At 70.4% G+C, this 115,343-nt stretch carries 89 protein-coding genes, 4 tRNA genes and 1 pseudogene (1 of these 94 cut by a window edge); 77 read left to right on the top strand and 17 right to left on the bottom strand.

The features are described from left to right. The first annotated feature begins 192 nt into the window (after positions 1-192). The gene (locus tag ACIBJB_RS04455) at positions 193-318 is read left to right on the top strand and encodes a hypothetical protein (RefSeq protein ID WP_398926352.1); all 126 of its coding nucleotides are present in this window, start codon (positions 193-195) and stop codon (positions 316-318) included. A gap of 150 nt (positions 319-468) precedes the next feature. Here ACIBJB_RS04455 and ACIBJB_RS04450 read toward each other — a convergent pair. Beyond that, positions 469-542 (bottom strand) — tRNA-Gly (locus ACIBJB_RS04450). A gap of 858 nt (positions 543-1,400) precedes the next feature. Between ACIBJB_RS04450 and ACIBJB_RS04445 the strand changes: the two genes are divergently transcribed. The 5 genes from ACIBJB_RS04445 to clpX all read left to right on the top strand — a co-directional run bounded on the left by ACIBJB_RS04445 (position 1,401) and on the right by clpX (position 6,172). After that, positions 1,401-1,477 (top strand) — tRNA-Pro (locus ACIBJB_RS04445). A gap of 195 nt (positions 1,478-1,672) precedes the next feature. Further along, complete coding sequence (gene tig, locus ACIBJB_RS04440; RefSeq protein WP_398926350.1) at positions 1,673-3,061, top strand: trigger factor; 1,389 nt, start codon at positions 1,673-1,675, stop codon at positions 3,059-3,061. 327 nt (positions 3,062-3,388) lie between these two features. After that, a complete protein-coding gene (locus ACIBJB_RS04435; RefSeq protein ID WP_266523715.1) occupies positions 3,389-3,994 on the top strand; it encodes an ATP-dependent Clp protease proteolytic subunit in 606 nt (201 codons plus the stop codon). A 49-nt stretch (positions 3,995-4,043) separates the two neighbouring features. Then, complete coding sequence (locus tag ACIBJB_RS04430) at positions 4,044-4,724, top strand: ATP-dependent Clp protease proteolytic subunit (protein ID WP_020136160.1); 681 nt, start codon at positions 4,044-4,046, stop codon at positions 4,722-4,724. Between the two features lie 161 nt (positions 4,725-4,885). Further along, a complete protein-coding gene (clpX, locus tag ACIBJB_RS04425) occupies positions 4,886-6,172 on the top strand; it encodes an ATP-dependent Clp protease ATP-binding subunit ClpX (protein ID WP_007382022.1) in 1,287 nt (428 codons plus the stop codon). 544 nt (positions 6,173-6,716) lie between these two features. On the opposite strand, the gene ACIBJB_RS04420 is transcribed toward clpX, so the two are convergent. Further along, a complete protein-coding gene (locus tag ACIBJB_RS04420; RefSeq protein ID WP_398926348.1) occupies positions 6,717-7,769 on the bottom strand; it encodes a hypothetical protein in 1,053 nt (350 codons plus the stop codon). 136 nt (positions 7,770-7,905) lie between these two features. On the opposite strand from ACIBJB_RS04420, the gene ACIBJB_RS04415 reads away from it, so the two are divergent. From ACIBJB_RS04415 to ACIBJB_RS04365, 11 genes are all read left to right on the top strand, one after another. Beyond that, positions 7,906-10,530: a valine--tRNA ligase gene (locus ACIBJB_RS04415; RefSeq protein WP_398926346.1), complete on the top strand. Its 2,625-nt coding sequence runs from the start codon at positions 7,906-7,908 to the stop codon at positions 10,528-10,530. 184 nt (positions 10,531-10,714) lie between these two features. Further along, positions 10,715-12,199 (top strand): bifunctional folylpolyglutamate synthase/dihydrofolate synthase, encoded by a 1,485-nt coding sequence (locus ACIBJB_RS04410; RefSeq protein ID WP_398926344.1) that lies wholly within the window; start codon positions 10,715-10,717, stop codon positions 12,197-12,199. Positions 12,200-12,208: 9 nt separating this feature from the next. Continuing rightward, complete coding sequence (locus ACIBJB_RS04405; protein WP_398926342.1) at positions 12,209-12,574, top strand: DUF4233 domain-containing protein; 366 nt, start codon at positions 12,209-12,211, stop codon at positions 12,572-12,574. 64 nt (positions 12,575-12,638) lie between these two features. Then, on the top strand, positions 12,639-13,052 hold the full coding sequence (gene ndk / locus ACIBJB_RS04400; protein WP_057615965.1) for a nucleoside-diphosphate kinase: 414 nt from the start codon (positions 12,639-12,641) through the stop codon (positions 13,050-13,052). Between the two features lie 309 nt (positions 13,053-13,361). Next, positions 13,362-14,381 carry a rod shape-determining protein gene (locus ACIBJB_RS04395; RefSeq protein ID WP_004931372.1) on the top strand — a complete coding sequence of 340 codons (1,020 nt, stop codon included), beginning with the start codon at positions 13,362-13,364 and terminating at the stop codon, positions 14,379-14,381. A 115-nt stretch (positions 14,382-14,496) separates the two neighbouring features. Continuing rightward, positions 14,497-15,444 (top strand): rod shape-determining protein MreC, encoded by a 948-nt coding sequence (gene mreC / locus ACIBJB_RS04390; protein ID WP_398926340.1) that lies wholly within the window; start codon positions 14,497-14,499, stop codon positions 15,442-15,444. An 11-nt stretch (positions 15,445-15,455) separates the two neighbouring features. Continuing rightward, complete coding sequence (gene mreD / locus ACIBJB_RS04385; RefSeq protein ID WP_398926338.1) at positions 15,456-16,133, top strand: rod shape-determining protein MreD; 678 nt, start codon at positions 15,456-15,458, stop codon at positions 16,131-16,133. 130 nt (positions 16,134-16,263) lie between these two features. Next, entirely contained in the window at positions 16,264-18,513 is a 2,250-nt protein-coding gene (gene mrdA / locus ACIBJB_RS04380; RefSeq protein WP_398926336.1) for a penicillin-binding protein 2, read from the top strand. Next, positions 18,510-19,709: a rod shape-determining protein RodA gene (gene rodA, locus ACIBJB_RS04375; protein ID WP_398926334.1), complete on the top strand. Its 1,200-nt coding sequence runs from the start codon at positions 18,510-18,512 to the stop codon at positions 19,707-19,709. The genes mrdA and rodA overlap by 4 nt, the downstream gene beginning before the upstream one ends. A gap of 63 nt (positions 19,710-19,772) precedes the next feature. Then, positions 19,773-21,272 (top strand): CHAD domain-containing protein, encoded by a 1,500-nt coding sequence (locus ACIBJB_RS04370; protein ID WP_398926332.1) that lies wholly within the window; start codon positions 19,773-19,775, stop codon positions 21,270-21,272. Positions 21,273-21,361: 89 nt separating this feature from the next. Then, the gene (locus ACIBJB_RS04365; protein ID WP_398926330.1) at positions 21,362-23,341 is read left to right on the top strand and encodes a TIGR03960 family B12-binding radical SAM protein; all 1,980 of its coding nucleotides are present in this window, start codon (positions 21,362-21,364) and stop codon (positions 23,339-23,341) included. A gap of 137 nt (positions 23,342-23,478) precedes the next feature. Here the strand turns inward: ACIBJB_RS04365 and ACIBJB_RS04360 are convergent, their stop codons facing one another. Together ACIBJB_RS04360 and ACIBJB_RS04355 are read right to left on the bottom strand one after the other, a co-directional pair. Then, positions 23,479-23,715: a hypothetical protein gene (locus ACIBJB_RS04360; protein ID WP_398926328.1), complete on the bottom strand. Its 237-nt coding sequence runs from the start codon at positions 23,713-23,715 to the stop codon at positions 23,479-23,481. A 77-nt stretch (positions 23,716-23,792) separates the two neighbouring features. Next, complete coding sequence (locus ACIBJB_RS04355) at positions 23,793-24,377, bottom strand: TerD family protein (protein ID WP_266382795.1); 585 nt, start codon at positions 24,375-24,377, stop codon at positions 23,793-23,795. A 91-nt stretch (positions 24,378-24,468) separates the two neighbouring features. On the opposite strand from ACIBJB_RS04355, the gene ACIBJB_RS04350 reads away from it, so the two are divergent. From ACIBJB_RS04350 to ACIBJB_RS04265, 18 genes are all read left to right on the top strand, one after another. Next, a complete protein-coding gene (locus ACIBJB_RS04350) occupies positions 24,469-24,996 on the top strand; it encodes a GNAT family N-acetyltransferase (RefSeq protein WP_398926326.1) in 528 nt (175 codons plus the stop codon). A 15-nt stretch (positions 24,997-25,011) separates the two neighbouring features. Further along, positions 25,012-26,202 (top strand): hypothetical protein, encoded by a 1,191-nt coding sequence (locus ACIBJB_RS04345; protein WP_398926324.1) that lies wholly within the window; start codon positions 25,012-25,014, stop codon positions 26,200-26,202. 48 nt (positions 26,203-26,250) lie between these two features. After that, a complete protein-coding gene (locus ACIBJB_RS04340; RefSeq protein WP_398926322.1) occupies positions 26,251-27,015 on the top strand; it encodes a TIGR03936 family radical SAM-associated protein in 765 nt (254 codons plus the stop codon). A 263-nt stretch (positions 27,016-27,278) separates the two neighbouring features. After that, positions 27,279-31,367: an Rne/Rng family ribonuclease gene (locus ACIBJB_RS04335; protein ID WP_398926320.1), complete on the top strand. Its 4,089-nt coding sequence runs from the start codon at positions 27,279-27,281 to the stop codon at positions 31,365-31,367. A gap of 211 nt (positions 31,368-31,578) precedes the next feature. Further along, positions 31,579-32,646: a glucose-1-phosphate thymidylyltransferase gene (locus tag ACIBJB_RS04330; RefSeq protein ID WP_398926318.1), complete on the top strand. Its 1,068-nt coding sequence runs from the start codon at positions 31,579-31,581 to the stop codon at positions 32,644-32,646. After that, positions 32,643-33,629, top strand: a complete 987-nt coding sequence (rfbB, locus tag ACIBJB_RS04325; RefSeq protein WP_398926316.1) for a dTDP-glucose 4,6-dehydratase — start codon at positions 32,643-32,645, stop codon at positions 33,627-33,629. Before ACIBJB_RS04330 ends, rfbB begins: the two co-directional genes overlap by 4 nt. Further along, a complete protein-coding gene (gene rfbD, locus ACIBJB_RS04320) occupies positions 33,626-34,528 on the top strand; it encodes a dTDP-4-dehydrorhamnose reductase (RefSeq protein WP_398926314.1) in 903 nt (300 codons plus the stop codon). The genes rfbB and rfbD overlap by 4 nt, the downstream gene beginning before the upstream one ends. Beyond that, on the top strand, positions 34,525-36,525 hold the full coding sequence (locus ACIBJB_RS04315; protein ID WP_398926312.1) for a glycosyltransferase: 2,001 nt from the start codon (positions 34,525-34,527) through the stop codon (positions 36,523-36,525). The genes rfbD and ACIBJB_RS04315 overlap by 4 nt, the downstream gene beginning before the upstream one ends. Before the next feature lie 10 nt (positions 36,526-36,535). Continuing rightward, entirely contained in the window at positions 36,536-37,129 is a 594-nt protein-coding gene (rfbC, locus tag ACIBJB_RS04310; protein WP_280866878.1) for a dTDP-4-dehydrorhamnose 3,5-epimerase, read from the top strand. 206 nt (positions 37,130-37,335) lie between these two features. Next, positions 37,336-37,656 carry a 50S ribosomal protein L21 gene (gene rplU / locus ACIBJB_RS04305; protein ID WP_030601628.1) on the top strand — a complete coding sequence of 107 codons (321 nt, stop codon included), beginning with the start codon at positions 37,336-37,338 and terminating at the stop codon, positions 37,654-37,656. Positions 37,657-37,670: 14 nt separating this feature from the next. After that, positions 37,671-37,925 carry a 50S ribosomal protein L27 gene (gene rpmA / locus ACIBJB_RS04300; RefSeq protein ID WP_266523379.1) on the top strand — a complete coding sequence of 85 codons (255 nt, stop codon included), beginning with the start codon at positions 37,671-37,673 and terminating at the stop codon, positions 37,923-37,925. A 104-nt stretch (positions 37,926-38,029) separates the two neighbouring features. Continuing rightward, complete coding sequence (obgE, locus tag ACIBJB_RS04295) at positions 38,030-39,466, top strand: GTPase ObgE (protein WP_398926308.1); 1,437 nt, start codon at positions 38,030-38,032, stop codon at positions 39,464-39,466. A 101-nt stretch (positions 39,467-39,567) separates the two neighbouring features. Then, positions 39,568-41,088, top strand: a complete 1,521-nt coding sequence (locus ACIBJB_RS04290; protein ID WP_398926306.1) for an FG-GAP and VCBS repeat-containing protein — start codon at positions 39,568-39,570, stop codon at positions 41,086-41,088. Between the two features lie 200 nt (positions 41,089-41,288). Further along, complete coding sequence (locus tag ACIBJB_RS04285; protein ID WP_398926304.1) at positions 41,289-42,839, top strand: alkaline phosphatase D family protein; 1,551 nt, start codon at positions 41,289-41,291, stop codon at positions 42,837-42,839. A gap of 105 nt (positions 42,840-42,944) precedes the next feature. Continuing rightward, positions 42,945-44,138, top strand: coding sequence for a hypothetical protein (locus ACIBJB_RS04280; protein WP_398926302.1), 1,194 nt, complete (start codon positions 42,945-42,947; stop codon positions 44,136-44,138). A 144-nt stretch (positions 44,139-44,282) separates the two neighbouring features. After that, complete coding sequence (locus ACIBJB_RS04275; RefSeq protein WP_398926300.1) at positions 44,283-45,782, top strand: SDR family NAD(P)-dependent oxidoreductase; 1,500 nt, start codon at positions 44,283-44,285, stop codon at positions 45,780-45,782. Positions 45,783-45,915: 133 nt separating this feature from the next. Next, positions 45,916-47,988, top strand: a complete 2,073-nt coding sequence (locus tag ACIBJB_RS04270; protein ID WP_398926298.1) for a hypothetical protein — start codon at positions 45,916-45,918, stop codon at positions 47,986-47,988. A 162-nt stretch (positions 47,989-48,150) separates the two neighbouring features. Continuing rightward, a complete protein-coding gene (locus ACIBJB_RS04265) occupies positions 48,151-49,344 on the top strand; it encodes a glycosyltransferase family 2 protein (protein ID WP_398926296.1) in 1,194 nt (397 codons plus the stop codon). On the opposite strand, the gene ACIBJB_RS04260 is transcribed toward ACIBJB_RS04265, so the two are convergent. Next, positions 49,328-51,346 carry a hypothetical protein gene (locus ACIBJB_RS04260; RefSeq protein WP_398926839.1) on the bottom strand — a complete coding sequence of 673 codons (2,019 nt, stop codon included), beginning with the start codon at positions 51,344-51,346 and terminating at the stop codon, positions 49,328-49,330. The genes ACIBJB_RS04265 and ACIBJB_RS04260 overlap by 17 nt on opposite strands. Positions 51,347-51,480: 134 nt before the next feature. After that, positions 51,481-53,493: a hypothetical protein gene (locus ACIBJB_RS04255; RefSeq protein ID WP_398926294.1), complete on the bottom strand. Its 2,013-nt coding sequence runs from the start codon at positions 53,491-53,493 to the stop codon at positions 51,481-51,483. 302 nt (positions 53,494-53,795) lie between these two features. On the opposite strand from ACIBJB_RS04255, the gene proB reads away from it, so the two are divergent. From proB to ACIBJB_RS04230, 5 genes are all read left to right on the top strand, one after another. Next, complete coding sequence (gene proB / locus ACIBJB_RS04250; protein WP_398926837.1) at positions 53,796-54,902, top strand: glutamate 5-kinase; 1,107 nt, start codon at positions 53,796-53,798, stop codon at positions 54,900-54,902. A 565-nt stretch (positions 54,903-55,467) separates the two neighbouring features. Further along, positions 55,468-55,977, top strand: coding sequence for a hypothetical protein (locus ACIBJB_RS04245; protein WP_398926835.1), 510 nt, complete (start codon positions 55,468-55,470; stop codon positions 55,975-55,977). Positions 55,978-56,067: 90 nt separating this feature from the next. Then, positions 56,068-57,354 (top strand): glutamate-5-semialdehyde dehydrogenase, encoded by a 1,287-nt coding sequence (locus ACIBJB_RS04240; protein ID WP_266564740.1) that lies wholly within the window; start codon positions 56,068-56,070, stop codon positions 57,352-57,354. Between the two features lie 122 nt (positions 57,355-57,476). After that, the gene (locus tag ACIBJB_RS04235) at positions 57,477-58,070 is read left to right on the top strand and encodes a hypothetical protein (RefSeq protein ID WP_398926292.1); all 594 of its coding nucleotides are present in this window, start codon (positions 57,477-57,479) and stop codon (positions 58,068-58,070) included. Positions 58,071-58,148: 78 nt separating this feature from the next. Further along, entirely contained in the window at positions 58,149-59,219 is a 1,071-nt protein-coding gene (locus tag ACIBJB_RS04230; protein WP_398926290.1) for a hypothetical protein, read from the top strand. A gap of 130 nt (positions 59,220-59,349) precedes the next feature. Here the strand turns inward: ACIBJB_RS04230 and ACIBJB_RS04225 are convergent, their stop codons facing one another. Next, positions 59,350-60,453, bottom strand: a complete 1,104-nt coding sequence (locus tag ACIBJB_RS04225; RefSeq protein ID WP_398926289.1) for a M48 family metallopeptidase — start codon at positions 60,451-60,453, stop codon at positions 59,350-59,352. Positions 60,454-60,599: 146 nt separating this feature from the next. Here ACIBJB_RS04225 and ACIBJB_RS04220 point away from each other — a divergent pair, with 146 nt between their 5' ends. The 7 genes from ACIBJB_RS04220 (at position 60,600) to ACIBJB_RS04190 (ending at position 65,013) form a co-directional block, all read left to right on the top strand. Next, positions 60,600-60,758 carry a hypothetical protein gene (locus tag ACIBJB_RS04220; protein ID WP_398926287.1) on the top strand — a complete coding sequence of 53 codons (159 nt, stop codon included), beginning with the start codon at positions 60,600-60,602 and terminating at the stop codon, positions 60,756-60,758. A 118-nt stretch (positions 60,759-60,876) separates the two neighbouring features. Then, a complete protein-coding gene (locus ACIBJB_RS04215; protein ID WP_398926285.1) occupies positions 60,877-61,041 on the top strand; it encodes a hypothetical protein in 165 nt (54 codons plus the stop codon). Between the two features lie 79 nt (positions 61,042-61,120). Next, a complete protein-coding gene (nadD, locus tag ACIBJB_RS04210; protein ID WP_311716654.1) occupies positions 61,121-61,759 on the top strand; it encodes a nicotinate-nucleotide adenylyltransferase in 639 nt (212 codons plus the stop codon). 16 nt (positions 61,760-61,775) lie between these two features. Further along, positions 61,776-63,647, top strand: a complete 1,872-nt coding sequence (locus ACIBJB_RS04205) for an LCP family protein (protein WP_398926282.1) — start codon at positions 61,776-61,778, stop codon at positions 63,645-63,647. Between the two features lie 113 nt (positions 63,648-63,760). Continuing rightward, positions 63,761-64,204 carry a ribosome silencing factor gene (gene rsfS, locus ACIBJB_RS04200; RefSeq protein ID WP_398926280.1) on the top strand — a complete coding sequence of 148 codons (444 nt, stop codon included), beginning with the start codon at positions 63,761-63,763 and terminating at the stop codon, positions 64,202-64,204. Then, on the top strand, positions 64,201-64,860 hold the full coding sequence (locus ACIBJB_RS04195; protein ID WP_059205374.1) for a histidine phosphatase family protein: 660 nt from the start codon (positions 64,201-64,203) through the stop codon (positions 64,858-64,860). The genes rsfS and ACIBJB_RS04195 overlap by 4 nt, the downstream gene beginning before the upstream one ends. 80 nt (positions 64,861-64,940) lie before the next feature. After that, positions 64,941-65,013: transfer RNA gene (locus ACIBJB_RS04190), tRNA-Ala, on the top strand. Positions 65,014-65,070: 57 nt separating this feature from the next. Here ACIBJB_RS04190 and ACIBJB_RS04185 read toward each other — a convergent pair. Beyond that, the gene (locus tag ACIBJB_RS04185; protein ID WP_398926278.1) at positions 65,071-65,934 is read right to left on the bottom strand and encodes a helix-turn-helix transcriptional regulator; all 864 of its coding nucleotides are present in this window, start codon (positions 65,932-65,934) and stop codon (positions 65,071-65,073) included. Positions 65,935-66,160: 226 nt separating this feature from the next. Between ACIBJB_RS04185 and ACIBJB_RS04180 the strand changes: the two genes are divergently transcribed. From ACIBJB_RS04180 to ACIBJB_RS04170, 3 genes are all read left to right on the top strand, one after another. After that, a complete protein-coding gene (locus ACIBJB_RS04180) occupies positions 66,161-67,528 on the top strand; it encodes an MFS transporter (RefSeq protein WP_398926276.1) in 1,368 nt (455 codons plus the stop codon). 246 nt (positions 67,529-67,774) lie between these two features. After that, positions 67,775-68,008, top strand: coding sequence for a hypothetical protein (locus ACIBJB_RS04175; protein ID WP_003976229.1), 234 nt, complete (start codon positions 67,775-67,777; stop codon positions 68,006-68,008). Between the two features lie 97 nt (positions 68,009-68,105). Beyond that, positions 68,106-68,178, top strand: a tRNA-Ala gene (locus ACIBJB_RS04170). Between the two features lie 112 nt (positions 68,179-68,290). Here the strand turns inward: ACIBJB_RS04170 and ACIBJB_RS04165 are convergent. Further along, on the bottom strand, positions 68,291-69,904 hold the full coding sequence (locus ACIBJB_RS04165) for an NADH-ubiquinone oxidoreductase-F iron-sulfur binding region domain-containing protein (RefSeq protein ID WP_398926274.1): 1,614 nt from the start codon (positions 69,902-69,904) through the stop codon (positions 68,291-68,293). Beyond that, on the bottom strand, positions 69,901-71,232 hold the full coding sequence (locus ACIBJB_RS04160) for a cytochrome b/b6 domain-containing protein (RefSeq protein WP_398926272.1): 1,332 nt from the start codon (positions 71,230-71,232) through the stop codon (positions 69,901-69,903). The genes ACIBJB_RS04165 and ACIBJB_RS04160 overlap by 4 nt, the downstream gene beginning before the upstream one ends. A 448-nt stretch (positions 71,233-71,680) precedes the next feature. On the opposite strand from ACIBJB_RS04160, the gene leuS reads away from it, so the two are divergent. From leuS to ACIBJB_RS04115, 9 genes are all read left to right on the top strand, one after another. Continuing rightward, positions 71,681-74,554 carry a leucine--tRNA ligase gene (gene leuS, locus ACIBJB_RS04155; protein WP_398926270.1) on the top strand — a complete coding sequence of 958 codons (2,874 nt, stop codon included), beginning with the start codon at positions 71,681-71,683 and terminating at the stop codon, positions 74,552-74,554. Between the two features lie 116 nt (positions 74,555-74,670). Continuing rightward, positions 74,671-75,405 (top strand): hypothetical protein, encoded by a 735-nt coding sequence (locus ACIBJB_RS04150; protein WP_398926268.1) that lies wholly within the window; start codon positions 74,671-74,673, stop codon positions 75,403-75,405. A 72-nt stretch (positions 75,406-75,477) separates the two neighbouring features. Beyond that, positions 75,478-76,323, top strand: a complete 846-nt coding sequence (locus ACIBJB_RS04145) for a DegV family protein (protein WP_398926267.1) — start codon at positions 75,478-75,480, stop codon at positions 76,321-76,323. Positions 76,324-76,448: 125 nt separating this feature from the next. Continuing rightward, complete coding sequence (locus ACIBJB_RS04140) at positions 76,449-77,726, top strand: helix-hairpin-helix domain-containing protein (protein WP_398926265.1); 1,278 nt, start codon at positions 76,449-76,451, stop codon at positions 77,724-77,726. A 56-nt stretch (positions 77,727-77,782) separates the two neighbouring features. Continuing rightward, positions 77,783-80,431: a ComEC/Rec2 family competence protein gene (locus ACIBJB_RS04135; protein ID WP_398926263.1), complete on the top strand. Its 2,649-nt coding sequence runs from the start codon at positions 77,783-77,785 to the stop codon at positions 80,429-80,431. Continuing rightward, positions 80,412-81,290, top strand: a complete 879-nt coding sequence (locus tag ACIBJB_RS04130) for an arylamine N-acetyltransferase (protein ID WP_398926261.1) — start codon at positions 80,412-80,414, stop codon at positions 81,288-81,290. Before ACIBJB_RS04135 ends, ACIBJB_RS04130 begins: the two co-directional genes overlap by 20 nt. Before the next feature lie 38 nt (positions 81,291-81,328). Then, a complete protein-coding gene (locus tag ACIBJB_RS04125) occupies positions 81,329-81,574 on the top strand; it encodes a hypothetical protein (protein WP_398926259.1) in 246 nt (81 codons plus the stop codon). Between the two features lie 314 nt (positions 81,575-81,888). Then, positions 81,889-82,878: a DNA polymerase III subunit delta gene (gene holA / locus ACIBJB_RS04120; protein WP_398926257.1), complete on the top strand. Its 990-nt coding sequence runs from the start codon at positions 81,889-81,891 to the stop codon at positions 82,876-82,878. A 283-nt stretch (positions 82,879-83,161) separates the two neighbouring features. After that, positions 83,162-83,560: a nuclear transport factor 2 family protein gene (locus ACIBJB_RS04115; RefSeq protein WP_398926255.1), complete on the top strand. Its 399-nt coding sequence runs from the start codon at positions 83,162-83,164 to the stop codon at positions 83,558-83,560. Positions 83,561-83,798: 238 nt separating this feature from the next. On the opposite strand, the gene rpsT is transcribed toward ACIBJB_RS04115, so the two are convergent. Then, a complete protein-coding gene (gene rpsT / locus ACIBJB_RS04110; RefSeq protein ID WP_398926253.1) occupies positions 83,799-84,059 on the bottom strand; it encodes a 30S ribosomal protein S20 in 261 nt (86 codons plus the stop codon). A gap of 255 nt (positions 84,060-84,314) precedes the next feature. Here rpsT and lepA point away from each other — a divergent pair, with 255 nt between their 5' ends. Next, a complete protein-coding gene (lepA, locus tag ACIBJB_RS04105) occupies positions 84,315-86,183 on the top strand; it encodes a translation elongation factor 4 (protein ID WP_398926251.1) in 1,869 nt (622 codons plus the stop codon). Positions 86,184-86,413: 230 nt separating this feature from the next. Further along, positions 86,414-88,288, top strand: a complete 1,875-nt coding sequence (locus ACIBJB_RS04100) for an AMP-dependent synthetase/ligase (RefSeq protein ID WP_398926249.1) — start codon at positions 86,414-86,416, stop codon at positions 88,286-88,288. A 64-nt stretch (positions 88,289-88,352) separates the two neighbouring features. Here the strand turns inward: ACIBJB_RS04100 and ACIBJB_RS04095 are convergent, their stop codons facing one another. Further along, positions 88,353-88,901, bottom strand: coding sequence for a two-component system response regulator (locus ACIBJB_RS04095; RefSeq protein WP_398926247.1), 549 nt, complete (start codon positions 88,899-88,901; stop codon positions 88,353-88,355). Between the two features lie 13 nt (positions 88,902-88,914). Further along, complete coding sequence (locus ACIBJB_RS04090; RefSeq protein WP_398926245.1) at positions 88,915-92,991, bottom strand: HAMP domain-containing protein; 4,077 nt, start codon at positions 92,989-92,991, stop codon at positions 88,915-88,917. 156 nt (positions 92,992-93,147) lie between these two features. Between ACIBJB_RS04090 and ACIBJB_RS04085 the strand changes: the two genes are divergently transcribed. The 3 genes from ACIBJB_RS04085 (at position 93,148) to ACIBJB_RS04075 (ending at position 97,084) form a co-directional block, all read left to right on the top strand. Then, positions 93,148-95,142, top strand: a complete 1,995-nt coding sequence (locus ACIBJB_RS04085) for a SpoIIE family protein phosphatase (protein WP_398926243.1) — start codon at positions 93,148-93,150, stop codon at positions 95,140-95,142. A 31-nt stretch (positions 95,143-95,173) separates the two neighbouring features. Continuing rightward, positions 95,174-96,406 (top strand): radical SAM family heme chaperone HemW, encoded by a 1,233-nt coding sequence (gene hemW, locus ACIBJB_RS04080; RefSeq protein WP_398926241.1) that lies wholly within the window; start codon positions 95,174-95,176, stop codon positions 96,404-96,406. Between the two features lie 99 nt (positions 96,407-96,505). Then, positions 96,506-97,084, top strand: coding sequence for a Uma2 family endonuclease (locus ACIBJB_RS04075; RefSeq protein WP_398926239.1), 579 nt, complete (start codon positions 96,506-96,508; stop codon positions 97,082-97,084). On the opposite strand, the gene ACIBJB_RS04070 is transcribed toward ACIBJB_RS04075, so the two are convergent. Further along, a complete protein-coding gene (locus ACIBJB_RS04070; RefSeq protein ID WP_398926237.1) occupies positions 97,062-97,877 on the bottom strand; it encodes a DUF3097 domain-containing protein in 816 nt (271 codons plus the stop codon). The two genes, ACIBJB_RS04075 and ACIBJB_RS04070, sit on opposite strands and share 23 nt — an antisense overlap. A gap of 34 nt (positions 97,878-97,911) precedes the next feature. Next, a complete protein-coding gene (locus tag ACIBJB_RS04065) occupies positions 97,912-98,640 on the bottom strand; it encodes an MBL fold metallo-hydrolase (protein ID WP_398926235.1) in 729 nt (242 codons plus the stop codon). A gap of 149 nt (positions 98,641-98,789) precedes the next feature. On the opposite strand from ACIBJB_RS04065, the gene hrcA reads away from it, so the two are divergent. The 10 genes from hrcA to ACIBJB_RS04015 all read left to right on the top strand — a co-directional run bounded on the left by hrcA (position 98,790) and on the right by ACIBJB_RS04015 (position 109,448). Next, positions 98,790-99,806, top strand: coding sequence for a heat-inducible transcriptional repressor HrcA (gene hrcA / locus ACIBJB_RS04060; RefSeq protein WP_398926233.1), 1,017 nt, complete (start codon positions 98,790-98,792; stop codon positions 99,804-99,806). Further along, a complete protein-coding gene (gene dnaJ, locus ACIBJB_RS04055) occupies positions 99,807-100,946 on the top strand; it encodes a molecular chaperone DnaJ (RefSeq protein ID WP_007381949.1) in 1,140 nt (379 codons plus the stop codon). A gap of 86 nt (positions 100,947-101,032) precedes the next feature. Further along, a complete protein-coding gene (locus tag ACIBJB_RS04050; protein ID WP_398926231.1) occupies positions 101,033-102,109 on the top strand; it encodes a nitronate monooxygenase in 1,077 nt (358 codons plus the stop codon). Next, positions 102,106-102,855 carry a 16S rRNA (uracil(1498)-N(3))-methyltransferase gene (locus tag ACIBJB_RS04045; RefSeq protein ID WP_398926229.1) on the top strand — a complete coding sequence of 250 codons (750 nt, stop codon included), beginning with the start codon at positions 102,106-102,108 and terminating at the stop codon, positions 102,853-102,855. Before ACIBJB_RS04050 ends, ACIBJB_RS04045 begins: the two co-directional genes overlap by 4 nt. 17 nt (positions 102,856-102,872) lie before the next feature. Further along, the gene (locus ACIBJB_RS04040) at positions 102,873-103,265 is read left to right on the top strand and encodes a VOC family protein (RefSeq protein ID WP_398926227.1); all 393 of its coding nucleotides are present in this window, start codon (positions 102,873-102,875) and stop codon (positions 103,263-103,265) included. 79 nt (positions 103,266-103,344) lie between these two features. Next, complete coding sequence (locus ACIBJB_RS04035) at positions 103,345-103,878, top strand: hypothetical protein (protein ID WP_398926225.1); 534 nt, start codon at positions 103,345-103,347, stop codon at positions 103,876-103,878. 45 nt (positions 103,879-103,923) lie between these two features. Then, positions 103,924-107,139 carry a S41 family peptidase gene (locus tag ACIBJB_RS04030; protein ID WP_398926223.1) on the top strand — a complete coding sequence of 1,072 codons (3,216 nt, stop codon included), beginning with the start codon at positions 103,924-103,926 and terminating at the stop codon, positions 107,137-107,139. Between the two features lie 33 nt (positions 107,140-107,172). After that, entirely contained in the window at positions 107,173-107,526 is a 354-nt protein-coding gene (locus ACIBJB_RS04025) for a histidine triad nucleotide-binding protein (protein WP_398926221.1), read from the top strand. A 6-nt stretch (positions 107,527-107,532) separates the two neighbouring features. Beyond that, positions 107,533-108,438: a ribonuclease Z gene (locus ACIBJB_RS04020; protein WP_398926219.1), complete on the top strand. Its 906-nt coding sequence runs from the start codon at positions 107,533-107,535 to the stop codon at positions 108,436-108,438. A 20-nt stretch (positions 108,439-108,458) separates the two neighbouring features. Then, a complete protein-coding gene (locus ACIBJB_RS04015) occupies positions 108,459-109,448 on the top strand; it encodes an adenosine deaminase (protein WP_398926217.1) in 990 nt (329 codons plus the stop codon). Here ACIBJB_RS04015 and ACIBJB_RS04010 read toward each other — a convergent pair. Both ACIBJB_RS04010 and ACIBJB_RS04005 read right to left on the bottom strand, forming a co-directional pair. Then, positions 109,333-110,647 (bottom strand): annotated as a pseudogene (locus ACIBJB_RS04010) (MFS transporter). The gene ACIBJB_RS04015 and the pseudogene ACIBJB_RS04010 overlap by 116 nt on opposite strands. 187 nt (positions 110,648-110,834) lie before the next feature. Beyond that, positions 110,835-111,617 carry an IclR family transcriptional regulator gene (locus ACIBJB_RS04005; protein ID WP_398926215.1) on the bottom strand — a complete coding sequence of 261 codons (783 nt, stop codon included), beginning with the start codon at positions 111,615-111,617 and terminating at the stop codon, positions 110,835-110,837. Between the two features lie 158 nt (positions 111,618-111,775). Between ACIBJB_RS04005 and ACIBJB_RS04000 the strand changes: the two genes are divergently transcribed. From ACIBJB_RS04000 to ACIBJB_RS03990, 3 genes are all read left to right on the top strand, one after another. Then, positions 111,776-112,678, top strand: coding sequence for a 5-dehydro-4-deoxyglucarate dehydratase (locus tag ACIBJB_RS04000; protein ID WP_398926833.1), 903 nt, complete (start codon positions 111,776-111,778; stop codon positions 112,676-112,678). After that, complete coding sequence (locus ACIBJB_RS03995; protein ID WP_398926213.1) at positions 112,675-113,964, top strand: glucarate dehydratase family protein; 1,290 nt, start codon at positions 112,675-112,677, stop codon at positions 113,962-113,964. The genes ACIBJB_RS04000 and ACIBJB_RS03995 overlap by 4 nt, the downstream gene beginning before the upstream one ends. A 223-nt stretch (positions 113,965-114,187) precedes the next feature. Continuing rightward, a protein-coding gene (locus ACIBJB_RS03990; RefSeq protein ID WP_398926211.1) for a carbohydrate kinase family protein crosses the window boundary here: on the top strand, positions 114,188-115,343 show its 5' portion. It continues 2 nt past the right edge of the window; 1,156 of the gene's 1,158 nt are visible here — the first part of the coding sequence; it begins with the start codon at positions 114,188-114,190; only part of the stop codon is in view: it crosses the right edge, with 1 base visible at position 115,343.

Below are 115,343 nucleotides of genomic sequence, written 5' to 3'. Positions count from 1 at the left end.
GGGAACACAAAGCGTCGTTGACCTGGTGCACCGGAGTACGACGGCCGCGAGCGGAGCGAGCCCTGGTCTGCGCTGGGGCGAGCTGGTCGGCCTGCACCGCCGCGACATCGATCTCGACCATGGCGCCGTGCGCGTACGCCGGGCGGTCGCCGAACTGAACAACGGGCAGCGCGAGATCAAGCACCCAGGAGTGTGGCGGGCAAGCACACGGTCTCGATCCCGTCCGCGATCGCCCCGGAGATGCGCGGCGCTTGCGACGATGCCGGGATCAAGGGCCTGCACTTCCACGATCTCCGCCACACGGGCAACACGCGCTGATCTACCAACACGCGAGCGCCGACCGTGATCGGCTGATCGGCTGATCGAAAGCCGAAGGGGTACGCGGGGGACACGGGGGACTGATCGGAGCTCCCGGAAACGATCAGGGCCAGGCGGAGGATCGAACCTCTGACCTGGCCCTGATTCGTGTGGAGCGGGCGACGGGAATCGAACCCGCGTAGCTAGTTTGGAAGACTAGGGCTCTACCATTGAGCTACGCCCGCACAGCACGCGCCGCGGTCCGGTGACCGACGGCACGAAAGCATCGTACCGGGTCGTCACCCCTCGTCGCACACCCCTTCCGTCCCGCCCCGACCGCGCGAGTCACCACAGGGTGCACCGGGGCGCGCAGGGGCGCTCTCGCGGAGGTCATGCGCCGCTGGCGACGGGATCGCCGGGCCCGGACACCAGTGCTGAGGAACCGTGTCCGTCGAACGCCCTGAGCGTCCTCGCCCCGGGCCGGGCACGGGCGGTCCCGACCCTGCCGATGCCCGCCCGCGCGGAACGGCCGCCACCGCAATGGACCGCGGAACACCGCGGTCCGCGCCGGCGGCGCTCGCCGCGTGTGTCCCTGCCGGTAGGCGCCTCGCACTTCGTGCGCAGCCTGTCGCCCGAGCCTTGAGCGGGCCGACCCGCGACACGCCGCCGGCGAGGCGTGGCGACCACTCCCGCTCCGATGCCGGTGGGGGGCCCCGGCCTCGCCGTGCGTGTCCGTTCGCGGCGGTGCGCCGCGTGTCTGGGGCGGGGGGCCGGTGCCGGACGTGAGTGGGCCGCCCGGCGTCGGATCGGCCGCGCGGCGCGACACCGCGTGGGCGCCCGAGGCGCGCTGTACGCGTCCGGTTGCATCGGTGCGCGGTGCGTGTCGGGTGTGGTCCGTGTCGGAGTGTGGGCAAGCGCCTTTTGACGGCCCGGGTCGGAGTGTGGGCAGGCGCTTTGGGGCGGCGCGGCCGGGTGGTGGCCGGGCCGGGGCCGGCTGCTTCAGGCTCCCCCGGGGGAGCGGTGCGGGGCGTGGTTCTGCCCGGCGCCGGCGAAATACGGCAACCCCGCTGCCTGCGGGCATGTACCCTACGTGTCGCACCAGACGGGGTGTGGCGCAGCTTGGTAGCGCGTCCGCTTTGGGAGCGGAAGGCCGTGGGTTCAAATCCCGCCACCCCGACCACCTGCGCGATCACCTCGCGCGGCCGTACACAGTGATCGCCTTTGGGGCGTGTCGCCGCTGCCGTTACTATGCAAGCTGCACGCCCGTGTGCCTCATCCTCTGGATCTCCACTGGAAGTCCTCCGGGCGGCGAATCCGCCGGAGCCGCTCTGGCTCCGGCAGAAACCAAGAAGTCAGCCCCCAAGGAGACCGAACCGTGAAGAGCGCCGTGGAGACCCTGAACCCGACTCGGGTTCGGCTCAGCATCGAGGTGCCCTTCGAGGAGCTCAAGGACAGCCTCGACGCGGCGTACAAGAAGATCAACCAGCAGGTCACGGTGAAGGGCTTCCGGAAGGGCAAGATCCCGGCGCGCGTCATCGACCAGCGGTTCGGCCGCGGTGCGGTGCTGGAGGAGGCCGTCAACGACGCGCTTCCGAAGTTCTACACCGAGGCGGTCAACGAGGCCGAGATCGACGTCCTCGGCCAGCCCGAGGTCGACATCACCGAGCTGAAGGACGGCGAGACGCTGAACTTCACCGCGGAGGTCGACGTCCGCCCGGCCATCGAGATCCCGGACTACTCCGGCATCGAGGTCGAGGTCGACGCGGTCGAGGTCAGCGACGAGGACGTCGACAAGGCCGTGACCGAGCTGCGTGAGCGCTTCGCCTCGACCTCCCCGGTCGAGCGCGCCGCCGAGGACGGCGACGTCATCACCATCGACCTGGAGGCCAAGGTCGAGGGCGAGGTGCTGGAGGACGGCGTCGCCAGCGGCGTCTCCTACACCATCGGCTCCGGTGAGCTGCTGGACGGCATCGACGACGCCGTGAAGGGCCTGGAGGCCGGTGGCGAGGCCACCTTCACCTCCGAGCTCAAGGGCGGCTCCGCGGCCGGCAAGGAGGCCGAGGTCACCGTCAAGGTCACCCAGGTCGCCGCCCGCGAACTGCCCGAGCTGGACGACGAGTTCGCGCAGCTCGCCTCCGAGTTCGACACCCTCGAAGAGCTCAGGGCGGACAGCCGCAAGCGCCTCGAGAACATGAAGCAGTACGACCAGGCCACCCAGGCCCAGGAGCGCGTCCTGGAGAAGCTCCTGGAGCTCGTCGAGGTGCCCGTCCCCGAGAAGCTGCTCGAGGACGAGATCAACACCCGCAAGCACAACCTGGAGCACCACCAGCTCGGCCAGATGGGCCTCGACCTCGAGAAGTACCTCGAGATCCAGGGCAAGACGGCCGAGGAGTTCGACACCGAGACCAAGGAAGCCGCGGTCAAGGGCATCAAGACCCAGTTCGTGCTGGACGAGCTCGTCAAGCGCGAGAAGCTGAACGTCAACCAGGAGGAGCTCACCGAGCACCTCATGCGCCGTGCCGCCTCCTCCGGCATGTCCCCCGACCAGTTCGCCCAGGCGGTCGTCGAGGGCGGTCAGGTCCCGCTCCTCGTCGGCGAGGTCGCCCGCGGCAAGGCCCTGGCCGTCGTGGTCGAGGCCGCCACGGTCAAGGACACCAACGGCGAGGTCGTCGACCTGGACGACAACGAGGACGAGACGGCCGAGACCGTCGACGCCGCCTCCGAGGACACCCCGGCCGAGGCCGAGGAGAAGACCGAGGGCTGAGCCCACGGCACCTTGCAGGTCGTAGGACGGGCCCCCGGGGACTTGTGTTCCCCGGGGGCCCGTCCCGTCGTACGGGACGGCAGACGTCCCCAGGGGCAACGGCCACCGCGAACCCGCAGCCGCCCACGGACAGGAGGCCCCGCGGCGCTACGCCCCCGGCGAACACCCCGCTTACCGGGATTCTCCGAAGGGACCAGCGCGTTAGGGTCCATAACTACGAGGGCAGGGAAGTCCCCGACTGCCCCAGCCCCGCAGGCAACACGCAGGGAAACGTGAGACGGCCCCGGCGCCGTCGTAAGACGAGCAGGTGGATACGTGACGAATCTGATGCCCTCCGCCGCCGGCGACCCCTCCATCGGTGGTGGCCTCGGCGACCAGGTATACAACCGGCTGCTCGGCGAGCGGATCATCTTCCTCGGCCAGGCGGTCGACGACGACATTGCCAACAAGATCACCGCGCAGCTGCTCCTCCTTGCCGCCGATCCGGACAAGGACATCTACCTCTACATCAACAGCCCCGGCGGCTCGATCACGGCCGGTATGGCGATCTACGACACCATGCAGTTCATCAAGAACGACGTGGTGACCATCGCCATGGGCCTCGCCGCCTCGATGGGCCAGTTCCTGCTCAGCGCGGGCACGCCGGGCAAGCGCTTCGCGCTGCCGAACGCCGAGATCCTGATCCACCAGCCGTCCGCCGGCCTCGCCGGCTCCGCCTCGGACATCAAGATCCACGCCGAGCGGCTGCTGCACACCAAGAAGCGCATGGCCGAGCTCACCTCTCAGCACACCGGCCAGAGCATCGAGCAGATCACCCGTGACTCGGACCGCGACCGCTGGTTCGACGCCCTCGAGGCCAAGGAGTACGGCCTCATCGACGACGTGATTCCCACGGCCGCCGGTATGCCGGGCGGCGGCGGCACCGGGGCCTGAGCCCCGTAGAGCCCCTCAGCCGACCGCCTAAGCCCCTAGGAGACAGACAGTGAACGACTTCCCCGGCAGCGGCCTCTACGCCCGCACCGAGGCCGAGTACACCGGCCCGCGCGCCGAGTCCCGCTATGTGATCCCCCGCTTCGTCGAGCGCACCTCGCAGGGCATCCGCGAGTACGACCCGTACGCGAAGCTCTTCGAGGAGCGCGTGATCTTCCTCGGCGTGCAGATCGACGACGCCTCCGCCAACGACGTCATGGCGCAGCTGCTGTGCCTGGAGTCGATGGACCCCGACCGGGACATCTCCGTCTACATCAACAGCCCCGGTGGCTCCTTCACCGCGCTGACCGCGATCTACGACACGATGCAGTTCGTGAAGCCGGACATCCAGACGGTCTGCATGGGTCAGGCGGCCTCCGCCGCCGCGATCCTGCTGGCCGCCGGTACCCCCGGCAAGCGCATGGCGCTGCCCAACGCGCGCGTGCTGATCCACCAGCCCTACAGCGAGACGGGCCGCGGTCAGGTCTCCGACCTGGAGATCGCCGCCAACGAGATCCTCCGGATGCGCGCGCAGCTGGAAGACCTGCTGGCCAAGCACTCCACCACGCCGATCGAGAAGATCCGTGAGGACATCGAGCGCGACAAGATCCTCACGGCCGACGACGCCCTGGCGTACGGCCTGATCGACCAGATCATCTCCACCCGGAAGATGAACAACGCCGCTGTCCGCTGACGCGGACCCCGTAGGATATGCCGCCCCTTGGCACAGTGCACGTCAAAGTGAACCCTGCCAAGGGGGGCCCGAACGGGGGGCCCGGCAAGGTACCGTCGGACATAAGGCAGCACCAGGAGCCGCTGGACCTAGGCGTCTCCCAGGCGAAGGGGAAGCACACCGTGGCACGCATCGGTGACGGCGGCGATCTGCTCAAGTGCTCGTTCTGCGGCAAGAGCCAGAAGCAGGTCAAGAAGCTCATCGCAGGGCCTGGTGTGTACATCTGCGACGAGTGCATCGACCTCTGCAACGAGATCATCGAGGAGGAACTCGCCGAGACGAGCGAGGTGCGCTGGGAGGAACTCCCCAAGCCCCGCGAGATCTACGAGTTCCTGGAGGGCTACGTGGTGGGCCAGGAGTCGGCCAAGAAGGCCCTCTCCGTGGCGGTGTACAACCACTACAAGCGCGTCCAGGCCGGCGAGAACGGCGGCGGCAGCAGCCGTGACGACGCGATCGAGTTGGCGAAGTCCAACATCCTCCTGCTGGGCCCCACGGGCTCCGGCAAGACACTCCTCGCGCAGACGCTGGCCCGCATGCTGAACGTCCCGTTCGCGATCGCGGACGCGACGGCGCTCACCGAGGCGGGATACGTCGGTGAGGACGTCGAGAACATCCTGCTGAAGCTGATCCAGGCGGCCGACTACGACGTCAAGAAGGCCGAGACCGGGATCATCTACATCGACGAGATCGACAAGGTCGCGCGGAAGAGTGAAAACCCGTCGATCACGCGGGACGTGAGCGGCGAGGGCGTGCAGCAGGCGCTCCTGAAGATCCTCGAGGGCACCACGGCCTCGGTGCCGCCGCAGGGCGGACGCAAGCACCCGCACCAGGAGTTCATCCAGATCGACACGACGAACGTCCTGTTCATCGTGGGCGGTGCCTTCGCGGGCCTGGAGAAGCTCATCGAGTCCCGGGCGGGCGCCAAGGGCATCGGCTTCGGCGCGACGATCCGCTCCAAGCGCGAGCTGGAGGCCAAGGACCAGTTCGAGGACGTCATGCCCGAGGACCTGGTCAAGTTCGGCATGATCCCCGAGTTCATCGGCCGTCTCCCGGTCATCACGAGCGTGCACAACCTGGACCGGGAAGCCCTCCTCCAGATCCTGGTCGAGCCCCGCAACGCGCTCGTCAAGCAGTACCAGCGCCTCTTCGAACTCGACGGCGTGGAGCTGGACTTCGAGCGCGAGGCCCTGGAAGCCATCGCCGACCAGGCCATCCTCCGCCAGACCGGCGCGCGCGGCCTGCGCGCCATCATGGAAGAGGTCCTCCAGGGCGTCATGTACGAGATCCCGTCCCGCAAGGACGTGGCCCGCGTCGTCATCACGGCGGACGTCGTCCACTCCAACGTCAACCCGACGCTGATCCCGAGGGACGCGCGCGGTCGGGGTCCGGGCGAGCAGAAGACGGCGTAGCGGCTCTCCCAGATTTCCAAGTGCCCGGCGCCTGAGGAGGTGCCGGGCACTTCCCCGTGGCTTTTGGCCAACCACCACGTAAACAGGTCAGGTTCATGCCAAGCGCTTGCAGAGAGCCTTGCGTGCTTGATCAACTCAGTCCGACCGTCACCGGTTGCCAGCTTGGCGGTTCCGGTGGAATGAAATCGGGAGGATCTACATGAAACTACTAAAGGCTAAGAGGCTCCTGGCTGCGGCAAGTGTGGTAGCCGCGGCTGGAATTGTGCCCGTTGCGACGGCTGCTCCGGCGAGTGCAGACCAGACTGACTGCATGACCTTCTTGAAGAACCGGGGCTACATAGTCGGTATCAAAGTGCGGAGGGCCTGCAACATCGAGCATCTCCCTGTGGGACCGAACCCCGTCTGCCTAAGCGATCTTGTCGTCATTGGTGTCACTTCGGAAGACGCGTTTGATGCTTGCAGGTTTGCCTAAGCGCTGAGCTGCTGAGGCGGCGAGGCGTCTCGCACGATGCGGTGCCTCGCCGCCGATCGGTGGCTGCGCGGGTCAGGCCTTGACGCGAACTTCCTTGCGGAGCTTGGCCGTCATGTCGGCCGCGCCCGAAAGGTCCGCCGTCTTCCCGGCCATGGCGTCCGCCATGTCGATCGGGATGACCACACCCAGCGTGCTGTGGTCGCCCCAGATGCACACCGGCATGCTGATCGAGCTCGGACCTGAGCCGGAGCTGTCGGAGACCTTCGTCTCCTGGCACTTGAGGACCGCGCCGTCGAGGCCGGCTGGCGTGTACGCCTTCGGGCTGCCGACGGCCTCCCCCTCGGAGTCCTTCCCGGCGCTCTTCTTCATCTCGCCGAACATGGCGTCGACGACCTTCTCGGGGTCGTCGATGTCGCCGTACACGCCCATGAAGTTGACCATCTTCATGGCGAGGTAATTGGTCGCGTCGCCGGACTGGTAGGTGGCGCTCACGTCCTTGGCGTTCTTTACGCCGTACTTCTCGGCGTCCTTGACGTCGTCCGCGCTGAAGCCGTCGCCGTCGGCGCTCGCGGACTTCTTGTAGTCCGTGAGGACGGTCGCCGGCGTCGCCAGCTTGTGCGCCCCGTCGTCCGTGATGCCCGAACCGCCGTTGCCGCCCCCGCCGATCACGAGGTACGCCCCCACCGCGATAGCGGCCACGACCGCCACCGCGCCGATGATGATGCCGATCTTCTTGCCGTTGCCGCCGCCCGGCGCCGGGGGCTGCGGGACGCCGTAGGGGGCCTGGCCGTACGGCGGCTGCTGGCCGTACGGGGCTTGCTGACCGTAGGGAGCCTGCGGCTGGCCGTACGGCGGGGTCTGCGGAGGGACACCCCCCTGCTGCGGCTGGCCGTACGGCGGAGTCTGCGGCGGCACCCCGCCCTGCTGCGGATAGCCGTAACCCGGCTGCTGCGCGGGCTGCTGGGGCGGCGGGGGCTGCTGAGGGTAGCCGTAGCCGGGCTGGGGCTGGCCCTGCGGAGCCTGCGGCGGCTGGCCGTAGGGGCCCGGCTGGCCGTACGGCCCGGGCTGCTGCGGCTGACCGGGCTGCTGAGGCTGCCCGTACGGGCCCGGCTGGTTGTGACTCATCTCTGGGTTCCCCTCCAGATGCTTATGTGTTCCCGACATCCTGGCTCAGGCGCAGGCGGCACACGGCATCGGGGGCCCCACCGTTACAGAGCAAACACGTTTCGGGACACGCCCGGGACACCCCTAAACTGGGCCCGTGACCGAGAACGCTCAGCAGCAGCCCACAGCGCCCATCACCGAACTGCCGACCCAGTACACGCCGGCCGAGGTAGAGAGGACGCTGTACGAGCGCTGGGTGGAGAAGGGTTACTTCACCGCCGACGCGAAGAGCGACAAGCCCCCGTACACCATCGTCATCCCGCCGCCGAACGTCACAGGCTCGCTCCACCTGGGCCACGCCTTCCAGCACACGCTCATGGACGCCCTGACGCGCCGCAAGCGCATGCAGGGCTACGAGGCCCTGTGGCTGCCGGGCATGGACCACGCCGGTATCGCCACCCAGAACAAGGTCGAGCAGCAGCTCGCCGAGGAGGGCAAGTCCCGACACGACCTGGGCCGCGAGGAGTTCGTCGAGCGCGTCTGGCAGTGGAAGGAGGAGTACGGCGGCCGGATCCTCGGCCAGATGCGGCGCCTCGGTGACGGCGTCGACTGGAGCCGCGAGCGCTTCACGATGGACGAGGGCCTCTCCAAGGCCGTCCTGACCATCTTCAAGCGGCTCTACGAGGACGAGCTGATCTACCGCGCCGAGCGCATCATCAACTGGTGCCCGCGCTGTCTGACGGCCATCTCCGACATCGAGGTGGAATACCAGGACGACGCGGGCGAGTTGGTCTCCATCCGCTACGGCGAGGGCGAGGACAGCCTCGTCGTCGCGACCACGCGCGCGGAGACGATGCTCGGTGACACGGCCGTCGCCGTCCACCCCGACGACGAGCGGTACCAGCACCTCATCGGCAAGCAGATCAAGCTCCCGCTCACCGACCGCACCATCCCGGTCGTCGCCGACACCCACGTCGACCCCGAGTTCGGCACGGGCGCCGTCAAGGTGACCCCGGCGCACGACCCGAACGACTTCGAGATCGGCCGCCGTCACGACCTGCCGTCCCTGACGATCATGGACGAGCACGGCATCATCACCGTCCACGGCCCCTTCCTCGGACAGGACCGCTTCGAGGCCCGCTCGGCCGTCGTCGGCGCCCTCAAGGAGCAGGGCCGCATCGTCGCCGAGAAGCGCCCCTACATGCACTCCGTCGGCCACTGCTCGCGCTGCAAGACCACGGTCGAGCCGCGCCTGTCCCTGCAGTGGTGGGTCAAGGTCGGCCCGCTCGCCAAGGCGGCCGGCGACGCGGTCCGCGACGGCCGCGTCAAGATCCACCCCGAGGACATGTCGAAGCGCTACTTCGACTGGGTCGACAACATGCACGACTGGTGCATCTCGCGCCAGCTGTGGTGGGGCCACCGCATCCCGATCTGGTACGGCCCCGACGGCGAGGTCGTCTGCGTCGGCCCCGACGACGAGCCGCCCACCGGCGAGGGCTGGACCCAGGACTCCGACGTCCTGGACACCTGGTTCTCCTCCGGCCTGTGGCCGTTCTCCACGCTCGGCTGGCCCGAACAGACCGAGGACCTGCGGAAGTTCTATCCGACCGACGTCCTGCTCACCGGCCACGACATCATCTTCTTCTGGGTCGCCCGGATGATGATGTTCGGCCTCTACGCCATGGACGGCCAGGTCCCCTTCCACACCATCGCGCTGACCGGCCTGGTCCGCGACGAGTTCGGCAAGAAGATGTCGAAGTCGAACCCCAACGCGGTGGACCCGCTGGTCTGGATGGACGCCTACGGCTCGGACGCCGTGCGCTTCACCCTCGCCAACGGCGCCAACCCGGGCGCGGACGTCCCGATCGGCGAGGACTGGGTCAAGGCCTCCCGCAACTTCACCAACAAGATCTGGAACGCCACCCGCTTCGCCCTCATGAACGGCGCCACGGTCGAGGGCCCGCTGCCGGACGCCTCCGAGATGTCGGCGGCGGACCGCTGGATCCTCTCCCGCCTCAACACCACGGTCGCCCAGGTCGACGCGTACTACGACGACTACCAGTTCGCCAAACTCGCCGACGCCCTCTACCACTTCGCGTGGGACGAGGTCTTCGACTGGTACGTCGAGCTGTCGAAGACGACGTTCTTCGCGGGCGGCGAGCAGGCCAGGGTCTCCGGGCGGGTCCTCGGCGAGGTTCTCGACGTGACGCTGCGGCTGCTGCACCCGGTCATCCCGTTCGTCACCGACGCGCTGTGGACCACGCTCACCGGTGGCGAGTCCCTGGTCATCGGCGAGTGGCCGGCCGACAGCGGCTTCCGCGACAAGGACGCCGAGCTCGAGATCGCGCTGGTCCAGCGGGTCGTCACCGAGGTCCGGCGGTTCCGCAAGGACCAGGGCCTGAAGGACGGCCAGAAGGTCCCCGCCCGTCTGGAGCTCGACGGCACCGCCCTCGCGCCCCACGAGGCCGCCATCCGTCAGCTCCTGCGCCTCCAGCCGGAGGGCGAGACCTTCGCGGCCACGGCGACCCTCCCGGTGGCCGGGGCCACGGTCGCCCTCGACCTCTCGGGCACGATCGACGTGGCGGCGGAACGCAAGCGCCTCGCGAAGGACCTGGCGGCGGCCGAGAAGGAGAAGGCCCAGGCGAACGCCAAGCTGGGCAACGAAGCCTTCCTCGCGAAGGCTCCGGACAACGTGGTGGACAAGATCCGCGGCCGCCTGACCAAGGCGGACGAGGACATCGCGAGGATCAAGGCCCAGCTGGACGGTCTGCCTCAGGCGTAAGGCTTCATGGGGCCCGGGGTCTTCTGGACTCCGGGCCCTGCGCCTACCCAGGGGCGCGGGGCTGTAGCGATATGCGGCTCCGCCGCGGGGGCGCGACCAGCCCCCACACACCCGCAGCCGCCCCCGAAGCTCAGCCACCCCACTCCGTAGGCACTCTGTCAGTCGGCCTCCGTAGACTGACTGCGTGAGTGACAGCGACCCCTTCGACGAGATCATCGCCAACGAGACCGACCGCGACCCCGACCTCGCGGTCATCGAGGCCGGCAGCCGCACCCTGCGCACCCAGGGCGCCCCGCCGGAGGCCGACGTGCCCGGACGCCCCGAGGACCCCGAGGTCGACAAGGCCCTGCGCACGGTCGAGGCGGAGCTCGCCACCCGTTGGGGCGAGACCAAGCTGGAGCCCTCGGTCAGCCGCATCTCCGCGCTGATGGACGTCCTGGGGGAGCCGCAGCGGTCGTACCCCTCGATCCACATCACGGGGACGAACGGCAAGACCTCCACGGCCCGCATGATCGAGGCCCTCCTCGGCGCCTTCGAACTGCGCACGGGCCGGTACACCAGCCCCCACGTCCAGTCGATCACCGAGCGCATCAGTCTGGACGGCGCCCCGATCTCGGCCGAGCGGTTCATCGAGACGTACGACGACATCAAGCCGTACATCGAGATGGTCGACGGTCAGCAGCAGTACCGGCTGTCCTTCTTCGAGGTGCTGACCGGCATGGCGTACGCCGCCTTCGCGGACGCGCCCGTCGACGTGGCCGTCGTGGAGGTCGGCATGGGCGGCTCCTGGGACGCCACCAACGTCATCGACGGCGATGTCGCCGTGGTCACTTCCATCGACCTGGACCACACCGACCGGCTCGGCGAGACGCACGCGGCGATCGCCACCGAGAAGGCCGGGATCATCAAGCAGGACGCGACCGTCATCCTGGCGCAGCAGCCGGTCGACGCGGCGCAGGTGCTGCTGAAGAAGGCCGTCGAGGTCGACGCCACCGTCGCGCGCGAGGGCCTGGAGTTCGGGATCGTCTCGCGGCAGGTCGCCGTGGGCGGCCAGTTGGTGACCCTGCGCGGCCTCGGCGGCGAGTACGAAGAGGTGTACCTCCCGCTGCACGGCCCCTACCAGGCGCACAACGCGGCCGTGGCGCTCGCCGCCGTGGAGGCGTTCTTCGGTGTGGGCGCCCAGCGTGCGGAGCGCCTCGACATCGACACCGTCCGCAAGGCCTTCGCGGCCGTCTCCTCCCCGGGCCGCCTCGAAGTCGTACGGCGTTCGCCGACCGTCGTCCTGGACGCCGCCCACAACCCGGCGGGCGCCCGCGCCACCGCCGAGGCGGTCGGCGAGGCCTTCGACTTCAGCCGACTCATCGGCGTGGTGGGCGCGAGCGGCGACAAGAACGTGCGGGGGCTCCTCGAGGCCTTCGAGCCGATCTTCGCCGAGGTCGTGATCACCCAGAACTCCAGCCACCGCGCGATGGACGCCGACGAGCTCGCCGCGATCGCCGTCGAGGTGTTCGGCGAGGAGCGCGTGCAGGTCGAACCGAGGCTGCCGGACGCGCTGGAGGAGGCGATCACGCTGGCCGAGGAGGACGGCGAGTTCGCGGGCGGCGGAGTACTCGTCACCGGGTCGGTCATCACGGTCGGCGAGGCCCGGTTGCTGCTGGGAAGGGGCTGAGTCCCGAGCATGCGTACGCTCTGTGCTTCCACGCTGATCGGCGAGTTGTTCGTCATCGGCTTCGCCGGACTGGTCGCGATGAAGGACCCCGATCTGGCCGGCTCCACGGTGTGGACGGTCAGCGGCATCGCCATGTTCCTGTGCCTCGCGCTGTGCGGGGTGGTGACCCGGCCCGGCGGCGTCGCCCTCGGCTGGGCACTCCAGATCGCCCTGATCGCCTCCGGCTTCGTCGTGTCGACCATGTTCTTCATGGGCGCGATCTTCGCGGCACTGTGGTGGGCCTCCGTGCACTACGGCCGGAAGATCGACGAGGCCAAGGCGAGATTCGCCGCCCAGGCCGCCCAGGCCGACTCCCCTGCACCTGACGCTGTGTGACGAGCGGACCGACACGCCCTGTAATCTCGTCCCACCGCACATGTCAGCAGGCAAGGAGCCCCTCGTGAGCCAGCGCACCCTCGTCCTCCTCAAGCCCGACGCCGTCCGTCGTGGCCTGACCGGCGAGATCATCAGCCGTATCGAGCGCAAGGCCGGCTGGCAGATCACCGCGCTGGAGCTGCGCACCCTGGACCAGGACACGCTGGAGCAGCACTACGGCGAGCACAAGGGCAAGCCCTTCTACGAGCCGCTGGTGGAGTTCATGGCCTCCGGTCCGGTCGTCGCGCTGATCGTCGAGGGCGAGCGGGTCATCGAGGGCGTCCGCGCGCTGGCCGGCCCGACCGACCCGATCGCCGCCGCGCCCGGCTCCATCCGCGGCGACTACGGCGTCATCGTCCGAGAGAACCTGATCCACGCGTCCGACTCGGAGGAGTCCGCCGAGCGCGAGGTGAAGATCTTCTTCCCCGGGCGCGCCTAGGTTTCGTGCGCAGGTTCAGTGGCATTTTCTGACAGGCAGTCAGTTCATCCGCCCGTCTGACCTGGGACGGCCGTACATTTTCGGCCGTCCTTCGGCATATGCGTGCCGATAGGGGGAACGAGTGCCCCCTATGGACCGTCTCCACAAGCGGGGCGGCTTTACATCTGCTGACAATGGCGAAGACCCTCGCGCAGTGTTCGTGCAGGCGCGTCTACGATGGAAGCCTTCACGTCACAGCACCCACTTCGCCGACCTGAAAAGCCCTCGAAAGCTCCCGGGAAGGCCAGACGAATCCTGATGGGGAACTCAATGTCGTTCATCGGCCGTGACATGGCTGTCGACCTCGGGACCGCCAACACGCTGGTGTACGTCAGGGGTCGCGGGATCGTACTCAACGAGCCGTCCGTCGTCGCGATCAACACCAACACCGGTGGCATCCTCGCGGTCGGCGCCGAAGCGAAGAAGATGATCGGGCGGACCCCCGGCAACATCGTTGCCGTGCGGCCGCTGAAGGACGGCGTGATCGCCGACTTCGAGATCACCGAGCGGATGCTCCGCTACTTCATTCTGAAGATCCACAAGCGGCGGTATCTCGCGAGGCCGCGCGTCGTCGTGTGTGTCCCCTCGGGCATCACCGGCGTCGAGCGCCGCGCCGTCATCGAGGCGTCGTCCCAGGCCGGCGCCCGCCAGGTGCACATCATCGAGGAGCCCATGGCGGCCGCCATCGGTTCCGGCCTGCCGGTCCACGAGGCCACGGGCAACATGGTGGTGGACATCGGCGGCGGCACCACGGAGGTCGCGGTCATCTCCCTCGGCGGCATCGTCACCGCCCAGTCCATCCGCGTCGCGGGTGACGAGCTGGACAACGCGATCATCCAGCACATCAAGAAGGAGTACTCCCTCCTTCTGGGTGAGCGGACGGCCGAGCAGATCAAGATCACGATCGGTTCGGCGTACGACCTCGACGCTGACGAGCACACCGAAATCCGCGGCCGGGACCTCGTCTCCGGGCTGCCCAAGACCGTCGTCATCTCGGCCGCCGAGGTCCGCAAGGCGATCGAGGAGCCCGTCAACGCGATCGTCGACGCCGTCAAGACGACCCTGGACAAGTGCCCGCCGGAGCTCTCCGGCGACATCATGGACCGCGGCATCGTCCTCACCGGCGGCGGCGCCCTGCTGCGCGGACTCGACGAGCGGCTGCGCCGGGAGACCGGCATGCCGATCCACATCGCCGAGGACCCGCTCGACAGCGTGGCGCTCGGCTCCGGGAAGTGCGTCGAGGAGTTCGAGGCGCTTCAGCAGGTGCTGGACGCCCAGCCGCGCAGATGACGTAACTCCTCGATTCCGCCGTACGAGATGATCTCCTCTCGTGCGGCGGATCGTTGATATCGAGGCATAAGCTCCCACAAACGCAACTCCAATGAGAAGGGCACGGCCGCCGCACGTGAGGGACACACGAGAGAGCCGGCTGCTCCTGGTGCTGCTGATCGCCGTCGCGTTCGCGCTGATCACGGTCGACATCCGCGGCGGGGAGGACTCACCGGTCGACGGCGCCCGCCAGGCCGCGGCCGCCGTGTTCGGCCCGATCGAGGACAGTGTGTCGACCGCGGTCGATCCGGTCGGCAACGCCGTGTCGGCCGTCCGCGACTCCGGCGAGCGGCACGACCGGCTCGCCCAGCTGGAGAAGGAGAACGCGGCCCTCAAGGCGAGACTCGGCAGCGACGACCGCAACTCCAGCCGCCTCAAGCAGCTCGACAAGATGCTGAAGACCGCAGGCGAGGGCCAGTACGGCATCAAGGGCGCCGAGGTCATCGCCATAGGAGCGGCCCAGGGCTTCTCCTGGACGATCACCATCGACGTCGGCGCCAACGACGGCATCCAGCGCGACATGACCGTCCTCAACGGCGACGGCCTGGTCGGCCGTGTCACCACGGTCGGCCCGAACACCGCCACCGTGCTCCTCGCCAACGACCCCGACTTCACCGTCGGCACCCGCATGGAGGCCACCGACGAACTCGGCTTCGCCTCCGGCCAGGGCGACCGTCCGCTGCGCGTCGAACTCCTCAACGGCAAGGCCGACGTGAAGAAGGGCGACCGTCTGGTCACCTTCGGCTCGCAGGCCGACAAGCCCTTCGTCCCCGGCGTCCCGGTCGGCGTGGTCTCCCGCGTCGACCCCTCCGGCGGCGACCTCACCCGCACCCTCTACGTCACGCCGTACGTCAGCTTCACCAAGCTCGACATGGTCGGCGTCGTCGTCCAGGCCCCGAAGAAGGACCCGCGCGACACGGTGCTCCCCGCGAAACCGAAACCGACGCCCACGCCGACCGTGACGGTCACCGTCACCCCGTCCGCCAATGCGCCGGTCGACGGCGAGATCCAGCAAGAGCAGTAGGAGCTGTAGTCATGCGCGTCAACCGGATCCTGCTGTCCTCCGCCCTGGTCGTGGTCGCCCTGGTCGTCCAGGTGAGCGTCCTCGCCCGCCTCCACCTCCCGGGCGCCGTCCCCGACCTGCTGCTCCTCACCGTCCTCGGCCTGGCTCTCGTCTACGGCCATGTCGGCGGCGCCCTCGTCGGTTTCGGCGCCGGTCTCCTCGCCGACCTCGCCCCGCCCGCCGACCACGCGGCCGGCCGCTACGCCCTGGTGCTGTGCGTCATCGGCTACCTCGCCGGCCTCGCCAAACCGGAGAACGGCAGACTCAAGTCGGCCACCGGGCCCATGGTCGTCGTGGTCGCCGCCGCCATCGGCACCACCCTGCTGTACGCCGGTGTCGGCGCCCTCGTCGGCGACACCGCCGCCCGCCATGTCGGCCTGCCCAGCCTGCTGTTCACGGCCGCCCTGTACGACCTGCTGCTCGCCCCCTTCGTCGTCCCCGGCATCATGGCGCTCGCCCGGCGCGCCGAGAACGACCCGCTCGCCGAGACCGGCTCCGCGGCCAAGTCGGCGGACATCTCCTCCGGGTGGCTGTCCTCGGGCACCGGTCTGAAGATCGGCGGCCAGCGGGGCGGCCTCGGGAGCCTGAAGACGAGGGCACGGACCCGGACCGCGCGGGTGGGCCGCATCAAGGGGGTCAAGCGGCTGTGAGAGCGGGCGAGTTCAGCACAGGCAATTTCACTCGAACGGGTGCGCCGGGGCGGAACGCGGGTTCACAGGTCCGCCGTTCATCATTCGTACGCGCACACACGTCGGCGCACTGAGAGGGGGCGGAACCGCAGTGACCAATATCCCCGAGACCGGACGGACCCCACGGGTCCAGATCCGGCTCGTCGTGATCCAGATCCTCGTCCTCTCCCTCCTCGGCACCCTCGGCGGCCGACTCTGGTACCTCCAGATCCGCGAAGGCGACGCGTACGCGAAGGAGGCCTCCGGAAACCACGTCCAGCAGGTCGTCGAGCCCGCGGTGCGCGGCTCGATCCTGGACGCCCGCGGAGTGCCCCTCGCGGACAACGAGACCCGGCTGGTGGTCTCCGCCTCCCGCACCGACCTGCTCAAGATGAAGGACGACGGCAAGGCCGTCCTCACCAAGCTGGGCAAGGTCCTCGGCATGTCCGCCGAGGAGGTCACGCAGAAGGTCCGGCTGTGCGACGCGAAAACGCCCCAGCCGTGCTGGAACGGCTCGCCGTACCAGCCGATCCCCATCACCGACGAGGCCACCCCCAAACAGGCCCTGCAGATCCGCGAGCGCGCCGAGGACTTCCCCGGCATCACCGCCGAACCCGAGGCCGTGCGCCGCTATGCCGCCCCCGGCAAGTCCAACGCCGCCCAGGTCCTCGGCTACCTCTCGCCGGTCACCGACGACGAGATCACCAAGGCCCAGGACACCGACTCGCCCTACCTGCGCTCCGACCAGGTCGGCCGCTCGGGACTGGAGCGCCAGTACGACAAGGAACTGCGCGGCAAGGCCGGCGTCACCCGCTACGAGGTCGACAACCTCGGCCGCGTCATCGGCCAGGCCGAGGCCGACGAGGCCCAGCCCGGCGCCAACCTCGTCACCAGCATCGACGCCCGCGTCCAGCGCGTCGCCGAGTACGAGCTGAACCAGGCGATGAAGACCGCCCGCAAGCAGTTCGACAAGATCACCGGCGAGAACTACAAGGCCGACTCCGGCGCCGTCGTCGTGATGGAGGCCAAGACCGGCCGGATCGTGGCGATGGCGTCCGCCCCGACCTACGACCCGAACGTCTGGGTCGGCGGAATCTCCGCCAAGGACTACAAGAAGCTCACCGGCAAGGGCTCCGACTACCCGCTGCTCAACAGGGCCATACAGGGTCAGTCCGCACCCGGCTCGACGTTCAAGGTCGTCTCCACGGCCGCCGCGGTCGAGGCCGGGTACGAGTGGGACGGCGGCTACCCGTGCACCAGCTCGTACTCGGTGGGCGGCCAGGTCTTCAAGAACTTCGAGGGGGAGAGCTTCGGCCCCATCTCCCTCGGCCGCGCCCTGGAGGTCTCCTGCGACACCGTCTTCTACGGCCTCGCCGACCGGGAGTGGAAGAAGGACGGCGGCATCAACCCCAAGAAGGGCGAGCCGAAGGACTACTTCTACAAGGCCGCCCACCAGTTCGGCCTCGGCAAGGAGACCGGCATCGACCTCCCCAACGAGGTCACCGGCCGCGTCCCCGACCGCCAGTGGAAGGAGTCGTACTGGAAGGCCAACAAGGACAGCTGGTGCAAGACCGGCAAGAAGGACGGCACCTACGTCGAGAAGATCGCGTACGAGAACTGCCTCGAAGGCAACAAGATGCGCGAGGGTGACTCCATCAACTACTCCATCGGTCAGGGCGACACCCTCGTCACCCCGATCCAGGAGGCCAGGATCTACGGGGCGCTCGCCAACGGCGGCACCATGTACCAGCCGAGCATCGGCAAGGCGATCATCAGCGCCGACGGCAGGACCGTCCAGGAGATCAAGCCCAAGGCGACCGGGAAGCTTCCGGTCGACCAGGCCACCATCAAGGGCATGGACACCGCCCTGGAAGGCGTCGTCACCCGCGGTACGGCCGCCTGGAAGTTCGGCGGCTGGCCACAGGACAAGATCCCGCTGCACGCCAAGACCGGCACCGCCGAGGTCTACGGCAAGCAGACGACGTCCTGGCTGGCCACGTACTCCAAGGACTACACGGTCGTCATGACCATCGCCCAGGCCGGTACCGGCTCGGGCGCCTCGGGTGAGGCCGTGCGCCACATCTACAACGCCATGTACGGCGTCTCGGCCGACGGCACCATCGACAAGAAGAACGCACTGCTGCCGACCCCCGAGAAGAGCCTGCCCAAGGTCCAGACGGACGGGACCATCAAGTCCCCGAAGATCGCCAAGGACCCGGCCAAGGACCAGCGGGTGAGCCAGGAGGGCGAGCCCGAACCGGACGAGACACAGCAGGCGGCGACCGTGAACACGCCGCCCACCGGGAACCGTGACACCCGGAGGCGGCACCGCAGGAGGGGGAGCCGGAGGATGCTCACATGACCGGGGCGAACAGCTTCCAGGTCTCCGGGTACGGCCCCGCCCGCGCGGGCTGGACCCGGCTGCTGGCCCGCGACTCGCTCGCCCGCCGGCTGGACTGGCCGATACTGTTCTCGGCCCTCGCCCTGTCCATGATCGGCTCGATCCTGGTCTTCTCGGCGACCCGCAACCGCACCGAGATCAACCAGGGCGACCCGTACTACTTCCTGATCCGCCACCTCATGAACACCGGCATAGGGTTCGCCCTGATGATCGGCACCGTATGGGTCGGCCACCGCACGCTGCGCACCGCCGTGCCCCTGCTGTACGGTGCCTCGCTCTGCCTGATCCTGCTGGTCCTCACCCCGCTGGGCTCCACGGTCAACGGCGCCCACTCCTGGATCGTGATCGGCGGCGGCTTCTCGCTCCAGCCCTCGGAGTTCGTGAAGATCACGATCATCCTGGGCATGGCGATGCTCCTCGCGGCCCGGGTCGACGCCGGCGACAAGCCCTACCCCGACCACCGCACCGTGCTCCAGGCCCTGGGCCTGGCCGCCGTACCGATGCTCATCGTGATGCTCATGCCCGACCTCGGGTCGGTCATGGTCATGGTCATCATCGTGCTCGGGCTGCTGCTCGCCTCCGGCGCCTCCAACCGATGGGTCTTCGGGCTGCTCGGCGCGGGCGCGGCCGGCGCGATCGCGGTCTGGCAGCTGCACATCCTGGACGAGTACCAGATCGCCCGCTTCGCCGCCTTCGCCAACCCGAGCCTCGACCCGGCGGGCGTCGGCTACAACACCAACCAGGCGCGCATCGCCATCGGTTCGGGAGGCCTGACGGGCGCGGGCCTGTTCCACGGCTCGCAGACCACCGGCCAGTTCGTGCCGGAACAGCAGACCGACTTCGTCTTCACCGTCGCCGGCGAGGAGCTGGGCTTCGTCGGCGGGGGCCTGATCATCGTCCTGCTCGGGGTCATCCTGTGGCGGGCCTGCCGGATCGCCCGCGAGACCACCGAGCTGTACGGCACGATCGTGGCCGCCGGAATCGTGGCGTGGTTCGCCTTCCAGTCCTTCGAGAACGTCGGCATGACCCTCGGGATCATGCCGGTCACCGGTCTGCCCCTGCCGTTCGTGTCGTACGGAGGATCGTCGATGTTCGCTACGTGGGTCGCGGTGGGGCTGCTGCAGTCGATCAGAGTGCAGCGGCCCATGTCGGCGTAGGCCGGTCGGCCGGGTGGCGGCGGCCCCCTGCCGCAACCGCCCGCTGACCACTAGATTCGAGTCATGGCGGACACAAAGCGGGAGATCGAGCGGAAGTACGAGTCCGACGACAGCGGCCTGCCCGATCTGACCGGAGTCGCCGGGGTCGAGGCCGTCGTCGACAAGGGCGTCGCACATCTGGACGCCACCTACTACGACACGGCCGACGAACGCCTCGTGGCGTCCTCGATCACCCTGCGCCGCCGCACGGGCGGATCGGACGCGGGCTGGCACCTGAAGCTGCCCGTGTCCGAGGGCGTGCGCGACGAGATCCGGGCCCCGCTCTCCGACACCCTCCCCGACGAACTCGCCGCCCTCGTCCGCTCCCGGGTCAGGGACGTCGAGCTGCTGCCCGTGGTCCGGCTGCGCTCGGACCGTGATGTGCGCCACCTCCTCGACGCCCAGGGACAGCTGCTCGCCGAGGTCAGCGTGGACGCCGTGCACGCCGAGCGGCTCAGCGGCGGCGTCGGCGACGCCCAGTGGACCGAGATCGAGGTGGAGCTCGCCGACGGCGGCGACCCGGCCTTCCTCGACAAGGTCGACAAGCGGCTGCGCAAGGCGGACGTTCGGCCGTCCGGGTCCTCCTCGAAGCTGGCCCGGGCCCTCGCGGAGACGGCCCCCAAGAAGAAGAGCCCCGTCACAGCGGATCCGGTGACCGCCGGCGACCACGTCCTCGCGTACGTCCGCGCCCAGCGGGACGCGATCCTCGAACTCGACCCGGCCGTCCGCCAGGACGCCGAGGACTCCGTGCACCGCATGCGCGTCGCCACCCGCCGGATGCGCAGCACCTTCAAGTCGTACGGCGCAGTCCTCGACCGGGACGTCACCGATCCGATCGGCGACGAACTGAAGTGGCTGGCCGGCGAACTGGGCGTCGACCGGGACCGCGAGGTGCTGTCCGAACGCCTGACCACGGCTCTCGACGAGGTGCCGCAGACGCTGGTCCACGGGCCGGTCGCCTCGCGATTGAGCGCATGGGCCGGTGACCGGCCCGGCGGGGCCAGCGCCCGGCTGATCGGTGTCCTGGACTCCCGGCGGTACCTCGCCCTGCTCGACACCCTGGACGCGCTGATCGCCGACCCGCCGCTGCTGAAGGCGGCCGGGAAGAAACCCCACAAGGTGATCACCAAAGTCGTGCGAAAGGACTTCCGGAAGGTCGCAGGGCTCGTCGGGCAGGCGCTGGAACTCGAGCCCGGAACCGACCGGGACACCGCGATCCACGAGGCCCGCAAGAAGACCAAGCGCACCCGCTACGCGGCCGAGGCGGCCCGCCCGGCCCTGGGCGATCCGGCCAAGGCCATGGTCAAGTCCATGAAGTCGCTCCAGACCCTGCTGGGCGAGCACCAGGACAGCGTGATGGCCCGGCAGACCCTGCGCGAGCTGTCCGCGGTCGCCCACGCGGCGGGGGAGAGCGCCTTCACCTACGGGCTGCTCTACGGGCGTGAGGAGCAGCGGGCGGCTGCCGTGGAGGCCGAACTGCCCGGCTTCTGGGACGGGATCGGGGGGGAGGCGGACGCCCTCTGACCTTCCGGGCGTACGGGGGGTGGTCGCGGCCGCGTTACGCTAGATGGTCACCCCTGTCAGTTCAGCCAAGCCCACCGAAGGTTCGCGAGATGCCTGCCGAAGTCACTGCGGCCGCAGAGTCTGTGTTTCCGCAGCTCGAAGCTCTGCTCCCGCATGTGCAGAAGCCGATCCAGTACGTCGGCGGAGAGCTCAACTCCACCGTCAAGCCGTGGGAGTCCTGTGACGTCCGCTGGGCACTGATGTACCCGGACGCGTACGAGGTCGGTCTGCCCAACCAGGGCGTCATGATCCTCTACGAGGTCCTGAACGAACAGGAGGGCGTCCTCGCCGAGCGCACTTACAGCGTGTGGCCGGACCTCGAGGCGCTGATGCGGGAGCACCACGTCCCTCAGTTCACGGTGGACAGCCACCGGCCCGTGGGCGCCTTCGACGTGTTCGGCCTGTCCTTCTCCACGGAGCTGGGCTACACCAACATGCTGACGGCGCTGGACCTGGCGGGCATCCCGCTGGAGTCCAAGGACCGTACGCTCGACGACCCGATCGTGCTGGCCGGCGGCCATGCGGCCTTCAACCCCGAGCCGATCGCGGACTTCATCGACGCGGCGATCATCGGCGACGGCGAGCAGGCCGTGCTCGACATGACGAAGATCATCCGTGAGTGGAAGGCGGAGGGCCGGCCGGGCGGCCGCGAGGAGGTCCTCTTCCGCCTCGCGAAGACCGGCTCGGTGTACATCCCCGCGTTCTACGACGTCGAGTACCTCCCCGACGGCCGTATCGCGCGCGTGGTCCCCAACAAGTCGGGCGTCCCGTGGCGCGTGTCCAAGCACACCGTCATGGACCTGGACGAGTGGCCGTACCCCAAGCAGCCCCTCGTCCCCCTCGCGGAGACGGTCCACGAACGCATGTCGGTCGAGATCTTCCGCGGCTGCACCCGCGGCTGCCGCTTCTGCCAGGCGGGCATGATCACCCGCCCGGTCCGCGAGCGTTCGATCACGGGCATCGGCGACATGGTGGAGAAGGGCCTCAAGGCGACGGGCTTCGAGGAGGTGGGCCTCCTCTCCCTGTCGTCCGCGGACCACTCGGAGATCGGTGACATCGCGAAGGGCCTGGCGGACCGGTACGAGGAGGACAAGATCGGCCTGTCCCTCCCCTCCACCCGCGTCGACGCCTTCAACGTGGACCTGGCGAACGAACTGACGCGCAACGGCCGCCGCTCGGGCCTGACCTTCGCCCCCGAGGGCGGTTCCGAGCGCATGCGCAAGGTCATCAACAAGATGGTGTCCGAGGAAGACCTCATCCGTACGGTCTCGACGGCGTACGGCAACGGCTGGCGCCAGGTGAAGTTGTACTTCATGTGCGGCCTGCCGACGGAGACCGACGAGGACGTCCTGCAGATCGCGGACATGGCGACGAAGGTGATCGCCGAGGGCCGCAAGGTCTCCGGCCAGAACGACATCCGCTGCACGGTCTCGATCGGCGGCTTCGTCCCCAAGCCCCACACACCCTTCCAGTGGGCCCCGCAGCTCTCGGCGGAGGAGACGGACGCCCGACTGCAGAAGCTCCGCGACAAGATCCGCGGCGACAAGAAGTACGGCCGCTCGATCGGCTTCCGCTACCACGACGGCAAGCCCGGCATCGTGGAAGGCCTGCTGTCGAGGGGTGACAGGCGGGTGGGCGCCGTGATCCGCGCCGTCTACGAGGACGGCGGCCGCTTCGACGGCTGGCGCGAGCACTTCTCCTACGACCGCTGGATGGCCTGCGCCGACAAGACGCTGCCCGCCTTCGGCGTGGACGTCGACTGGTACACGACCCGCGAGAAGACGTACGAGGAAGTCCTCCCCTGGGACCACCTCGACTCCGGCCTCGACAAGGACTGGCTCTGGGAGGACTGGCAGGACGCCCTCGACGAGACGGAGGTCGAGGACTGCCGGTGGACGCCTTGCTTCGATTGTGGGGTGTGTCCGCAGATGGACACGCAGATTCAAATCGGCCCGACCGGCAAGAAGTTGCTGCCTCTGACGGTCAAGAACGGCGGTCCGGCGCCCGCCGCGAGTGGTCACGTGCACTGAGGTGAGCGAGGCGGTCGGCAGGGCGGTCGGAAACGGGGATTGTGTCCCTGTTCCCGACCGCCCTGCGGTGGACGGGTTTCACATGTGCGGTTGTGTGGTGGTGCGGCTGACGGCCGGGAACTGCCGTCGCCTGGTCGTCAGTTGCAGAAGCTGAGGATGGGCAGGATGCCGTTGCCGCACTGGTTGTTGTCGCCGTCGCCACCGTGGCCGCCGACCGGGGCGGCCTTGGTGACGGCGTGTGTGGCTGGCGTCGCGGCCACGGCGGAGGTGGCACTTGCCACTCCCGCCGCGCAAGCGATGCCCACGGCGACGGTCACCGCGAATACTCGCGGGATGCGGGAAACGGCCTTCTTGGAGAGAGGTGTTGTGTTCATGAACTCACCATGCACACCCTCGCGACCGGTCGCTCGCCGAGCGCATCTGAGTGGGTGAGCCACCGCCCCGGGGTCCGCTACTTGCTCACAGCAAACCGCATCAGGGCCAGCTGGTCGCCCTGCTTGATCTTGCCCGTGACGTTGATGACTTCGAGCTTCCAGGCGCCGCCGACCCGCAACGCCTTGGCCACCGCGCAGCCGTTGTCCGTGGTGAGCATGCTCGGCCAGATGTCGGCGACCTGCTGGGAGCTGCCGCCGCTGGCGTCGTAGACCTTGAAGCTGATGTTGCGGGCCTTCTGGAAGGAACTGCCCTTCTTGTAGGCGGCGGCGACGAAGACGATCGAGGTGATGTGCGGCGGGATCTTCGCGAACTCGACGGTGACCGTCTCGTCGTCGCCGTCCCCGTGGCCGGTCTGGTTGTCGCCGCTGTGCAGCAGGGAGCCGTTGCCGATGGGGTCGAGCGAGTCGAGGCCCGCCAGGCGGACCGGGTCGCCGTCGTGCATCGCGATGGCGATGAGGTCGAGGTCGGTGCCCTTCTTCTGACGGAGCTTGCCGAGCACTCCGCCGCTGGCGCCGACGCTGGGGTCCCAGGAGACCCCTATGGACAGGTGGGTCACGCCGTCCAGGTCGGCGGGGCCGTCTTCCTTCGTAAGCGTAATCATGGGGCCATAGTGCACGGGCGCCCGCGGGGTCAGGGAACAGGCCCGTGAAACCCGGTGGCCCGGCGGCCCGCGGTCTCGTCATCATGGGGCGATGCCGCAGCTGACTGTGCCCGACGTCCGGTTCCACGCCTCCTACCTCGACGCGGTACGCGAGTTCACCGAGGCGGGTCTCGATCCGGCCGTGCTGGAGAGCGGGCAGCTCGGGCTGTATGAGCAGGCATGGCGGGAGCCTGCGGGATTCGCGGCCTACGTGGACATGCTGCGTGCGGAGACGAAGCGGCCGCGCAGGCCGGACTGGGTGCCGATGACGAACCTCTGGTACGTCGAGGGCGACACCTTCCTCGGCAGGCTCTCGATACGGCACCGCCTCACCCCGCATCTGCTGGAACTCGGCGGCCACATCGGTTACGTGGTCCGTCTCGGCGCCCGGCGGCGGGGACACGCCACCGCCATGCTCGCGGCCGCCCTGCCCGTCTGCCGTCAACTGGGCATCGACCGGGCCCTGATCACCTGTGACACCGACAACACCGCGTCTCGTAAGGTGATCGAGGCCAATGGCGGAGAATTCGAGGACCGGCGCGGCGTAAAGCTGCGGTACTGGATCCGTACGGGGAACTGAGGCGTCTACGTCGTTATGGACCTGGAGAAGCAGCCCGCGCCGCAGGCGCCCCCGCCCGAGGGGTGCCTGACGGTCGCGATTCGCATCCCCGTACGCATCGTCGTGCTCGTGCTGGTCGTGCCCGTGCGGATCGTGTGGGACGCGTTCGTCGTGGTGGGGCGGTTCCTGCGGGACAGCGTGCTGCGGCCGCTGTGGCGGGCGTTGGTCGTCTGGCCCTGCGTGGCCCTGTGGCGCTACGTGGTCGTGCCCCTCGCCAAGGCGGTCGGATGGCTCGGCAAGGTACTCGTCGTCATTCCCCTGGTGTGGCTGTACCGGTATGTGCTGACGCCGGTCGGGCAGGGCATCGCGTGGCTGGTGCGGGGGATCGTGGCCGGGCTGGTGTGGGTGTACGCGCGCGTGCTCACCCCGGTCGGGCACGGGATCGTGTGGCTCCTCAACGGCGTCGGCGCGGTATTCACACTGATCGCGCGCGGCATCGCGTGGGTCGCGCGGGGGATCGTGGCCGGGCTGGTGTGGGTGTACGCGCGCATGTTCACTCCGGTCGGGCACGGGATCGTGTGGCTCCTCAAGGGCGTCGGTGCCGTGCTCGCCTGGATCTTCACTCCGGTCGGGCGCGCGATCGTCTGGTGCGCCAGGGGGCTCGCATGGCTGGCGAGCACCGTTGTCACCGGCATCGGCGTCGCCCTGTACTGGATCGCCCGCATCCTGCTCTTCCTGCCGGTGGTCGCCCTGTGGCGCTGGGTTCTCGCGCCCATCGGGAGGGTCCTTGCCGTCGTCGGCCGGGAGGTGTGGGACGCGCTCGGGCACGCCTGGCGGATCGCCGGGCACATCTCCCTCGCTGTCGGGCGGTTCCTCGGGACCCTCTTCCGGTGGATCTTCGTCGAGCCGGTGCGCTGGGTGTACCGCACGGTGCTGACCCCGGTCGGGCACATGGTCCGGGACGTGGTGCTGCGCCCGGTCGCCGAGGCCGCGCGCTGTGTGGGACGGATCACCCGGGCCGTCCTCGCCTCCGCCCGTGAGTCCGTACGGCAGGCCCGGGCCGACTTCCGCCGGATGCTCTTCGGTGATGCCGGCCACATCAGCGACGGCGGCGTCGTCGGCGCCGTCGGCGAGACCCGTGAGCGTGAGGCGGTGGCCCTGCGGGAACCGACGGGCGCCGACACACGTACTCTTGGTAGCAGTACGACCGCACTCACGAAGGACTGAGCGACACTGGGCAAGCGACAGCCCGAAGGCCCGCCGCCCGCACCGGCGGTGCAGCGCATCCGACTGCGCTACACCAAGCGCGGCCGCCTCCGGTTCACCAGCCACCGTGACTTCCAGCGCGCCTTCGAGCGTGCGCTGCGCCGCGCCGAGGTGCCCATGGCGTACTCGGCGGGGTTCACGCCGCATCCGAAGGTGTCGTACGCCAATGCCGCACCCACCGGCACGGGCAGTGAGGCGGAGTACCTGGAGATCGCGCTCACGCAGGCGCGCGACCCGGAGAAGCTCCGGCTCCTCCTCGACGAGTCGCTGCCCGCCGGGCTCGACGTCGTCGACGCGGTCGAGGCCCGGACCTCGGGACTCGCCGACCGGCTCACCGCTTCCGTGTGGGAGCTCAGGCTGGACGGCGTGGACCCGGCGGAGGCCGGGCGCGCGGTCGCCGCGTTCAACGCCGCCGAGGCGGTCGAGGTCCAGCGCACCACCAAGAACGGCCTTCGGACCTTTGACGCCCGCCCCGCGGTCGTACAACTTGAAACGCACAGTGAATTTGCTGATAGGCCGACCGACCAGCCCTGTGCGATACTGCGGCTGGTTGTTCGGCACGTGACGCCTGCCGTTCGACCCGACGACGTCCTGTCCGGTCTCCGCGCCGTGGCCGACCTGGCGCCGCCGGTCCCCGCAGCGGTGACCAGGCTGGCGCAGGGGCTGCTCGATGAAGAGACCGGCACGGTGACCGACCCGCTCGCGCCCGACCGCGAGGCAGTCGAGGCCCACTCAACGGCCGAACCGACTGCCGCCGCGAAAGCGCCGGCGTAAGGAAGGTCCCGCGAAGGACGGGCGTCGTAGCGCAGCCCTCGTACTCGGGAGCCACCTGGGTCGGGCAGTGCACTGACCACAAGACTTTCGCCAGGCCGTACCCAACAAGGGCGTACGGAACCGGCGAGACAGGACACAGAGAGCTCCCGTGCGGCGCCCGCGCCCCGGACGGCGGCACCGCGCATCGCGCGAGCCGCGGACGTCACCGGCATCCCTGCCGGACCAGGTGCGGCGCCCGGGAGCCTGACGGGAGAAATGCCCGCATGCTCGAACCGACCGAACCCCTCGAGGGTTCCGAACAGAACACTCCCAGCGACACCCTGCCGCCGCGTCGTCGGCGCCGTGCCGCGTCCAGGCCGGCGGGACCGCCGGTCGCCGCCGCCCCGGGCGGCGAGGAGGTCGTCGCTCCGGCCATACCGGCCGCGGAGGCGGAGGACCTCGTCACGGACGAGGAGGAGAAGCTCGACGAGACCGTCGAGACCACTGCGACCACCGAGAGCACCGAGGCCGCTGCGCCCGCCGGGCGTCCGCGTCGGCGTGCGACGCGCCGGGCGTCCGCGCCTGCCGGGGCGCCCGCGGCGGCCGAGGCCGCCGAGACCGTGGTGCCGGTGGCCGCCGAGGCGCCCGCCGAGTCCGCGGTCGCGGAGAGCGCGCCTGCCGTCGAGGCGGAGGACGCTGCCCCGCCCGCCGGGCGTACACGTCGGCGTGCGACGCGCCGGGTGTCCACCCCCGCTGACGCGCCCGTGGCCGCCGAGGCCGAGGCTCCGGTGACCGCCGAGACCCCTGCCGAGGCCGAGACCGCCGATGAGGCGCCCGCTGCCGAGACCACCGCGCCCGCCGGGCGTACGCGTCGCCGGGCCTCCCGGCGTGCAGCCGCGCCCGCCGGTGCTCCGGAGGCCGCGGAGATCGTCGAGTCGCCTGCCGCAGCGGAGGTCGCCGAGGTCGTCGAGACCGTCGAGCCGGTGACCGCGGAAGCGCCCGCCGAGACCGCCGATGCCGAGGACGCCGCCCCGCGTCGGTCCCGACGCCGTGCCACGCGCCGTGTCTCCGCGCCTGCCGGTGCCCCCGAGGACGAGGCCGCCGAGGCCACGCCGTCCGAGCCGGTCGCCGAGGCCCCTGCCGTGGAGGAGCCCGCCACCGAGGCCCCCGCGCCTGTCGCCGAGACCCCCGCCGAGGACGCCGCCCCGCGCCGTGCCCGTCGTCGGTCCGTTCGCCAGGCCGCCACCGGGTTCTCCGAGCCCGCGCGACGCGCTCGCGTTGCCCAGGACGTGGCCGAGGACGAGACCGAGGACGAGTCGGTGCGTCGCCCTGCGCGCCCCGCGGTCGCCGTGTTCCAGGCGCCCGTCTTCACCGAGCCGCAGTTCCAGACGCCGCAGCGGGCCGCCGCCGAGGCCGCCGCGGAGGCGGAGACCGAGCAGAGCGAAGAGCCGGTCGAGTCCGCCGAGCCGGTCGAGGAGATCGCCGACGAGCAGAGCGCGCCGCGGCGCCGCCGCCGTCGTCGGGGTGCCGGTGACGAGCCCGAGGTGCGGGAGACCGCCGCCGAGACCGTCGTGGAGGAAGAGGAGACGGACGAGGCCGCCGACGAGGACTCCGCGGACGCGGATGACGCCGAGGAGACCGGGTCGCGGCGCCGCCGTCGTCGCGGTGGCCGTCGCAGGCGCCGGGGCGAGTCCGCCGAGGCGTCCGGTGACGAGGACTCGGAGGACTCCGACGAGCCCGCCGCCGGGCAGTCCCAGGACGACGACGGTGCCGAGCAGGACGACGAGGACGACGAGGACGCCCGTTCCGACGAGTCCGGCGGCTCCAGTTCCAGCCGTCGCCGCCGTCGCCGCCGGCGTCGGGCCGGGGACTCCTCCGCGGACATTGAGCCCGACGACGGCGACCCCGAGCGGACCGTCGTCAAGGTGCGCGAGCCCCGTCCCGCGCGGGAGAGGGTTTCGGAGCCGTCCGACGAGGTGCAGTCCATCAAGGGCTCGACCCGTCTGGAGGCCAAGAAGCAGCGCCGCCGCGAGGGCCGTGAGCAGGGCCGCCGTCGGGTCCCGATCATCACCGAGGCCGAGTTCCTGGCCCGCCGTGAGGCCGTCGAGCGGGTGATGGTCGTCCGGCAGAGCGGTGAGCGCACGCAGATCGGCGTGCTCGAGGACGGGGTGCTCGTCGAGCACTACGTCAACAAGGAGCAGGCCACCTCGTACGTCGGCAACGTCTACCTGGGCAAGGTCCAGAACGTGCTGCCGTCGATGGAGGCCGCCTTCATCGATATCGGCAAGGGCCGCAACGCGGTGCTCTACGCCGGTGAGGTCAACTTCGAGGCGCTCGGCATGGCCAACGGGCCGCGCCGCATCGAGAGCGCGCTGAAGTCCGGTCAGTCGGTGCTGGTCCAGGTGACCAAGGACCCGATCGGCCACAAGGGGGCGCGGCTCACCAGCCAGGTCTCCCTGCCCGGGCGCTACCTCGTGTACGTCCCCGAGGGCTCCATGACCGGCATCAGCCGCAAGCTGCCCGACACCGAGCGCGCGCGCCTGAAGACCATCCTCAAGAAGATCGTCCCCGAGGACGCGGGCGTCATCGTGCGCACCGCCGCCGAGGGCGCGAGCGAGGACGAGCTGCGCCGCGATGTCGAGCGGCTGCAGGCGCAGTGGGAGGACATCCAGAAGAAGGCCAAGAGCGGCAACGCCCCGACGCTGCTCTACGGCGAGCCGGACATGACCGTCCGGGTTGTCCGCGACATCTTCAACGAGGACTTCTCCAAGGTCGTCGTCAGCGGTGACGAGGGATGGGAGACCATCCACGGATACGTCTCGCACGTCGCGCCCGACCTGACCGACCGGCTGTCGAAGTGGACCTCCGAGGTCGACGTCTTCGCCACGTACCGGATCGACGAGCAGCTCGCCAAGGCACTGGACCGCAAGGTCTGGCTGCCCAGCGGCGGTTCGCTGGTGATCGACCGGACCGAGGCGATGGTCGTCGTCGACGTCAACACCGGCAAGTTCACCGGCCAGGGCGGCAACCTCGAGGAGACGGTCACCAGGAACAACCTGGAGGCGGCCGAGGAGATCGTGCGCCAGCTCAGGCTGCGCGACCTCGGCGGCATCATCGTCATCGACTTCATCGACATGGTCCTGGAGCAGAACCGGGACCTCGTGCTGCGGCGCCTGCTCGAGTGCCTGGGCCGGGACCGGACCAAGCACCAGGTCGCCGAGGTCACCTCGCTGGGCCTGGTCCAGATGACCCGCAAGCGGGTGGGCCAGGGTCTGCTGGAGTCCTTCTCCGAGACCTGCGTCCACTGCAACGGCCGCGGTGTCATCGTGCACATGGAGACACCGACCTCCGCGGGTGGCGGCGGCAAGCGCAAGAAGCGCGGGCGCGGTGGTGACGGGCAGGAGCACGTCCACGAGGCCGCGGCTGCGGTAGAGGCTCCCGAGGCGCCCGAAGAGGTCGAGACCGAGGCCGAGCTCGCCGCCGAGGTGGCTGAGCCGATCGCGCTCACCCCGGCTGAGTTCGCGCCCGACGAGGAGCTGTACAGCAGCGTCGCCGAGGCGGAGGCCGCGGCCACCCGTGGGCGTGGCCGGCGTAGGGCGAGCCGTCGGGCGTCGGCTCCGGCCGGTGCCCCGAGGGGTGGCGGGTCGAGGAGGTCGGGCGGTGCCGAGGCGCCGGCCGACCAGGAGAGCCCGGTCTCCGAGGACGTCGAGGTGCCGACCGCTCAGGCCGTGCCGGCCGAGGTGGAGGCCGAGCGTCCCGTGCAGCCGGAGACGGCCGCCGAGGCGCAGGCCGAGCCGGTCGCCGCTGAGGACCCCGTCGTGGAGGCCGTGTCCGCGAGCGAGCCCGCCGCCGACGAGGCCGCTCCCAAGGGCCGTACGCGCCGCCGGGCCACCCGGAGGGCATCGGCCCCGGCCGGTTCCCCGACGGGTGCCGAGGCCGCCGTGGTGACGGTCGCCGAGACCGCGCCGGTGGCCGAGCCGCAGCCCGAGACGGCCCTGGCCGCGCCGGCCGAGCCCGAGGCGGTCGCCGAGAGCGCAGCCCCGGCCCGTCCGCGCCGTCGTGCCGTCCGCAAGGCCACCGCGCCCACCGCGTCCGAGGAGGCGGCCGTCGTGGTCGTGCCCTCGGCGGAGGCCCCGGCCGAGGCGGAGGCGCCCGCAGAGGAGGCGGCTCCGGCGAAGAAGACGGCCCGTAAGACGGCCAAGAAGGCCACGGCGAAGAAGGCCGCGACCAAGAAGGCCACCACCGCCAAGAAGACGGCCGCGAAGAAGACCGCGGCCAAGAAGACGACCGCGAAGAAGGCGGCGTCGAAGAAGACGGTGGCGGCCGAGCAGCAGTCGCCGCGGTCCGTCTCGACCCAGGCCGACGAGGCCTGACGGACGGTCACCGCATAGTTTCGGCCGTCTGAAGATCGAAATCCGCTCTTGGTTCGCCAGGGGCGGATTTCGTGATTCTGTGGGTATTGCGTCCGACGGAAAGTTGTCAACCGGTGATCGATCGTGTGAATGGCTGGTGAATCTCCGGCCTGTCCTCAGGGTTATGATGTGAGCCGAGATTGACGCTTAATTTAGACAAATAGGGATTTTCGTGAAGGCTCTCGTGCTCTCCGGGGGAGCGGGCACCCGCCTCCGCCCGATCACCCACACGTCCGCCAAGCAGTTGGTGCCGGTAGCCAACAAGCCGGTGCTGTTCTACGGCCTCGAGGCGATCGCCGAGGCCGGGATCAGCGAGGTCGGCATCGTCGTCGGCGACACCGCGGACGAGATCCGTGAGGCGGTCGGTGACGGCTCCCGGTTCGGGATCAAGGTCACCTACATCCCGCAGGAAGCGCCGCTGGGCCTCGCCCACGCCGTCCTCATCGCGCAGGAGTTCCTCGGTGACGAGGACTTCGTCATGTACCTCGGCGACAACTTCATCGTCGGCGGCATCACCGGTCTGGTGGACGAGTTCCGCGCCGAGCGGCCCGAGGCGCAGATCCTGCTGACCCGGGTCCCCAACCCCACCTCCTTCGGTGTCGCCGAACTCGACGGCGACGGCCGGGTGGTGGGCCTGGAGGAGAAGCCGAAGCAGCCCAAGAGTGACCTGGCGCTCGTCGGCGTCTACCTCTTCACCCCGGCCATACACGAGGCCGTCCGCTCCATCGAGCCCTCCTGGCGCGGCGAGCTGGAGATCACCCACGCCATCCAGTGGCTGATCGACCAGAAGCGCGACGTGCGTTCCACGACCATCTCCGGGTACTGGAAGGACACCGGCAACGTCACCGACATGCTGGAGGTCAACCGGTCGGTCCTGGAGACCGTCGAGCCGGTGAACGAGGGCACGGTCGACGAGAGCAGCGAGATCATCGGCCGGGTCCGGATCGAGGCCGGTGCCAGCGTCAATGGCAGCCGGATCGTCGGTCCTGCCATCATCGGTGCCGGCACGGTGGTCAACGACGCCTACATCGGCCCGTTCACGTCCGTCTCCGAGGACTGCCGGATCGAGGACAGCGAAATCGAGTACTCCATCGTGCTGCGCGGCTCGTCCGTGACCGGCGTGCGCCGCGTGGAGGCCTCGCTCATCGGACGTGACGTCGAGGTCACGCCCGCGCCCCGTAACCCCAAGGCACACCGGCTCGTGCTCGGTGATCACAGCAAGGTGCAGATCTCTTCATGACCACTCGGATTCTGGTGACCGGCGGTGCCGGCTTCATCGGCTCGCACTACGTCCGTACCGTGCTCGGCCCCGAGGGCCCCGGTGACATCGCCGTCACCGTCCTCGACAAGCTGACCTACGCGGGCAACCCGGCCAACCTCGACGAGGTGCGCGAGCACCCCGGATTCGCCTTCGTGCAGGGCGACATCTGCGATCCCGAGCTGGTCGGCAAGCTGATGGCCGAGCACGACCAGGTCGTCCACTTCGCCGCCGAGTCGCACGTCGACCGTTCCATCGACGGCGGCGCGGAGTTCGTGCGCACCAACGTGGTCGGCACCCACACCCTCATCGACGCGGCCCACCGCGCGGGCATCAAGACCTTCGTGCACATCTCCACCGACGAGGTCTACGGCTCGATCGACGAGGGCTCCTGGCCCGAGACGCACCCGCTGGAGCCCAACTCGCCGTATTCCTCGGCGAAGGCGTCCAGCGACCTGATCGCGCTGTCGTACCACCGCACCCACGGCCTGGACGTGCGGGTGACCCGCTGCTCCAACAACTACGGGCACCACCACTTCCCCGAGAAGGTCATCCCGCTCTTCGTGACCAACCTTCTCGACGGCAAGAAGGTCCCGCTCTACGGCGACGGCGGCAACGTCCGCGACTGGCTGCACATCGACGACCACGTCCAGGGCATCGAGCTCGTGCGCACCAAGGGCCGCGCCGGCGAGGTCTACAACATCGGCGGCGGCACCGAGCTCTCCAACCGGGAGCTCACCGAGCTGCTGCTGAAGGCGTGCGGCGCCGACTGGGAGACCAGCGTCGAGTACGTCGAGGACCGCAAGGGCCACGACCGCCGTTACTCCGTCGACTGCACGAAGATCCGCGAGGAGCTCGGCTACGAGCCCCGCAAGAGCTTCGAGCAGGGCCTCGCCGAGACCGTCCAGTGGTACCGCGACAACCGCGCCTGGTGGGAGCCGCTGAAGGAGCGGGCCGCGCTGTGACCGACAACCGCACCTGGCTGGTCACGGGCGCGGGCGGCATGCTGGGCCAGGACGTCCTGGCCCGGCTGTCCCAGTCGGGGGAGCGGTTCGTCGCCCTCGACCGCAAAGCGCTGGACCTCACCGACGCCGGCGCCGTGAGCGCGGCACTCGAAGAGCACCGGCCCGCCGTGGTCGTCAACTGCGCCGCCTGGACCGCAGTCGACGACGCCGAGACCCGTGAGGACGAGGCGCTCGCGATCAACGGCGACGGCCCGGCCAACCTGGCCGCCGCCTGCGCCCGCACCGGCGCCGTCCTGCTGCACGTCTCCACGGACTACGTCTTCGCCGGGGACGCCCAGGAGCCGTACACCGAGGACGCCCCCACCGCGCCCCGCAGCGCCTACGGCCGCACCAAGCTGGCCGGGGAGCAGGCCGTGCTGAAGGGACTTCCGGAGCGCGGGTACGTCGTGCGCACCGCCTGGCTCTACGGCACCGGCGGCCCCAATTTCGTCCGCACGATGATCAAGCTGGAGGGTGTCAAGGACACCCTCGACGTCGTCGACGACCAGCGCGGCCAGCCCACCTGGAGCGCCGATCTGGCGGGCCTGCTGGTCGAGTTGGGCCTCGGCGCCCTGGCCGGTACCGCCCCGGCCGGCGTCTACCACGGCACCAACTCCGGCGAGACCACCTGGCACGGCTTCACCCAGGAGATCTTCCGGCTGCTCGGCACCGACCCGGACCGGGTCCGTCCCACGACCAGCGCCGCGTTCGTACGCCCCGCCCCCCGTCCCGCCTACAGCGTCCTCGGTCACGACCGGTTCGCCGAGGCCGGCATCGAGCCGCTGCGCGACTGGCGCACGGCTCTCACCGAGGCCTTCCCGGAGATCCACCGGGTCCATCTGAAGGAGAACACGGCGTGACGGTCAAGGTCAGCGTCGTCATCGCGGTCTACAACCCCGGCAAATACGTCGAGGACTGCATCACGGGCCTGCTCCGGCAGAGCCTGACCCCGGACGAGTTCGAGGTCTTCTTCGTCAACGACGGCTCCACCGACGAGACCCCGGCCCGGCTGGACCAGCTCGCCGCCGAGCACCCGCACTTCCACGTCATCCACCAGGAGTCCTCCGGCTGGTCGGGCCGCCCCCGCAACACCGGCATCGAGGCCGCCCAGGGCGAGTACGTCATGTTCGTCGACCACGACGACTGGCTCGGCGACGAGGCCCTGGAGCGGATGTACGACTACGGCAAGGCCAACGAGGCCGACGTCGTCGTGGGCAAGATGGCGGGCATCGGACGGCCGGTCCCGCAGGAGCTGTTCCGGGTCAACCGGCCGCGTGCCAGCGTGTCCAACGCGCCGCTGATCGACAGCCTCACCCCGCACAAGATGTTCCGGCGGGAGTTCCTCAACGAGCACGGGATCCGCTTCAAGGAGGGTCGCCGCCGGCTCGAGGACCACGTCTTCGTCGTCGAGACCTATCTGCGCGCGAAGAACGTCTCCGTCCTCGGCGACTACCTGTGCTATTACCACATCACCCGTGACGACGGCTCCAACGCCGGCTTCCAGCGCTTCGACCCGGTCGGCTACTTCGGCAACCTGCGCGAGGCCCTCGACGTCGTCGAGTCGCTGACCGAGCCCGGCGCGCTGCGCGACAAGCTGTTCAGCCGCTGGCTGCGCAACGAGATGGTCGAGCGGCTGCGCGGCAAGCGGCTGCTCAAGCTCCCCGAGGACTACGCCGAGGAGCTGTACACCGAGATCCACAAGGTGGTCACCGAGCGCTTCGGACCGGGTGTCGTCGCCCGTCTCGGCCTCACCCAGAAGGTCGTCGCCGGGCTGATCTTCGCCGACCGCTACCAGGACATCCGCACGCTCGCCGAGTGGGAGGCCGGGATCAAGCCCACCGGCGAGCTCACCTCGCTGGAGTGGCAGGACGGCACCCTGCGCGTCGGCTTCGACTCCGAGCTGCACTTCGGCGACGAGCCGATGACCTTCCGCCGCGAGGGCGAGCGCCGGCTGCTCGGTCTCCCGCTGTCCGACGAGGCCCTCAAGGCGCTCGACGACCAGGGCATCGCGCTGGACGCCCCGCTGGCCAAGAGCGACGTGGACCTGGTGGTCCGGCACCGCGAGGACGCCCGGCAGTTCTACCTCCCCGTCAAGAGCGAGCTGCACGAGGTCGCCGCCGGGGACGGTGCCTTCCGTCAGCGGATCTCCGCCCGCGCCGAGCTCGACCCCGAGACCGCGGCCTCCGGGGCCCCGCTCGACAAGGGCATCTGGGATCTGCACCTCAGGATCAAGTCCTGCGGCTGGAGCAAGGAGACCCGGCTCGGCGCGGTGCGCGGCGCGGACGCCGAGGCCGGTCGCCTGGCCGCCCTCACCGGCGAGCCCACCAGGCTCGTCCTGCCGTACTGGACCGACGGTCCCGGCAACCTCTCGCTCGACGTCGACCAGCACACCGGCAAGCTGGAGGGCGAGGCGGTCGCCGTCATGCCGCCCGCCCAGGCCACGGTGGAGGGTTCCGTCGTACGGCTGCCCCTGCCGCTGCACGTCGACGCGACCGGCGGTGACCCGGTCCAGCTCCGCTTCGAGCGCAAGAACGTCGGCAAGTACCCGGCCGACGCCACCCTGGACGGCCGTACCGTCACCGCCGAGCTGCCGCTGGAGAAGCTCACCGGCATGCGCTGGGCGGTCCGGATCGGCGTGCCCTCCGCGGCCCGCGGTGAGCGCAAGTGGACCCGGCTCCCGGTCGATGTCGTGGTGGACGCCTCCGGTGCCGCCAAGGTGATCGACCGGCACACCCCGTCGGCCACGAAGAAGGCCGCTCCGAGCGCCCCCAAGAAGAAGGCGGCCGCGCCGCGCCCGCTGTGGCGCCGGGCCGCCGGGCGTATCAAGCGCGCCCTGACCAACCAGAAGAAGGGCTGAGACTTCCGCGATGCGACCCCTTTCGATCTCCGGTGCCTGGGTGTTCGAGCCGAAGGTCTTCCCCGACGGCCGGGGCAGCTTCCACGAGTGGTTCAAGGCCCCCGTCTTCGCGGAGGCCGCCGGCCACCCGCTCGGCCTGGCCCAGGCCAACATGTCCGTCTCCAGCCGGGGCACCCTGCGCGGCATCCACTTCGCCGACGTGCCGCCCGGGCAGGCCAAGTACGTCAAGTGCGTGCGCGGCGCGGTCCTCGACGTGATCGTGGACATCCGGACCGGCTCGCCGACCTTCGGCCAGTGGGAGATCGTCCGCCTGGACGACCAGGACCACCACGCCGTCTACCTCTCCGAGGGACTCGGCCACGGGTTCATGGCGCTCACCGACGACGCCACCGTGGTCTACCTCTGCTCGGAGGGCTACGCGCCCGAGCGGGAGCACGGCGTCCACCCGCTCGACCCGGAGATCGGCATCGAGTGGCCCGAGGGGGTCGCCCCGCTGCTCTCTCCCAAGGACGAGCAGGCCCCCACCCTGGCCGAGGCCCGCGAGCAGGGGCTGCTGCCCTCCTACGAGGAGTGCGTGGCCTACCGGGAGAGCCTCGGATCCTGACGCGCGGGTTTGAGCGCGACGGGGCCCGGTTTGACCCGTTCGGCCGTGGCCCCGTAACCTGGAGCGTCGGCGTGTCCACTGGTGACACGCCACATCCCCGTAAACCTCTTCCTCTCGGGTCGTTGTTCTGGCCGGGAGAGGCCGCTCGCTCTGCCGGGCGGCTGGACTGCGGGGGTGCCGTTCCCGAGCGAGAGAGTGAGATCCGCGTGTACGCCATCGTGCGCAGCGGTGGTCGCCAGCACAAGGTTGCTGTCGGCGACATCGTTGAGGTTGACAAGATTTCCACTGCCAAGGTTGGCGACACGGTCGAGCTCTCGACCCTGCTCGTTGTCGACGGCGAGGCTGTCACCAGCGACCCGTGGGTGCTGGCCGGCATCAAGGTCCAGGCCGAGGTCGTGGACCACCACAAGGGCGTCAAGATCGACATCCTTCGCTACAAGAACAAGACCGGCTACCGCCGTCGTCAGGGCCACCGCCAGCAGTACACGGCGATCAAGGTCACTGAGATCCCCGCGGCTGCGAAGTAAGGGACTGAGGAGAGATGGCACACAAGAAGGGCGCATCGTCCACCCGTAACGGTCGTGACTCCAACGCTCAGCGCCTCGGCGTGAAGCGTTACGGCGGTCAGGTCGTCAACGCGGGCGAGATCCTGGTCCGCCAGCGCGGCACCCACTTCCACCCCGGCGCGGGCGTCGGCCGTGGCGGCGACGACACGCTGTTCGCCCTCCAGGCCGGTTCGGTGCAGTTCGGCACCAGCCGTGGCCGCAAGGTCGTGAACATCGTTCCGGTCGCCTGATCGGAAACTTTCGCGAGGCGGACCTCACTTCCCTCCCCGGGAAGCGGGTCCGCCTTTCGCGTGTTGATGAAAGAACACCCCGTACGTAACTGGAGGCACACCCCATGACCACCTTCGTGGACCGCGTCGAACTGCATGTCGCCGCGGGTAACGGAGGTCACGGCTGTGCCTCCGTCCACCGTGAGAAGTTCAAGCCGCTCGGCGGCCCGGACGGCGGGAACGGCGGTCGTGGCGGTGACGTGATCCTCACCGTCGACCAGTCCGTGACCACGCTGCTCGACTACCACCACTCCCCGCACCGCAAGGCCACCAACGGCAAGCCCGGCGAGGGCGGCAACCGCTCCGGCAAGGACGGCCAGGACCTGGTCCTGCCGGTACCGGACGGCACCGTCGTCCTCGACCGGCAGGGCAACGTCCTCGCCGACATGGTCGGACACGGCACCTCCTACGTCGCCGCCCAGGGCGGCCGCGGCGGCCTCGGCAACGCGGCGCTGGCCTCGGCCCGCCGCAAGGCCCCCGGGTTCGCGCTGCTCGGCGTGCCGGGAGATCTGCAGGACATCGTCCTGGAGCTCAAGACCGTCGCCGACGTGGCGCTGGTCGGCTACCCGAGCGCGGGCAAGTCCTCGCTGATCTCGGTGCTGAGCGCGGCCAAGCCGAAGATCGCCGACTACCCCTTCACCACGCTGGTCCCGAACCTGGGCGTGGTGACCGCCGGCTCGACCGTCTACACCATCGCCGACGTGCCGGGCCTGATCCCGGGCGCCAGCCAGGGCAAGGGCCTGGGCCTGGAGTTCCTGCGGCACGTGGAGCGCTGCAGTGTCCTCGTGCACGTCCTGGACACCGCCACGCTGGAGTCCGAGCGCGACCCGGTCTCCGATCTCGACATCATCGAGGCGGAGCTCCGGGAGTACGGCGGCCTCGACAACCGTCCCCGCATCGTCGTCCTGAACAAGATCGACGTACCGGACGGCAAGGACCTCGCCGAGATGGTGCGGCCGGATCTGGAGGCGCGCGGCTACCGCGTCTTCGAGGTGTCCGCGGTCGCGCACACGGGGCTGAAGGAGCTGTCCTTCGGGCTCGCCGAGCTGGTCGGCAAGGCGCGGGCCGCCAAGCCCAAGGAGGAGGCGACCCGGATCGTCATCCGGCCCAAGGCCGTGGACGACGCGGGCTTCACCGTGGTCCGCGAGGAGGACGGGCTGTACCGGGTGCGCGGCGAGAAGCCGGAGCGCTGGGTGCGGCAGACCGACTTCAGCAACGACGAGGCCGTCGGCTACCTCGCCGACCGCCTCAACCGCCTCGGTGTGGAAGACCAGTTGATGAAGGCGGGCGCCCGCTCCGGCGACGGCGTCGCCATCGGCCCCGAGGACAACGCGGTCGTCTTCGACTGGGAGCCGACCGTCATGGCCGGCGCCGAGATGCTCGGCCGGCGCGGCGAGGACCACCGCTTCGAGGAACCCCGTCCTGCCGCCCAGCGCCGCCGCGACAAGCAGGCCGAACGGGACGAGGCGACCCAGGAGTTCGACGACTTCGAGCCGTTCTGAGTGAACGCCGGGCGACGTCCCGGCATACCGAAGGACAACCAACCGCCCTTCCTGTGAGTCGTACGGGGCAATCCGTACGACCGTCACAGGAGGGACGCGGCATGCGCGTACAACGAAGAGGGTGGCGCACGGGGCTCGCCGTCGCCCTGGCGCTCGGCGGGGTCGTCGCCCTGCCCACCGCCGCGGGTGCCGCGGGCGCCGCCCCTCACCAGGCGCGGGACGACTTCAATGGGGACGGCTACGCGGACCTCGCGGTGGCCGCGTCCGACGGGACCGTCGCGGGGAAGGCGAAGGCCGGGTTCGTCGGCGTGCTGTACGGCTCGGCGAGCGGCCTGAAGACCTCCACGAAGCAGGTGTTCAGCCAGAACAGCGCGGGGATACCGGGCACCGCCGAGGCGGGTGACCGGTTCGGCAGCGCGCTCACCACCGCCGACCTGGACCGGGACGGATACACCGACCTGGTCGTGGGCGTGGGCGGGGAGAACGGCGGTGCCGGCCTGGTGCAGGTCGTGTGGGGCGGCGCCCGCGGTCTGGCGGGGGGAGCCACCCTCGCCGCCGGGTCGGGATACGACCAGCTCGGTGCCGAGGGCCGGCTCGCGGCGGCGGACATCGACGGGGACGGCGCGAGCGACCTGCTGACCGTGGTCGCTCAGCACAACCTGTCGGCGATCGGCGGGCCCTTCACCCGCAATGGCTCGGCCACCGGGAAGCGCCAGGTGGTCAAGGACAGGTACGACAGCCGCGTCCTCGACCTGGCCGTCGGCGACCTCAACGGCGACGGCGTCACCGACGTGGTCGCCGCCGAGAACGACGGCGACGAGTTCGACTCCCGGCGGGTCGTGTACTGGTGGGGCACCAAGGACGGCCTCACGCCCTACACCCTCGTCTACGACATCGACGGCGCCGGACTCCAGGGCGGCGAGAACCTCGCGGTCGGGGACGTGAACCGGGACGGCTACGACGACATCGTCGTGGGCCGGGCCGTCGACGGCTACGACAGCGACCTGGACACCTACCGCGCCAAGGGCGGCCGTATCACCTGGATACCCGGCACCTCAGGGGCTCCTGACGGTGTGGCGGCGCAGTTCGTCAACCAGGACAGCCCCGGCGTGCCCGGCACCGCCGAGAAGGGCGACCGCTTCGGGACCGACGTCCAGCTCGCCGACGTCGACGGCGACGGGTACCTCGACGTGGTCACCGGCGTGCCCGGCGAGGACCTGGGACCCGCCACCGCACCGAACTCCGTCAAGGACGCGGGGTCCGTCGTCGTGCTCAGCGGCCGGGCCGACGGGCTGACCGGCGCCGGCTCCCACCAGGTGGTCACGCAGAACAGCACGGGCGTGCCGGGTACCGCGGAGAAGGGCGACGCCTTCGGCGGGGCCGTCCATGCGGGTGACGCGAACGGCGACGGACTGTCAGACGTCGCGGTCGGCGCGCCCGGCGAGAACGCGGGCGCCGGGTCCGTGTGGTCCTTCCGCTCCCGGGGGGAGTACGTCGTGTCGCCCGGCGGTGTGCCGCTTCCGGCCACCATCCTGGCGCCGAACGGAACGTTCACCTTCGGCCATACCCTCCTCGGTACGACCGCCGCGAAGGCCCGTCTGGGCTCGGGCTTCGCCAACTAAACCCAAAAGATCGTCAGCCGGTAGTGTCCTGAAGGCCGTTGCGCCGGGATCACGTTCATCATGTGATACCCGAGTCGCAACGGCTCTTCTGTTGTCTACCTATTTGTCATGCACGCGAACACTCTGGTTCAACGCGCGGATCCCCCCGAAGCGTGAGCTTCAAGGGTGTCCAAGAGGTCAGCGACGCAAGGGAGTTCGCTATGTACGGAGCAGCATCACCCGGCCGACGCCGCTTTCTTACCGCAGGCGCCGCCGTGCTCGGCGCCGCCGCCTCCGCCCAGCTGTGGCTGCCGGGCACCGCGCGAGCGGCGGAGACCCCGCTGCCCGACGGGGTGTTCAGCCTCGGGGTGTCCTCCGGTGACCCGTTGCCGGACGGCATCGTGCTGTGGACCCGGCTCGCCCCGGACCCGCTGAACGGCGGAGGCATGCCCGACAGGGTGGTGCCGGTGGACTGGGAGCTCGCCGAGGACCAGCGTTTCAGAAAGGTCGTCCGCCGCGGCACCGCCCAGGCCCTGCCCGCGTTCGGACACAGCGTCCACGTCGATGTACGGGGCCTGCGCGCGGGCCGCACGTACTGGTACCGCTTCCGCGCCGACGGCCAGCTCTCGCGCACCGGCCGCACCCGCACCGCCCGCGCCTGGCACACCTCCCTGGGCACCCTGCGCGTCGCGCTCGCCTCCTGCCAGAACTGGCAGCACGGCTACTTCACGCCGTACGCCGACATGCTGGACCAGGACCCCGACGTCGTGCTGTTCGTCGGCGACTACATCTACGAGTCGGCGCCGTCGTCGGCCGGTCCGCGCCGGCACGAGGGCGCGGGAGAGCCGTACACGCTCGTCCAGTACCGCAACCGGTACGCCCAGTACCGCACCGACCCGGACCTCGCCGAGATCCACGCGAACGCGCCCTGGGTGGTCACCTTCGACGACCACGAGGTCGACAACGACTGGGCCGGCGAGATCCCGCAGGACCCCGACAAGCAGCCGCACGACGCGTTCGTGGCCCGGATGACCGCGGCCTTCCAGGCGTACTACGAGCACATGCCGGTCCGCGCGAGCGCCGTCCCCGACGGCCCGCACATCCAGATGTACCGGCGTCTGGACTTCGGCCGGCTGGTCCGGCTGAACGTGCTCGACACCCGGCAGTTCCGCAGCGACCAGGTCACCGGTCAGGCGGCCGCCCAGGATCCCTCGCTCACCATGCTCGGCGCCGAGCAGAAGCAGTGGCTCCTGGACGGGCTGCACGGCTCACCGGCCCGCTGGAACCTCATCGCCTCGCAGATCATGATGGCCGAGACCGACATCCTGCTCGGCGAGGGCAAACTCTGGTACTACGACGCCTGGGACGGCTACCAGGTCGAACGCAACGCGCTCCTGGAGGAGTTCAGCAGCGTGCGCAACCCGGTCGTGCTCTCGGGCGACCGCCACCTCACGATGATCAGCGACCTGAAGGAGGACTACGCCGACCCGTCCTCCCGGGTGGTCGGCGCCGAGTTCGTCGGGACGTCCATCTCCAGCAACGGCGACCAGGACCAGGCCGCCTTCCACGCCCAGTGGGACCCGCTGAGGGCCGACAACCCGCACTGGAAATTCATCGACGCCCACCGCGGCTACCACCTCTTCGACATCGACCGGCACGGCATCGACGCCCAGGTCCGGGTCGTGGACACGGTGCTCAAGCCGCAGGCGACGCCCAGCACCCTGGCGCAGCTCCGGGTGGACGCGGGCAAGCCCGGAGTCCGTCTGGTGTGAGGACGTCGCCCGAGAGGGGCGTGGTCCGAGAGGGGCGTGGTCCTCATCACCGTCCCACGCTCCTCTCAGGTAACCCTCAGGCACTTCTCTTACCGTCCTCTGACTATGGAGACGGACTGTACGAGTGACGACCTTCCGGTGAACGGCGTGACCGCTCCGCTGCCCGGCGGCACGCGCCTGCTGCACATCGGCCCCCACAAGACCGGCACGACCGCCATCCAGGGCGCGCTGTTCGCGGCCAAGGACCTGCTGCCCGAGCACGGCGTCGTGTTCCCGGCGCACAGCAGACACCCGATGGAAGCCGCCCTGGCCGCGTGCGCGAGGCCCGCGATGATCGGCGACACCACGCCCACCGAGAAGCACTGGACGCGGCTGCTGGAACAGGTCGCGGCCACCGGCGGGAGGACCTCGGTGATCAGCAGCGAGTTCTTCGCCGACGCCGAGGACGACGACACGGTCGCGCGGATTGCGGAGCAGCTCGGCGGGGAGCGCGCCCATGTACTGGTCACCCTGCGTCCGCTGGTGAAGATCATGCCCTCGCAGTGGCAGCAGTACGTGCAGAACGGTCTGCGCATGGGCTACGACGACTGGCTCACGCACATGCTGAGGAAGGCGCCGTACGAGCAGCCCAACCCCAGCTTCTGGCGCCGCCACCGGCACGACCGGCTCGTCGAGCGCTGGGCCCGGGCGGTCGGTACGGAGCGGATCACCGTCGTCGTGGTCGACGACCGCGACCGCGGTGGTCTCATGCGCACTTTCGAACGACTCCTCGGGCTGCCCGAGAATCTCCTCCAGCCCGTTCCGGATGCGGCGAATCGCTCTCTTACTCTCGCCGAGACCGAAATGCTGCGGAATCTTAACAAGGAATTCCGCGGCAATGGACTGCCGGACGAGTTGTATTCCAAACTCGTCCGCAACGGCGCGGTCATGCATATGAAGAACGCGTGCAGTCCATCGCCCGATGACGTGAAGATCCTCACTCCCGAGTGGGCCGTGGCGGCCGCCGCCGAGATCGGCGCCGAGATGGCAGGGCGTATCGGGGACCTGGGGGTGCGGGTCGTCGGTGACCCCGGGCTCCTGTCCGCCGTATCGAAGGCGTCCGCCCTGGATGGGATCCCCGCCCCGCGGATCGCGCCCGAGGTGGCGGCCCGGGCGCTGTACGGGGCGCTCGCCGCGGCCGCCGAGTCGCCGGTGCGGCACACCTCGCCGGCCAAGGCGCGCACGGTGCACCAGACGTCGTCGAGGGAACTGATGCGGGTACTCGGACACCGGTGCCTGAAGAAGCTGCGCTGCCGCTGAACTCCCGCACGGCCGTCGTCACGGGCAGTACAAGATGAATGACAGGTAGCGCGTACATATGCAGTGAACGGCGGTCACCTTGCACAGCGGTAACCGCAAGTGGGACCATTTCCCCGTTCCCTGTCGCCCCGAGGTAGGTCTTCTGTGTCCCAGCACATCGCCAAGCCCCGTACCACCGCAGTGATCCTGGCCGGTGGTACCGGTCAGCGCGTGGGTCTCTCGATCCCCAAGCAGCTGCTGAAGATCGCCGGCAAGGCAGTCATCGAGCACACTCTGACCACCTTCGAGAAGGCCGACTCCATCGACGACATCATCGTGCTGATGGCGCCGGGCTATGTTCCGGACATAGAGAAGATCGTCGCCAAGGCCGGGTTCACGAAGGTCAAGAAGATCATCGAGGGTGGCGCCACCCGGAACGAGACCACCGAGCGGGCCATCGCGGCCCTCGGTGAGGGCCTGGCCGAGGGCGAGGACCTCAATGTCCTGTTCCACGACGCCGTACGCCCGCTGCTCTCCCGCCGTGTGATCGACGACTGCGTGGTCGCCCTGGAGCGCTACCAGGCCGTCGACGTCGCCATCCCGTCCGCGGACACCATCATCGTGACGCGCAAGCACGGCCTGGACGGCGAGTTCATCACCGAGATCCCGGACCGCTCCCGGCTGCGCCGCGGCCAGACCCCGCAGGCCTTCAAGCTGTCCACCATCAAGCGCGCCTACGAGGTCGCCGCCGGGGACCCCAACTTCCAGGCCACGGACGACTGTTCGGTCGTGCTCAAGTACCTGCCGGACGTGCCGATCCACGTCGTCGCGGGTGACGAGTACAACATGAAGGTGACGCAGCCCGTCGACGTCTTCATCGCCGACAAGCTCTTCCAGCTCGCCTCGACCGCGGCTCCCGAGCAGGTGAGCGACGAGGCCTACCGAGAGCTGCTCACCGGCAAGACCGTCGTCGTCTTCGGCGGCTCCTACGGCATCGGCAAGGACATCGGCGAGCTCGCCGAGTCCTACGGCGCCAAGGTGTACGCGCTGGGCCGCTCCACCACCGGCACCCACGTGGAGAACCCGGAGGAGGTCGACGACGCGCTGTCCAAGGCCTACGCCGAGACCGGGCGCATCGACTACGTCGTCAACACCGCCGGCGTGCTGCGCATCGGCAAGCTGGCCGAGACCGACAACGCCACCATCGAGGAGGCGCTGAAGGTGAACTACCTGGCCCCGGTGCAGATCGCGCGCTCCTCGTACAAGTACCTGGCGGAGACCAAGGGGCAGCTGCTGCTGTACACCTCCAGCAGCTACACCCGCGGCCGCGCCGAGTACAGCCTGTACTCCTCGACCAAGGCGGCGATGGTCAACCTGACGCAGGCCCTGTCCGACGAATGGGCGGGTGACGGCGTCCGGGTGAACTGCATCAACCCCGAGCGCACCGCCACCCCCATGCGCACCAAGGCCTTCGGCCAGGAGCCCGCGGGCAGCCTGCTGTCCTCCGAGGCGGTGGCCCGCACCTCGCTCGACGTGCTGCTCTCCGAGCTGACCGGGCACGTCATCGACGTCCGCCAGCAGGACCCGACGGCCTCCGCGGGCCAGGCCTCCGGCTTCGACGCCGCGCTGGCCAGTGTCCTGGACCGTCAGGACGGCGTGGCATAATCAAGGCCAATTAGTTTTCGGTAAATTCAGGCCTCTGTGGCTGCCCGTTCCTGGTGCATTCACAGGGGCCTGAAGCCTTAAGCACCACCGTTAATTCGTAAACAACCGGCATCCCTCCCAGAGCAGGTTTTCAGTGATAAGCACCGCTATTCGCGTCGCCCGGGTGGGCAGCGCGGCCGAGCTGGCCGCGGCGGTCCTCATGCTGGCGGGCTTCCCCGCCATAATGGTGGCCGCGCTCATCCCGAGCGTCCCCGCCTTCGCGGCCGCGACCGCCGTCACGTACCTTGCGGACCACTATCTGCACCGCCAGGGCAGTTATCTGATCAACCGCCTCAGCAAGGTGCGCGCCGGACTGTCGATCCGCTTCCTGATCAGACAGCTCCTGCTGATCCTGCTGCTGGCCCGGCTCGACCTCTCCGACAACCTGATCTTCTACGGCGCCACCGCCTGCTTCATCGCGTTCTACGGCCTCCAGGCCCCGCACGGCGCGCTGGTCACCCTGATCCGCAACCGCCGCCGGCTGCCGGTCGCCACCCGCAACGTCGACCTGGCCTCCCGGGTCCGCATCCCCGACGCCCCGCGGTGGGGTCTGCTGAACCGCTCGGCCGAGAAGATGCTGCACCTCGACCTCGCGGCCGTGGTCGGCATACTCGTCGCCGCCGCGATGGACTGGGCGCTGCCGGGCTTCATCGGTATCGGCGTGACGATAGTCCTGGGCACCCTGTACGTCCTGGCGCTGATGCCGTACGTACGCGGCAAGAAGGTCCCGCCGAACGCCGACAAGATCCTCGCCAAGGTCGACGAATGGCTGCGCGACTACAAGCCGGAGACGGTGCTCTACTTCTCCGGCTCCAAGGACTCCGTCTACCAGGTCAACATGTGGCTGGAGACCATGGAGCAGCTGGACTCCAGGCCGCTGATCATCCTGCGTGAGCGCGTCATCCTGCAGAACCTCGCGCCCACCACGGTCCCCGTCATCTGCGTGCCCGGAGGGGTGCACCTGATGAACATGGACCTGTCCACGGTGCGGGTCGCGCTGTACGCGGCGAACGTCGGCAAGAACATCCACCTGCTGCGCGTCCCCACCATGAAGCACGTCTTCATCGGTCACGGGGACAGCGACAAGCTGGCGAGCGTCAACCCGTTCAGCAAGGCGTACGACGAGGTGTGGGTGGCCGGCCGGGCGGGCCGCGACCGCTACGCCATCGCCGACGTGGGTGTCCGCGACGAGGACATCGTCGAGGTGGGCCGCCCGCAGCTGGCGCCGATCCAGAAGGGGCAGGGGACGCCGGGCCCCCGCGGCGGGGCCGCTGATGGATACTGCCCGACCGTGCTCTACGCCCCCACCTGGGAAGGCTGGGACGGTGACCCGGGCAACACCTCGCTCATGCTGGCCGGCGAGAACATCGTGAAGAAGCTGCTGAAGGCCGACCCGCCGGTGCGTGTCCTCTACAAGCCGCACCCCTTCACCGGCACGGTCCTCGCCAAGGCGGGCGCCGCGCACCAGAAGGTCACCGCGCTGATCGAGAAGGCCGCCGCCGAGCGCGCCGCCGACCCCCGCTTCCAGGCCGACGCCGCCGCCCAGGCCGACGCCAAGGCCGAGCTCGCCCGTATCGAGGCCAGGCTCGCCGTCCTCGCCGGAAACGGCGGCGACAAGGGCGACGAGGCCGAGGCGAGCCGTGACGGCGTGGTCGACGTGGCCAAGTACGAGGAGATCGCCCGGCTGCGCGGCGAGTGGAACGACGCATACTGGCGTTCCTTCCCGGTGTGGGAGCACCGGGTGATCTCGGGTGCCGAGCCGCGGCTGTACGACTGCTTCAACGTCTCCGACGCGATGGTCTCCGACATCTCCAGCGTGGTCTCCGACTTCATCGCGAGCGGCAAGCCGTACGCGGTGACGGACTCCGCGGAGCTGGGCGTGGAGGAGTTCAAGCGGCAGAACACCGCGGTGCGGGCGGCCACGATCCTGTCCAACAAGGCCACCGAGCTGGGCGAGCTGCTCGACGCGGTCCGGGACCCGGCGGCCGACCCGCTGGCCGAGGACCGGGTGGAGCTCAAGCAGTATCTGCTCGGACCGGACGAGCCCACGTCCATCGAGCAGTTCAACACCGCGGTGGCGAACCTCGCGATCAAGGCCGAAGCACGCAATGTCGGCCAGGAGTCACGGGCGGCGGCCTCGGCGGCGGAGGCCACGACCAAGGCCTGACCTCCCCTTCGTAAAGAAAGGGCCCGGATTTCGGAGTGATCCCGAAATCCGGGCCCTTCCTGCGTATGTCCCGGTGCCGGATGCAACCCGTTCCCCCGGCCGGCCGTCTAGGGGATTGCCCCTGAGCGGAACCGGGGGAAACAGACCGTGACTGGGGGAGACGTGACCGTTGTGCAGCCTGATGTGACCGTGGTCGTCGGGGCGTACGAGGCGATGCCGTATCTGGTCGACTGTCTGGCCTCCGTCGAGGCACAGACCATCGGCCACGCGCGCATCGAGGTCATCGTGGTCGACGACGGCTCGGCGGACGGCACCGGCGAGTACCTGGAGGAGTTCGCCGAGCGGACCTCTCTCGACGTCACGGTGATCCGGCAGGACAACTCCGGCGGCCCCAGCGGCCCGCGCAACGTCGGTCTGGGCAAGGCGACCGGGCGTTACGTCTTCTTCCTCGACGCCGACGACCGGCTCGGCCCCGAGGCCCTGGAGCGGATGGTCGCGATGGCCGACCGCAACGGCACGGACGTCGTCCTCGGCAGGGTCGAGGGCGTCAACCGCAAGCCGCCCACGTCGATGTGGGGGCAGACCCTGGAGCGCACCGACGTCTTCTCGTCCAACATCAAGTTCACGCTGAGCGCGCAGAAGCTGTTCCGCCGGGCGTTCCTCGAGCGGCACAGCATGCGTTTCGACGAGTCCCTGTGGACCGGCGAGGACGCGCTGTTCACCATGGAGGCTTATTTGCGTGCCGACGGCGTCTCCGTGATCGCCGACCACACCTGCTACTACCTGGTGGGCCGCGAGGACGGCAAGCACGTCACCAGGACCGGCAGCCACACTCTGCGCTTCGACTCCGCGCGCGCCCTGATGAACCTGATCGCCGACATGGTCCCGGCGGGCGCGAGACGCGACGCGCTGATGGTCCGCCCCTTCCTCGTCACCCTGCTCCCGCAGTTCGGCCCGAAGTTCCTGAAGGACGACGGGGCGATACGCCGGGAGAAGCTGGAGTTGGCGAAGCCGCTGGTGGACGCGTACTGGACCGGTGAGGTGGCCCACCGCCTCCGGGTCCACGAACGTCTGCGGCTCCAGCTGGTGGCCATGGGCCGCCCGGATCTCCTGGTGGAGGTCCTGGAGTTCCAGAAGGCGAAGAAGACCCCGAACATTGTGTTGGAGAAGGGCGGCCGCCGGGTGTACTTCGCCTACCCGTTCTTCCGTGACCCGTCGACGGGCCTGCCCGACGCGCTCTATCTGGCCGAGCCGCGCGAGGCCCGCGAGGTGCCGGGCTACCGAGAGATAGGCGTCGACCAGTTGCTGCGCCGGGCCGTACGCAAAGCGCGCAGGGTCCTCACCCCGGCAGGGTGAGCGTCCCGGAGACGGACACGGTCTCCTCGTCCCGCCGCTGCCCGGGAACCCGCCGCTTCCGGGCCACCGCGCACAACGCCTGAACGGCCATGTCGAACCGTTCCTGCGAAGAAGGCTCGTCGGCCCCCAGCAACCGCCGCTTCAACTCGGCCCGCGCCCCGGCGAGTTCGTCCCGCTCAGGCTGTCGTACGGCATCCAGCAGCCCCCGCACCCCCACCGCGTCCGGCGTCAACACGGTCGCCGCCCCCGCCGTGGGAAACGCGGCACGAAACGCGGCCTCGCTCAGCCCGCTGGTGTTCGCGACAGCGTACGGTTTCCCGCTCGCCAGGAAGTCGCTGACCACGCTCGACACATCGCTGATCAGCAGGTCGGCCCGGTTGAAGCAGGCGTACAGCGCGGGCCGGGCGTCGGTCACGACCTGGTGCTCCCACTCCGGCAGCGAGGCCCAGTACGCCCGCTCCCAGGCGGCCGTCGCCCGGGCCACCGCCTCCGCCCGTCCCGGCTCCGGCGTGGACTGCAGCAGCATCCGCTCGACCGAGTCCGTGGCGGACCGGAACGACGCGATGGTGAGCCGGTCCAACTCGCTTGTCCTGCGGGAGAGTTCGCCGTCATCGGCAGGGCGTTCTCCCGTCCGCTCCCGGTTCGCCGCCCGCACCAGCTCACGGAGCCTCAGGTCCGCCGCGCCGGCCCGCGCGTCCACCGATCCGGTCAGCGGATGCGGCTTGTACAGCAGCCGTACCCCGGGATCGGCCAGCAGCGCCCGCACGATGTTCTTGCCCGCCTCGATCACCGACGTGTTGCCGGGATTGCCGTCCCAGCCCTCCCAGGTGGGCGCGTACAGCACCGTCGTGTACGTCCCGGTCGGCGGCCCCTCGTAGGGCCGTACGGCGTCCAGCTGCGGGCGGCCGATCTCCACCACGTCCTTGTCCTCGACGCCCACCTCGGCCGCCGCGTACCGCTCGCGGGCCGCGGGACCGGCCACCCACACCTCGTCGTAGGCCTTGGCGTATGGGTTGCAGGAGGACAGCTTGTCGCTCTCGCCGTGGTTGACGAAGGTGTGCTTGATCGTGGGGATGCGCAGCACCTGGGAGGTCTTGCCGGAGTTCGACGGATGGATGAGGACCTGGAGCGTGGACCGCTCCAGGCGCAGCAGCGTGGACACCTTCGGCAGGCAGACGATCGGGACGTCGGTCGCGGCGATCTTCTGCACCATGAACCGCTCGCGCAGGATGATGACCGGTCTCCCGTCGAGCTTCGCGAGCGGCTCCAGCCACATGTTGGCCTGGTAGGCGGAGGAGGCCCCGCCGGAGAAGTACAGGCCGACGGTCGGCCGGTACGCGGCCAGCCACGCGTCGAACCAGTCCAGCACCTCCTGCTCGCCCGCCGGACGCCGGCTCGGCAGCAGGCGTACGAGAAGGTCGTACAGGCCCATGAGGGCGAGCCCGAGGGACATCGCGATGCCGAAGGCCGCGCACCGGGGCTCGCCGGTGGCCGCCGTGACCAGCAGGCCCGCCGTGGCGGGCAGGCCGTGGACCAGGAGGCGGGGCCCGGGGCGGCGCAGCAGGGCGGGCGGGGCCGGGCTCAGGCGGAGCGCGGAGGCGTCGATGTTCCGGGTGACCACCGGGAGGGTGCGGGTGCGCCGGACCAGGACGGAGGCCGCCTGGATCGCGCAGTGCAGCGCGTAGAACGCGAGCAGACCGGCCACCAGGACGGTGTACGCCGTCTCCTCGTCCTCCGGGGTCAGCCGCAGCAGGCCGAGGACCAGCAGCAGGTCGCGCAGGACGTGTCGCACGGTGATGTCCGCGTGGGACTTGGCGAACAGGGAGACCATGCCGCGCTGCCACCGGTGCAGGACGCCCTCGACGGCCAGGGAGGCGGCCGTCGCGGCGAGCAGCAGCGGGATGTGCGGACGGAGGGCGGCGACGGCCTGGGCGACGACGGCGGCTGCCAGGACGGCGGCGACGAGGACTCTCGTCGCGGTCTGCCGGCCCGGCAGCCGCAGCGCGGACCGGAGGCGGGGGAGGGGTTTGCGCACGGGGGTCACTCCAAGGTCGTCGCGAGACGGACGCCTTGGTTAACGCCTGCCGACCTCCGGACGACACGCGCGTGTCCGCTGCCCTCCGGGGCGGCGAAGTGCTATGCGACGGGTTCGTGGTGGGCGATGTGAGCGACCGGCGCGACGAGGTCCTCGGCCCGTTCCGCCACCGCCTTGTCGGCGAGGTCGTTCACGGCGGTGTTGAACCGCTCCATGGACGTGGGCCGGTCGGGCCCCAGCACGTACTCCTTGAGGGTGCGGCGCTGCGGGGCCATCGGGTCGTGACGGGGTTCGCGGACCGAGCGCAGGATCTCCGGGAGCCGGGTGCAGGCGTGGTCGAGCAGATACGCGCCGCCCGCGGTGGTGTAGGCGGCCCGGAACTCCTCGTCGGGCAGGTCCCGGGCGTTGGTCAGGACGTACGGCTTGAGGCTCGCCACGAAGTCGGCGACCACCGAGGAGACGTCACTGATGAGCAGGTCCGCCTGGTTGAAGCACTCGTACAGGGTGGGGAGCTGTTCGAGGATCACGTGATGCCGTGCGGTGCTCCGGCTCGCCCAGAAGATCCGGTGCCACTCGTCCCGCAGCTCCTGCCACTCGGCCGCGCCGTCCTGGTCGGGGACCCGCGCGTCCCTCAACTGCTGGGCGTCGTCGCCCTCGTGACTCCCCGACATCTCGTCGAGACGGGCCCGGATCTCCTGCAGCCTGGCTCTCGCAGCCTCGGTGTCCTTCGCGTCGCCGGCCCTCAGCAGTTCCCTGATGGCCCGGTCCGCGGCGGCCGCCTCGGGCGAGCGCCTGCCGGTGAGGGGGTGCGGCTTGTAGATGATCCGGACGTTCTCCGCGAGGAGCTTCTCGATCAGGGGTACGCCCATCGGGATCAGGGACGTGTGGCAGTCGTCGTCGCTCCAGCCCTCCCAGGTGGGCGCGTAGAGGACGACGGGCACGGGGCCCGCGATGTGCTCGGCGTGCGGCCGGACCGGGGCCAGCTGCGGGCGGCCCACCTCGACGATGGCGTCGTCGCTGATGGCGTGCCGCACCCGCCGGTAGCGGTCCCGGCCCGCCCGTCCGGCCACCCAGATCTCGTCGTACACCTTGCTGACGCGGTTGCTGCTGGCGAGCTTGTCGCTGTCGCCGTGACCGATGAAGACGTGCTTGGCCTCGGCGACACGCAGCATGTGGACGTTCTTGCCGGCGTTGCCGGGGTAGAGGACGACCCGGACGCCGGACAGCTCCAGCTCGGCCAGGTCGTCGGCCTTGGGCACGCAGACCACGGGGATCCGGGTGCGGCCGAGGAAGCGGAAGGAGGCCCGCTCGCGCAGGACGATCACCGGGCGCCGGTCGAGCTGCTCCAGCGTCTCGATCCACATGTTGACCTGGTACATGAAGTCCCGGGACACCGCGGCGAAGCTGAAGTACAGGGCCACCTCGGGCCGGTATCCGGCGAGTTGGCGGTTGACCTCGCCGATCACCGCGTCCCGGCGGGGCATCCGGCGGACCGCGCGGAACTGTCCCAGCAGGGCCAGGAGGGCGGCCGAGGCCGCGCCGATCGTCAGCGCGTAGCCGACGTAGGCCGCATACCACGTGCCGGTCGCCAGCGCGACGATGAGACCCGCGTGGGCCGGCAGATCGAGGTGGAGCAGCTTGCGCAGGAAACGCCGGTAGAGAGAGGCGGGCGGGCGTTTTGGTATGTCGATCCCGCTCATGTCGAGATTGCGCACGATCACCGGGAGTATCCGACGTCTGCGGATCGCGTGATGCAGTGCCGAATACATCATCACGAGCAGGAAATGGGCGCTGAGGACGGCGAGCCCGGTGACCAGCACCGCGCCCGGCGCGTCCGTCCGGTCGGCCAGGGCGAGCAGCATCACCGTGCGCACGGCGAACCGCATCGTGCGGCTGAGCTGCAGGGTCGCCAGGCGGCGGACGAATCCCGGGGCCTTGGCGTGCAGGGCCTCGTCGGCCAGGTAGGTCACGGCCCACGCCGCCGTGAAGCCCCACAGTGAGGGCAGCAGTGCCAGGACTGGCAGTGCCGCGAAACCGGCACCGAAAAGGATCACCAGGAGAAGTTCGGTCTTCCCGGGAACGCGCAGGGCGGTGCACAACCGACGGATCGTCATGGGCGGGGCTTTCTCGAGCTGCGGCAATGACCTTGTTGTCGGCAGTTCGACGCGAGCCGGAGGCGAATGGTTGTACATCGTGACGTCGGAAAGAATTCACTTTCGATTAACGGGAGGGTGTTGTTCCGCTTTCCTTGGATCTTCTCGGAATGGGGAACCGGACCGGCCCTGGGACGCGTCCGGTACCGGGTCCGGGGACTGGACGGGCGCGCGTCACCGCGTCCCCTTCGCGTACATTGCGGACGAGGTACCCGAAGTGGCGCGAGGGGACAGGACACAAGGTGGCAGGGGCAAGGCAGGCTGTGGGCGAGGCCCGCAGGATCGTCGTCAAGGTGGGTTCCTCGTCGCTGACCACCGCCGCCGGCGGCCTCGACGCCGACCGGGTCGACGCGCTCGTCGACGTCCTCGCCAAGAGCCGCAGCGGCGGAGAGCGCGAGATCGTCCTCGTCTCCTCAGGAGCCATCGCCGCCGGACTCGCCCCGCTGGGGCTGCGCCGCCGCCCCCGGGACCTCGCCCGCCAGCAGGCCGCCGCCAGCGTCGGCCAGGGCCTGCTCGTCGCCCGCTACACCGCCTCCTTCGCGCGGTACGGCGTCCGCGTCGGCCAGGTGCTGCTGACCAGCGACGACATGAGCCGCCGCGCCCACCACCGCAACGCCTCCCGCACCCTCGACAAGCTCCTCGCGATGGGCGCCTTCCCGATCGTCAACGAGAACGACACCGTCGCCACCGACGAGATCCGCTTCGGCGACAACGACCGGCTCGCGGCCCTGGTGGCGCACCTGGTCCACGCCGACCTGCTGGTTCTGCTCTCCGACATCGACGGCGTCTACGACGGCGACCCCAGCAGGCCGGGGACCTCGCGGATAGCTGAGGTGCGGGAGCCCCAGGACCTGGCGGGCGTCGAGATCGGCAGCGCGGGGAAGGCGGGCGTCGGCACCGGCGGCATGGTCACCAAGGTCGAGGCCGCCCGGATCGCGGCCGCCGCCGGCATCCCCGTCGTGCTGACCAGCACGATCCACGCGGCCGAGGCGCTGTCCGGCGGTGACACCGGCACGTACTTCCACCCCGCGGGCAAGCGCTCCGCCGACCGGCTGCTGTGGCTCCAGCACGCGTCCACCCCGCAGGGCTCGCTGACCCTGGACGACGGTGCGGTCACGGCGGTCGTCGACCGCCGCAAGTCGCTGCTGCCGGCCGGGATCGCCTCCGTCGAGGGCGAGTTCGTCGCGGGCGACCCCGTCGAGCTGCGGGACGGCACGGGCCACGCGGTGGCCCGCGGGCTCGTCAACTTCGACGCCAAGGAGATCCCGCAGCTGATCGGCCGCTCGACCCGGGAGCTGGCACGGGATCTGGGACCGGCCTACGAGCGGGAGGTCGTCCACCGGGACGATCTGGTGATCCTGCACCCCTGAGGTCCGCGCGTCTCCGGGAGTCTTCCGGCGCCCTCCGGAGCCCCGTGTGCCCGAAAACGGGGTGAACGCCCTGCCAAGAGCGTCGCCCTGAGGTGGACGTTCCGCAAAATCGCCCCACGAGCCCGTGCGGCCTGCTCAACTTTGTCCCAGGGACACATTCCGCCCGACCCGTGGGGTCGACCTGTACATGAAGGAGGCCGTCGTGAGACGAGTGCGCCCTGGGGCGGCGGCGTCCCGCGATGGTGCGGCGGCTTCCGGCGACGGTGCGGCGGCGTCCCGCCATGGTGAGGCTTCCCGCGGCGGGTCCGGTCCGCCCGGCGGGGTCGTCGTGCGGGCGTCCGGCGGTTCTTCGTCGCGGGTGGTGGGTGAGGCCGGTGGCTTGGCGGCGCGGTTGGTGGGTGAAGCCGGCGGCTCGGCGGTGCGGGCGGAAGGTGAGGCCGGTGGTTCGGTGGCGCGAGCTGCGACGGGCGTGACCGGTGGTTCTGCCGCGCGGGTGGTGGGTGAGGCCGGTGGCTCGGCGGTGCGGGCGGAAGGTGAGGCCGGTGGTTCGGTGGCGCGAGCTGCGATGGGCGTGACCGGTGGTTCTGCCGCGCGGGCGGAAGGCGAGGCCGGTGGCTCGGTGGTGGGAGCTGCGGGGGAGGCCGGTGGTTCTGTCGCGCGGGCGGCCGGCGAGGAGCGGGCCCTGACGAGTGTCGCGGCCGGGGACCGGTTCGAGGGCGAGGAGCCCCGGGATCTGCCGCGCCTGTGGCATGTCACCCTCAGCGTCTCGGGCGAGGAGGCCCCGCTCAAGGAGGTCCGGCGCGCCCTCGAGCAGCTCGCCCACGACCACCCCTTCCTGCTGACCAGCCGCTACGCCAACGACCACGCGGAGATCCGGTACTGGGAGGAGGCCCGCGACCTGCACGACGCGGCCGCCGTCGCCCTGCGCCTGTGGGGAGAGCACCGCCAGACCGCGGGACTGCCGCCGTGGGAGATCGTCGGCCTGGAGGTCATCGACCGCCAGACCTACCACCAGCGCATCGCCGAGGGGTACGGTCCGCCGCCGGCCTCACCGGTCGGCGCGCACCCGTTCTGATCGTCGCACTCCGACCCGTGTCCCTTTGATCCCGTCTCGCGCTGTGGAACAACCGGTGGACGGCCCCGTCCGGCGCACTACCCTTCCGGTATGACCTCGCTCTCGCCGTACGACTCCATGACCCCGGTCACCCAGGCCGCCTACCGGGCCAAGGCCGCCGCCGCCGACCTCGCCCCGCTGCCCAGGGCCGAGAAGGACGACGCGCTGCTCGCCATCGCGGACGCCTTGGAGGTGCGTACGAGCGAGATCGTCGAGGCCAACGCCAAGGACATCGCCAAGGCCCGCGAGGCCGGGACCAGCGAGGCGATCATCGACCGGCTGACGCTCACCCCGGAGCGGGTGCGCGCCATCGCCTCCGACGTCCGGGACGTCGTCGCCCTGCCCGACCCGGTCGGCGAGGTCGTGCGCGGCTCGACCCTGCCCAACGGCATCGACCTGCGCCAGGTTCGCGTCCCGCTCGGCGTGGTCGGCATCATCTACGAGGCCCGCCCGAACGTCACCGTCGACGCCGCCGCCCTCTGCCTCAAGTCCGGCAACGCCGTCCTGCTGCGCGGCTCGGCCTCCGCGTACGAGTCGAACGCCGCCCTCGTACGGGTCCTGCGCGACGCCGTGGGCGGCGCCGGGCTGCCCGCCGACGCCATCCAGCTGGTCCCCGGCGAGAGTCGCGAGAGCGTGCGCGAGCTGATGCGCGCCCGCGGCCTGGTGGACGTGCTCATCCCGCGCGGCGGTGCCTCGCTGATCCAGACCGTCGTCACGGAGTCGATCGTCCCCGTCATCGAGACCGGCACCGGCAACTGCCACGTCTACGTCGACGCCCACGCCGACCTCGACATGGCGATCGACATCCTGATCAACTCCAAGGCCCAGCGGGTCAGCGTCTGCAACGCCGCCGAGACCCTCCTGGTCCACCAGGACATCGCCCCCGAGTTCCTGCCGCGCGCGCTGGACGCCCTCGCCGAGGCCGGGGTGACCGTCCACGCCGACCAGCGGGTGCTGGCGTACGCCAAGGACACCAAGGCGACCGTCGTCGAGGCCACGCTCGACGACTGGGACACCGAGTACCTCTCCTACGACATCGCCGCCGCCGTCGTCGACTCGCTCGACAAGGCCGTCGAGCACATCCGGCTGTGGACCTCAGGACACACCGAGGCCATCGTCACCACCTCCCAGCAGGCCGCCCGCCGCTTCACCCAGCTGGTCGACTCCACGACGGTCGCGGTCAACGCCTCCACCCGCTTCACCGACGGCGGCCAGTTCGGCTTCGGCGCGGAGATCGGCATCTCCACCCAGAAGCTGCATGCGCGCGGTCCGATGGGCCTGCCGGAGCTGACGAGCACGAAGTACATCGTGACCGGGGACGGTCACATCCGGCGCTGACGGCCCTCGCGCAGAGGGGCGCGCACCTGCGCATATGCGTCCGTCACGCGCCCCCGCCCCGCTTCCGTGGCGCACGCGAGGTGTCTCACCAGGCGGATGAATTTCCATGCCGTCTGCCCAAATTGACCCCCCAGGTCTACTCTGGATCCGTGCCGGAGGACGTGGGGGGCACGCCGTTCCCTGACGGCTGGGAGCCCGACGACGACCACGACCGCGGGGTGTCGGACGAAGAGTTCGCCTCCGTGGTCTTCGACGAGGCCTTCGTACGGGCGGCCGTGGTGCACGAGCCGACCGCCGTCGAGCGCCTCCTGGCCGCAGCCCAGGCGAGAGCGGAGGCCTCCGAGGCCGAGGCCCGCCGCGCACGCCCCAGAGGCGAGCGGTACGAGGACGGCTACGGACCCGGCGGTTTCGGCCATGATCCCGAGCTCGACGACCTGGACGACACCGAGATCCTCGAAGGCCGCTACGGCGCCCCGGGGACGTACGGCAAACAGGTCCGCTGGCACCGTCCCGTCGCCTGGATGCTCGCCCTCGTCATGGGCATCGGCATGGTCGCGCTGGCCTTCACGGCGGTCTACAGGGGCGCCTCCTCGGGCAGCCGGGACCGGGTTCCGCCGCCGGCCTCGACCGGTCTGGAACAGGGGAGCACGGTGACGCCCTCGGCGTCCGCCGACTACTCCCAGCCAGCCGTCTCCGCGGTCCCGCGGACGCCCTGACACTCCTGGTGAGAACCTGTCAGAACTTGTCGCACAGCAGGGCGTTTACCTGAGCCCCCCGAGACCTACCCTGAAGATATGGGAGGGCCAGGAGACCCACCTGAGGGGACACCCGAGGGCGGCCCCGTGGGTGGTGAGGACGAGTACCGATCCGTCGTCTTCGACGAGTCGTTCGTCCGCGCTGCCCGCCTCCAGGAGTACTCCGCGCAGGAGCGCATGACCGACCACGCGCCCGCCGTACGCCGCCGCCCGCCGCTGCGCCGGGGACTGTCCCGGCAGGCGCTGATCCTGTTCCTGCTGATCGCCCTCGCCTTCGGCACCGCCATCTACATGGGTGTACGGCACCCCTACCAGAACTCCGCGGTCCGCCGGCCCGTCGAGCCCCTGCGGATGACCGTCATCCCGCTGGCCCCCGCGGGCAAGGTCCCGGGGCACACCGACGCCGAGTACCTGTACGGGCACAGCCCGGCCGCGCAGTACCGCGTCGGCGCCGAGGGCATCCCGCTGCCGGCCTCCCGCCGCACCGCGCACTTCTCCGACAGCCAGGTCGTGTCCGCGCTGACCACCGCCAAGGACTACATCGTCCGGTCCTCGCTCGACCCGGACGTCCTCGTCGGCGACCAGGTCCGTGCCGTGCGGGTGCTCCTCGACACGGACCAGCTCGACCAGTTCGACCAGAGCTTCGCCCACCCGGCCGCGGACGGGCGGCACGCGCCGACCGGGTGGCTGGTTCGTTTCGACCCCGCAGAGACGCGGCTGGCCGACCACAGGATCCGGGTGCAGGGGAGCCTGCAGGCCGCCGAGACCGACTCGTCGACGCTGGAGGTCACGGCGGACCACACGTTCGTCTACGCGCTGCGTCCCGCGACCGCGGGAGCCAGGGCCGAGGTGTCGCTGTTCACCGTCCGGCGTGAGCTGCACTTCCGGTTCGACCGGGACGATCTGCGGATGCACACGGCTCAGCTGGTCGTGTCCTATGTCCAGGCCGGGCCGCTGTCGTGTGCGGAGGACTCCACGAATCGGCTGCATCCCTTGCTGGCCGGGGAGACGGCGAAGGCAGGCGGGCCTGCGGGGACGGATCCGTACGCGACGGGGAGTGCCACGGCGCTGTGCGGGTCGCTGGCGACCGGTGCGCAGCCGAAGGTGTGACCTGGGCCTGGGCACTGACCGGGGCACGGGGTCGGTTCGTCCCGTGCGGTCCGGCGGGGGCCGGTAGGGGGCCGGTCGCGCCCACGCGGCGAAGCCGCGCAGCGACACAGCCCCCGCAGCCCCGGGGGTCTCAGCCCTCCTCGTTGCCGTTGCGGGACGTGTCCGTCGGCGGCTCGTCCTCCCGCGGGGCCGAGTTCGAGAAGCCGCCGAAGCCCCTGCGCACCCTGCCGCCCAGATCGCCCGCTCCGCCCGCGATGTCGCTGACCAGCTTCATCAGCGGGTCCTTCGAACTCTTGACGTTGGTCGCGTAGGTCGCCGCCGACTCGCGGAAGGAGTCCGTGACCGAGGTGTCCTTGTCCTCGGTGCGGCGCGGGTAGTGGCCGTCCATGATCCGCTGGTGGTCGCGGGACTCGGCCCACTTCTTCAGCTCGGCCGCCCGCACGGTGGTGAAGGGGTGGGAGCGCGGCAGGACGTTCAGGATCTTCAGCACGGAGTCGCGCAGGTCGCCGCCGGCCTCGTACTCCTCGGCCTGCTTCAGGAACGCGTCCACGTTCATCTCGTGCAGATGGTGACCGCCGGCCAGCTTCATCAGGCCGCGCATCGAGGCCTTCAGGTCCTGGCCGACCAGCAGGCCCGCCCGGTCCGCCGACAGCTCCGACTTGCGGAACCACTCGCGCAGCGCGGTCACGATCGCCATGATCGCGATGTTGCCCAGCGGGATCCACGCCACCCTGAGGGCGAGGCTGGTCAGGAACAGCAGTATGGTCCGGTAGACCGAGTGGCCGGACAGGGCGTGGCCCACCTCGTGGCCGACGACCGCCCGCATCTCCTCCTCGTCGAGCAGGTCGACCAGACCCGTGGTGACGACGATGATCGGCTCGTCCAGGCCGATACACATCGCGTTCGGCTGAGGGTCCTGGTTGACGTACATCGGCGGGACCTTCTCGAGGTCCAGGATGTAACACGCGTCCCGCAGCATGTCGTTGAGGTACGCGAACTGCTGGTCGGAGACGCGCACCGAGTCGGACAGGAACAGCAGCCTCAGACTCCGCTCGGGGAGCAGACCGCTGAGCGCCTTGAACACCGTGTCGAAACCGCTCAGCTTGCGCAGCGCCACCAGGGCGGAGCGGTCGGCGGGGTGTTCGTACGCACGGGAGGAGATTCCCGGGAAACGCCTGCGCTGCCTGCTCGGCACGTTCTCGTGCCCGTTGTTCTGATGGCCGTCGTCGGACATGTCTTCCCCCATGTGCGTCTTTGGCTGTGCCCTTTGACCTCTGTGATCCTTTGCGGACCCTTGTGCGGCCCTTTGCGCCCCCCGAAGCAGAGCCCAGCCTAGGCGGAGATAGCGTGGACGGGCAGTACAGCGAAGGAGTCCACGTGATGGAACACACCCGGGCCGCCTGGCTCACCCAGGCCGCGAGCGCCGCCGAGCAGCAAGGATCCGGAGATCTGCTCCGGGTGGTACTGGTCGTGATGTTCCTGGGCTGTGCGTTCACCGCGTGGTTCCTGCTGCGGGGGTACAAGCGGAAGGACGACTGAGAAAGGTCGAAGGTTCCCCGCCGTCCCCCAACGGTGGAGTCGGCGTGATCGCCCTCACCGCGCCCGCTTACGATGGGCCGACATCTTTATCCCGCCCACCGGATAGGTCCTGCCGAAGATGAGCTTCCACAGCACCGCTGCCCAGTTGGTCACCCTCGCCGCAGAGGGCCAGGAGCACGGCGGCAACCACGAGAGCCTCGACCCCTTGGTGACCGGCGGCGGGGCGTTGCTCATCCTGCTGCTCCTGCTGTGGATCACCACCCGTTTCAACCGCGACCGCTGAGGCGCCGAGTGCCCAAAGCGGGGCACTCGGGGCCTCCTCCGGCCGGTGCCCTCAGATCGGGCCGGTAGGGTCTGCACGCATGGGAGAGCAGGACATGCCTACCGGCCCGGGCAACAGCCCGTCGAACCCCGGCAAGCGCCGCCTCGGCGTCATGGGCGGAACCTTCGACCCGATCCACCACGGGCACCTCGTGGCGGCCAGCGAGGTCGTCGCACAGTTCCACCTGGACGAGGTGGTGTTCGTACCGACCGGCCAGCCGTGGCAGAAGACCCACCGCCGGGTCTCCCCGGCCGAGGACCGCTATCTGATGACGGTCATCGCGACCGCCGAGAACCCGCAGTTCTCGGTCAGCCGCATCGACATCGACCGCGGTGGCGCCACCTACACCACGGACACGCTGCGCGACCTCAAGTCCCTCAACCCCGACACCGACCTCTTCTTCATCACGGGCGCCGACGCCCTGGGCCAGATCCTCACCTGGCGGGACGCGGAAGAGCTCTTCTCCCTCGCGCACTTCATCGGAGTCACCCGCCCCGGCCACACCCTGGCCGACCCCGGGCTGCCCGAGGGCGGTGTCTCGCTCGTCGAGGTCCCCGCCCTGGCCATCTCCTCCACCGACTGCCGGGCGAGAGTCGCCAAGGGCGACCCCGTCTGGTACCTGGTGCCGGACGGAGTCGTGCGTTACATCGACAAGCGCGAGCTGTACCGCGGCGAGTGAGCCGAGAGGGGCACCGGTGAACGACCGATACGACGCGGGCTACGGCGACGATCAGGAGAACCAGTACGCACTCGTCGGCTACGACGAGTACGGCCGGCCGGTGTACCGGCAGGTCCCGCCGCAACAGGCCCCGCAGCAGCAGTACGACCCCTACGCCCAGCAGGGCTACGGCTACGACCCGTACGCCACGGGCAGCCGACAGGCCGCGCCGTACGACACGGGCACCCAGAACCCCGTCCCGCCGTACGACCCCTACGGCGCCGGCGACACCGGCCGGCAGGCGCCCGTGCCGCCCTACGACCCCTACGCCAACGGGGCCCAGCAGGGCGGCGGTTCGGCGGGGTACGACCCTTACGGCCAGGCCGCCGCGAGCGGTCAGCAGCCCCGAGTCGCCGAACAGACCGCCTACATCCCGCAGCAGAGCGGGCCGTCCCGGGGCACGCAGGCCGGCCGGGGCCATGCGCAGGGCGCGCAGGCCGCCCAGGGGCACACTGCGGGCCCTCAGGCCGGCCAGGGCTACCGCCCCGCGGTCGAGGAGGATCCCGCCGACGCGGGTCGTCCCGGCACCGCCCGTCCCGGTGCGGACCCCGCCGACGGGGACGAACGGCAATACCACACCGCACAGTTCGCGTTCGTCGAGGATCCCGACGGTGACTCCGAGGATGTCATCGACTGGCTCAATTTCACCGAGAACCGCACCGAGCGCCGTGAGGAGGCCAAGCGCCGCGCCCGCAGCCGGCTCGTCGCCCTGGTCGTCGTCCTCGCCCTGGTCGCGGTGGGCGGCGTCGGCTACCTCTGGTACGCCGGAAAACTGCCCGCTCTGTCGGACCCGGAGAGCAAGAAGGGCACCACGATCGCGGCGAGCGCCCAGAACCGCGACGTGATCGTCGTCCATCTGCACAACACCGCGAAGGGCGGCACCTCCACGGCGCTGCTCGTCGACAACACCACCACCAAGCAGGGCACCACCGTCCTGATCCCCAACTCCCTCGCCCTGACCGCCGACGACGGCACCACGACGACCCTCGCCAAGTCGGTCGACGACGACGGCTCCTCCGGGACCGTCGACTCCCTCGACACCGCCCTCGGCACCGACATCGAGGGCACCTGGCGTCTGGACACCCCCTATCTGCAGAACCTGGTCGACCTCGTCGGCAACATCGACGTCGACACCAACACCGCCGTACCCGACCCGGACGCCAAGAAGAAGGGCCAGGCGCCCCTGGTGAACAAGGGCAAGGGGCAGACCCTCAGCGGCAAGATGGCCGTCGCCTACGCCACCTACCGCGCTTCCGGCGAGGCCCAGAACGCCCAGCTGGAGCGCTTCGGCCAGGTCATGCAGGGCGTGCTGCGCAAGCTGTCCTCCGATCCGACGGCCGCGACCACCACCGTGCAGACACTGGCCCAGATCCTGGACCCGTCCCTGACCGACAAGGATCTCGGCACCTTCCTCGCCAAGCTCGCCGACCTCGCCAAGGGCGGCGACTACAAGACCGCGCTGCTGCCCGTCCAGCAGGACGGCACGCTGAGCGCGGCGGCCAGTGCGAGCGTGGTCAAGGACGTCCTCGGTGGCAAGGCGAAGAGTCCCGACAAGGACGCGGCCGTGAGCGTCTCCGTCCAGAACGCCACCGGCACCAAGGACAACACCGAGAAGGCCCGCGTCGTCCTCCTCAACGGCGGCTTCACCTTCGTCGACGGCGGCACGCCCTCCTCGGCACAGGCCACCTCCAAGGTCGTCTACTCCGACGCGGCCGACAAGGCGAACGCCACCGAGGTCGCCAAGACCCTGGGTCTGCCCGCCGGCGCGGTCACCAAGGGCAACCTGTCGTCGAGCGCGAACGTCTCCGTGGTCCTCGGCCAGGACTACAAGCCGTCCTCCTCGTCCTAGCCCGGGCTCCGGCTCCGCAGCGGCACCCCGCGTGATCTCCACGATCACGTGGGGTGCCGTCGGCGGTCCGTGAGACCCTTGATGTCAATCGACCGCCGACCGAAAGCCTTGTAGTGACCGCCACTGACCGTTCTCTCGAGCTCATCCACGCCGCCGCGCAGGCGGCCGCCGACAAGCTCGCCCATGATGTGATCGCCTACGACGTCAGCGACGTCCTGTCGATCACCGACGCCTTCCTGCTGGCGTCCGCACCCAACGACCGCCAGGTCAAGTCCATCGTCGACGAGATCGAGGAGCGGCTCTCGAAGGAGCTCGGCGCCAAGCCGGTGCGCCGCGAGGGCGACCGCGAGGCCCGCTGGGTCCTGCTCGACTACGTGGACATCGTCGTCCATGTCCAGCACAGCGAGGAGCGGGTCTTCTACGCTCTGGAGCGGCTGTGGAAGGACTGCCCCGAGCTGGAGCTGCCGGCCGACGCCAAGGCGACCCGCGGCAAGGCGGAGGAGCACACCAAGCTCCGGGCCGAGGAGGACGCCGCCGAGTTCGGGGAGCCGCGATGACCGCTCCCGCCGACCGGAAGGGCCGGGGCCGTCGCGTCATCCTGTGGCGGCACGGACAGACCGCCTGGAATGTGGAGCGCCGCTTCCAGGGCACCACCGACGTCGAGCTCACCGAGACCGGTGTCGGCCAGGCCCGCAGGGCCGCCCGGCTGCTGGCCTCCCTCCAGCCCGACGCCATCGTCGCCTCCGACCTCCAGCGGGCCGCGAACACCGCGGCCGAGCTCGCCGCGCTCACCGGCCTGGAGGTGGCCCACGACGAGGGCCTGCGCGAGACCTACGCGGGCGTCTGGCAGGGCCTGACGCACGAGGAGATCATCGCCCGGCACGGCGAGGAGTACGCCGCGTGGAAGCGCGGTGAGCCGGTGCGCCGCGGCGGCGGCGAACTGGAGACCGAGGTCGCCGACCGCGCCGCTCCCGTCGTGCTCCGGCACGCCGAGAAGCTCCCCGAGGACGGCACCCTTGTCGTGGTCAGCCACGGCGGCACGATCCGCACCACCATCGGCCGGCTGCTCGGTCTGGACTCCCGGCACTGGGAGAGCCTCGGCGGCCTCTCCAACTGCTGCTGGTCCGTCCTGGGCCAGGGCGCCCGCGGCTGGCGCCTCATGGAGCACAATGCCGGCACGCTCCCGGAGCCGGTGCTCGGCGACGACGACTGAGGGCTCCGGACCGGATTTCACTTCCGGCAGGTCGCAGGCTAAAGTTCTTCTTGTTCGCCCGCCGAGCGGGAAGAACACAAGGGGCTATAGCTCAGTTGGTAGAGCGCCTGCATGGCATGCAGGAGGTCAGGAGTTCAATTCTCCTTAGCTCCACAGACCGACACTCTGTTGAGTTGTCAAAGATCGGTGATCATCAGGATCCCGTCTCCTTCAGGAGGCGGGATTTTCTGTGTGCTCCCGTTCCGTGTGCTTTCGCAGCCGCGCCGCTTTCTCCCGGGTCTCCTCGTCCTCTGGTGTGTAGACCACGATCCGGCACTCCGGCATCCCGTCGATCGACAGCGACTGGGACGTCATCCGCAGTTCGCCCACCGCCTTGTGACGGAACGTCTTGACCCGTGGCCCCGGTTGCACCACCTCTCCGCTCGCCCACAGTTCGGCGAAGTACGGGCTGGCCGCCGCCAGCGCGGCTATGAACCTCTCCCAGGCCGGCTCGCCCACATGTCTGCCGTACGAGGACCGCAGCGTCGCCACCATCACCGGCAGCTCGCGCTCCCGGTGCAACAGGGGGCAGGCCTCGTCGGACACGGTGAACAGCGTCCACAGCGCGTTCGCCACCCCGATGTCGACGATCTCCGGGATCAGGAACAGGTCCCGATAGCCGGAATTGGTGGCCAGGATGTCGTAGCGCGAGTTGTAGACGACCGCCGGGAGCGGGTCGAGGGCGTCGATGATGCCCTGCACCTCCGGGCCCGTCGACCGCGTCAGGCCCTCCGGGTCCGGGGCGAACGGCACCTGCGCCAGGCGGTACAGATGCTCCCGCTCCGGAGCGTCGAGCCGGAGCGTGCGGGCCACGGCGTCCAGGACCTGCGCGGACGCGTTGATCGGCCGGCCCTGCTCCAGCCACGTGTACCAGGTCACACCGACGCCGGAGAGCTGGGCGACCTCCTCGCGGCGCAGTCCCGGGGTGCGGCGCCTGAGACCCGGCGGCATGCCCACGTCGGCCGGAGTCACCCGGGCCCGCCTGCTGCGCAGGAACGAGGCCAGCTCGGGCCGTCGTCGCTGTGTCGTCCTCATCGTCACGTCCCCCCTCGTCACGACCATCCTCGGTGCCGCACCCGTCGCTTGCCAGGTGCTGGCAGTACCAGCATCAGCGGGCTCTCGGCACCCTTACCGGGATGTCCTCAGGCTCGACGGCATGACGACAACGCCCCGGACGGGACCGGATCCCGCACCCGTTTCCCCATCTGTCAAAAGTGAAGCACCCGCCACTGACAACCGGCCCCGGCCCCTGCTCGCGCTCGTGCTCGCCGCCCAGTTCATGGCGCTGCTCGACGTGTTCATCGTGAACGTCGCGGCCCCGACGATCGGCACGGAACTGCACGCCTCGGGCGCCCAACTCCAGCTGGTCGTCGCCGGATACGCCATCACGTACTCGGTGCTGCTGATCACCGGCGCCCGGCTCGGCGAACGGTTCGGGCACGGCCGGGTCCACCTCGCCGGGCTCGCCCTGTTCACGGCGGCCTCGCTCGCCTGCGGGCTGGCGCAGGGAGCCACCGAACTGATCGTCTTCCGGCTGGTGCAGGGCGCCGGTTCGGCGGTGATGATCCCGCAGGTGCTCAGCCTGATCCAGCGCAACTTCACCGGCGAGGCTCGGATGAAGGCGCTCGGCGTGTACTCGGCCGTCCTCGCGGTCGGTGCCGCCGCCGGGCAGGTCGTCGGTGGAGTCCTGGTCAGCGCCGACCTGTTCGGCACGGGCTGGCGGCCGGTGTTCCTCGTGAACGTGCCGGTGGGTCTCGTCCTGCTCGCCGTGGGCACCCGTGTCCTGCTGCCCGGGGACCGTCCGACGCCCCGGGACCGGGCACGCGGTCTCGACCTGCCCGGCCTGGTGCTGCTCGGCGCGGCCGTGTCGCTGTGCACGGTGCCGCTGGTGCTCGGGCAGGAGGAGGACTGGCCGCTGTGGTCGTGGCTGTCCCTGGCCGCTTCCGCGATCCTGTTCACCGTTTTCTGCGGTTACGAGTCCCGGCTGGCTCGGCGCGGCGGTGCCCCGCTGATCACCCCGAGCGTGCTGCGCCATCCCGGCATGGGCCTCGCCGTCTTCCGGATCATGGCGGTCATGGCGGTCAACGGCGGCTTCCTCTTCGTTCTCACCCTGTACGTGCAGGGCGGCCTCGGCTACAGCGCGCTGCGGGCCGGGCTCTCCTTCGCGCCGACGGCGGTGGTCTTCGGCATCGTCGGACTGACCTGGCGCCGCTGGCCCGCATCCTGGCAGCGGCTGCTGACGCCCGTCGGGTTCGTGATCACCGCGCTGGGCGCGCTGGGTGTGGGCCTGGCGCTCAAGGACGGCGGCGACGGCGGCGTCGCGCTGTACGCCGCCTACGTCGGCATGGGTGTCGGGCTCGCGCTCGCCTTCAGCCCCACGCTCACCGGGGCCCTGGCCACGGTGGAGCCCCGGCACGCGGCGGACGCCAGCGGTCTGCTCGCCACGGTCACCCAGCTCGGCCAGCTGATCGGCGTCGCGGGCTTCGGCACACTGTTCTTGAACCGACTTGAGTCACTCGGCCCCTCTGAGGCGTATACCTCTGCGGAGGCGCTTTGGACGTGCACGTTCGCGCTGGCCGGGACCGCCGCGGTGGGCGCCGTGTCCGGACTGGTACTCAGGCGTCGCTGACCGTATTGGTCCGGCCGTGGCAGAATCAAACGGCCGGAAGGGGGCGCGGCCCGACGGGAGGGAGTAGTGATGCCAGCGAGCATCCTCGTGGAGGTCGGCCACCTCCGCGAAGCGGCGTCGACAAGGGACACGACGGTGCGCCTCATCTGCCCTTCCTGCGGTTCTGTCCATGTCGCCCAGGTACTTGGCGACAACGGCGGAATCTCCTACGTGTGCACGGCCTGCGGCCACAGCTGGAGCTGAACGATGGGTGCACACAGGCGAAAATGCGACTGGTGCGGCAGTGGGACGCCGATCGTGCGGGACATGGAGCCGGTCAATCCCGACTACCAGTACTGGTGCGAGGAGTGCGCGCGGGCGCTGATCATAAAAGGCGACCCCATCGAGACGTACCGCGAACTCGAGGGTGAGCCGATCTACGGCCGCCTCCTCGAAGAACACTGCACGCTGAAGAGGTTCTACTCGTTCGTGACCGCTTGACGTGGGCCCTCCCGCCCCAGCGAAACGATTTGGTGTTCCACCCGGTGGACCGTGTAATGTTGGCGTCGCCGCCGGGGAGACCCGCGGAACACCGCTCGGGGCTATAGCTCAGTTGGTAGAGCACCTGCATGGCATGCAGGGGGTCAGGAGTTCAAATCTCCTTAGCTCCACAGAAAGATCCCGCCAGATCATCGATCCGGCGGGATCTCGGCGTTTTCAGCGGCAGTTATGGCCGGACAGTCCAAAGGGCCGCCCTCTTCAGGGCGGCCCTTTCGTTGTCGGTCAGCGGCCCAGCGCACGCCTCCCGCGGCCCTGGGAGAGGACCGGAAGGTTGCGGGAAGGGCCCTTGTCGCGTGCTGTCTCCTCCTCGAGGCGCAGGGCGAGCGCGGGGCAGCGACGCACCGCGCGTAGCGCCTTCGCCTCGGCGTAGCGCGGCACCTGCGCCTGGGCGACGGTCGGGAAGCCGTCGGCGCCGAGTTCGAAGACCTCGGGCAGGATGTCGGCGCACAGACCGTGGCCCCGGCAGAGTGTCCAGTCGACGTAGATCTTCTGACGGCTGGGGCCGCTCTCCTCGGCCTCGGCGCCACCCGCGATGCCGGTGGGTGTCCTGCCGCCCTCGAAGAGCGGCAGAACGCCCTCCACGGGCCGTCCGCAGCCGTTGCCGAGGACATGGGCGGCCAGGTCGTCCGTGAACGCCTTGATGGTCGACTCCAGGAACATCGCGGAGCCGTCCGGGTGCGAGCAAGCGCCGCGCCGCTTCACGTTCTTGGCGACCTGCTTGAGGGCCTCCAGGGCGGCAGGCCCGCCGCCGTTGAGGATGTCCTCCATGCCGCGCGCGGCGGCCGGCAGACCGAGATAGCAGGGGCCGCACTGGCCCGCGCTCTCCTCGGCCAGCCACTGCGCCACACGCAGCGACTCACCCAGCGGGCAGGTCTCCTGAGTGATCGGCAGGATCGCGCCGGCGCCGAGCGCGCCGCCCACGGCGTCCAGGGAGTTGCGGGAGACGATCGCCTCGTTGACCGTCGCCGCGTCGATCCACTTGCCATGGTAGCCGCCGGTCAGCACGCCCTGCGGGACCGGCGGGGCGCCGGCCAACTGCAGGACGTAGCGCAGCGGTACGCCCGTGGGGACCTCGATCACCATCGGGCGCGCCACGGCGCCGGAGACCGTGAGCAGGACGGTGCCCGGCTCGTCGTACAGCCCGGTGTTGCCGTAACGCTCCGGGCCGATGCGGGCGGCGATCGCGAGCTGCGCGAAGGTCTCGGCGTTGGAGAGCAGGGTCGGTGCACCGCCGACGCCGCTCTGGGAGGCGCTGATCTTGCGGCCGGGCGGGATGGCAGGGCCGCCGTCGATGGAACGGATCAGCGAGGCCGCCGCTCCGGTGACCATACGGACGGGATTGCGCTGCACGCGCGCGCGTAGAGCCGATCTGCGGCCGTTGCTGAGACCGCGTTCGGCGAGGGCGGCCTCCATGGACCGCTGGGTGGACTCCCGGGTGACCCCCACCACGAGCGTGCGGGCACCCAGGGCTTCGGCGGCCAGGAGGGCGCCGTCCAGGATGAGGTGCGGGGCACGGTTGATGAGCACCGTGTCCTTGCGGCAGGCCGGTTCGTCCTCGCTGCCGTTGACGACGACGACCGGGCGGACGCCGCGCTTGATCGCCGCCTCGGCGACCGAGCGCAGCTTCTTGTGGAAGGGGAAGCCGGCGCCGCCGCGTCCCTTCAGGTTGATGGCTTCGGAGAGCTTCGCGAGCTGCTCCCCGCCCATGGGTTCGAGCGGCCCGTGCACCTTCAGGTGCATGGGCAGGTCAAGTCGTTCGACAAGGTCGAAACCCGACGTGAGCTGAGGAAGGCCGACCACGCGGACCTCTGGTACGTCGGGCAGGGCCTCGTTCACCTATAGCCTCCGGAAGGCGTGTTCCAAGGTTCGCCCGAGCCCGGTGCGTCGAAGTCGTACGACTGACCGGGCGTTGTATCCGTGGCGGGACCGCTGTTGTACGTGTCATTCGGGTTGTACGTGCCGTAAAGGGTGTTCGTCTCACCGGTGTCGCGCACATCACCTGAGAGATAGTCGGCCGTGCCCGAATTACCGCCATAGGTCGGGATGTTGTACCCCGTGTCCTGGAGCGGGTCGTAGACGGAGGGGGGCGCTTCGCCGACCGGTGGCGGGGACGGGATCGGCCAGCTGCCGGAGGTGCTGCCGCTGTCCATGCGCGCGATGGGGTCGGTGGCGGCCTGCATGTCCATCGGCATGTCCATGCGCGCGGTCTGGCCGGTGTCGAAGGACTGCTGCGTGCCCGGTGACACGGCGCGATAGGCGGCGGCGAATCCGCTGCCCGCGGGCTCCGGGGCCGGTGCGGCCTGGTAGAGGGGCATGCCACCGGTCTGCTGGGTCAGGCCCTCGTAGCCGGGCAGGGCGGACTCCGAACGCCGGCCGGCGGACTCGGCGGGCCGGCGGCTCTCGCGTCCCGGCGCGGCGGTTTCCGCGGCCCGCCTGGCGCGGCTGGCTTCCAGTTCCTCGCGGCCCGGCCGCTCCTCGGCGCCGAGGAGCATGGCGATCCGGTCGGTGACCTTGCGCTTGAAGGGGCGAGGTGCCGAGCGCAGGGCGAGGGCCGCGATGACACCGAGCAGGCAGAGCACGTACAGGTACGTGAAGATCGGGGCCTTCACCGCGCGCCCCGCGTACAGGCCGTGGACCAGTCCGGCGCACCAGGCCGGGTATGCCAGCATGTGCATCGCCCGCCACCGTGCCGCGACCGGGGCCGGGGAGGCGAACCGGTTGCGCAGGGCGCCGGTGATGCCGACGAAGATCATGAGCTGGCCGGCCAGGGTGCCGAGACCTATGAGGCCTCCGCTGCTGCTGAAGCCGAGCCCGAACGGGATGAACGCGGCGATCCAGGTCGTGTGGTCGAGGGTCAGTTTGATCCCGATGTGCAGCAGAAGGAACGTGATCGAGCCCACGGCGGTGATCCGGTGGATCCCCTGCGCGACGATCCGCTGCCGGGTGTTGAGGATCAGCCGGTCCTGTGCGACGAGCCCCCAGATCACGGAGCAGGTGAGGAGGACGAGCGTCACCACGCCCGCTCCGAAGTTGAGGAAGTCCTGGAGCCAGACACCTCCGTACACCACGACCAGAGGGATGGCCAGCAGAAAGACGGCCGTCGCCACCCCGTAGGCCGACCGGCCGGTCCTGGGGAGCGTGTTGCTAGTACTACGAGGGTTCATGGGGGCAACTCCGAGCGGTTCGGGAAGGCGGTCCCGCTGCCGCACTCTAAGTGGCGCCATACCGATGGGTACGGCATTTGAGTTATTGCGTTGTTATCAAACGACTGCGGGGCCGTTGTGATGTCCCTTAGTAGCTGTTACGCGAAGTAACCATTGGCCATGACTCGGTTCCTGTGTCGGATCGGACGGTTGCGCTCGACTGCGGCGGCGAGTGCGGCACCCGGTGCCACAGAGGCATACGTAAGTTCGTCGCGGCTTGCTCAACGGCTGCGGTACTCTGACGCCATGCGTGCCGTACGCCTTCTGCTTAGCGAGCCGCGCTGATCAGTCCCGACCACCGGTGAAGACGTGGTCGGAATCGGCGCGGCGTCCCCTCCTGTGCGAGGGGATTTTTCGTTTCCGGACGACACAGCCGCCGGCAGAGACGATCGATGGAGCTTTGAGGATCATGAGCGAGACGAACCCCGCTGCCGCCGAGGTGGCCGCGCCGCACCGCTACACGGCTGCCGTCGCGGCCGAGATCGAGGCACGCTGGCAGGACTTCTGGGATGCCGACGGCACCTACGCGGCGCCGAACCCCAAGGGTGACCTGGCGGGCGACCCCGAGCTGGTCGCCAAGCCCAAGAAGTACATCATGGACATGTTCCCGTACCCCTCCGGTGCGGGCCTGCACGTCGGCCACCCGCTGGGCTACATCGCCACCGACGTCTTCGCCCGCTTCCAGCGGATGACCGGCCACAACGTCCTGCACACCCTGGGCTTCGACGCCTTCGGCCTGCCCGCCGAGCAGCACGCCGTGCAGACCGGCGAGCACCCCCGGGTCACCACCGAGGCCGCCATCAACAACATGAAGTCCCAGCTGCGCCGGCTGGGCCTGGGCCACGACAAGCGCCGGTCGTTCGCCACGATCGACCCGGACTACTACAAGTGGACCCAGTGGATCTTCGTCCAGATCTTCAACTCCTGGTACGACGACGAGGCGAAGAAGGCCCGCCCGATCTCCGAACTGGTCGCGCGGTTCGAGTCCGGTGAGCGCGCGGTTCCCGGTGGCCGTTCCTGGGACGCCCTGTCCGCCGCCGAGCGTGCCGACGTCCTGGGCGAGTACCGCCTGGCGTACGCCTCCGACGCGCCGGTCAACTGGTGCCCGGGTCTGGGCACCGTGCTGGCCAACGAGGAGGTCACCGCCGACGGCCGCAGCGAGCGCGGCAACTTCCCCGTCTTCAAGGCCAAGCTGCGCCAGTGGAACATGCGGATCACCGCGTACGCCGACCGCCTGCTGGACGACCTGAACGAGCTGGACTGGCCCGAGGCCATCAAGCTGCAGCAGCGCAACTGGATCGGCCGCTCCGAGGGCGCCCGCGTCGACTTCCCGATCGACGGCGAGGCGATCACGGTCTTCACGACCCGCCAGGACACCCTGTTCGGCGCGACCTACATGGTGCTGGCCCCCGAACACCCGCTGGTCGAGAAGTTCACCCCGGCCGTCTGGCCCGAGGGCACCCACGACGTGTGGACCGGCGGCCACGCCACTCCGGCCGAGGCCGTCGCCGCCTACCGCGCCCAGGCCGCCTCCAAGTCGGACGTCGAGCGCCAGGCCGAGGCCAAGGACAAGACCGGTGTCTTCACCGGCGCGTTCGCCACCAACCCGGTCAACGGCGAGCAGATCCCCGTCTTCATCGCCGACTACGTCCTGATGGGCTACGGCACCGGCGCGATCATGGCCGTACCGGCGCACGACACGCGTGACTTCGCCTTCGCGCGCGCCTTCGAGCTGCCGATCCGCTGCGTGGTCGAGCCGAGCGACGACCGGGGCACGGACGCCTCGACGTGGGACGACGCCTTCGTCTCGTACGACGCCAAGATCGTGAACTCGCACGGCGAGGACGTCTCCCTGGACGGCCTGGGCGTGACCGACGCCAAGGCGCGCATCACCGAGTGGCTGCAGAGCAAGGGCATCGGCGAGGGCACCGTCAACTTCCGGCTGCGCGACTGGCTGTTCAGCCGCCAGCGCTACTGGGGCGAGCCCTTCCCGATCGTCTACGACGAGGACGGCATCGCCCACTCCCTGCCCGAGTCGATGCTGCCGCTGGAGCTGCCCGAGGTCGAGGACTACTCGCCCCGCACCTTCGACCCGGACGACGCGGACACCTCCCCGGAGACCCCGCTGTCCCGCAACCAGGACTGGGTCGACGTCACCCTGGACCTGGGCGACGGACGCGGTCCCCGCCCGTACCGCCGCGAGACCAACACCATGCCCAACTGGGCCGGCTCCTGCTGGTACGAGCTGCGCTACCTGGACCCGCACAACAGCGAGAAGCTGGTCGACCCGGAGATCGAGCAGTACTGGATGGGCCCGCGCGCGGGGCAGCCGCACGGCGGAGTCGACCTGTACGTCGGCGGCGCCGAGCACGCCGTGCTGCACCTGCTGTACGCGCGCTTCTGGTCCAAGGTCCTGTACGACCTGGGGCACATCTCGTCGCCCGAGCCGTTCCACAAGCTGTACAACCAGGGCATGATCCAGGCCTTCGTGTACCGCGACAGCCGGGGCTTCCCGGTGCCGGCCGCCGAGATCGAGGAGCGCGACGGCGCCTTCTTCCACAACGGCGAGCAGGTCAAGCGCGAGCTGGGCAAGATGGGCAAGTCCCTGAAGAACGCCGTCACCCCCGAGGCGATCTGCGAGGAGTACGGCGCCGACACCCTGCGCCTGTACGAGATGGCGATGGGCCCGCTGGACGTCTCGCGTCCGTGGGACACGCGCGCGGTGGTCGGCCAGTACCGCCTGCTGCAGCGGCTGTGGCGAAACGTCGTCGACGAGGCCACCGGCGAGGTCACCGTCGTCGACGCCGAGCCCGACGAGACGACGCTGCGTGCCCTGCACAAGGCGATCGACGGGGTGCGCCAGGACCTGGAGGGCCTGCGCTTCAACACCGCCATCGCCAAGGTCACCGAGCTGAACAACCACCTGACCAAGGCGGGCGCGGCGGTTCCTCGTCCGGTCGCCGAGTCGCTGGTGCTGCTGATCGCGCCGCTGGCCCCGCACATCGCCGAGGAGCTGTGGCGCAAGCTGGGCCACACCGACTCGGTCGTCCACCAGGACTTCCCGGTCGCCGACCCGCGGTACGTCGTGGACGAGACCGTGACCTGCGTGGTCCAGGTCAAGGGCAAGGTCAAGGCCCGCCTGGAGGTCTCGCCCGCCATCTCCGACGACGAGCTGGAGAAGGTCGCGCTGGCCGACGAGAAGGTCGTGGCGGCGCTGGACGGGGCGGGCATCCGCAAGGTGATCGTGCGGGCGCCGAAGCTGGTGAACATCGTTCCGGCGTAACGCCCCCTAGGGGGTGCGTGCGGGCAGGTTCGGGGTTCTTCCGGAACTCCGAACCTGCCCGTCGCGTTTACCTTTGAAGAGCGGCGAGTGCCGTGTCGGGGCGGAGGAGGAGTTTCGTGGAAGCAGTGATCGCGATCGTGGCCCTGCTCTTCGTGCTCTTCGTGGTGCTCGGCGTGTACGCGACGGTGAAGGCGGTGGGCGCCGCCAAGCGCGGTGTGGACCGCACCCTCACCCAGGCCCGGCGCACGGTCGAGGACCACACCCTGCGCGCCAAGTCCTTCGCCCAGCTCGGCCCGGCGGGCGAACTGGCCCAGCTGCGGCTGAAGCTGCGCACCTCGATGCGGGCCACCCAGGACGCGCTGCACGCGGGCGTGGCCGAGGACGAATCCCTCAAGGAGTCCCTCGGCCTCTTCCAGCGACTCAGCGCCCACGGCCACGAACTGGACGGCGAACTCAAGCGCCTGGAGTCCGAGCCCGACCGTGCGACGCTCGCGGAGCGTCTGCCCGGTCTGCGGGAGCGCACCGAGCGCATCACACAGTCGGCGGACTCCCTGCGCTGGGCGGCACGCGACCGCGCGCGCCGCTTCGCCGACGACGACCTGGACACGCTGAGCGCGCAGATCGACGTCGAGTCCGGCGCCCTGCGGCACTGGACGAAGACCGAGCCCACCGCGACACCGCCCCCATGGCCCGAGACTCCCACCGCCGGCGGCAGCACCGAGCAGCAGACCTGGCCCGAGACGCCACGTTCCCGCACCGCCGAGGAGCCGACGCGGCCCGCGATCACCCCGCCGGGTCCTCGTCCCACCTACCCCTGGCAGAAGAAACCCCGTCCGGAGAGCACGACTTGATCCGGACACGGCAGCCCCGGGTGACAGGGGCCGGGCTGCCAGCCGGACGCTACGGCAGGTAACCTCCAGCTCATGTCCCGCCATGTCGCGATCGTCACGGATTCAACGGCCTACCTGCCGCAGCGGACGATGGAGCGGCACGGCATCACAGCGGTACCCCTGACGGTGGTCCTCGGCGACCGCGCGCTGGAAGAGGGCACCGAGATCTCCACCCGGTCACTGGCCCAGGCACTCCAGAAGCGACGCTCCGTCACCACCTCGCGGCCCAGCCCCCAGGTGTTCGCGGAGCACTACCGCAAGGTCGCCGAGTCCGGCGCCACCGGCATCGTGTCGCTGCATCTGTCCGCCGAGCTCTCCGGTACCTACGACGCGGCGGTCATGGCGGCGCGCGAGGCGCCGGTGCCGGTGCGCGTGGTCGACACCGGCATGATCGCCATGGCTCTCGGGTTCTGCGCGCTCGCCGCCGCGGAGGCCGCGGAGACGGGCGGCACGGTCGACGAAGCGGTCATGGCGGCGGAGAAGCGGGCCGCGGGCACGTCGGCCTACTTCTACGTCGACACCCTCGACTATCTGCGCCGTGGTGGCCGGATCGGCGCCGCGCAGGCGCTCCTCGGTTCCGCGCTCGCCGTCAAGCCGCTGCTGAAACTGGTCGGCGGGCGGATCGAGCCCCTGGAGAAGGTGCGGACGGCGTCGAAGGCCATCGCCCGCCTGGAGGAGATCGCGGCCGACCGGGCCGGCAGCGCGCCGGTCGACATCGCGGTCCATCATCTGTCCGCCCCCGACCGGGCGTCGGCTCTCGCGGACCGTCTGCGGGCGCGGGTGACGGGACTTGTCGACCTGCATGTGAGCGAGGTCGGGGCGGTGATCGGGGCGCACACGGGACCCGGGTTGCTGGGGGTCGTGGTCTCGCCCCGCTGACGGAGCCGCCGCACGGGATGCCTGAATCACTCGTCCGGGTGGCGGAGTTTTCCACAACCGGTGGGTAATCCCCGGGAATTGACCAAGATCATCGCGAGAGTGCGGATGTGGCCGATCCTCGGCGCATGGCACTTCGATCACGCTCACGTACAGCGACGGCGACCAGCGGGCCGGGCCGCGGCCCTCATTCCGACGGGCGCTCACGGCATCGCCGACCGCCCGGCACCCAAGGCCGGGTCCGGCATCGGCATGCCGCCTCGGCGGACGAACTCCAGCGGCGGGCGGAGGTGCTCTTCGCCGAACGGGCCGGGGAGCGGAGGGACTCGGGGAAGGGGCCGCCGCCGGGTGGGCCGGGCGTGGACGACGAGGTGGCGCGGGGCGCGCCGGAGCGTCTGGGGGCTGCCGGTGCCGTCCATGTCGCCGAGGCCGGTTCGGCCGCCGATGCGGTCGGGTTCGTGGAGAGGGCTCGGTGGGGGACGGGTGCTGCTGAAGAAGGCCGGCGGGACGGTGGCGCCGCGGAGAGGGCCTGGCGGGACGGTAGTACAGCGGAGGCGACCCGGCGGGACGCTGGTTCTCGGGAGGGGGTTTGGCGGGACGCCGAAACCAGGGGTGAGGCCTGGCGGGACAGCGATTCCGGGAACGAGAACGGCTACGGGTACGGGGACGGGAACTGGCGGGAGCGGGCAGGGTCGGCTCTGCGGGAGCGGATGCCGGCGTGGCTGCAGGCGCGGTGCGGCCTGGAGCGGCGGAACGTGGTCGCTCTCTCGGTGCTGCTCGTCGTGGCCGCGGTCTTCGCCGTGCAGCACTTCTGGACGGGCCGGACGCAGTCCGTCCAGGCACCCGAAGTGGTGCGCGCGGCAGCCCCGTTCGGGGAGAGCGGGGAGAGCGGGGAGAGCAGCGCAGGTGGACGGCGAGGGGCGGCCGGACCGGCCGTCTCGGGCGGGGTCCCGAACACGGCAGGACCGGCCGGGGCCGAGATCGTCGTGGATGTCGGTGGCAAGGTCCGTGAGCCCGGCATCCAGCGGCTCCCGGCCGGCTCGAGGGTCGCCGACGCATTGAAGGCGGCCGGTGGAGTGCGGCCGGGCACGAACACCGACACACTCAACCGAGCGCGGTTCCTCGTGGACGGCGAGCAGGTGATCGTCGGCGGCCCGGCCGCACCCGCGCCCGCGCCCGGCACGGGCGGTCCCGCCGCCGGCGGCCCGGCCGCTGCTCCCGTCTCCTTGAACACGGCCACCGTGGACCAGCTCGACACCCTGCCCGGCGTCGGCCCCGTACTGGCCCAGCACATCGTCGACTACCGCACTCAGCACGGCGGCTTCCGCTCGGTGGACGAACTGCGCGAGGTCAACGGCATCGGCGACCGCCGCTTCGCCGATCTGCGGAATCTCGTACGGCCATGAGGCACGGCTCCACGATGCGGCGAGGGCATGAGAGCGAGGCGCGAATGCGGGCCGCTGTGCACGCTGCCTCAGGGAAGCGCCTCGGGGACGCCCACCCCCGGCAGGAAGGGCCAACGGATCTGCGGCTGGTACCGGCGGCGCTCGCGGCCTGGGGCACGGCCGCTGTGACCCTGGATGCCTCGCCGGGGTGGCTCACGGGGATGGTGGCCGGGTGCCTGGTGCTCGCCTGTGTGTTGTTGTCGGGACGGTGGCGCGGAGGGCGGGGCCCAGGACGGGGCGGCCGGGTGCCGGTCGCCGCTGTGCTGCTCTGTGTCGCGGCTGCCGCCGTGTCCGCAGGGCTGCACGGGGCGGATCTGCGACGGGGACCGGTGCCCGCGCTGGCCCGGCAGTACGCCACCGTGACCGCCGAGGTCGAGGTGACCTCCGACCCCCGGCTGACCCGGCCCCGGATCACGGGGGACCACGCGGCCCCGACCGCCGTCGTCATCGGCGCCGACGTCCGGCGGGTGGAGACGGCGGACGGGCGGGCGGTGGTGACGCGGGCGCCGGTGCTGTTGATCGTCGACGCGCGTGCGGGGGCCGACTCGGGTGCGCGGGCGGCCCGTAGTGCGCCGCCCGCCGTGGAAGGTCCGGCCCGGTCGCCCTGGCTCGGGTTGTTGCCGTCCACACGGGTGCGGGTCACCGCGCGTGCCGCGTCGGCGTTGGCCGGGGGTGACCGGGTCGCGGCCGTACTGCGGGTGCGGGACCGGGGAGGGCCCGAGGTCGTGGGGGAGGCGTCCGGGACGCAGCGGTTCGCGGGGCGGTTGCGGGCAGGGCTTCGGGAAGCCACCGACGGGTTGCCGGCGGATGCTCGGGCGCTGCTGCCCGGGCTGGTCGTCGGGGACACCTCACGGATCACGCCCGAGTTGGACGAGGCATTCAAGGAGACCGACCTCGCGCACACGCTCGCCGTCTCCGGCAGCAACCTCACGATCCTGCTCGCCCTGCTCATCGGGCCGCCCGGACTCGCCCAACTCGTCGAGCGACGGGGACTGGCGCCCCGCCTCGGGGTGTCGCTGCGGACGACCGCGTTGCTCGGCGGCGGGCTCACGCTGGGGTTCGTCGTCGTGTGCCGGCCGGACCCGAGCGTGCTGCGGGCCGCAGCCTGCGGGGCCGTCGCGTTGCTCGCGCTCGCGACCGGACGCCGCAGATCACTGATCCCGGCGCTGGCGACCGCCGTACTGCTGCTGGTGCTGTACGACCCGTGGCTGGCCCGCAGTTACGGCTTTCTGCTCTCCGTGCTGGCCACCGGTGCCCTGCTCACGCTCGCGCCGCGCTGGAGCCTGGCGTTGCGCCGGCGCCGGGTGCCGCCGCGACTGGCGGAGGCGTTGGCCGCCGCGGCTGCCGCGCAGGCCCTGTGCGCGCCGGTGGTCGCCGTGCTGTCGGCGCGGGTGAGCCTGGTGGCGGTGCCGTGCAATCTGCTCGTGGAGTTCGCCGTCGCCCCGGCCACGGTGCTCGGCTTCGCGGCGCTGGCGACGGCACCCGTGGCGATGCCCGCGGCCAAGGCGCTGGCCTGGTGCGCGAGTTGGCCCGCCGGGTGGATCGCGGACGTCGCCCGGACCGGGGCGTCGCTGCCCGGCGGGGGAGTGGACTGGCCGGGCAGCTGGACGGGGGCGGGGCTGCTCGCTCTCGTCACCGGCCTCCTGCTGCTCGTCGGGCGACGGCTGCTGAGGCATCCCTGGTGGTGTGCCGTCTGCGCCCTGGCGTTCGTGCTCGCGGTCGTGCAGCCGCCACCAGTGACCCGGGTGATCACGGGCTGGCCACCGCCGGGCTGGCGGCTGGCGATGTGCGATGTGGGCCAGGGCGACGCGATGGTGCTGGCGGCGGGCGAGGGCACGGGAGTGGTCGTGGACGCCGGACCCGATCCGGGGCTCGTCGACGACTGTCTGCGCACGCTCGGGATCACCAAGGTGCCGCTCGTGGTGCTGACCCATTTCCACGCCGACCATGTGGCGGGGCTGGCCGGGGTGCTGCGGGGGCGGTCGGTGGGGGCGATCGAGACGACGGGGTTCGAGGAGCCGCTGGACCAGGCCGATGCCGTACGGCGGGAGGCGGCCGCTCGGCGCATTCCGGTGACGCGTGCCGTGGCCGGGGAGAAGCGGCGTACGGGGGCGCTGACCTGGGAGGTGCTGTGGCCGCCGGCGGGCCCGGCGACGGTGGCGGCGACGGACGGGCCGAACGACGCCAGTGTCACGATGCTCGTACGGTCCGCCGGGCTGCGCTTCCTCCTCCTCGGGGACCTCGAACCCCCGGCCCAGCAGGAGCTGTTGAGATCACCGGCGGGTGCGCGGCTGGCCGGGGTGGATGTCCTGAAGGTCGCTCACCATGGTTCGGCGTACCAGGACCCGGAGCTGATACGCCGGGCCGCCCCGCGGCTCGCGCTCATTTCCGTAGGCGCCGACAACTCGTACGGCCATCCGGCTCCCACTACGGTCGCCGCGCTGCGGGCCGGGGGTGCTGTGGTGCTGCGGACGGACCGGGACGGGGCGCTGGCGGTCGCCGGGGCGGGCGGCGGAAACAGAGCCGGAGGGGGAGACGGAGACAGGGACGGAGACAGAGACGGAGGAGGTGCGGGGCGCGGCGCCGGAGGCGGTGAAGGCGGTGGCGCGGGCGGTGGGGAGCTGTGGGTGGCGCGAGACTGGAGGCATGAATCCCGCACAGGTTGACGCTTATCTCCGCCGACTGGGAGTCCAGCACCCGGCGTGGCCCACCGTGGAGGTCCTGCGCGAGCTGCATCTGCGTCATCTGCAGACCGTGCCGTTCGAGAACCTGTCGGTCCACCTCGGTGAGGAGATCGTGCTGGAGGAGGAGCGGCTGGTGGAGAAGGTGGTCGGTGCCGGGAGGGGAGGGTTCTGTTATGAGCTGAACGGGGCGTTCGGGGCGTTGCTGGCCGCGCTCGGCTTCGACGTCACGCTGCTCGCGGGCCGGGTGTACGGGGACGAGGGGCGGCTCGGAATCCCGTACGACCACCTCGCGCTGCGGGTGCGGACGGTGGACGGGGGCGAGTGGCTGGCCGATGTCGGGTTCGGGGCGCACAGTCACTACCCGCTGGCCTTCGGGGTGCGGGGTGAGCAGGAGGATCCCGGCGGCACCTTCCGGATCGTCGAGGCGGGGCCCGATGCCGCCGGGGTGCGGAGCGGGGACGGTGCGGTGACGAAGGGGGCGTGCGACGCCGCGGATCTGGATGTCCTCATGGGCGGCAGGAGTCAGTACCGGCTGGAGGTGCGGCCCCGGGCGCTCGGTGATTTCGTGGCCGGGGCCTGGTGGCACAGCACCTCGTCGGCCTCGCACTTCACCCGGTCACTGGTGTGCTCAAGGGTGACGGAGGACGGCGGGCGGATCACTCTCAGCGGTCGTGCCTTCAAGGTGACGGCCGCCGACGGGACGCGGGAGGAACGGGAGTTGGAGACGGACGAGGAGGTGCTGGCGGCGTACCGGGAGAGGTTCGGTATCGAACTCGACCGGGTGCCGACGGTGCGTCATCCCGACCGGAACGGCTGGGTGCAGGGCGTCTCGAAGGGGTGAGCGCTCGGGGCACCGGGGCCGAGCGGGAAAATGGTGCCGTGAGCGATGTGAGACATGTGCTGGTGCTGCCTGATCGGGATGCCGCGGAAGAGGTCGTCGAGGCGCTCTCGGAGCGGTTCGGGGTGGATGAGGAGCCGCGGGTCGTGAGGGACGCGCTGGCAGGGGAGGACGATGCGGAGGACGCGCAGTGGCTCGTGGTGCTGCGGGACGCGGCGGGGCGATTGGATGCCGGGGAGCTGAACGAGTTCGCCGGGGAGTGGGACGGGTGGCGGGAAGAGCCATGAGCCCGCGGCGGCTTGGCCGGGTGAGGTGAGGCCGGGTTCGTTGGGTGAGGCGCGGTGGGCTGGGCGGGGGTGGGGTTTCGCTCGTCCGCGCCGGTGTGGGGCCGTGCAGGCAGCGCTGCTGGGCCGGAGTGACCGCTCCCGTCCAGGGGCACGAGGAACTGCGCGACCAACCCGCACCAGCGCCCCCACCGGCCCCTCACCGGCCCGCCACCGGCCCCTCACCGGCCCGCCACCGGCCCCTCACCGGCCCGCCACCGGCCCCCCGTCGGCCCGCAGCTACGGCGTTGTCAGAGCCGCGTGCCATGCTGTACGCGATGGCCAAGAAGACTGCTCATGACGACCCCCTCGCCCCTGTGACCCTTGCTGTGGGGCAGGAGGAGCTCCTGCTTGACCGGGCTGTGCGGGAGGTGGTCGCTGCCGCCCGGGCCGCCGACGCGGATACGGACGTGCGGGATCTGAGCCCCGAGCAGGTGCAGCCGGGGACGCTTGCCGAGCTGACCAGTCCGTCGTTGTTCGCGGAGCGCAAGGTCGTGGTCGTGCGCAATGCGCAGGATCTCTCCGCCGACACCGTCAAGGATGTGAAGGCGTATCTCGGGGCGCCCGCCGAGGAGATCACCCTGGTGCTGCTGCACGCGGGGGGAGCCAAGGGCAAGGCACTGCTCGACGCCGCGCGGAAGGCGGGGGCCCGGGAGGTCCTCTGTCCGAAGATGACCAAGCCGGCGGACCGGCTGGCCTTCGTGCGGCAGGAGTTCCGGGGGACGGGGCGGTCCGCCACCCCCGAGGCGTGCCAGGCGCTGGTCGACGCGATCGGGAGTGATCTGCGGGAGCTGGCGTCCGCCGTGTCTCAGCTGGTCGCGGATGTCGGGGGGACGATCGACGAGGCCGTCGTGGGGCGGTACTACACAGGGCGGGCCGAGGCTTCGAGTTTCACCGTTGCCGACCGGGCCGTGGAGGGGCGGGCCGCGGAGGCGTTGGAGGCGTTGCGGTGGTCGTTGTCGACCGGGGTCGCGCCGGTCCTGATCACCAGTGCGCTGGCCCAGGGCGTGCGGGCCATCGGGAAGCTGTCGTCGGCACGGGGCGGGCGGCCCGCCGATCTCGCGCGTGAGCTGGGGATGCCGCCCTGGAAGATCGATCGGGTGCGGCAGCAGATGCGGGGGTGGACGCCGGACGGGGTCTCCGTTGCGCTGCGCGCCGTGGCTGAGGCGGACGCGGGGGTGAAGGGCGGGGGGGACGATCCCGGGTACGCCCTGGAGAAGGCGGTGGTGGCGATTGCTCGGGCGGCGCGGTCTCGGGGACGGGGTTAGTCCGCATTACGTCCCGTGGTGCGGGAGCCGTCGCGCCATCGGGGGTGCCCCACAGTGCCGTAGCGCGTCCGCGGCATGCGCTGTGGCTGGTCGCGCAGTTCCCCGCGCCCCTTCGGGCGCTGGCCCCTCACGCCGTTCCCCCTTCAGGCCACACGCCGTGCCTCAACACCCCAGCCTCCACGCTGTGGTCGATCGCGCAGTTCCCCGCGCCCCTTCGGGCGCCCGGGAGGAGAATCGTCGTGTCAGCCGAACATCGCCGGACAACGGAGAGGTGGCGGTCGTCATGGCTGAGCATCCGCACGCAGTGCTGGTTCGCAAGGGGTTCGAGGCGTTCATGCGGGGGGATATGGACACCCTGCGGGAGTTGATCGCGAACGACGCCACGCATCACGTGCCCGGTAGTCACCCGCTCTCGGGGGACTTCAAGGGGCAGGACGCGATCATCGACATGTATCAGAGGATCGGGCAGGAGACCGGCGGGTCGATGCGTCTGGACATGCTCGGGATCGCTGTGGACGGGCGTGGTCACGCCGTCGGGATGTGCCGGTTCACGGCCGAGCGGAAGGGCCGGCGCCTGGACGACACCGGGTGCATCGTCTTCCGGATCGTCGGGGACAAGGTCACCGATCTCGACGAGTGCGTCGAGGACATCGACAAGAGCAATGAGTTCTGGGCGGACTAGCCACCCGGCAGACCAGAATCCGCGCAGGTCATGACGGAGGCCCCGGTCGCCCTGCCCTGGGGAAGGGCACGGCACCGGGGCCTTCGGTTCAAGCTGTCGGAGTCACGCCCGCGTGGCGAACGCAGGCCGCGCGTGGCTCCTGGGGGCCGGTCGGGAGCGGATGAGAGAGGGCCCGCTCTGGTCCTTCCGGCGGTTCGGTCCCGTAGGAACAGGACCGGTCAGATCAGAAGAGTGAGCCTTAGAGGCCGGAGACCTTCGAAGCAAGCGCCGACTTCTTGTTGGCGGCCTGGTTCTTGTGGATGACGCCCTTGGAGACGGCCTTGTCGAGCGCACGCGCAGCAGCGCGCTGGTACTCGGTGGCCTTCTCGGCGTCACCCGCGGCAGCGGCCTCACGGGCCTTGCGGATCGCGGTCTTCAGGGAGGACTTGACGGCCTTGTTGCGCAGCCGGGCCTTCTCGTTGGTCTTGATCCGCTTGATCTGGGACTTGATGTTCGCCACGAATGAGCCTCTACAGGTTCAGGCACGGGGCCAGGAGGATTCCCACGAAGGGAAAACCAGGGTCCCGTACCAGGTGATTTCTCGGAGTTGTGCCTCGTGCTGAGAGGGCATGAGGACACAGCCACTCAGACTACCAGCGGCTCCGCGAGTGGCCCAAACCGGTCGCCGGTCCCCGCGCGTGGGACCATGGAGGCTACGTATCGATCCGACCCGAGACCGCAGACACTGCGGACGCCTCAAGAATCAGGACCCTGCGTGCCCGCGATCCCCAGCCACGTGCCCGAGCCGAGCCGTACCGACCCGGCTCAGATCCGCAACTTCTGCATCATCGCGCACATCGACCACGGCAAGTCCACGCTCGCCGACCGGATGCTCCAGCTGACCGGCGTGGTCGACCAGCGCCAGATGCGTGCTCAGTATCTCGACCGCATGGACATCGAGCGTGAGCGCGGAATCACGATCAAGTCGCAGGCGGTGCGTCTGCCGTGGGCCCCGACCCACGACAAGACCGACACGCACATCCTCAACATGATCGACACCCCGGGGCACGTCGACTTCACCTACGAGGTCTCGCGGTCGCTCGCCGCCTGTGAGGGCACCGTCCTCCTCGTCGACGCCGCCCAGGGCATCGAGGCCCAGACCCTCGCCAACCTCTACCTGGCGATGGAGAACGACCTCAAGATCATCCCCGTACTGAACAAGATCGACCTGCCGGCCGCCCAGCCGGAGAAGTTCTCCGAGGAACTCGCCAACCTCATCGGCTGCGACCCCGACGACGTGCTCAAGGTCTCCGCCAAGACCGGGCTCGGCGTCGAGGCGCTGCTCGACAAGGTGGTGGCGGAGGTTCCCGCCCCGGTCGGCGTCCAGGACGCTCCGGCCCGCGCGATGATCTTCGACTCCGTCTACGACTCCTACCGGGGCGTGGTGACGTACGTACGAGTCATCGACGGACAGCTCAACAAGCGCGAGCGCATCCGGATGATGTCCACGAACGCCACGCACGAACTGCTGGAGATCGGGACCAACTCACCGGAGATGCTCTCCGCCGACGGCCTGGGCGTCGGCGAGGTGGGCTACATCATCACCGGCGTGAAGGACGTCCGCCAGTCCAAGGTCGGTGACACGATCACCACCTTGAACAAGGGGGCGACCGAGGCGCTCGGCGGTTACAAGGACCCCAAGCCGATGGTCTTCTCGGGCCTGTATCCGCTGGACGGCTCCGATTACCCCGAGCTGCGCGACGCCCTCGACAAGCTGCAGCTCAACGACGCCGCCCTCGTCTACGAGCCGGAGACCTCCGCCGCCCTGGGCTTCGGCTTCCGCGTCGGCTTCCTCGGCCTGCTGCACCTCGACGTGATCCGGGAGCGGCTGGAGCGCGAGTTCGGCCTCGACCTGATCGCCACGGCCCCGAACGTGGTCTACCGCGTCCTCATGGAGGACGGCACCGAGCACACCGTCACCAACCCGAGCGAGTTCCCGGAGGGGAAGATCAGTGAGGTGTACGAGCCGGTCGTACGCGCCACGATCCTCGCCCCGTCGGAGTTCATCGGCTCGATCATGGAGCTGTGCCAGACCCGGCGCGGCACCCTGCTCGGCATGGACTACCTGTCCGAGGACCGGGTCGAGATCCGCTACACCCTGCCGCTCGCCGAGATCGTCTTCGACTTCTTCGACCAGCTGAAGTCGAAGACGCGCGGTTACGCGTCGCTGGACTACGAGCCCACCGGCGAGCTGGCATCCAGCCTGGTCAAGGTGGACATCCTGCTGCACGGCGACAAGGTGGACGCGTTCTCCGCGATCACGCACAAGGACGCGGCCTACGCCTACGGTGTGCGGCTCGTCGCCAAGCTGCGCGAGCTCATCCCGCGGCAGGCCTTCGAGGTGCCCATCCAGGCCGCCATCGGCTCCCGGGTCATCGCCCGCGAGACCATCCGCGCCATCCGCAAGGACGTTCTCGCCAAGTGCTACGGCGGTGACATCTCCCGTAAGCGGAAACTCCTGGAGAAGCAGAAGGAAGGCAAGAAGCGGATGAAGATGGTGGGTTCCGTGGAGGTTCCGCAGGAGGCCTTCATCGCCGTTCTGTCCAGCGATGACAGCGCGGGGTCGGGCAAGGGCAAGAAGTAACCGCGGGTTACAGCCGGTTACCCGTCGAATCGGACGGAAAGGGGTCCGTCGTGCGAAAGTGCGGTGGACCCCTACGCGTGCGTAGGGTCGCGCTCGGTAGGAAGTGACAGGCCGCCGCCCCTTACGAACGGGTCGGCCGCGCTTTACTCTGATCCCTGCTCGATAGTTACTCGCGAGTTAAACAAGCCGAAACCTGAGCCAGCCGCATTGTCGCGGGCCCGGAGGATGTCGTGAGCGACACACAGACACTGATCGAGAACCGTCCGCCGAGTGTGGCGACCGTCTTCCTGGAGCGCGTGGCGGCCACACCGGACGCCGAGGCGTACCGGTACCCGGTGCCGGCGGCCTCCGGGCAGGGCCCGGACGAGTGGAAGTCGCTCAGCTGGGCGCAGGCCGCGGAGCGGGTGTACGCCATCGCGGCCGGGCTGATCGAACTGGGAGTACAGCCGGAGCAGCGAATCGCCCTCGCCTCCTCGACCCGGATCGAGTGGATCCTCGCGGACCTCGGCATCATGTGCGCCGGCGCCGCCACGACCACGATCTACCCGCAGACCAACGCCGACGAGTCGGCGTTCATCCTCTCCGACTCCGAGAGCCGGGTGCTGATCGCGGAGGACGCGGCCCAGCTCGCCAAGGCGGTCGAGAAGCGCGGCGAACTGCCCGCCCTCACCCATGTCGTGGTGATCGACCCGGCCGGGGTCGAGACCGCCGACTGGATCCTGACCCTCTCCGAGCTGGAGGCCCGTGGTGCCGCCCGCCTCGAGAAGGACCCCGAGCTGATCAGGGAGCGGGTCGGCGCGATCACCAGGGACCAGCTCGCGACGCTGATCTACACCTCCGGCACCACCGGCCGTCCCAAGGGCGTACGGCTGCCGCACGACAACTGGGCCTACATGGCCAAGGCGACCGCCGCGACCGGTCTGATCAGCAGCGAGGACGTGCAGTACCTGTGGCTGCCGCTCGCCCACGTCTTCGGCAAGGTGCTCACCTCCGGACAGATCGAGGTCGGTCACGTCACCGCCGTCGACGGCCGCGTGGACAAGATCATCGAGAATCTGCCGATCGTGCAGCCGACGTACATGGCGGCCGTGCCGCGCATCTTCGAGAAGGTCTACAACGGGGTCGCCGCGAAGGCCCGTGCGGGCGGTGGCGCCAAGTACAAGATCTTCCAGTGGGCCGCCGAGGTCGGCCGCGCCTACGCCAAGGAGAGCCAGGACAACTTCCGGCGCACCGGCACGGCGTCCGTCCCGTTCTCGCTCGGCGCCAAGCACAAGGTCGCCGACGCGTTGGTCTTCGCCAAGATCCGAGAGGCGTTCGGCGGGAACCTGCGGGCGTGTGTCTCCGGGTCGGCCGCGCTCGCACCCGAGATCGGGTACTTCTTCGCCGGCGCCGGCATCCACATCCTCGAGGGCTACGGCCTCACGGAGTCCTCGGCGGCCTCCTTCGTGAACCCGGGTGAGGCCTACCGCACCGGTACGGTCGGCAAGCCGCTGCCCGGCACGGAGGTCCGTATCGCGGACGACGGGGAGATTCTGCTGCGCGGTCCGGGGATCATGGAGGGCTACCATGGGCTGCCCGAGAAGACCGCCGAGGTCCTCGAGGCCGACGGGTGGTTCCACACCGGGGACATCGGTGAGCTGTCGCCCGACGGGTATCTGCGGATCACCGACCGCAAGAAGGACCTCATCAAGACGTCCGGCGGCAAGTACATCGCGCCCGCCGAGGTCGAGGGACAGTTCAAGGCGGTGTGCCCGTACGTGTCCAACATCCTGGTGCACGGGGCGGACCGGAACTTCTGCACGGCGCTCATCGCGCTGGACGAGGTGTCCATCCTGGAGTGGGCCAAGGAGAACGGGCTCGAAGGGAAGTCGTACGTGGAGGTCGTCGCCGCGCCCGTCACCGTCTCCATGGTCGAGGGCTATGTGAAGCAGCTCAACGAGGGGCTTCAGCGGTGGCAGACGATCAAGAAGTTCCGGTTGCTGCCGCGGGACCTGGACGTGGAGCATGGTGAGATCACGCCGAGTCTGAAGTTGAAGCGGCCTGTGGTGGAGCGGGAGTACAAGCACCTCATCGACGAGATGTACGCGGGGTCTCGCGAGGCGTGAGGGGTGGCTGGGGAGCGTGTGCGACTGGCGTCCGTTGTGGCTGGTCGCGCAGTTCCCCGCGCCCCTAAAATCGCCCCAGAAGCTGACGCAGTTCTCTCACCTGGGTGCGCTGGGGATCGGCCAACTCGGTCTCCAGCGCGGCCAGTTGCTTGTTCACCTCCTCGTAGTCCGCCCGTTGTCGCGCTAGCAGTCGCTCCAACTGCTGGTTCTTTCTGTGCAGGTCCAGGAAGACGCTCACCTTCGCCCTCAGCACCCAGGGGTCGAACGGCTTGGTCAGGTAGTCCGCGGCGCCCGTCGCGTAGCCGCGGAAGGCGTAGCCGGAGTCGTCCTCCACGCCCGTGAGGAAGATGATCGGGACGTCCTTCGTCTGGTCCAGGCGTTTGATGTGCGCCGCCGTCTCGAAGCCGTCCATGCCCGGCATCCGGACGTCCAGGAGGACCAGGGCGAACTGGCGGCGGAGCAGGGCCTTCATCGCCTCCTCGCCCGAACGGGCGCGGATCAGTGGTTCGTTGAGGGATCCCAGGACGGCTTCCAGTGCGATCAGGTTGTCCTCCATGTCGTCGACCAGGAGGATGCCCGCGCTCTCGTCGGTCCTTGCCTCAGCGCTGCTCATGTGACTGCCTCATTCAGTCGTCGGTGGGCGGGACCACCGCTTCCTCTGCGTCGGTCCGCTCCTCCGCCTGAGCGCCCTCGGGGTCCAGGAGCGCCCAGACGACGGTCAGCAGCTGGTCGACGTCCACCGGCTTGGGTACGTAGTCGTTGGCGCCGCGCGCGATCGATTTCTCACGGTCTCCGGGCATCGCCTTCGCGGTGAGCGCGACGATGGGCAGACCGGACCAGCGCGGGGTGCGGCGGATGGCGGCGATGGTCTCGTAGCCGTCCATCTCCGGCATCATGATGTCCATCAGGACGAGTTCCACATCCGGGTTGCGCTCCAGGGTCTCGATGCCCTCGCGGCCGTTCTCCGCGTACAGGACGGACATGCCGACCCGGCCCAGCACATGCGTGAGGGCGAAGACGTTGCGGATGTCGTCGTCGACGATCAGCACCCGCCGTCCCGACAGCACCTGCCCTGCCCGGCCCGTCGTCCACGCCTCCAGCTTGGTGGGGGCCGGCCATGAGTCCTCGGCGTCGTGGGCGGTGGGGTAGGGCTCGGTGGACAGGTCCTCCGGGGCCGGCAGGAGACGGTCCTCGGTGGTCGGGCCGGTCGCCGAGTGGCCGGGGCTGACGACGGGGACGTAGAGCGTAAAGGTGGAGCCCTTGCCGGGTTCGCTCTCCGCGACGATACGGCCGCCCAGCAGGCCCGCGATCTCCCGGCTGATGGACAGACCGAGCCCCGTGCCGCCGTACTTGCGGTTGGTCGTGCCGTCGGCCTGCTGGAACGCCTCGAAGATCACCGGGAGTTTCTCCCGTGCGATGCCGATGCCGGTGTCGGAGACCGCGAAGGTGACCACGTCGTCGCTGTCGCGGACGTACCGGTGCTCGGGGTCCTTGATGCGGTTCACGCGCAGTTCGACCCGGCCGGCGGCGGTGAACTTGATCGCGTTGGAGAGCAGGTTGCGCAGGATCTGCTGGAGGCGCTGTTCGTCCGAGTACATCTCGCGCGGCACGGCCTCGCCGACCGCCAGCTCGAAGGCGAGCCCCCGGTCCAGGGTGAGCGGGCGGAAGGTGGCGTGGACATAGTCGAGCAGCTTGATGAGCGGCAGCTTCTTCGGGCGTACGTCCATCCGGCCGGCCTCGATCTTCGACAGGTCCAGGATGTCGTTGATCAGTTGGAGCAGGTCCGAGCCCGACCGGTGGATCGTCGTCGCGAACTGCACCTCCTGGTCGGAGAGATGGCCGTCGGGGTTGTCGGAGAGGAGCCTCGCCAGGATCAGCAGGGAGTTCAGCGGGGTGCGCAGTTCGTGCGACATGTTCGCCAGGAACTCCGACTTGTACTGGGAGGAGGTCGCCAACAGGGCTGCCTTCTCCTCCAGTTCGGCGTTCGAGCGCTGCAATTCCGCCTGCTGCATCTGGAGTTCGTCCGAGCGCTCCTGGAGCTGCATCGCCAGGCGCTGGGACTCGCCCAGCAGGGACTCGGTGCGGGAGTTGGCGATGATGGTGTTGATGGCGACGCCGATGGTGTTCACGAACTGGTCGAAGAAGGCCAGGTGGACATCGGAGAAGCGGGAGAAGGACGCCAGCTCGATCACGCCGAGGAGCTTGTCCTCGAAGAGGATCGGGATGATGACGACGCTGGCCGGGGCCGCCTCGCCGAGCCCGCTGTTGATCTTGATGTAGTCCGGTGGGGCCTCCTCCACCAGGATCCGCTTCTTCTCGCGGGCCGCCTGGCGCACCAGGCCGTGGACCGGCATGCCGCCGGTGTCGACGGTCGCGCCCTGCGCCGAGCCGTAGCCCGCGATGAAGGCGAGTCCCTTCGCGGGAACGGCGGTGTGCAGCGAGGTGCCGTCCTCGTCCGGGTCGGCCAGGAAGAACGCCCCGTACTGGGCGTTCACCAGCGGGGTCAGTTCGCGCAGGATCAGGTCGGCGACCTCCATCAGGTCCCGGTGGCCCTGCATCAGGGCGGCCAGGCGAGCGAGGTTCGACTCCAGCCAGTCCTTCGCCCGGGTCGTCTCGCGGAGGTTGGCCACCATCAGGTTGATGTTGTCCTTGAGCTCGGTGACCTCGCCCTGGGTCTCCACGGTGATGGCGCGGGACATGTCGCCCTGGGCCACCGCGGAGGCGACCTCGGCGATGGCCCGGACCTGGGTGGTCAGGTTGGACGCCAGCTCGTTCACGTTCGTCGTCAGCCGCTTCCAGGTGCCGTACACGCCCTCGACGCGCGCCTGGCCGCCGAGTTGGCCTTCGGAGCCCACCTCGCGGGCCACGCGGGTGACCTCGGAGGAGAAGGAGGAGAGCGTGTCGACCATCGTGTTGATGGCGGTCTTCAGCTCCAGGATCTCGCCGCGCGCGTCCACGTCGATCTTCTTGGAGAGGTCGCCGTTGGCCACGGCCGTGGTGACCTGGGCGATGTTCCGCACCTGTGACGTCAGGTTGTCGGCCATGTAGTTGACGTTGTCGGTCAGGTCCCGCCAGACCCCGGAGACGCCGAGGACCTGGGCCCGGCCGCCGAGCCGGCCGTCGGTGCCGACCTCGCGGGCCACCCGGGTGACCTCGTCGGCGAAGGCCCGCAGCTGCTCCACCATCGTGTTGACGGTGTCCTTCAGTTCGAGGATCTCGCCACGGGCGTCGACCGTGATCTTCTTCGACAGGTCGCCGTTGGCCACGGCCGTGGTCACCTGGGCGATGTTGCGGACCTGCGACGTCAGGTTGAGAGCCATGAAGTTGACGTTGTCCGTCAGGTCCTTCCAGACACCCGACACGCCTCGCACCTGCGCCTGACCGCCCAGGTTTCCCTCGGTGCCGACCTCGCGGGCCACGCGGGTGACCTCGTCGGCGAAGGCGGAGAGCTGGTCCACCATCGTGTTGATGGTGGACTTCAGCTCCAGGATCTCGCCCTTCGCCTCGACCGTGATCTTCTTGCCGAGGTCGCCCTGGGCCACCGCCGTCGACACCAGCGCGATGTTGCGGACCTGCGAGGTCAGGTTGTCCGCCATGAAGTTGACGTTGTCGGTGAGGTCCTTCCATACGCCACTGACACCCCGCACCTGAGCCCGCCCACCGAGATTGCCCTCGGTGCCGACCTCGCGCGCGACCCTGGTCACCTCGTCCGCGAAGGCGGAGAGCTGGTCGACCATCGTGTTGATGGTGGACTTCAGCTCGAGGATCTCGCCCTGCGCGTCGACGGTGATCTTCTGGGACAGGTCGCCGTTGGCCACGGCCGTCGTCACCTGCGCGATGTTCCGCACTTGCGACGTCAGGTTCGACGCCATGAAGTTGACGTTGTCCGTGAGGTCCTTCCAGACCCCGGACACCCCGCGTACCTGGGCCCGGCCGCCCAACTGCCCCTCGGTGCCGACCTCGCGGGCCACCCGGGTGACCTCGTCGGCGAATGCCGAGAGCTGGTCGACCATCGTGTTCACGGTCAGCTTCAGTTCGAGCAGTTCGCCCGTCGCCTCGACCGTGACCGTACGGGTCAGGTCGCCGCGGGCCACCGCCGTGGTCACCAGGGCGATGTCCCGGACCTGCGCGGTCAGCCGGGACGCCATGGTGTTGACCGCCTCGGTCACGTCCCGCCAACTGCCCGACAGGCCCGTCACCTTGGCCCGCCCGCCCAGCCGACCCTCGGTGCCGACCTCGCGGGCCACCCGGGTCACCTCGCCGGTGAACAGGGAGAGCTGGTCGACCATCTTGTTCACGGCCCGGCCGAGTCGGCGTAGATCACCGCGCAACTGCCGGTTGCCGTCGTGCAGATCGACCCGCTGGGTCAGATCGCCGCCGGCCACCGCGTCCAGGACCCGGGTCGCGTTGGCGGCCGGGGCCACCAGGGCGTCGAGCAGTTGGTTCACGTCGTCGACCCGGGAGGTCCACGTACCCTGGCCCGGGCTGGGGGAGAGCCGCTCGTCGAGCCGGCCGTGCCGCACGAGTTCCCGCTTCACACGGTTGACCTCGCCGGTGAAGTGGACGTTGCGGTCCACCAGCTGGTTGAAGACGGCCGTCAGCTCGGCCACGATCCCGTCCCCGGACTCCGGCATCCGGCGGAAGTCGCCGTCCCGGGCCGCGGTCATCGCGGCGAGCAGAGGGCGCAGGTCCGATGCTCGCATCCGGTGGGCATTCTGTCCGTCTTCGAGCACAGGCGTACCACTGTTCTCACTCATGGCGGCCCACTTCGGTAACTCGGCGCTTATGGGCGTGGTCAGTCTGTCACTCTGTCCGCATCGACTGAGGTGTATTCGTCCGAACTGGTTCGGGAGACGGTCATGGGGGCCATTCCTGCGCAACGGGAGTCCGTTGCCCGCGCGTCCGACGTGGCGGCGCGCGACGGCGACGCGCTCCCGCACGCCCCGGCGCACGCCCACGCGACCTTTTCCGGCGGTCCGCTCGCGCCGGGCTCGGCGCGGGCCCTGTTACGGGCCACGTTCACCGAATGGGCCGAACTCGCCCTGCCCGGCACCGAGTTCCTCACCGACCGGCAGACCGACGACGCCGTGGTCGTGGTCAGCGAGCTCGTCACCAACGCCGTCATCCACGCGGGCACCGACGTCGAGCTCGACTGCCGCCTGGAGGCGCACACCGGTGCCCTCGTCGTCGAGGTCCTCGACCACCATCCCTCGCGCGCCCCTCGCGACGGTGACCCCGAACCGTCGTACGGCACACCGGAGTACGGGCGCGGGCTGCGCCTGGTCGCCGCGCTCGCCGAGACCTGGGGCATCACCTACCGCACGGGCGCCAAGACCGTGTGGGCGCAACTGCCGGCCGGAGGCAAGGAGGCCCTCGACGGGATCCAGGCCTACGCCGGGGACCGCGCACGTGACCGGGCGCTGCGGGTCGCCGGGATACTCGCCCCGGAGCCGCCCCCGTCCCGGGCCCAGGTCCCGCCCGCGCCCGTCTCTCGCGGTGACCAGGACCGGGACTGGCTGAACCGCGGGGCTCTGTCCTTCCTCGCCGAGGCCTCCGACCTGCTCGCCGGCCAGCTCGACGAGAACCTGGTGGCCGCCCTCGCGGGCCAGCTGATCGTGCCGCGGCTGGCCGACTGGTGCGCGGTGTGGCTGGAGGACGAGGTCGCCGGGCGCTGGGGGTCCCCTCGTCCGGGTGAGGCCGAGAGCGGGACGGGCTGGGGCGAGGGCGGTGTGTCCGGGCCCCGGCTGGCCCGGGTCTGGCACTGCTCCGAGACCCGGATCGAGGATCTGCGGCAGGCGCTGGAGAAGGAGCCGCCCGGCACCTCGGGGCCGGACCATCCCGGACCCGTGCCGTTCCCCTGGCCCGGCGAGGCACTGGGCCCGCACGGCACGCACGGCTCCGCGCTCGCCTACCGCCTCACGGCCGGCGGCCGCCCGCTGGGCACCCTGGTCATCGGCCGGGCCGGCCTTGTCTCCTTCCCCGACGAGATCACCGGACTCGTCGAGGACCTCAGCCGCCGGGTGGCGCTCGCCATCGGCGCGGCCCGCCAGTACGCCCGCCAGGCCACCATCAGCGCGATCCTCCAGCGCGGTCTGCTGCCCGGCGCGGTCGCCGAGATCCCCGGCGTGCGCAGCGCCCTGGTGTACGAGCCGTGCGACAAGGGCGGGCCCAGCGGCGACTTCTACGACCTCTTCCCGGCCGGCGACGGCCGCTGGTGCTTCGCCGTCGGTGACGTTCAGGGCAAGGGCCCCGAGGCCGCCGTGGTCATCGGTCTCGCCCGGCCCTGGCTCCGGCTGCTGGCCCGCGAGGGCTACCGCGTCGCCGACGTCCTCGACCGCCTCAACCAGCTGCTCCTCGACGACGCGACGGAGGCCGCGGACGCGGCGGCACGGGCCCTGGCCTCGGCGGGCGGCCGCCCCATGCACCCCGGCGACGGCCCGCAGACCCGCTTCCTGTCCCTCCTCTACGGCGAACTCGCGCCCTTCGACGGCGGAGTGCGCTGCACCCTCGCCTCCGCCGGGCATCCGCTGCCGCTGCTGCTCGGATCAGGCGGCGAGGTCCGTACGGCCGCGCGCCCGCAGACCCTGCTCGGGGTCGTCGAGGACGAGACGTACACCAGCGAGACCTTCGAGCTGCGGCCCGGCGACAGCCTGCTGTGTGTCACCGACGGGGTGACCGAGCGGCGCAGCGGCTCCCGGCAGTTCGACGACGAGGACGGGCTCGCGGACGCGCTGGCCGGGTGCGCGGGGCTGGACGCCGAGCTGATCGCGGAGCGGATCAAGCGGCTGGTCCACGAGTTCGGGGCGCGGCCGCCGGAGGACGATCTGGCGCTGCTGGTGCTGCAGGCGGAATAGGTGCCCGCCGGGGTGCGGGACAATGGAGGACATGCCTTCCGCACTCCCCGACGGCGAACCCGTCCCCGACGACGGCTCACTCCCCGCGTCCGCGCTCACCGGGTCCGCCGACCGCCCGCTCGGTTTCTATCTCCACGTCCCGTACTGCGCGACCCGCTGCGGCTACTGCGACTTCAACACCTACACCGCGACCGAGCTGCGAGGTTCGGGCGGGGTGCTGGCCTCCCGCGACAACTACGCGGACACGCTGATCGACGAGATCCGCCTGGCGCGGAAGGTCCTCGGCGACGACCCGCGCCCGGTCCGTACGGTGTTCGTCGGCGGCGGTACGCCCACGCTGCTGGCCGCCGGGGATCTCGTACGGATGCTGGGGGCGATCCGTGACGAGTTCGGGCTGGCCGCGGACGCGGAGGTGACGACCGAGGCGAACCCGGAGTCGGTGGACCCGGCGTATCTGACCGCGCTGCGGGAGGGCGGCTTCAACCGGGTGTCCTTCGGGATGCAGAGCGCGAAGCAGCACGTACTGAAGGTGCTGGACCGCACGCACACGCCGGGCCGCCCCGAGGCGTGCGTGGCGGAGGCCCGCGCGGCGGGGTTCTCGCACGTGAACCTGGACCTGATCTACGGCACCCCCGGCGAGTCCGACGACGACTGGCGGGCGTCCCTGGAGGCGGCGATCGGGGCCGGACCGGATCACGTGTCGGCGTACGCGCTGATCGTCGAGGAGGGCACCCAGCTGGCTCGCCGTATCCGCCGGGGCGAGGTGCCGATGACGGACGACGACGTGCACGCGGACCGGTATCTGATCGCGGACTCGGTGCTGGCTCAGGCCGGGTTCGACTGGTACGAGGTGTCGAACTGGGCCACGTCCGAGGCGGGCCGGTGCCTGCACAACGAGCTGTACTGGCGGGGCGCGGACTGGTGGGGGGCCGGGCCCGGGGCGCACTCGCACGTGGGCGGGGTGCGCTGGTGGAACGTGAAGCATCCCGGCGCGTACGCGGCGGCCCTCGCCGCCGGGAAGTCGCCGGGGGCGGGCCGAGAGCTGCTGTCGGAGGAGGACCGACGGGTCGAGCGGATCCTGCTGGAGCTGCGGCTTCGGGAGGGGGTGCCGCTGTCGCTGCTGCGGGAGGAGGGTCTGAAGGCCGCACGCCGGGCGCTCGCGGACGAGCTGCTGCAGGAGGGCCCGTACGAGGGGGGCCGGGCGGTGCTGACGCTTCGGGGTCGGCTGCTGGCGGACGCGGTGGTCAGGGGCTTGGTGGACTGATCACTCGGGCGAGTGAATCACAGCGGAACGCCGGTTCGGTCCCTAACCTGATTCGTAGGCTGCCGCCGAAAGGACGCGGCGGATGTGGAGGCCATGGAGATGACCGCTGTGGACGAGCGTGGATTGGCCCATTACCTCGACGAGTTCGAGCCTCCCGAGGGTGTCAAGGCTGAGCTCCTTCGGGGGGTAATCGTGATGATGGCCAGCCCGGATCTGGCGCACAACCTGATCGTGCTGCACACACTGCGCCAGATTCCCATGGACCGCTGGTACCCCATCCAGACCCAGGATGTCGACATCGCCGGCGAGGAGAGTGTGCCCATCCCGGATCTGCTACTGGCGGCGCCGGACGTACTGCCTGCCTCGGGGCGTCTACTGCCGTCCCAACTGGTCACCATGGTGGTCGAGGTCGTCTCCAAGTCCAGCGTTCATCAGGACTACGTGGTCAAGAGGTCGATCTACGCGGCGGGCAGGATCCCGGCGTATCTCGTTCTCGATCCGATCATGGCGCAGTGCGTCCTGCTGACGAGGCCCGCGGGTGACGGCGAGGACGCCGACTACCTGACGCAGCAGATCACCAAGTTCGGTGACCCGGTGCCGCTGGAGGTGCTCGGCGTCGAACTGGACACCAGCGACTTCGGCACGTACCCCGACGTCAGGCCCCACCGCTATCCGTGACGAAGTCGATCAGCTCCTCCACCCGCCCCAGCAGCTCCGGCTCCAGGTCCCGGTAAGACCCCACCCGCTTCAGGATCGCCTGCCACACCGCGCCCGTGTTCTCGGACGGCCAGCCCAGCGCCCGGCACACGCCCGTCTTCCAGTCCTGGCCGTGCGGTACCCGGGGCCACGCCTCGATCCCCAGGGACGACGGCTTCACCGCCTCCCAGATGTCGATGTACGGGTGCCCGACGACCAGAGCGTGCTCGCTGGTCACCGACGCGGCGATACGGGACTCCTTGCTGCCCGGCACCAGGTGGTCCACCAGGACGCCGAGCCGGGCGTCCGGGCCCGGCGCGAACTCGGCCACGATCGACGGGAGGTCGTCCACGCCCTCCAGGTACTCCACGACCACGCCCTCGATGCGCAGGTCGTCGCCCCAGACCTTCTCCACCAGTTCCGCGTCGTGACGGCCCTCGACGTAGATACGGCCCGCGCGGGCCACGCGTGCGCGTGCGCCGGGGACGGCCACCGAGCCGGAAGCGGTACGGGAGGGGCGTACGGGAGACGCGGCCGACGGTCTGACCAGCGTCACCACCCGGCCCTCCAGGAGGAACCCGCGCGGCTCCAGCGGGAACACCCGGTGCTTGCCGAAGCGGTCCTCCAGCGTCACCGTGCCCGCCTCGCAGCGGATCACCGCGCCGCAGAAACCCGTCCCCGGCTCCTCGACCACCAGGCCGGGCTCGGCGGGGACCTCCGGCACCGGCTTGGGCTTCTTCCACGGAGGGTTCAGGTCGGCGGAGTACTGGCGCATTCGGATGACGATAGGAGAAGCGGCCCGTGGATCACTACGACACGCCGAAGCGGGCCGCCAGCGCGTCCCGTTGGGCCCGGACGAACGCCGCGTCCACCACCGCTCCGTGACCGGGCACGTACAGCGCGTCCTCGCCGCCCAGGTCAAGGAGCCGGTCCAGTGCGGCCGGCCAGTGCGGCGGTACGGCGTCCGGGCCCGCCTGCGGTTCGCCCGACTCCTCGACCAGGTCGCCGCAGAAAACGACCTCCGGGGAACCGGGGACGAGAACGGCGAGGTCGTGGGCCGTGTGGCCGGGGCCGACGTTCGCCAGCAGCGCCTGGCGGCCGCCGCCGAGGTCGAGCGTCCACTCGCCGGAGACGTGATGCCGGGGAGAGACGAGGGCGTCCACCGCTTCGTCGGCCACCGCCGCGTCCAGTCCGTTGCGTACCGCGTCCGCCCGCAGCTCCGCACGGCCCAGCCGTCCCCTCAGCACCGTCTCCACACCCACCGCGCCGAACACCTCCGCTCCCGCGAACGCCGCCGCCCCGAAGACATGGTCGAAGTGGGGGTGGGTGAGCGCGAGATGGGTCACACGATGGCCGGCGAGTTCCTCCGCCTGTGCGCGCAGCCGGGCGCCCTCCGCGAGGCCGGAGCCGGAGTCGATCAGCAGGGCCGTGCCCTCGCCGATCACCAGGCCCGCCGTACAGTCCCAGCCGGGCAGCCGGCACCGCCCCACCCCGGCCCCGACCCGCTCCCACCCCAGCTCTTCCCAAGTCACCGTCATACAGCGACGCTAGCCCTACAACCCGTTATGCCAGGACCAGCCTTGCCCGAGGACTACCCCACCGCCGTACACTGGCCGGGGAGCGCTGGCACTCGGACGGACAGAGTGCCAGGCGAGGCGCAAGGGAACGACTTCTGGAGGTGTGCGCGATGCTGAGTGAACGCAGGCTCCAGGTGCTGCGCGCCATCGTCCAGGACTACGTCGGCACCGAGGAGCCGGTCGGGTCGAAGGCCCTGACCGAGCGGCACAACCTCGGCGTCTCCCCGGCGACCGTGCGCAACGACATGGCGGCCCTGGAGGACGAGGGGTTCATCGCCCAGCCGCACACCAGTGCCGGGCGGATCCCGACCGACAAGGGCTATCGGCTGTTCGTCGACAAGCTGGCGGGCGTCAAGCCGATGACCGCGCCCGAGCGGCGCGCCATCCAGAACTTCCTCGACGGCGCGGTCGACCTCGACGACGTCGTGGCCCGGACCGTGCGGCTGCTCGCGCAGCTGACCCGGCAGGTCGCCGTCGTGCAGTACCCGTCCCTCACCCGCTCGACCGTGCGGCATGTGGAACTGCTCTCGCTCGCCCCAGCCCGCGTGATGCTCGTGCTGATCACGGACACCGGCCGGGTCGAGCAGCGCATGGTCGACTGCCCGGCGCCCTTCGGGGAGGCCTCGCTCGCCGATCTGCGGGCCCGGCTCAACAGCCGGATCGCCGGGCGGCGGTTCGCCGATGTGCCGCGGCTGGTCGAGGACCTGCCCGAAGGCTTCGACGTCGAGGACAGGGGTACGGTCACGACAGTGCTCTCCACCCTTCTGGAGACACTCGTCGAGGAGAACGAGGAGCGGCTGATGATCGGCGGCACCGCCAATCTCACCCGCTTCGGACATGACTTTCCCCTCACCATCCGGCCCGTCCTGGAGGCTCTGGAGGAGCAGGTCGTCCTCCTCAAGCTCCTTGGCGAGGCGGGGGATTCGGGCATGACCGTACGCATCGGTCACGAGAACGCCTACGAGGGACTCAACTCCACTTCAGTGGTGTCGGTCGGCTACGGTTCGGGCAACGAGGCAGTCGCCAAGCTCGGCGTGGTCGGACCGACCCGCATGGATTACCCGGGAACGATGGGAGCGGTACGCGCAGTGGCACGGTACGTCGGACAGATCCTGGCGGAGTCGTAAGTGGCCACGGACTACTACGCCGTTCTCGGCGTGCGCCGCGACGCGTCGCAGGATGAGATCAAGAAGGCGTTCCGTCGGCTCGCGCGCGAGCTGCACCCGGACGTCAACCCGGATCCGAAGACCCAGGAGCGGTTCAAGGAGATCAACGCCGCCTACGAGGTGCTCTCGGACCCGCAGAAGAAGCAGGTCTACGACCTCGGCGGCGACCCCCTCTCGCAGGCCGGCGGCGGTGGCGCGGGCGGCTTCGGGGCCGGTGGGTTCGGGAACTTCTCGGACATCATGGACGCGTTCTTCGGTACGGCGTCGCAGCGGGGTCCGCGCTCGCGCACCCGGCGCGGCCAGGACGCGATGATTCGTCTCGAGATCGAGCTCGACGAGGCGGCCTTCGGCACCACGAAGGACATCCAGGTCGACACGGCGATCGTCTGCACCACCTGCAGCGGTGAGGGCGCGGCGCCGGGGACCTCCGCCCAGACGTGTGACATGTGCCGCGGTCGCGGTGAGGTGTCGCAGGTGACGCGGTCCTTCCTGGGCCAGGTCATGACGTCGCGGCCGTGCCCGCAGTGCCAGGGCTTCGGCACCGTGGTCCCGACGCCGTGCCCGGAGTGCGCCGGCGACGGCCGGGTCCGCTCGCGCCGCACGCTGACCGTGAAGATCCCGGCCGGTGTGGACAACGGCACGCGGATCCAGCTCGCGGGTGAGGGCGAGGTCGGTCCCGGTGGCGGTCCCGCCGGTGACCTCTACGTCGAGATCCACGAACTCCCGCACTCGCAGTTCCAGCGGCGCGGCGACGACCTGCACTGCACGGTCACACTCCCGATGACGGCGGCGTCACTCGGCACGAAGGTGCCGCTGGAGACGCTGGACGGCATGGAGGAGGTCGACATCCGGCCCGGTACCCAGTCCGGCCAGTCGATCCCGCTGCACAGCCGGGGCGTCACCCACCTGCGCGGCGGCGGCCGCGGCGACCTCATCGTCCACGTCGAGGTCCAGACCCCGACCAAGCTGGACCCCGAGCAGGAGCGCCTGCTGCGCGAGCTGGCCAAGCTGCGCGGCGAGGAACGTCCCACGGGGCAGTTCCAGCCTGGTCAGCAGGGGCTGTTCTCCCGGTTGAAGGACGCGTTCAACGGTCGTACGTGAGCCGTCGACGGATGCGTTCAACGGTCGTACGTGAGCCGTCGAAGGTCCGATTCGGAGTTGTTCGGAGGACGTGACAACATGCCGTCATGTCCTCCGCGCTGACCGGTCTCTTCCGTCATCCGATCGTGCAGGCCCCCATGGCGGGCGGCGTCTCCGTGCCGCGGCTCGCCGCCGCCGTGTCCGAGGCGGGCGGGCTCGGGTTCCTCGCCGCCGGGTACAAGACGGCCGACGGGTTGTACCAGGAGATCAAGCAGCTGCGCGGCCTGACCGGGCTGCCCTTCGGGGTCAACCTCTTCATGCCGCAGCCGGAGTATGCCGACCCCGCCGCCGTCGAGGTCTACGCCCATCAGCTCGCCGGCGAGGCCACGTGGTACGAGACCGAGCTCGGCGACCCCGACAGCGGCCGTGACGACGGGTACGACGCCAAGCTCGCCGTGCTCCTAGACAACCCCGTGCCGGCGGTCTCCTTCCACTTCGGCATCCCGAGCAGTGAGGTGCTGGATTCGCTGCGCCGCGCCGGCACCTTCACCCTCGTCACCGCGACCACCCCCGAAGAGGCCCTCGCCGTGCAGTACGCGGGCGCCGACGCGGTCATCGCGCAGGGCGTGGAGGCCGGCGGTCACCAGGGCACCCACCGGGACCTCCCCGAGCAGGACGGCTCCGGCCTCGGACTCCTCTCCCTCGTCGCCCAGATCCGGGAGACGGTGACCATCCCGATCGTCGCCGCCGGCGGCATCATGCGCGGCAGCCAGATCGCCGCCGTCCTCGCCGCGGGCGCGAGCGCGGCCCAGCTCGGCACGGCGTTCCTCGCCACGCACGAGTCCGGCGCCCACGACGTGCACAAGCAGGCGCTGACCAACCCCCTCTACGTCCGCACCGAGTTGACCCGCGCCTTCTCCGGCAGACCGGCTCGTGGCCTGGTCAACCGATTCCTGCGCGAGCACGGACCGTACGCGCCCGCCGCCTACCCCGAGGTCCACCACCTCACCGCCCCGCTCAGGAAGGCCGCCGCCAAGGCCAAGGACGCCCAGGGCATGGCGCTGTGGGCGGGCCAGGGGCACCGGATGGCACGCGAGCTGCCCGCGGGGCAGCTGGTGGAGATACTCGCCGCCGAACTCGACGCCGCCAGGACAGCGTTGTCAGGCACGGGGGACCCGCGATGACCGCACCGGTGTTCGTGGTCGAGCACTTCGACGCGGGCGGCGGCGGACGCTACGTCCTCGACGGCCCCGAAGGCCGCCACGCCGTCTCCGTGAAGCGGCTCAAGGCCGGGGAGGACGTCATCCTCACCGACGGGGCCGGGCGCTGGGCCGACTGCGTGGTGCTCGCCGCCGAGGGCAAGGACCGGCTGATCGTCCAGCTGGACTCGGTGGCCGAGGAACCCCCGGCCCAGCCCCGCATCACCGTCGTCCAGGCCCTCCCCAAGGGCGACCGCGGTGAACTCGCCGTCGAGACCATGACCGAGGTCGGCGTCGACGCGATCGTGCCCTGGCAGGCGGCCCGCTGCATCACCCAGTGGAAGGGCGACCGGGGCCTGAAGGCGCTCGCCAAGTGGCGGGCCACCGCCCGCGAGGCCGGCAAGCAGTCCCGCCGGGTCCGCTTCCCGGAGATCGCGGACGCGGCGAGCACCAAACAGGTTGCCGCACTTCTCGCCAAAGCCGACTTCGCCGCCGTGCTGCACTCCGACTTCGACCGCGGCAGCGAGCCGCTGGCCACCGCCGAACTCCCCGACGAGGGCGAGATCGTGCTGGTCGTCGGCCCCGAAGGAGGCGTCGCCAAGGACGAGTTGGCGCTCTTCGAGGAGGCCGGTGCGCGCGCCTACGTCCTCGGGCCCACCGTGCTGCGCACCTCGACCGCCGGAACCGCGGCGACCGCTCTGCTCCTCGGCCGCACCGGCCGCTGGTCCTGACCCCTGGAAGGACGGCTGTGGAACTCGCCCAAGTACGCCTGCTCGTCACCGACTTCGCCGCCTGCTACCGCTTCTACGCCGACGTCCTCGGCCTCAAGCCCCAGTCGGGGGCGACGGGCGGGCCGTACGAGAAGTTCAGCCCCGCCACCGGGTCGGCGGGCATCGCCCTGCAGGACCGGTCGATGATGGCGGCGGTCCTCGGCGAACTGGGCGACACGGCCACCGGCCACCGCTCCCTGGTCGTGCTGCGCGTCGACGACCTGGACACCTACTGCGAGCAGATCGCGTCCCGCGGCGCCACCCTGCTGCACGGCCCGTCCCCGATGACGGAGCGCATGCGCGTCGCCCACCTCAAGGACCCGGAGGGGAACCTGGTGGAGCTTCAGGAGTGGCTGCTGCTGCGCACCTGAGCACCGCGGAACCCGACCGGCGCACAGGTGGCCGTATGCGCCCTACCGTCCCGGGCGGGACAGTGGCAGGCTGCCCTGCATGGTGGCGTTGAGACGGAACTGGCGTCGGCCGCGCGGGGTGCGAGTGGCGGGTGTGGCCGGGGGTGTGGTGCTGGCCGTGGGCGGGGTCGCCGCCTGTGATCCGACCGGCGTGGTCAGCTCCGCGACCGTGTCGTACACCACCGACCAGCTGGTCACCAAGGAGCTGAACCGGCAGAAGGCCGACGTGAGTTGGCTGACCTGCACGGCCTCGTACGACAACGGCGACCGGACCCCGAGTTCCAGCGCGAACACCGTCGCCACCGTCGACTGTGACGGCAAGACACGGGACGGCAAGGACATCACCGTCAAGGGCAAGGTGACCCGGACCGTCAGCGGCGCGTGTGTGCGCGGGGACCTCACCGCCACCGTCGGCGGCAAACAGTGGTTCCACGTCGAGGGGCTCGGCGACTGCAACGCCACGCCCACCCCGCCGGTCAACAATCCGCGGCAGCCCGGCCCGACCGTCACCGTGACCGTCACGAAGACCATCTGGTGCCAGAACGACCCGCAGTGCTGGCCCGACGGCAAGTGATCGAAACCTCTGTGCACGAGCACGGCCCGTGCGTAGGGTGATCGGGTGACACAGCCTGCGACGTCTGCATATCTCCGGTTTCCGCATCTGCAGGGCGAGCTGGTGGCCTTCACCGCCGAGGACGACGTGTGGCTCGCGCCGCTCGACGGCGGGCGCGCCTGGCGGGTCAGCGCGGACAACGTGCCGGTCACCCACCCCCGGATCTCGCCCGACGGCACCACCGTCGCCTGGACCTCCGCCCGCGACGGCGCCCCCGAGGTGCACATCGCCCCGGTCGACGGCGGACCGTCCAGGAGGCTGACCCACTGGGGCAGCGCACGCACCCAGGTGCGCGGCTGGACCCCGGACGGCGAGGTCCTCGCGATCACCACTCACGGACAGGCCAGCCTGCGCCGCAGCTGGGCGCACACCGTCCCGCTCGACGGCGGCCCCGGCATCACCCTGCCGTACGGGCCCGTCGGCCATGTCGCCCACGGCCCTGCGACCGTGATCCTCTCCGCGCCCATGGGCCGGGAGGCCGCCTGGTGGAAGCGGTACCGGGGCGGTACGGCGGGCAAGCTGTGGATCGATCCCGAGGGCGACGGCGAATTCGTACGCCTGCATGAGGAGTTGGACGGAAACCTGGAGTACCCCGTGTGGGCGGGCGACCGGATCGCCTTCCTCTCGGACCACGAGGGCACCGGGGCCGTCTACTCCTCCCTCGCCGACGGCTCCGACCTGCGACGGCACACACCCCTCGACGGCTACTACGCCCGGCACGCGGCGGGCGACGGCACCCGGGTCGTCTACACCTCGGCCGGCGAGCTGTGGATCCTCGACGACCTCGACGGCGCCGAACCGCGCCGCCTGGAGGTCCGGCTCGGCGGACAGCGTGCCGACCGGCAGCCGTTCCCGGTGGACGCCTCCCGCTGGTTCGGCTCGGCCGCCCCCGACCACACCGCGCGCGGCAGCGCGGTCGCCGTGCGCGGAGCCGTCCACTGGGTCACCCACCGCTCGGGCCCGGCCCGCGCGCTGGCCGCCGAACCCGGCGTCCGGGCCCGGCTGCCGCGCACCTTCCGCACCGAGGGCGAGGAGTGGGTGGTGTGGGTGACGGACGCGGAGGGCGACGACGCCCTGGAGTTCGCGCCCGCCACCGGTCTCGCCCCCGGCGCCACCCCGCGCCGCCTCGCCGCGGGACAGCTCGGACGCGTCCTGGGTCTCGCCATGGCCCCCGACGGCAGCCGGGCCGCGGTCGCCGCGCACGACGGCCGCGTGCTGCTCGTCGAGCGGGAGACCGGCGAGGTCCGCGAGGTCGACCGCAGCGAGGACGGCGACGTACGGGGACTGACCTTCTCGCCCGACTCGGCCTGGCTCGCCTGGTCGCATCCAGGGCCCGCCCCGCTCTGCCAGCTCCGCCTCGCCAACACCACCGACCTGTCGGTCACCGAGGCGACCCCACTGCGCTTCCAGGACTACGCCCCAGCCTTCACCCTCGACGGCAAACACCTGGCCTTCCTCTCCAACCGCTCCTTCGACCCGGTCTACGACGAGCACGTCTTCGACCTCGCCTTCGTCGTCGGCGACCGCCCGCACCTGATCACCCTGGCCGCGACCACCCCGTCCCCCTTCGGCCCGCAGCGCCACGGCCGCCCCTTCGAGGCCCCCGACAAGGACGAGACCCCCGACAGCGAGGGCACCCCGGCCACCCGTATCGACCTCGAGGGCCTCGCCGACCGGATCGTGCCCTTCCCGGTGGAGGCCGGCCGCTACTCCAACCTCCGCGCGGCCAAGGACGGCGTCCTGTGGCTCCGCCACCCCGTCCAGGGCGTCCTCGGCTCCTCCCGGGCCACCCCGGACGACCCCGACCCCAAGACCGACCTCCAGCGCTACGACCTCGCCCAGCAGCGCCTCGAGCACCTCGCCGCCGACGCCGACCACTTCGCCGTCAGCGGCGACGGCAAGCGGGTCCTGCTGTGGACCGACGGCCGCCTGAAGGTCGTACCGAGCGACCGCCGCGCCTCGAGCGACGACGACAGCGACACCAACATCAGCGTCGACCTCGGCCGCATCCGCCAGACCGTCGACCCGTCCGCCGAGTGGCGCCAGATGTACGCGGAGACCGGCCGCATCATGCGCGACCACTTCTGGCGCCCCGACATGAGCGGTGTCGACTGGAACGGCGTGCTCGACCGCTACCGCCCCGTCCTGGACCGGCTGGCCACCCACGACGACCTCGTCGACCTCCTCTGGGAGGTGCACGGCGAACTCGGCACCTCCCACGCCTACGTCACCCCCCGCGGCGGCCACGGTCACGGCCCCCGCCAGGGCCTGCTCGGCGCCGACATCTCCCGCCACGACGACGGCCCCCAGGGGTCGGCCCAGTGGCGCATCGACCGCATCCTGCCCACCGAGACCTCCGACCCCGACGCCCGCTCCCCGCTCGCCGCACCCGGCGTCGCGGTGCGCGCCGGGGACGCGATCGTCGCGGTCGGCGGCCGGCCGGTCGACCCGGTCACGGGCCCCGGCCCGCTCCTGGTCGGCACGGCGGGCAAACCGACCGAGCTCACCATCTCCCCGTCCGGCGGCGGCGACCTGCGCCACGCCGTGGTCGTACCCGTCTCCGACGAGGAGCCGCTGCGCTACCACGCCTGGGTCGCCGACCGCCGTGCCTACGTCCACGAGAAGTCCGGCGGACGGCTCGGGTATCTGCACGTCCCGGACATGCAGGCCCCGGGCTGGGCCCAGATCCACCGCGATCTGCGCGTCGAGGTGGCCCGCGAGGGCCTGGTGGTCGACGTCCGGGAGAACCGCGGCGGCCACACCTCCCAGTTGGTCGTCGAGAAGCTGGCCCGCCGGATCGTCGGCTGGGCGGTACCGCGGGGGATGACCCCGTACAGCTACCCGCGGGACGCGCCGAGGGGCCCGGTCGTCGCCGTGGCCAACGAGTTCTCCGGCTCCGACGGCGACATCGTCAACGCGGCGATCAAGGCGCTGGGCATCGGCCCGGTGGTGGGAACCCGCACATGGGGCGGTGTCATCGGCATCGACAGCCGCTACCGCCTCGTCGACGGCACGCTGATCACCCAGCCCAAGTACGCGTTCTGGCTGGAGGGTTACGAGTGGGGCGTCGAGAACCACGGGGTGGACCCGGACGTGGAGGTCGTGCAGCGGCCGCAGGACTACGCGGCGGGCAGGGACGCGCAGCTGGACGAGGCGGTGCGGATCGCCCTGGAGGCATTGATCAGCACTCCGGCCAAGATTCCGCCGACCCTGCCTGACTAAGATGCCCCCGAGATCCGAGGCGAAAGGAACACCATGCCAGGGGAACCCCAGGGCGACTGCCTGTTCTGCAAGATCGTCGAAGGCCACATCCCGGCGACGATCGTCCGGGAGACGGACACCACCGTCGCCTTCCGGGACATCAACCCCCAGGCCCCCACGCACGTCCTGGTGATCCCCAGGGCCCACTACGAGACCGCCGCGGCCCTCGCCGCCGCCGCGCCCGAGCTGGCCGCCGACGTCCTCCGCGAGACCCAGGCCGTCGCCGACGACGAGAAGCTGGAGAGCTACCGCACCGTCTTCAACACCGGCAGCGGCGCCGGCCAGACCGTCTGGCACGCCCACGCCCACGTGATCGGCGGCCGCGGCCTGCACTGGCCGCCCGGATAACCCACCGTGTCCGTACGCGAACTGGTCGTCCTCGGCACCGCCAGCCAGGTCCCCACACGGCACCGCAACCACAACGGCTACCTGCTGCGGTGGGACGGCGAGGGCATCCTCTTCGACCCCGGCGAGGGCACCCAGCGTCAGATGCTGCGCGCCGGGGTCGCCGCCCACGACCTCAACCGGATCTGTGTCACCCACTTCCACGGCGACCACTCCCTCGGCCTCGCGGGCGTGATCCAGCGCATCAACCTCGACCGGGTCCCGCACGAGGTCACCGCCCACTACCCGAAGTCGGGGCAGCGCTTCTTCGACCGGCTGCGGTACGCGACGGCGTACCGGGAGACCGTCCGGCTCACCGAGGCACCGGTCGCCGAGGACGGGGTCATCGCGCGCACGGGCGGCTACACCCTCCAGGCCCGCAGGCTCTCCCATCCCGTCGAGTCCTACGGCTACCTCCTCACCGAACCCGACGGCCGCCGCATGCTCCCCGACCGCCTCGCCGCGCACGGCATCAAGGGGCCCGACGTCGGACGGATCCAGAGGGAAGGCGCCCTGAACGGCGTCCCCCTCGACGACGTCAGCGAGGTCCGCCGGGGTCAGCGCTTCGCGTTCGTCATGGACACCCGCCTCTGCGACGGCGTCCACGCCCTCGCGGACGGCTGCGACCTGCTCGTCATCGAGTCGACCTTCCTCGACGAGGACGAGCAACTAGCCGTGGAGCACGGCCATCTGACCGTCGGTCAGGCCGCGCGAGTCGCCCGCGACGCCGGCGTACGGCATCTCGTGCTCACGCACTTCAGTCAGCGGTACTCCGAACCGGAGGAGTTCGAGCGGCAGGCGCGGGTGGCCGGCTACGAGGGCGAGCTGACCGTGGCCCACGACCTCCTGCGGGTCCCGGTTCCGAAACGGCGATAAAGCGGCCGTACGATGCTTTGATGTCCCTCCCCAAAGCTGAACTGCACCTGCACATCGAAGGCACCCTGGAGCCGGAGCTGGCTTTCGAGCTGGCTGCGCGTAACGGCGTCGAGCTGCCGTACGCCTCCACGGACACGCTCCGCAAGGCGTACCGGTTCGCGGACCTCCAGTCCTTTCTGAACCTGTATTACGAGCTCATGGCCGTCCTGCGCACCGAGCGGGACTTCGAGGACCTGGCGAACGCCTATCTCGCCCGGGCCGCCGAGCAGGGGGTTCGGCACGCGGAGATCTTCTTCGACCCGCAGGCGCACATCGCGCGGGGCGTGGGGATGGGGACCGTGGTGGAGGGGCTGTGGCGGGCGCTGGGCAGCAGCGAGGCCGTGCACGGCGTCTCCACACAGCTGATCATGTGCTTCCTGCGGGACGAGTCCGCGGAGTCGGCGCTGGAGACCCTCGAGGCCGCCAAGCCGTATCTCGACCGGATCGTCGGTGTGGGGCTCGACTCCGCGGAGGTGGGGCATCCTCCGGTGAAGTTCCGCGAGGTGTACGAGGCCGCGGCGGCGCTGGGGCTGCGCCGGGTGGCGCACGCCGGGGAGGAGGGGCCGCCGGAGTACATCGTCGAGGCGCTGGACGTGCTCGGGGTGGAGCGGATCGACCATGGACTGCGGTGCATGGAGTCTCCGGAACTGGTCGCGCGGCTGGTGCGGGACCGGGTCCCGCTGACCTTGTGCCCCTTGTCCAACGTGCGGCTTCGTACGGTCGACGTGCTCGCCGACCATCCGTTGCCGGCGATGCTGGACGCCGGGCTGCTGTGCACGGTGAACTCCGACGACCCGGCGTACTTCGGGGGGTATGCGGGGGACAATTTCGATTCCGTGCAGAACACGCTCGGGCTCACTGAGGAACAGTTGCGCGAGCTGGCCCGGAATTCCTTCGTCGCGAGCTTTCTGGAGCACGACGAGGGGCGGCGGGAGCGGTATCTGGCCGAAGTCGAGGCGTACCAGTTCTGAAGTACCCCAAGGGGTGCGGGGAACTGCGCGACCGGCCACGACGAACCTGCAGACGCTCGACGGCATAGCGCGGCACTCCCCGCGGAGCGCTGATCGCCATCGCCGTCATCGGTACGGCTATCAGCAGCAGGCCCGCTGCCAGGACCGTGCCCATCACGGGGAAGCCGGCCTCGGATGCGAGCAGGCTTTCCCGTCAGGGGACCCGCTGCCGTGCCCAATGACGACGCCGAGCCGACCAGGACCGCCCAGCGGCCGCGGGGGTCCAGGGAGGCGGCCAGGCCGATGACGTACGACAGGACGATCGGGTAGAGCGTGTTCCACGCGATCTCGCCGGACGCGAAGGACGTCAGGTCGGTCGCCGAGGCGCTGAGGGTGATGCAGGCGGCGATGAGGACGGTGCCGCCGCCGATGGGGAGCGCGCGGCCGAGGCGTGGGCCCAGGGCGCCCGCGCCGACGACGCCCAGCAGGCCCGCGCCGAGGGCGATCGCGAAGACCGCGCCGACCGTCGCTTCGGAGAGGTGGGCCTGGGTGAGGCCGATGCGGCCGCTGACGCCCCAGAGGGCGTTCTGGGCGAGGGACCAGCAGAGCAGGGTGCCGGCGAGGAGGAGGCCGGCCCGGCGGTGGGGGAGCGGGGCGGGCGTCCGCCGGCTTCGGGCGGGGACCGTGGTGCGGGGGAGACGGCCCGTCAGGGGCCAGACGGCCAGCGCGGTGAGGGCGATCGCGGCCAACGGCACGCCGTGACCGGGACCCAGGTGCGGGACGGTCAGGTAGACGGCGCCCGCGAGTGCGGACACGCTCAGGAGGCCGACCGTGGTGATGCGGTGCGGGTCCGGCTGGGCAGCGATGCCGGTGGCGGCCACCGCCGTCGACGTACCGGATCCGAAGCCGCCGATCAGCGCGCCCACGACGACGGCCGGGACGGTGTGGGCGAGGGCGGCGCCGCCGTAGCCGAGGACGGCGAGGGTGAGGCCGATGCGGGCGAGGGTGCGGGGGCCGACGCGGTCGACGCGGGAGGCGAGCAGGAAGCCTGCCGCCGCCGAACTCAGCAGCAGCGCGCTGCCGACGGCACCCGCCTCGGTGGCGGTGAGCGGCAGCCCCGAGTCGAGCCTGCCGACGGTGGTCGGGAGGAGGTAGGGGGCGAGGTACCCGGCCGTAAAAAGGGCAACGAGGGGCCAGGGCAGGGTGGTGCGGGCGGACACGGGCGTTCCCAGGGCATGCGAAAGAAGCGGCTCGAAAAGGGGGTCGGCGCAGGCCGTCGACGGACAGGAACGCGCGAAGAATTTGTATCAAGCACGCGGTTGCGGAAGAAGCCCGGGGTGCGTGATGTGGCTCACGTTTCGTTTGGGGTGAGGGAAGCCGGGTAAAAGTGCGCGCCCGAGGGCCCGCCTAACGCCAATTGGGGGCGCCGCCCGCGCCCGGTACCGTCGCCTCGATCTTGCCTCTGATCTCGCGCATCACCGCGATGATCTGCTGCTCGTGTTCCGGCGTCAGACGGGCGAGGGGGACCGAGCAGCTGATGGCGTCCTGCGCGGGGGAGTCGTAGCGCAGACAGAACCCGAAGCCGACGATGCCCAGGACCCCCTCCTCGCGGTCGATCGAGTAGCCGCGGGCGCGGACCTCGGCGAGGTCGGCCAGCAGGGACTCACGGGTGGTGTGGGAGTTCGGGGTGAGTGCCTCGTACGGCCCCTCGGGGAGCCTCTCGTCGGGCCACTCGGCCAGCAGCGCCTTGCCCAGCGCGCCGGCGTGCGCGGGCAGCCGGCGGCCCACCCTGCTGATCGTCCGCAGGTATTCGTGCGACTCGCGCGTCGCCAGATAGGCCACGTCCCGGCCGTCGAGCCGGCCCATGTGGATGGTCTCGCCCAGCGCCTGGGACGCCTCGTCGAGATACGGCCGTACGACCCGCACGCGCGGGTCGGAGTCCAGATAGCTGGTGCCGGTGAGCAGGGCGTGGATGCCGATGCCGTAGAGCGAGCCGGTGATGTCGGTGCGGACCCAGCCGCGCGAGATCAGGGTCTGGAGCAGCGCGTACATCGAACTGCGCGGCACCTCCAGCGCGTCCGCGAGCTCCTGGAGCCGTGCCGGGCGGTCGCCGCGCGCGGCCAGCAGTTCGAGGAGCTCGACCGTGCGGGCCGCCGACTTCACCTCGCGGACGCCACCTGTCTCTGACATGCGCCGATGGTAATCGGCCCGCCGAACCCCGTGCGCGACCCATTGACGAGCGGGATTCGTCTATCTAACCTTCATCTCCATACGTAGATATCGTCTACATGGGGAGATGACTGAGGGTGACCCTCGACCCGGACGCGGCCCGACGACTGCGGGACGGCATGGCACGCGGTGTGCTGTCGTTCCCGCTCACGAGCTTCCACGACGACGGCACCCTCGACCCGGACGGCTTCCGCGCGCATGTGGCCGCCCAGATCGCCACCGGCCCCGGTGCGCTCTTCCCGGCCTGTGGCACCGGCGAGTTCTTCTCGCTGGACGAGGACGAGTACCGGCAGGTCGTCACCATCGCGATCGAGGAGGCCGGCGGCCGGCTGCCCGTCGTCGCCGGAATCGGCTACGGCTGGGCGCAGGCCGTCCGTTTCGCCCGGATCGCCGAGGAGGCGGGCGCGGACGCGCTGCTGGTCCTCCCGCACTACCTGGTCGCCGCCCCGCAGGACGGACTGGTCGCACAGCTGGAGCAGATCGCAGCGCGGACGCGGCTGCCGCTCATCGCCTACCAGCGCGGCCAGGTCGCCTTCGGCGTGGACGCGTTCCGGCGGGTCGCCCAGATCCCCGGTGTCATCGGGCTCAAGGACGGACACAGCGACCTCGACCGGCTCCAGCGCCTCACCCTCGCCGCCCCCGAGGGCTTCCTGTTCTTCAACGGCGCCTCCACCGCCGAGATCCAGGCCCGCGCCTACGCCACCGTCGGCGTCCCCGCCTACTCCTCGGCCGTCCACGCCTTCGCCCCCGAGATCGCGAACGCCTTCTTCACCGCCCTGCGCGACGGCGACGAGGGCGACGGAACGGTCGGGAAACTGCTGCGCGACTTCTACGTCCCGCTCGTCGAACTCCGCGACCGCGTGCCCGGATACGCCGTCTCGCTGGTGAAGGCGGCGGCACGGCTGCGGGGGCGCCCGGTCGGACCCGTGCGCGCGCCGCTCACGGATCCGTCGGCCGCCGATCTGGCGGAGCTTCGCCGGCTGCTGACCACCGGTCTCGACCTCGTAGGAGCCGCACTGTGAACCTCACGATCACCGACGTCCGGCTGACACCGATCCTCGTCGCCGATCCGCCGCTGCTGAACACGCAGGGCGTCCACCAGCCGTACACGCCCCGGCTGATCGTCGAGGTCGAGACCGCCGACGGGGTCACGGGGGTCGGAGAGACGTACGGCGACACCAAGTACCTGGAGCTGGCACGGCCGTTCGCCGCGAAGCTGATCGGACGTCAGGTCGGGGACCTGAACGGACTGTTCACGGTCGCGGATCAGATGGCGGTCGATTCCTCCCGGGTCTCCGGACAGGTCGACGTCGGCGGGCTGCGAGGGGTGCAGACGGCCGACAAGCTGCGGTTGTCCGTGGTCTCCGGGTTCGAGGTCGCCTGCCTCGACGCGCTGGGCAAGGCCCTCGGACTGCCGGTGCACGCCCTGCTCGGGGGCAAGGTCCGCGACGCGGTCGAGTACAGCGCGTACCTGTTCTACAAGTGGGCCTCCCATCCCGAGGGCGTCGCCTCCGAGAAGGACGACTGGGGGGCGGCCGTCGACCCCGCGGGGGTGGTGGAGCAGGCCCGGCTGTTCACCGAGCGCTACGGCTTCACGTCCTTCAAGCTCAAGGGCGGAGTGTTCCCGCCGGACGAGGAGATCGCGGCAATCAGGGCGCTGGCCGAGGCGTTTCCCGGGCAACCGCTGCGGCTCGACCCCAACGGGGCCTGGAGCGTGTCGACCTCGCTGAAGGTGGCCGCGGAGCTCGGCGACGTCCTGGAGTACCTGGAGGATCCCGCGCTGGGGACGGCGGCCATGGCCGAGGTCTCCGCCGGGACCGATGTCCCGCTGGCCACCAACATGTGCGTGACGACCTTCGCGGAGATCAAGGAGGCGTTCGCCCGGGACGCCGTCCAGGTGGTGCTCTCGGATCACCACTACTGGGGCGGGTTGCGGAACACCCAGCAACTCGCCGCGATCTGCCGGACGTTCGGGGTGGGAGTGTCCATGCACTCGAACACGCATCTGGGGATCTCGCTGGCCGCGATGACGCATGTCGCGTCCACCGTGCCGAACCTTCATCACGCCTGTGACTCGCACTATCCGTGGCAGTCGGAGGACGTGCTCAGCGAGCGGCTGACGTTCGAGGGCGGGGCCGTGAAGGTCTCCGACGCGCCCGGCCTCGGCGTCGAACTCGACCGGGAGAAGGTGGAGTTCCTGCATCGGCGGTGGCTCGATGACGACGGTTCGCTGCGAGAGCGGGACGATGCCGCGGCCATGCGGGTCGCCGAGCCGGGGTGGGTCACGCCGGCTGTGCCTCGCTGGTAGGGCCGGGGCCGGGCGGGGGCCGCGGCGGGGCCGGCGCAGGGCTTTTCCCGCCCCCGCCGCCCCCACCCGTCCCGCTCCCAGGGGGCTCCGCCCCCTGGACCCCCGCTCCTCGAATGCCGGAGAGGTCGGATGCGGTGACGGGCGGGTCGCAGGTGAGCGCCGACGCGTTGTCGGCGGTGTGGTGCAGACTGGCCTGATCCGCACCACGTCCAGGGAGCGCACCGTGATCGCGTCCAACGCGTCCACCGGAAAGGGACCGTCGCACTTCGGAGGGACCGGGCACGGCCAGGCCCGGGTCGACCCTCTGGCAGCTCTGCGCGTACCCGACGATCCACCCTGGGACGTCTATCTCACCGGCACCGTGTTCCTCGACATCATCTTCACCGGGCTCGACTCCGCCCCGGTGCGCGGGACCGAGTCCTGGGCACGCGGGATGGGGTCGAGCCCCGGCGGTGTGGCGAACATGGCCACGGCCCTGGCCCGGCTCGGGCTGCGCACCTCACTGGCCGCGGCCTTCGGCGACGACCACTACGGCGAGTACTGCTGGGACGCCCTCGAGCAGGGCGAGGGCATCGACCTCTCCCCCTCCCGCACGGTCCCCGGCTGGCACTCCCCGGTCACCGTGTCGATGGCGTACGAGGGCGAGCGCACCATGGTCTCCCACGGCCACGAACCGCCCCCTGAGGCCGTGCTCATCCAAGAGGGCGCCCCGAACTGCCCCCCACGCGCGCGTGCGGCGGTGGCATCCCTCGAGCCCGGGAAGCGCGCCCCCTGGATCGCTCAGGCGGCACACGAGGGCACCCGCATCTTCGCCGACGTCGGCTGGGACGAGACCGGGGCGTGGGACCTGGCGGGCCTCGCCGACCTCGAACACTGCGAGGCCTTTCTGCCGAACGCGCAGGAGGCGATGCGCTACACCGGCGCCACCTGCCCCCGGGAGGCCGCGCACGCACTCACCGACCATGTGCCGCTCGCCGTGGTCACCCTCGGCGCGGAGGGCGCGTACGCCGTGGACCGGCGTACTGGAGAGACCGCCGAGGTCCCGGCGATCGAGGTCGAGGCGCTCGACCCGACCGGCGCCGGGGACGTCTTCGTGGCCGGCTTCGTCACCGGCACCCTCGCGGGCTGGCCGCTGGCGGACCGCCTGGCCTTCGCCGGCCTGACCGCCGCGCTCTCCGTCCAGGAGTTCGGCGGCTCCCTCTCCGCGCCGGGCTGGTCCGAGATCGGCGCCTGGTGGCGCAAGGTCCAGTCCGTCGACTCCCAGGACCCGGCCGCGCTGCGCCGGTACGCGTTCCTGGCGGACCTGGTCCCGGAGCAGGAGTCCCCGGGCTGGCCCCTGAGACGAGCGGTCCCGACGATCGGCTTCGGCCGGTCGGCGT

Origin of the sequence: Streptomyces sp. NPDC050759 (assembly GCF_044456945.1) — a bacterium.
Lineage (GTDB): Bacteria > Actinomycetota > Actinomycetes > Streptomycetales > Streptomycetaceae > Streptomyces.
The sequence above is the reverse complement of the archived record's forward strand: the minus strand, read 5'-3'. Positions and strand labels throughout refer to the sequence as shown.

What these genes read in the sequence shown, in the direction of transcription:
- ACIBJB_RS04435 (WP_266523715.1), top strand. Translation starts at nt 3,389, where the DNA reads ATGCCCTCCGCCGCCGGCGACCCCTCCATCGGTGGTGGCCTCGGCGAC.
- ACIBJB_RS04420 (WP_398926348.1), bottom strand. Translation starts at nt 7,769, where the DNA reads ATGAGTCACAACCAGCCGGGCCCGTACGGGCAGCCTCAGCAGCCCGGT.
- ACIBJB_RS04405 (WP_398926342.1), top strand. Translation starts at nt 12,209, where the DNA reads ATGCGTACGCTCTGTGCTTCCACGCTGATCGGCGAGTTGTTCGTCATC.
- ACIBJB_RS04395 (WP_004931372.1), top strand. Translation starts at nt 13,362, where the DNA reads ATGTCGTTCATCGGCCGTGACATGGCTGTCGACCTCGGGACCGCCAAC.
- mreD (WP_398926338.1), top strand. Translation starts at nt 15,456, where the DNA reads ATGCGCGTCAACCGGATCCTGCTGTCCTCCGCCCTGGTCGTGGTCGCC.
- rodA (WP_398926334.1), top strand. Translation starts at nt 18,510, where the DNA reads ATGACCGGGGCGAACAGCTTCCAGGTCTCCGGGTACGGCCCCGCCCGC.
- ACIBJB_RS04370 (WP_398926332.1), top strand. Translation starts at nt 19,773, where the DNA reads ATGGCGGACACAAAGCGGGAGATCGAGCGGAAGTACGAGTCCGACGAC.
- ACIBJB_RS04365 (WP_398926330.1), top strand. Translation starts at nt 21,362, where the DNA reads ATGCCTGCCGAAGTCACTGCGGCCGCAGAGTCTGTGTTTCCGCAGCTC.
- ACIBJB_RS04360 (WP_398926328.1), bottom strand. Translation starts at nt 23,715, where the DNA reads ATGAACACAACACCTCTCTCCAAGAAGGCCGTTTCCCGCATCCCGCGA.
- ACIBJB_RS04355 (WP_266382795.1), bottom strand. Translation starts at nt 24,377, where the DNA reads ATGATTACGCTTACGAAGGAAGACGGCCCCGCCGACCTGGACGGCGTG.
- ACIBJB_RS04350 (WP_398926326.1), top strand. Translation starts at nt 24,469, where the DNA reads ATGCCGCAGCTGACTGTGCCCGACGTCCGGTTCCACGCCTCCTACCTC.
- ACIBJB_RS04345 (WP_398926324.1), top strand. Translation starts at nt 25,012, where the DNA reads ATGGACCTGGAGAAGCAGCCCGCGCCGCAGGCGCCCCCGCCCGAGGGG.
- ACIBJB_RS04335 (WP_398926320.1), top strand. Translation starts at nt 27,279, where the DNA reads ATGCTCGAACCGACCGAACCCCTCGAGGGTTCCGAACAGAACACTCCC.
- rfbB (WP_398926316.1), top strand. Translation starts at nt 32,643, where the DNA reads ATGACCACTCGGATTCTGGTGACCGGCGGTGCCGGCTTCATCGGCTCG.
- rfbC (WP_280866878.1), top strand. Translation starts at nt 36,536, where the DNA reads ATGCGACCCCTTTCGATCTCCGGTGCCTGGGTGTTCGAGCCGAAGGTC.
- rpmA (WP_266523379.1), top strand. Translation starts at nt 37,671, where the DNA reads ATGGCACACAAGAAGGGCGCATCGTCCACCCGTAACGGTCGTGACTCC.
- obgE (WP_398926308.1), top strand. Translation starts at nt 38,030, where the DNA reads ATGACCACCTTCGTGGACCGCGTCGAACTGCATGTCGCCGCGGGTAAC.
- ACIBJB_RS04290 (WP_398926306.1), top strand. Translation starts at nt 39,568, where the DNA reads ATGCGCGTACAACGAAGAGGGTGGCGCACGGGGCTCGCCGTCGCCCTG.
- ACIBJB_RS04285 (WP_398926304.1), top strand. Translation starts at nt 41,289, where the DNA reads ATGTACGGAGCAGCATCACCCGGCCGACGCCGCTTTCTTACCGCAGGC.
- ACIBJB_RS04280 (WP_398926302.1), top strand. Translation starts at nt 42,945, where the DNA reads ATGGAGACGGACTGTACGAGTGACGACCTTCCGGTGAACGGCGTGACC.
- ACIBJB_RS04255 (WP_398926294.1), bottom strand. Translation starts at nt 53,493, where the DNA reads ATGACGATCCGTCGGTTGTGCACCGCCCTGCGCGTTCCCGGGAAGACC.
- ACIBJB_RS04245 (WP_398926835.1), top strand. Translation starts at nt 55,468, where the DNA reads ATGGGCGTGACCGGTGGTTCTGCCGCGCGGGCGGAAGGCGAGGCCGGT.
- ACIBJB_RS04240 (WP_266564740.1), top strand. Translation starts at nt 56,068, where the DNA reads ATGACCTCGCTCTCGCCGTACGACTCCATGACCCCGGTCACCCAGGCC.
- ACIBJB_RS04230 (WP_398926290.1), top strand. Translation starts at nt 58,149, where the DNA reads ATGGGAGGGCCAGGAGACCCACCTGAGGGGACACCCGAGGGCGGCCCC.
- ACIBJB_RS04225 (WP_398926289.1), bottom strand. Translation starts at nt 60,453, where the DNA reads ATGTCCGACGACGGCCATCAGAACAACGGGCACGAGAACGTGCCGAGC.
- ACIBJB_RS04220 (WP_398926287.1), top strand. Translation starts at nt 60,600, where the DNA reads ATGGAACACACCCGGGCCGCCTGGCTCACCCAGGCCGCGAGCGCCGCC.
- ACIBJB_RS04215 (WP_398926285.1), top strand. Translation starts at nt 60,877, where the DNA reads ATGAGCTTCCACAGCACCGCTGCCCAGTTGGTCACCCTCGCCGCAGAG.
- nadD (WP_311716654.1), top strand. Translation starts at nt 61,121, where the DNA reads ATGGGAGAGCAGGACATGCCTACCGGCCCGGGCAACAGCCCGTCGAAC.
- ACIBJB_RS04195 (WP_059205374.1), top strand. Translation starts at nt 64,201, where the DNA reads ATGACCGCTCCCGCCGACCGGAAGGGCCGGGGCCGTCGCGTCATCCTG.
- ACIBJB_RS04185 (WP_398926278.1), bottom strand. Translation starts at nt 65,934, where the DNA reads ATGAGGACGACACAGCGACGACGGCCCGAGCTGGCCTCGTTCCTGCGC.
- ACIBJB_RS04175 (WP_003976229.1), top strand. Translation starts at nt 67,775, where the DNA reads ATGGGTGCACACAGGCGAAAATGCGACTGGTGCGGCAGTGGGACGCCG.
- ACIBJB_RS04160 (WP_398926272.1), bottom strand. Translation starts at nt 71,232, where the DNA reads ATGAACCCTCGTAGTACTAGCAACACGCTCCCCAGGACCGGCCGGTCG.
- leuS (WP_398926270.1), top strand. Translation starts at nt 71,681, where the DNA reads ATGAGCGAGACGAACCCCGCTGCCGCCGAGGTGGCCGCGCCGCACCGC.
- ACIBJB_RS04145 (WP_398926267.1), top strand. Translation starts at nt 75,478, where the DNA reads ATGTCCCGCCATGTCGCGATCGTCACGGATTCAACGGCCTACCTGCCG.
- ACIBJB_RS04140 (WP_398926265.1), top strand. Translation starts at nt 76,449, where the DNA reads ATGGCACTTCGATCACGCTCACGTACAGCGACGGCGACCAGCGGGCCG.
- ACIBJB_RS04130 (WP_398926261.1), top strand. Translation starts at nt 80,412, where the DNA reads ATGAATCCCGCACAGGTTGACGCTTATCTCCGCCGACTGGGAGTCCAG.
- holA (WP_398926257.1), top strand. Translation starts at nt 81,889, where the DNA reads ATGGCCAAGAAGACTGCTCATGACGACCCCCTCGCCCCTGTGACCCTT.
- ACIBJB_RS04115 (WP_398926255.1), top strand. Translation starts at nt 83,162, where the DNA reads ATGGCTGAGCATCCGCACGCAGTGCTGGTTCGCAAGGGGTTCGAGGCG.
- ACIBJB_RS04095 (WP_398926247.1), bottom strand. Translation starts at nt 88,901, where the DNA reads ATGAGCAGCGCTGAGGCAAGGACCGACGAGAGCGCGGGCATCCTCCTG.
- ACIBJB_RS04090 (WP_398926245.1), bottom strand. Translation starts at nt 92,991, where the DNA reads ATGCGAGCATCGGACCTGCGCCCTCTGCTCGCCGCGATGACCGCGGCC.
- ACIBJB_RS04085 (WP_398926243.1), top strand. Translation starts at nt 93,148, where the DNA reads ATGGGGGCCATTCCTGCGCAACGGGAGTCCGTTGCCCGCGCGTCCGAC.
- hemW (WP_398926241.1), top strand. Translation starts at nt 95,174, where the DNA reads ATGCCTTCCGCACTCCCCGACGGCGAACCCGTCCCCGACGACGGCTCA.
- ACIBJB_RS04075 (WP_398926239.1), top strand. Translation starts at nt 96,506, where the DNA reads ATGACCGCTGTGGACGAGCGTGGATTGGCCCATTACCTCGACGAGTTC.
- ACIBJB_RS04070 (WP_398926237.1), bottom strand. Translation starts at nt 97,877, where the DNA reads ATGCGCCAGTACTCCGCCGACCTGAACCCTCCGTGGAAGAAGCCCAAG.
- ACIBJB_RS04065 (WP_398926235.1), bottom strand. Translation starts at nt 98,640, where the DNA reads ATGACGGTGACTTGGGAAGAGCTGGGGTGGGAGCGGGTCGGGGCCGGG.
- hrcA (WP_398926233.1), top strand. Translation starts at nt 98,790, where the DNA reads ATGCTGAGTGAACGCAGGCTCCAGGTGCTGCGCGCCATCGTCCAGGAC.
- ACIBJB_RS04050 (WP_398926231.1), top strand. Translation starts at nt 101,033, where the DNA reads ATGTCCTCCGCGCTGACCGGTCTCTTCCGTCATCCGATCGTGCAGGCC.
- ACIBJB_RS04045 (WP_398926229.1), top strand. Translation starts at nt 102,106, where the DNA reads ATGACCGCACCGGTGTTCGTGGTCGAGCACTTCGACGCGGGCGGCGGC.
- ACIBJB_RS04035 (WP_398926225.1), top strand. Translation starts at nt 103,345, where the DNA reads ATGGTGGCGTTGAGACGGAACTGGCGTCGGCCGCGCGGGGTGCGAGTG.
- ACIBJB_RS04025 (WP_398926221.1), top strand. Translation starts at nt 107,173, where the DNA reads ATGCCAGGGGAACCCCAGGGCGACTGCCTGTTCTGCAAGATCGTCGAA.
- ACIBJB_RS04015 (WP_398926217.1), top strand. Translation starts at nt 108,459, where the DNA reads ATGTCCCTCCCCAAAGCTGAACTGCACCTGCACATCGAAGGCACCCTG.
- ACIBJB_RS04005 (WP_398926215.1), bottom strand. Translation starts at nt 111,617, where the DNA reads ATGTCAGAGACAGGTGGCGTCCGCGAGGTGAAGTCGGCGGCCCGCACG.
- ACIBJB_RS04000 (WP_398926833.1), top strand. Translation starts at nt 111,776, where the DNA reads ATGGCACGCGGTGTGCTGTCGTTCCCGCTCACGAGCTTCCACGACGAC.